The following is a 112651-nucleotide window of genomic DNA, read 5'->3' on the forward strand; positions in this document are numbered from 1 at the left end:
ACCCTGGATAAACCGTTTCATGGGCTTCCCTTGCGATGAAATTCTCAGAAATCATAGCAAGGGTATGTCCGGGCGTTTTTACACACTCTGGGCCATTAGCGGACGTTTATAGCAGGGAAATAAATCTGCTCCCTTTCCCCGCTTGGGCGAGCAGGATGTCGACCAAAGTGCGATTACGGTTCGCCGGCTCGATACACGACTGCGCAAAGAAATGCTCCTTGATGTCAGATTTTCAGGGCTGGGCTCCGTTAGGACTGCCGGTCAGGCATGGATGTCGGGAATCCCAAGAACGCTTCAAGCTCTACAAAAGGCATCGGCTTGGCAAAGTAATACCCCTGAAAAACATCACAGCGGCTGCCCTTCAAAAATTCCATTTGCGATGCAGTTTCCACACCTTCGGCGACCACCTTCAGGCTGAGGTGATGGGCCATGGAAATAATGCCTTGGGTGATTGCGGCATCATTGTGATCGGTCGCGATTTCCTGAACGAAGGAGCGGTCAATCTTGATCTTGTCGATGGGCAAGCGCTTGAGGTAGCTGAGGCTGGAAAAACCGGTGCCGAAATCATCGAGTGCAATGCGCACCCCCAGCGCCTTGAGTCGGTGCAGCGTTTCGATCGCCTGATCAGCGTTATTCAATAGCAGCGACTCGGTGATCTCCAGCTCCAACTGCTCACTCCGCAGACCATGTTTCTCAAGGGTGGCCTGGACATAGTGGACGAAATGGCCACGCTGAAAATGCATGGGCGAAATATTCACGGCCATGGAGATGCTGGTGACGCCTTGGTCGCTTAGCTGACGCAACTGCGCGCAGGCTGTATCAAGCACCCAAAGGCTTAGCGGGATGATCTGGCCACTGTCTTCTGCCACCGGCACAAACGCGGCTGGTGAGATAAATCCTTTTTCCGGATGCTCCCAGCGCAGCAACGCTTCGAGCCCAACCACTCGGCCTGTGCGCGCGTCTATCTGCGGTTGATAGTGCAGTTGTAGGGTCTGCGTTTCGATTGCCTTTTGCAGGTCGTTGCGTAGGCTTGCGTGCTCGCAAACGCGCTGGTTCAGGTCGCTGGTGTACCACTGAAAGTTGTTGCGCCCTTGCTGTTTGGCTTTGTACATGGCCATGTCAGCCTGCTGGATCAGCTGCATCGGCTGCTCGATATGACCATCGCTCAGGGTAATACCGACACTCGCACTCACGTGCAGGTCCATGCCTTGGACGCAGTAGGGTTTGGCAATGCTGGCCATCAATCGCTCGGCCACCAGTACAACGTCCTCATCACAAAGCAGGTCCGGCAGCAGAACGATAAATTCATCGCCGCCCATGCGCACTACGGTATCGCTGGGACGAACCTGTTGGATCATACGCTGCGCGACCTCAATCAGCACTTGGTCACCGTAGTAGTGCCCGATCGAATCGTTAATGGATTTGAATCCATCCAGATCAATGCACATCACCGCCAGGCGACGCTTATGCCGGCGAGTGATGTGACAATCCAGAGCCAGCCGGTCCTCAAGCGAAACACGATTAAGCAAACCGGTCAGCCGGTCATGGTTAGCGTTGAAGCTCAATTGGCGCTCGAAATGCTTCTGCTCACTGATATCCCGGGCGATGCCAAACACACCGACGATCTCGCCATTGACCATGATAGGTGAATCGTCCAGTCTTCAGAGAGTCAGAAACAGTGGGCGGCCGATCACTGTCCACTAGTACGTCGGTATCGCACTGTATAAAGCACTGATGAGCTAAAAACAGACTCAGAGCCCAAATAAAAAACGGTATCAGCTTGCCACCGTCTGGCTGTCTTTGCGCTCTCGACACACGGCAATGTCTTGGCCGAACGCAAGGGAGCAGATAAGTTTTTCCCGACTCTAGAACGTCCGCCTAGTTGGTCGATTGTAGCGGTTGATGATCGTCTGCAATGGCCGATAGCTGCCGATCCAAACCTTGCCCTGCTCCCTCCCCCACGCTACAGTCCGCCCTGTCACGGTCAATCCCGTGACCGGGCGTCAGAACCCGAAATAGACCAAGGCGCGGTAGCGCCATAGCTGAGTAGCCGGCGCTTTTTTTTGTGTCTGGTTACCGCATTTCTATGGTGGGCCGCACGGGGCAGGCTTCGGCCTGGCCGGTTGCCTTGGTTGCCGGTTTCTGACCCCCGTGCGGTCCGCCTCCCATCACCGCGTCAGAACGGCGGGAAGCGGCTCCTTAAACAAACCAAGGAGCATAAGGAAAATGCACTATCCCCCTTTTACCCAAGGGCTCCGCCCTGGGCTGCTGGCTGGCATGTCGACTTCCATTTTGGAGGTGCTGCATGGCCAGGTCTGAATCCGTCGTTATCCCCTTCCCTACGCCACGCAATCCGCTGCACAGCCATCTGGCGGACGATTGCCCGACCCAAGCGGCGGCCGAGTATCGCGCAGCGTTGCTGGCCAAGTTGCTGCGCCGTTTGCCGGAGCCGGAGCTGGCGAGCACCACAAGTGCGCTGCTGAGCGAGCTGATCGTGCTCTATCGCCAGGCCATCGCCCAGGCGCAGGGAGGCAACGCCCATGGCTGAACGGCATATCACTCACCTGCCCGCCCACGACGGCCACCCTGGCGCCGAGTTCGGTTGGAACGAGCAGAGCCAGGCGAGCTTCATTCATGGCGTGCAGCAGGCGCAGGCATGGCTGGACGATGCCAATAGCGGCTGGCTGTGGGCCAATCTGCTGCTGGAACGCCAGCTGTTCCCGCCCGGTGCGCAGCGGCATGCCTTCGAGCTGGGGTTTCTCAGCCGCATCCATCAGCGCTTATGCTCGCCGCTTGGCGGTGAGCATCAGGCCAGGCGCACGGAGTTACGGCTGTAGGCTGGCGGCCTTTATTTGAGTCGTCACTTGCTACAGAGAGAGGCCATTCGTTCATATGCAGCAAGTGGTATCCCTCTGTATTTACCATTCGGCAGTTGTGTCGCATTTCCGGCCGCGATGGTTTGCCCCGGCCAATTTCGCTGCGTTAGTGTCGGCCGTCTCAGGGGGCGGAGCCCTCATTCGTTTCAGCATGGAGGTGTGTATGTTCCCTATCGATACCTGGCTGGCTTATACGGGCGCCTGCATTTTGCTGGTGCTGGCTCCCGGCCCGGACAATCTGCTGGCGGTGGCGCGCGGGCTCGGCCAGGGCCGCTTGGCCGCCATCGTTTCAGGTATGGCGTCGGGCACCGGGATTCTGTTTCACGTGCTGGCGGCGTCGCTGGGGCTGACGCTGCTGATGCAGACGTCAGAGTTGGCGTTCTGGCTGATCAAGTGCATCGGCGCCGGTTATCTGCTCTGGCTGGGTATCAAGGTGCTGCGCACGCGCAACCTGATCAGTTTTCGCTCCGTCACCCGGCAATCGCTGCCGAGCATCTTTCTCACCGGTTTTCTGTCTGCCGCGCTCAACCCCAAGCCGGGCTTTTTCGTGTTGGCGTTCATCCCGCAGTTCGTCGATCCGCAGCGCGGCTCGGTGAGCACGCAGATGCTGGTTTACGGCCTGTGGTTCGCGGTGCTGACGGCGGTGGGCTTCGCGCTGATGGGTGTGTTCGCCACCTCGCTGTCGCGCTATTTGCAGGCGCGGCCACGGGTGGTGAAGGGTTTGAACCTGGGCGCGGGGATGACCTTCGTGGCCTCCGGCGTATCGGTGGCGACGCTGAGCCAGCGTTAGGCTCAGCATCAGCGGTAGCACCGATCAGGCGCTGCCGGCTGTTCCTGTCGTCAAGGCGGCATGGGTGCGCAGCTCTTCGTCGATGAATGCGGCGATCATCGCGCGGTAAACCTGCTCCACCACTGCTGCCGAGGCGCTGCGCTCGTCGGCGAGTGCACGCACCTTGGCGATGACCTGTTCGACGCGCGCAGGGGCGCGAACGTCTGCACTGTCTTTCTTGAAACGCGCCGCCTGGGCGACGAAACCGCCGCGTTGGGCGATAAGGTCGACCATGGCGCGGTCGATCTGGTCGATGCGCTCGCGCACCTCTTCAAGGGAATTGCATTGCACGTCCATATGACGATTTCCTACGGTGGTTCAAATGGGGCAACCACGTTAGTCAGCATGGTGCCGAGCGTCCAGCGCAAATGCCCGCAGGTTTGCGCGGCGGAAGCCGGCTGTGACGCCTGTCACTGGCGCGTGCTGGAGCCTTGCTGGCGGCCTGTGTTGGCCGCCCCTCAATGATGCTCGATGCGATTTCGCCCGCCGCGCTTGGCGCAGTACAGGGCGATATCGCTGCGCGACAGGGCTGCCTCGACGCTGGCGTCGCTGGCGTTGAGCGAGGAGATGCCGACGCTGACGGCGAGGAAGATCGGCTCCCCGGCATGCACGATCGGCGCCTTGGTCAACTCGCTCTGGATACGTGTGGCGAAGTGCATGGCCTGGTCCAGATCTGCCTCGCTGAGGACCACGGCAAACTCTTCGCCGCCCAGGCGCCCGGCGGTGTCGGTCTTGCGCAGCTGGGTACAGAGAATCGCCGCGAAGTGGCGCAGCGCCTGGTCGCCGACGTTGTGGCCCCAACGGTCGTTGATGGCTTTGAAGTAGTCGAGGTCGAACATCAGGATCGCCGCGCTCTGCTCAGGGCTGCGCTGCAGACGCGCCAGTTCGGCTTCGAGCTGGCGCATGAAGTGGCGACGATTGGCGAGCTGGGTGAGGAAGTCGGTGGTGGCGAAGGCCTGCAGCTCGGCTTCGATCTGCTTGCGTTCGGTGACGTCGGTCATGAAGCCATGCCAGATCACGCTGCCGCCTTCTTCACGACGCGGGCAGGCTTCGCCCTGGCACCAGGCGATTTCACGCCCCGGCACCTGCACGCGAAACGCCAGGTGCCAGTCCGAAAGCTCCTCGGCCGATAGCTGCAAGGAGTCGATGAAAGCCATGCGGTCGTCCGGGTGGACGATGGCCGTGAGCGCCTGAGCGTCCTGCATCAGCTGCATCGCACTGAGCCCGCAGATGGCTTGCGCGCCGGCGCTGACGTAGGTGAAAGCGGATGTGCCGTCGACCTGCCGGCGGAGCTGGAAGACCATGCCGGGAATTTCATTGGTCAGGTCGGTCATCAGTGCCGCGGTCTGCTGCACCTGGTCGGACAGACGCCGCATAGCGGTGATGTCAGTGGTGGTGCCGATCATTCGCAGTGGTTTGCCGTGCTTGTCGCGCTCGACCACCTTGCCGCGGCTGCACACCCATTTGTACTGGCCGTCGCGGCAACGCAGGCGATGCTCGACTTCGTAGGCCTCGGTGCGCTGATCCAGGTGCGCCTGGATGGTCGCGCGAACATAACCGAGGTCGGCCGGATGCACGCGGGTATAGCTCTCTTCGATGCGGTTGCCGATTTCGTGGTCGGCATAACCAAGCAGGGCCTTCCAGCTGCTGGAGTAGTGAATGTCGCCGGTGCTGATATCGCGGTCCCAGATGCCGGTGCCGCTACCGGCGATGGCCAGCGCCATGCGCCGTTCGCTGTCGTGCAGGACGGCAATTTCATGGCGTAGCCGGGCTTCGTCAGCTTCGCGCGCGAGCAGGTCGAGGGCTAGCGCGGCGAAGTCCTGCAGGGCGTCATGCTGCTTGGCATCGAGCTCACTCGGCTGATCGAAATGCAGGTACAGCGTGCCGAGCCTGGCACCCTCTTGCATCTGCAATGGCCAGACCAGGGTTGTAGGCGAGGTTTCGTTGATGCCGACGATCTTCGCCTGCTGTGCATCGCCCAGAGTAGGGCTGGCCCAGATATGGCGAGCAGCGCCGACGCCGGAAACCAGAACGGCGGTGGAGTCGAAATAGCGGCTAATCAGGCGCACAAACCCATCGAGCCGCTCATCATTGGCGCTGCTGAGCGCATTGGCTGAATACAGGGGCTGCATAGTGATTCTGCTTGGATATAAACACGGAAGGCGCCTGATATTGATACGCCATTAGCGGCTTGGCGTCTAATCGTTCGTGCAGGTCGAGCCACTATTCATCGGCCTTTGCGCCGAATGCTCAGCCACTGATGGTTCGAGTCAGCGTCTGCTCTGACTCCGACAGCGGGATTTGAAGCTGGCCGAACTCGTCAATATTGTTATGATATAACGTCCTTAAAGAGATCATTCGACGATACGTTCCGGCCAACCGGACAGCCCGCTGCTGCCTGAAGAGTCGCCAGCCAGCGCAGCAGATCAGCACAACCCCCTCCCTCACTTAGAAAACGCAACGCTAGGAATACCCATGAAAGCCACTTCGGCCGCCCTCGCCGTCATGACCGCTCTGGTCACGCCTCAGATTCACGCAGCTTCGTCCGGCAACTCCACCGTCTCGCTCGGCTCGGTCTATGTCACCCCGGAGGCCAGCGGTACGCTGCGCACCGACAGTATCCTCACGTCGGTCGACATCATGGGCAGCGACAAGATCGAAGATAAGAACGTGATGAACAGCTGGGAGCTGGTGGGCCAGATGCCCGGCATCCAGCTGACCGAGACGCGCATGGGCGCCGAATCCGGCAAGGTGACCTTCCGCGCGTTCAATGGCGAGGGCTACATCAATGGCATCAAGACGCTGATCGACGGCGTGCCGAGCAACGTCAACAGCGGTAACCAGCGTTTCATCGACATGGTCTTCCCGCTGGACCTGGACTACATCGAGGTGGTGCGCGGCACCAATGACCCGCGCTACGGCCTGCACAACATCGGCGGCAACATCAATTTCGTCACCCGCCAGGGCGGCAACTACACCGACGGCCGCCTGACCTACGGCAGCTTCAACACCCGCGAATTCCAGCTGGCCGTGGGCCACGAGGAAGGCAACTTCGCGCAGAACTACTTTCTGGCCAAGCAGGATTCCGACGGTTTCCGCGACAACAGCAACTCCAACAAATACTCCCTGGGTGGCAAATGGTTCGTCACCGATGACGAGCAGACCATGAAGCTCGGCGTGGTCGCCCGCCTCTACCACCACCAGGCCGAGGAGCCGGGTTTTCTCACCGCGCAGCAGTTGGCCGCGAGCCGCTCGCAATCGCCGGAGAAGAACGCCAACGATGGCGACGACCGCGACATGAAACACCTCAGCGCGCATGCCGACTTCCAGCTCAGCGACGACCTGAGCCTGAGCAACAAGCTGTACTACAACAGCTACGACGATGACCGCACCGTGACCTTCACCAGCTACCCGGTCGGCAACGCCCCGCGCCAGCGCCGCCAGTGGGAAGAGCGCCAGACCGGCGTGCTGAGCAATCTGACCTGGCGTGCCCACGAGATGCTGACCCTCGACGGCGGCATCAACTACGAACAGCAGAACAACGAATACCGCCGCTACCGCTACAACTTCGGCATCCCCACCGATTTCGACGCGCCGCCGGCGCGCACGCAGAACGACGACAGCTACACGCTGTACAACACCGGCGCCTATGCCCAGGCGATCATCCAGCCCATCGAGCAGTTGAAGATCATCCCGGCGTACCGCGTCGACAAGTTCTCCGGTAATACCGAGCTGATGAACGGCGAGAAGGCCGAGCTGCAGGACTATGGCTGGATCGAGCAACCCAAGCTCAGCGTGGTGTACAGCATCACTCCGGATATCAACGTCTACGCCAACTGGGGACGTACCTTCCAGATTCTCACCGGGTCGACCGCACCGGCCTACATGACCGCCGGCCAGGCCTCGTACAAACCGTCGATCAACACCGGCAAGGAAGTGGGGGTGAAGTTCAAGCCCTTCGCCGGCTCCGAAGCGCGCATCGCCGTATGGCAACAGGAAGCCACCGACGAAGTGGCCAACATGCCCAGCACCGGTACTACCGTCGGCCTGGGTGAAACCAAGCGTCGCGGCATCGACATGCAGCTCACCGCGCAGCTGAACGATCAATGGACGGTGTGGGGCTCACATGCCATCCAGGAAGCCAAGGTGGTCAGCGCGTTCACCGCAGGTGGGCAGTCACTGTCCGGCAAGGAGGTGTTCTCCACGCCGCGCTACATCAGCAATGCTGGGGTCGACTACCAGTTCAACGATGCCTGGCGTTTCGGCCTGTCGGCCCGCGCGCAGGGTGACTACTACATCGACGAGCTGAACGAGCAAGGCAAGTACGGCGGCTTTGCGGTACTCGATGCCAACGTGCGCTATCAGGTATCGGCCACCACCAGTCTCGACCTGCAGATGAAGAACCTGACCGACCGCGACTATGAATACGTGTGGTTCGACAACTTCTTCTGGGGCGGCGACGACCAGCCGATGTTCTCCCCGGCGCCCGGTCGCTCGGCCTATCTGTCGGTGAATATGAAGCTGTAAGCCGCAGCCAGGCTAAGACACTCTGCGACCTGGACTGTAGGGTGCGCCGCGCGCACCGCCAGACCAGCTCGACAACAACCGTTGCACAGGTCGCATACCACCAATGAAAAGGCCAGGGACGAACCCTGGCCTTTTTGCGTTCAAGGGGATGAGTATCAGCGCCGGTGTGGTTGCGGCTTGCCCCGGTGCGCACGGCGCACCCTACGGCCTCCGCTCTCAGGAGTACGTCAACACACTGCGCCTTGAGTCGCGTCAACCATCGCCCGCAAGCGGGCTCTACAACATGGTCTGCAACGCCCAGCGTCATGCCGATGCCGGCCAGCGAACGTAGGATGCGCCGTGCGCACCAACTGGCCACCGCGAAAGCATCCGGTACGCACGACGCGACCTACGGCAGACAACTTCAGAGGTACTTCAACCAGCGAATGTCGCGACGCCGCGCCTTGAGCCGAGCGAACCATTGCGTGGGTAGAAACAGCACCAGCGCCAGCAGCAAGGTCGCCGCCCAGACCCAACCCATCGAATCGAAGCCGAAGTAGTGCCCCTGGTTCGCCCCCCAAATGGCCAGGGCAGCGACATAGAACAGCTTCAGCACGTACAGGTGCAGCAGGTAGAAGAACATTGGCGCACTGCCAAACACGGCCAGGGTACGCACCAGGCGCCCGTCGTTGCGACGCTCGAAGGCCGCCAGCAACAGCAGGCCGATGCCCAGCGTCAACGCAAGGAACAGCAGCGACGGTGGATACTTGGTGATATTGAACAAGCCCATCAGCGTTTGCAGCGCGGTTTCTTCCACGGCCCAGGGTTTCTCGCCATAGCCATTGATCAGGCGTAGCGCCACGAACAGCGCCAGCGCAGCAAAACCGGCGCGCCGCAGCCATTGCAGACGCTGCTCGGGCGCGCTCGACCAGCGGAACCAAGGACCGATGGCATACCCCAGGGCGATTACCCCGATCCATGGCAGCACCGGATAAGACGTGCGCAGACGCAGCGTGTCGGAAAACTCGATCCAGCCACGGTCATGCAGAATCGCCCAGGAAATGTGCATTACCGACTCCGGACCAAAGTGCAGCCCATCGAGCAGGTTATGCCCGGCCACCAGCAGCAGGCCCAGGGCGGCCAGCCACACACGCGGCAGCCACAGCAGCACGGCGAGTGCCAGCATGCTCAGGCCGATGGCCCAGATCACCTGCAGATAGATCACCGTGGGCGGAAACTGGAAGGTCCAGGCGAAGCTGACCAGGGTGAACTCCAGTACCACCAGGAACAGCCCGCGCTTGAACAGGAAGGCGCTGGTCGCCGCCCGGCTCATCTGCTTCTCCCCGTAGAGGAATGCCGAAAGCCCGGTAAGCAGGATGAACACTGGTGCACAGAGGTGCGCCAGGGTGCGGCTGAAGAACAACGCAGGCTCGGTGGCGGTCACGTCCATCGGGTCGCCGACCTGCTGATGCAGGTAGAAGGTTTCGCGAACGTGATCGAGCAACATGAAGAGAATGACCAACCCGCGCAGGGCGTCGATCGAGAGAAGACGATTGGAGGACATGGAAGGCTTCGAATGGGGCGTGAAGGAAACGTAATACTATAACCAAATTCTGCCAAGCCGACGCCATCCGAGTGCGGCGCAGAGTCTTCAGCGCGAGAAGCGTCTTCGATAATCCCGCGGCGAAATCGCTAAATGACGTTGAAATGTCGCGCGCATTCGTTCCTCGTCACCGAAGCCGCATTGCCGGGCGACCACATCGATATTGCGGGTGGAGTCCTCCAGCAACCTGCGCGCGGCTTCGAGACGGAAAATTTCCACCGCCTTGGCCGGCGTGCGCCCGGTCTTCTGTTTGTACAGGCGGGAGAAATGCCGCGCGCTCATGTGGCAGCGCTCGGCCATGGCCTCGATATTCAGCGCCGGGCTGTTCAGATGATCGCCCAGCCAGCGGTGCAGCTCATCGAAGGTCGAGGTGTCCTTGGCCTGTGCTTGTAACAACTCGCTGAACTGCGCCTGCCCGCCAGGACGCTTGAGAAAGACCACCAACTCACGCGCCACCTGCATGGCCACCTCTCGCCCGCAGTCGGCTTCGACCAGTGCCAAGGCAAGGTCGATACCGGCACTGACACCGGCGGACGTCCACACAGCGCCCTGCTCGACGAAGATGGCATTGCTGTCCACTTCGATGGCCGGGAAACGCGCCTTGAGCATGTCGCACATCGCCCAATGCGTCGCCGCGCGCTTGCCCTCGAGCAAACTCGCATGAGCCAGCAGAAAGGTGCCACTGCATACGGAGGCCGTACGCCGTACTCTGCGCGCGTTGCTGGCGATCCAGGCGATCAGCTCGGTCGATTCGGCAACCGCACGCTCGATTTCCGGCGCGCCGGGCACGATCAACGTATCGACCTGCGCCAGCTTTACCTCTGCCAGCGGCTGGGTATCCACCACTAGGCCTTCGGCAGTGCCCACCAAACCGCCCGCAAGGCTGGCAGTGAGGCGCTCATAACCCGGCAGACCGCGTTCGTGCATGGCCTTGGTGGCCGCCCAGAACACCGTCTGCGCGCCGGTAAGATCGAGCAGACCGACGTGCGGGTAGGCGATGAACAGAACGGTACGCGGACGAGTTGGCATGATTTCGGGGGTATATGTCGTATCTGCCGAAATGCTCCTCTCCTAGCATGGCTCCGTCAAACGAAACGTGCCAAAGCCAGGAGTACCAGATGAAACAACGCATTCTGATTGTCGGTGGTGGTTTTGCCGGGGTATGGAGCGCCCTCAGTGCCATGCGCCTGCTCGATCAACACGGACGAACGGATATCGGCGTGACCATGCTCGCCCCTCAGCCGGAGCTGCGCATTCGACCGCGCTTCTACGAACCGAATGTGCACAACATGAAAGCACCTCTCACCGAGCTTCTGGCAGCCGTTGGGGTGGAATTCGTCCAGGGCACGGCCGAGGGCATCGATGCACCGCGTCAGCAGGTCAGCTACCGCGACGCCGCCGGCAAGGTGGGAAACCTGAGCTACGACCGCTTGGTGCTGGCCTCGGGTAGCCGTCTGATGCGCCCAGCGCTGGAAGGCATGGAAGCGCATTTGTTCGATGTCGATGAAATCGAGCAGGCGGTGCGCCTGGAGCAACATCTGGCGAACCTGGCAGAGCGGCCGCAGAGCCCCGCACGCAACACCGTAGTGGTCGCCGGTGGCGGCTTTACCGGCATCGAGACCGCGACGGAAATGCCGGCACGCTTGCGCGCCCTGCTCGGCGATGACGCCGCCATTCGCGTGGTAGTGGTCGACCGTGGCGAAGAGATTGCCGCCGTGCTCGGTGATGGCATTCGTCCTGCGATCAGCGACGCGTCGCGGGAACTGGGTATCGAATGGTGCCTGGGGCGCATGGTGGTGGCGGTTGATGCCGACGGCGTGACCCTGGATGACGGCCAGCGTATCGCCTCCAATACCGTGATCTGGACCGTGGGTTTTCGCGCCAGCGCGCTGACCGAGCAGATCAATGCACCACGCGATAATCAGGGACGACTGCAGGTCGATAGCCAGCTCAAGGTCCAGGGTCAGCCTGCGATCTTCGCAGCAGGCGATACTGCCCGCGCCGCAACGGACGATGTCGGCAACTTCAGCGTGATGTCCTGCCAGCACGCCATCGCCTTGGGTCGCCACGCAGGCAACAACGCAGCAGCCGAATTGATCGGGGTCGCGGCGACGCACTACAGCCAGCCCAAGTACGTGACCTGCCTCGATCTCGGCGCCTGGGGTGCGGTGTACAGCGAAGGCTGGGATCGCCAGGTAAAACTGATCGGCAGCGAAGCAAAGACGCTGAAACAACAGATCAACAGCCTATGGATCTACCCGCCGGTCGCTGATCGCGCCATCGCCCTGGCGGCCGCCGACCCGGCGATTCCGGTGGCCTGAGTGAGCTAACCACTTCCCCCCTAAGCTGAACGAAGCGCGGCAACGACAGTCGGAAAAGCAGGACAATCGTCACGGAAACCCTGCCCCATGCTGCCCAACCGCGCCCTTCTCTCCGCTTTCGTCGTGGCCCTGCTCAGCCCCCTTGCCGAAGCGCAGGAGCCGTTGCGTATCCACAGCCTGCAACGCTGCGGCGACCTGCTCGCCACTGAGCGACAGGACTGGTGCCTGCAGGTGCGCGGCCTGGGCACGAAGCTGCCGACGTTGCGACTCGGCGACGACACCTTGCCCGCCTCGGCAGTCAAACGCAGTGGCGATGGCCTGCGCCTGCAACTGAGCAGCGACGAACATCGCAGCGCACCGCTGTGGCTTGAGGACGGCTCGCGCGCCAGCAATCCGGTGTGGCTGTCGCTGCATCGCAGCCATGTGCTCGCCGCCGGACCGGATGAAGTGGCGAAGAACATGGATGGCCTGACCACCTATGTCGACCTGGTCAGCCTGCTGATCGAGGAAAGCCACGACGGCCTCGACGAGGCCAGGCGTCTGGCGAAGAAATACGACGCCAAGGTGGTCGGCGCCATTCCACCGCTGAACGTCTACCAGCTGCGCCTGCCGGTGAAGAATCTGACCGAGCGCGACGCGCTGGTGCTGCGTATCGGAAACGAAACCAGCGTCGACGCCGTGGTGGTGGAAGAAAGCGCGCCAGAGCGCGGCGAAGAGAGCGAAGCCGCGCGCCAGCCGACACCCAAACCGGAAAGAAACTCCGAGGAATGGGCGGCGAACCGCTTCATGGATGCGGTGAACTATTACCAGCGACGCATCCCGGCGGGCGACACGCCCATCGAAACGGAGCCGATTCGCGTTGGCGTGATCGAGCGCAACGTCGATTTCGACGCGCCCGACTTCGCCGATTACCTCGGTGCCTGCCCTGACGGCAAACGGCGCACGTGCGTCTATGCGCGTGACGCCGACGAGCCGGACAACCACGGCAGCACGGTGGCCGGCATTCTCGCCGCGCACTGGGACAAGGGCGGCAACACCGGCTTCCTGCGTGGGCTGGACAAGGCCAGCCAGGGCTTCGAAGTGATCGTCGAGCGCAACTCGGACGCCGGCATCACCGCCAACATCGCCACATCGGTAAACCTGGTGGAAGACGGCGTACGCGTACTCAACTGGAGCTGGGGCATCCACCGCGTCGGCACGCGCAATGTCGAAGGTGACGAGATCGATTCGCTGGTGCGCTCCGGCATCGCCATGAGCGGCTACGAAGAACTGCTGGAGGAGTTCTTCCTGTGGCTGCGCGAAGAACACCCGGATGTGCTGGTGATCAACTCAGCCGGCAACGGTTCATCCTACTCCGGCCGGGACGAGTACCGTCTGCCCTCCTCCTTCATCACCGAGCAACTGCTGGTGGTCGGCGGACATCAGCGCAGCAAGGAAAAAGAGGCCGAAATCGACGACCCGAGCTACGTGGTCAAACGCGACTCGTCGAACGTCGACATGCGCGTCGACATCACCGCTGCCGCCTGCGCTCGCGCCTCCACCCGTGACGTCGATGCGACCGGCGACGTGCATTGCGGCACCTCCTACGCCACGCCACTGGTCACCGGCGTGGTCGCCGCCATGCTGTCGATCAATCCGCGCCTGCAGCCGGAACAGGTGCGCATGTTGTTAAGGCGCAGTGCCATGACCATTGGCGGCGATTACGACTTCGAACCGATGGACGCCGAAGACCTGACCGCGCCGATCCTGCCATCGGAGCGCAACTACAAGATGAGCGACAAGGACGTGGGCCGCTCGGCGCGGCTGGATATGCAGAAGGCGCTGGACCTGGCGGTGCAGAGTCGCGATCGGGTGCGTTGAGGGCCGTTCAGGTCACTCGCCGGAAACCCGCTCGTAGAGCTCGACCGGCTCGACCTTGCCCTGGGCGCCGCACTGGCTATGTCCCAGGCCCAGGTGACGGAAGCCGGCCTTGAACAGAACCCGGCCGGATTGCGGATTGCGCGCCAGGTGGCTGGCGTGCAGCCGACGCAAACGAAGCTGGTGGAAGGCGAAGCCAACCAGCGCATTGCAGGCCTCACTGGCATAGCCACGGCTCCAGTACGGCACGCCGATCCAGTAACCCACCTCGGCCTCGCCGCGGCCAATGTCCTTGAGCGCCATGCTACCGACCAACGTGCCGCTGCTCGACTCGGTGATGATGAAGTTGACCGCCGCGCCGCTTGCCCAGTCCTGCACGCAGCGTTCGATCCACTGCTGCGCCAGCTCGTGCGGATAAGGGTGGGGAATGCTGCTGGTGACATCGGCGATGCGAAAATCGCCGGCCAGCCGCTGAATCTCGTCGGCGTCCTGCGGCTGCGGCGGACGCAACGTCAGGCGTTCGGTTTCGATGCGATGCTCATCCATTTGCGTCTCCTGTCAGATCCGTGGGGTGCGCCGCGCGCACCAGTGCCGCATCCAAGCTCGCTCAGTCACGCAGGGGCATGATCGCTCAAGCTGGTACAGGCCCGATGGGATAGAACACCCCGGCGCTCCACACACCCAGCCAGGGTTCTCCGTCGACCTCGCGCTCTACCGCCAGTTCCACCAATTGATAGAACACGTTGCGGTGAATCAGCGCTTCGAGGTTACGCCGCACCAGAATGTAGGGCGAGGGTTCGAGTGTCGCAGGGTCGATCTCGACACGGATCGGATGCTCGCCGCCCGCGACGACTTCGTCCTCGACGTTGGTGGTGAAACGCAACACCTGCGCCTCGCCCTCGCCTTCGACCTGCAGGGTCACGGCGACGAAGGGCGCATCCTCGACCTGGATACCGACCTTCTCCACCGGCGTGATCAGGAAGTAGTCGTCGCCGTCACGGCGGATGATGGTGGAAAACAGCCGCACCATGGGTTTGCGACCGATGGGCGTGCCCAGGTAATACCAGGTGCCATCGCGGGCGATACGCATGTCGATATCGCCACAGAAATCCGGGTTCCACAGGTGCACGGGGGGCAGGCCCTTGCCTTCGCCCTTGGGAATCTGCGCCAGCAGATCGCCCGCCTTGCCTGGATCGCTCATGCTCTCTCCTCGTCCGTCTTGCCGCGAACCGAAGAGGATACACCGTGCCACCTGTCGCGGCTAAAGCCGCTCCTACAAGGGTAGCTCGCTACTCTTAGCGCCCCACACCGAGCAGGCTGCGTGCATAGTCGTGCAGTGGCGGGCCGATCAGGTCCTGCGGCTGGGCATCGTAGAACGTCAGGAATCCGCCACGACTGCGGATACGTGCGGTGTCCACCAGATAGCGGGTATTGGTTTCGATCAGCATCAGCTGGATCGATGCGCGATCAGTGCCGAGGCGATCCACGGCCTCCTGATCCTCCCACTCTTCCAGGGTGCCAATCCGGTCGTCGCTGTAGGCGAAACGGGCATACAGCAGATAGTGCGCGCCAGCAGCACGGGCTTCAGCCATGGCTTCGTCCAGGCCTGCCGGCTCACGTGCGCGGCGCACCAGCGGGAAGTATTCGACGAAGCCCTTGAACGCCTCCTCGGCCACCACGTTGGGCCGCGGGTAGCCGTGGCCCGGCGGCACGAAATGGCCCTGGGCGATATAGATGAAGGAGTCCTGCTGCAGGCGCCGCGACGCCATGCGCTCGGTGCGACCATGGTCGAGAAAACCGGCATCGCGCAGGTGGTATTCAGCGCCACTGGCCATGTCACTGACCTTCATGCAGCCAGCCAACCCCAGCAGCGCCACCAGTAGAAGCAGGTTACGCATGAATCCATCCTCCTCATGCCGGTGACGGAAAACCGGCGGATAAGGGATAGATGCAGGTTCTGCGCCACTACCGCCCACAACTCACCCAGACTATCCGGGAGCAACGCGACGCAAGGTGATGCAGCGTATCCGTAACGTTTGAAAGACTCTCGACCCGACTGCAACTACAAGCAAGGCGGAACAGCATCTGCAGGAGCCGAGCCCCCGCAGATTGCCATTAGTTGGCGACCAGTGCCTCTCTCTTGGCTGCTCGCCGCTTGCGCCAGGCAACCAGCACAGGTGACAGCAACGACAGTACGATCAGGGCCAGCAACAAGATCGAGAATGGTCGCTCGAGGTAATAGCTCAGCAAATTGCCCTTGGACATCACCAGCGACTGACGGAAGCCCAACTCAGCCATCGAGCCCAGAATCATTGCCAGCACGACAGCGGCTGTCGAGAAGCCGGTCTTGCGCATCAGATAGCCCAACAGACCGAAGGCAGCCATCACATAGACATCGAACATGCTGTTGTTGATGGTGTAAGCACCAACGACCGATAGCACCACAATGATTGGGGCCAGAATGGCAAACGGAATCATCGAAACCTTGACCACTTGCCGAGCCAAAGCAAGTCCAACGATGCCCATCAGAATGTTGGCGAGGAACAGACCGACAATTATCGCGTAGACAATGTGCGCATTCACGGTGAACAACTCGTGGCCAGGCTGCAGGCCATGAATGTACAGCCCACCAAGCATGACCGCCGTGGCAGCACTCCCTGGAATACCCAGCGTCAACAGCGGAATCATCGCTCCGCCCGTTACAGCGTTATTGGAAGTTTCAGCTGCTGCCAACCCTTCGACCTCGCCCTTGCCGAAGTTGTCCTGGCGTTTTGAGTTACGCCGGGCCTCGTTGTATGCCACCCAGGAAGCAACATCTCCGCCTGCTCCCGGCAGAATGCCGACCAGAACCCCAATGGCCGAGGAGCGTGGAATGGTGCGCCACATGCCGCGCCACTCTGCCCAACTGGGAAAGAGCGGCCCCTGCAGCGCCGCCATCGTGGACGACTGATTTAGCGCATGAATTTTCTCGGCTTGGACCATCACCTGAGAGATGGAAAACAGACCGATCATGGCCGGAATCAGGGAAATACCATTATCCAAATCTGGCAGGTCGAAGGTAAAACGCGGGAACGCAGTCATGATGTCGACACCGACCAGGCTAATCAGCAAGCCTAGCAGACCAGAAGCCAGCCCTTTGGCCATCGCACCGGAAGACAGGCTGCCGATGATGGTCAGGCCGAAAATCGCCATCAGGAAATATTCCGGCGCACTGAACTTCAGTGATATCTGCGCCAACGGTGGCGCCAGCAGTAGAAGAGCAACGACGCTGACCAGCCCACCGATAACCGAGCAGACAGTGGAGGTCCCCAGGGCCTTGAGGCCTTCGCCGCGCAGGGTCATCTGGTATCCGTCCAGCGCCGTTGCCGCCGAAGAAGGAGTGCCGGGTGTGTGGATCAGGATTGCAGTTATGGAGCCGCCATAAACCGCGGCGCAATAGATCGCACCAAGCAATACCATGGCTGCAACCGGGTCCATGCCGAACGTCAGCGGAATCATCAGGGCGATGCCCATCGTCGCACTCAAACCCGGCAGAGCACCGAGAAAAATACCGCCGACGACGCCCAACAACAGCATCAGCAGGACTTCAACCGAAGCCAGCTTCGCCAGAACAGCCATCAGTAAGGAAGTATCAATATCCATCGTTTCTCCCCCTTCAAACCAGCAGGCCGGTTGGCAAGAAAATCTTCAGTTGCCAGACAAACAGCAGATAGATGAAAGCATTGATGGACAGCAGCACCATCAGCGCCTTGACGTAGGAGCGATAGCCGAAATACATCATGAAAAAGGCGGTCGCCAGCGAAGTAGCGGCAAAGAAACCCAGCACGGGAATCAACGCGACATAAGCAACTGCCCCGGCGTAGATGGTCAACGGGCCGCGCAACCCCTCCACGAAGAAGCGTGTAACCGCTTCACCACGATTTCGCGCATGCAGGCTTTTAATCAGCCCCCCGCCCAGAATGAACAAGGAAAATGCGCCAAGCGCTACGAGGATCAACCTGGGAAACAGTGCCGGATCTTTCGGCATTTCTGCCGCCAGGCTGTAAAAGAAAAAGCAAAACAACAGCATGCACAGCCCGATGACTGCGTCCAGATGCAGATATTTCATATTGAGAACCGAAACCTGTCGAGTTGGCCAGTAGCGCCAAAACCTCTGGCACCCGCATGAACCATGGGTGATGCCAAGCAGCATCACCCCGTAATGGACTTACCAGCCCAACAGCTCACTGAGTTCACGAATACCGTTCTCCTCCTCTAGGAGCATGGCGCGATAGTCATCCCCGGTACGGATATCGACCTGCAGGCCCATTTCTTTCATCTTGGCCAAGTGCTCAGGGTCGTTCAGACCAGCGATGAACGCCTCTCGCAGGCTAGCCAACTGCTCTTCCGACAGACCTTTGGGAGCAGCGATACCGCGTGCGGACCAGGACACCACGTCCGGGAAACCGGATTCGGAGAGAGTGGGAACGTCCGGGATAAAGCTAGAACGCTCCGGCGCCATGACAGCAATGATCGCCAGATCTCCGCCCTTGTGCGCAAGATTGGTATCTCCCACATTGGAAAAGCTGACGTCCACGTGACCGCCCTGCAGAGCGGCACGCTGTTCTGCAGTACCAGTCGTATGCACAGGGACGAATTGGGTAGCGAATTTCTGGTTCATTTTCAGCATGGCGATATGGTCATCACCATTGGCCCCTGTTGTGGAGGCAGTCAGGGTGTTGGACTTGGCGTATTCGACCAACTCCTGAATATTAGTGAAACGTGTTTCGTCCTTGTTAATGGAGATGACGCCGTAATCGGTCACATGGTTGGCGATCAGGTCGAAGTCATCCAGCGTTGCCTTACGCTTGTAGTGAGGGTCCAGATAACCCGTGGTGAGATTGGGTGTATTGATGTAGCCAAGGGTGTAACCGTCGCTTTTCGCATTCAGCATCTGAGTCCAGCCGACCCAGCCACCACCGCCGGGACGGTTGATGATATTCAAGGTAGCGCCCAGCGCCTGCTCGACCTTGGGGAAAAGAATGCGGGCCCCAACATCGGTATTGCCACCTGCGCCATAGGCGATGATGACCGACACAGGACGTTCGGGATAATCAGCGGCAGCTGGCAGCGCCATGAGCATGAATGCTGCGGGTACGATGCCCTTGAGGATATTGACTGTTCTTTTTATGGTCTTCATGAGTCGGACTCCGATTTTATTTTTATTGAGTTGCAGGTATTCAGTTTTTGACGCGCACTCCGTCGCTCGTGAAATCACACGATCAGACCAATCCCATCTGGCTCAGGGGGGCATTAAGCTCCAGCAGCTCGACAGTGCTGACACCTTCTCGAATCTTCATACGGAAGTTAGCCTCGACGTGCTCGCGCGCCATCGCACTCTCCAGCACACTGGACAAGTTCGCTGCCGGTACCACTACAAGACCGTCCACATCACCGAAGATGTAATCCCCAGGTTGGATAGTCACGTCGCCGATGGTGACCGCTACATTGATCTTGCCTGACTGCTTCTTGGCGGTTCCCTTGATGCTGACGCCACGGCAGAACACCGCGAAGCCCATTTCTTGAATGGCCTGGACATCACGCACCGAACCGTTGATCACCAATCCAGCGACCCCTTTGTGCAGCGCTTGCTCGGTGAGGATGTCTCCCCAAGGCCCCGCCTCGATAAAGGCCTTCGCATCGACCACCAGAACGTCCCCCGGCTGCACATGCAGCAGGGCGTAATGCAACATCAGGTTATCTCCGGGACGCATATCCACCGTAAAGACCGGGCCGGAGACCTTCATGCCAGGCGACAGAGGCTTCATACCCGCATCCAAGGCACCGAACGCACCTTGCGCCTCATAGATGGTGGCGCTGCCCAGCAGGCTGAGCTGCCTGGCCAGCTCTTCATTACGAAGGTTATCGATCATCTTGTTGACCCCTTGTTTGATCTGTAACCCACTATTACCTAGTATTTATCTTCACTCAATCAGCGTTTTATGCAGGAAGATCCAATAAAAATGAACCTAAGACAGGTCAAATATTTCTGCAAAGTGGTCGAATCCGGTAGCGGCAATGCCGCAGCCAAACTGCTCTGCGTCGCGCCGACGGCCATCAGCACCCAACTGGGGCTGTTGGAGGAGGATTTGGGAGGTCAGCTGTTCGACCGCTCGAAACGCCCCATGCAACTGACATCGCTTGGGCAGTTTTTCTATCCGCGAGCGAAGGAACTGCTGCTACAGGCTCAGCGTCTGCAGGAGGAATCGAACCGGGTTGCGATAGGCAATGGAGGCTGGCTTGGCGTCGGATTCATCCGCTCTACCTTGTTCTCGCTGCTGCCCAATGTCATCAGGCACTTCCGCGAGGCTCATCCGGACGTGCATCTGGACCTAGTTGAAAAGCTCTCTGAGTATCAGGTCGAGAGCCTGCATCAACGCCGCATCGACGTGGGCATCTCACGCTTCATTGGTGAATATGAACGCCACCCTGACATGGACTATCGCCTAATCTTCGATGACCCGCTCGTAGCGGTTCTGCCTGCCGGCCACCCGCTAGCCAAGCAGTCGAGTTTTTCGATAACAAGCTTTCAGGACCTGCCATTCATTCTCTACCCCAAGGATGCCCGCAGTCCTTATGGGCAGAAACTGCATGCCTACCTGAGAGAGAAAGGCGTCAACCCCACAGTCCACCATGAGGCGATTGAGATACATACGGCTTTTGCTCTAGTTGGAGCTGGGCTGGGCGGCACGCTGGTCAGTCGCTCCATGACTGACAACAATCGTAGCGATGTGGTGTTCCTACCGGTCGAGGGTATCGAAATCAGCACATCACTGGTGGCTGTTACCCGAAAAGGTGAACAGAACAAATTACTCGACAACTTTATCGAGATACTGATGAGCAGAGGCAGACAGGCATAGTCGACCAAGGCTGCTATCAGCCGCCGATGATCTTCATCACCGTCACGCCGCCGGAGAAGGCCAGGTCCTGCTTATCACCCAGCGCCTTGACCAGCAGGCGCTGCAGCGCTGGCAGGGCCTGGTGACGGGGTTTGTCCAGCAGGTCGCCAACGAAGTGGCGATTGCTCGACGACAGGCAACCATGCAGCCATCCGGTGGAGGACAGGCGCAGGCGCGAGCAGGTTCGGCAGAACGGCACGCTTTCGTTGGCGATCACACCGAAATGACCGGCGCCGGGAATGGCGTAGCGTATCGCCGTGGCGTCCACCGGAGCGCTGGCCTGCACGTACTGATGGCGGCTGCCGATCAGTTCGAGCAGCTCCGGCAGGCCAATGAACTGCTGATTGAAGGCATTAGGGTCGCGCGCCAGGTGGCCCATGCGCATCAGTTCGATGAAGCGCAGCTCGAAACCACGTTCCAGGCAGTACTCCAGCAGCGGTAGCACCTGGTCGAGGTTCTGCCCGCGCAGTGGCACCATGTTGACCTTGATCTTCATCCCGGCTTCGCGCGCCGCTTCCATGCCGGCCAACACGGTAGCCAGATCACCACCACGGGCGATGCCGCGGAAGGCGTCGGCGTCGAGGGTATCGAGGGAAACATTGAGGCGACGAATACCGCATTCGACCAGCAGCGGCAGCTTGCGCTCGAGCAACTGGCCGTTGGTGGTCAGGCTGATGTCGTCGAGGCCGAGTTGGCTGACCTGACGCAGGAAGGGCTCCAGGCGCGTGCTGACCAGGGGCTCGCCGCCGGTGATGCGCAGGCGTTCGATGCCGGCGGCTTCGATCAGGTAAGCCACACCACGCGCCATGGCGTCGGCGGAGAGTTCGTCCTGAGCGGCGACCAGACGCTTGCCATTCGGCACACAGTAGGTGCAGGCGTAATTGCAGGCGGCGGTCAGGCTGACGCGAAGGTTGCGAAAGCGTCTGCCCTGGCGGTCGACGATCATGGGGAGCTCCAGTTCGTTAAGGACCGGAGTATATCGCTATGTCGGCCACGGCACAGTCCCGTGGCCGACATGCCAGGCGTCAGGCGTCGCGCTTGCGCTTGTTGCCCATACGCACACCGATATCCATCAGGAACTGGAAGAAACCTTCCTGATCCTCGAGCACGTTACTCCAGAACGGCGAGTGATACAGCGCCACGGCGCCATGCACCAGAGCCCAGGCGGCGCAGTAGTGGAAGTATGGCGGCACGTCTTCCAGCTTGCCTTCGGCGATACGGCCCTTGATCAGCTGGGTCAGGCGCTCGAAGTTGGAAGCACGGATCTTGTGCAGCTGCTCGACCATTTCCGGCACTTGATTGCCCTTGACCACCTTCTCTTCCAGGCGGTCGAACAGGCGATAGCGCTGCGGATCGCGCATGCGAAACTCGAAGTACGCACGCGACAGCGCTTCCTTGTCACGATCCACGTCAGCCGAATGCAGCAGCTCATTGAGATCGCGCTCGTAGTCGAGCATCAGGCGCAGGTAGATCTCCGCCTTGGACTTGAAGTGCTTGTAGATAGTGCCTTTGCCGATACCGACCGCATCAGCGATCATCTCAACAGTGACGCTATCTTCTCCCTGCTCAAGGAAGAGTTTCAGCGCGGTGTCGAGAATCTCTTGCTCGCGGCGACGGAATTCGCGGACCTTACGGGGTTCTTTCTGCATAAAGGGACTGCGGGGTCAAAAATCGAAGCGCCCTATTATGCCCAAATGCGGCCAAATTGCACGGATCATCCGACCATGTACGTGTTTCATGATGAGTTCCCCCTGGAAAATGGACTGCGCTATCTGAACCATGCGGCGGTCGCACCCTGGCCGAAACGCAGTGCTGAAGCGGTTCGACGGTTCTCGGAAGCGAACGTGAGCAGCGGCGCACGTGACTATCCCGACTGGCTGAAACTGGAGCGTAGCCTACGCGAACGCCTCGTACGCCTGATGAACGCACCAAGCACCGGCGATATTGCACTGGTCAAGAATACCTCCGAGGCGCTGTCCTTCGTGGCCTTCGGCCTGGACTGGCGAGCCGGCGACCAGGTGATCATCAGCGACGAGGAATTCCCCTCCAACCGCATCGTCTGGCTGGCACTGGCCACCCAGGGCGTGGAGGTGGTCGAGGTCAGCCTCAAGGGCACTGACCCGGAGGCCGCCTTGCTCGCCGCCTTCACCCCGCGTACACGCCTGATGTCGATCAGCGCCGTGCAGTTCGCCAGCGGCCTGCGCCTGGATCTACCGCGCCTGGGCCGCGGCTGCCGCCAGCATGGCGTGCTGTTCTGCATCGATGCCATCCAGCAACTGGGCGCCCTGCCCTTCGATGTGCAGGCCTACGACTGCGATTTCGCCATGGCAGACGGCCACAAATGGATGCTCGGCCCGGAGGGCCTGGGGGTTTTCTATTGCCGCAGCGCGGTGCGCGATCAGCTGAAACTTCACGAATATGGCTGGCATATGCTCGAACACGCCGGCGACTACAGCCGCACGGATTGGCAACCAGCGCGCAGTGCACGGCGCTTCGAATGCGGCAGCCCGAACATGCTCGGCGCCTTCGCCCTGGAGGCGAGCCTGTCGCTGCTTGAAGACGTCGGCATGAACAGTGTCGGCGCCTTGCTGGAAGAACGCATACAGCGCCTCGACGATGGCATTCGCGGATTGCCCGGTGCAGTGATCCACAGCCGGCGCGACCCTGTGCGCCGCGCCGGCATCCTCAACTTCAGCCTGGCAGGCTGGAACAACCCGGCGCTGTATCAACGCCTGCGCGAAGACCAGGTTATCTGCGTGCAACGCGGACCAGGCGTGCGCCTGTCGCCACATTTCTACACCAGCGAGCAGGTGATCGAAGAAACACTGGACCTGCTAACCCAGCTGGCAAAAGGGTGAGGACTCAGCAGCGTCCGCGGTATTCCAAATCCGTTTAAAAAACTCAGGCTTTGGCCTGGACGCTCGCCGATCATGACCAATACTGAAATTTACTGGTGTGCGGCATCTCCCCCCAAGTGCCCCGCCAGCCAAGGTACCGTGGACCGCGTACCTTGATTTACTCCTAATGGTCTTGACCCGGATTCATCCCCCAGAGTCCGGGTTTTTTTTGCTCCGCAGATCGGCGCTTCCGTAGGGTGGGTTAGCCGCCTGTCACGATTGCTGATTTCACCGGATCTGGATGCAGCGTAAGCCACCATCGCTGCAACGCCTTACGTCGTCTGGTGCGTGCGGTGCACCCTACGGAGGGTCACACCTCAGGCGACACTCCGTAGCGCGGATTGCATCCGCGCTACGCCATGGTTTCAGGCCACACCAGCCAATGGGAACAGGCGTTTGAAGTTGTTCGAGGTCTGCTCGGCCAGGGTCTCGTAGCTGACGCCACGCAACACCGCCAGGTACTCGGCCACTTCACGCACGTACTGCGGCAGGTTGGGCTTGCCGCGATGCGGTACGGGCGCCAGGTAGGGCGAGTCGGTTTCTACCAGCAGTCGATCGACCGGCACCTGGCGCGCCACTTCGCGCAACGCCTCGGCATTGCGGAAGGTGACGATGCCCGACAGGGAAATGTAGAAACCGATATCCAGCGCGGCCTTGGCCATTTCCCAGTCTTCGGTAAAGCAATGCAATACGCCGGCCTGTGGCAGCGCCGCTTCGCGTAGTAGCGCCAGGGTGTCGGCGCGGGCCTCGCGGGTATGCACGATCACCGGTTTGCCAGTGATGCGCGCGGCCTCTAGATGCAGGCGGAAGGATGCCTGCTGCAGCGCAGCGGACTCTGGCTCGTAGTGGTAATCCAGGCCCGTTTCACCAATGGCGACCACCTTGGGATGCGCCAGCTCACCGAGCAGCCAGTCCAGCGCGGGTTCTGCGCCCGGCTCCAGATCCAGTGGATGAACACCCACCGAGCAATCGACATCGTCATAACGCTCGGCCAGGCCCTTGACCGTAGCGGCGTTATCGGCGCTGACGCCGATGCACAGGAAGTGGCCTACGCCAGCGGCGCGTGCCGCCTCCAGAGCAGCATCCAGCGAGCCGCCGTGGGCAGCGAGGTCGAGACGATCAAGGTGGCAATGTGAGTCGATCAGCACAGCGGGAAAACTCGGGCAAAGGGAAAGCCCGAATTGTAATCGAAAGCGGCGGATGCCTGGTCAAGCGGGAGGGACTTTAGCCGCGACGATGCGAGTTCGCGGCCAGAAAGCTTACATCGTATGAGTCGGGCGGTCGGACTTCAGCGCGCCGGCGAGGTAGGTTTCGATCTTGTTGCGGGCGGTGTTGTCGCCATCGTTGAACTGCACGCCGACACCGGCAGCGCGGTTGCCTTGGGCGCCTTTCGGGGTGATCCACACCACCTTGCCGGCCACCGGAATCTTTTCCGGCTCGTCCATCAGGTTGAGCAACATGAACACTTCGTCACCGAGCTTGTAGCTCTTGTTGGTGGGAATGAAGAGACCGCCGTTCTTGATGAAAGGCATGTAGGCCGCGTAGAGCACAGACTTGTCCTTGATGGTCAGGGACAAGATTCCGTTACGGGGACCCAGATTGGGTGGCAGACTCATCAGCGCATTCCTGGCGTTTATTGCTTAATGGCTGATTCTAGGGCCTGTTCATGCTCAGGCGCAAACAACCAGGTGGCAGGCAGCCAGCAGAATGTGACGCCCTGCCGAATCCTGCCCCGGCGCGACTCAACCGCGATCCTGCCCCGGCAGTGCCGCCCATTGCACCAGCAGGGCTTCCAGTAGCAGTACACGGTTGAGGTTGGCCTTGCCCATCACCTTCTGCCGCTGCGCGAGCAGCCATTCCTGAATCGCCAACACCTTGGCCTGCGCGCTCTTGTCTGCCAGGTACTGCACCACCTTGCGCATATCGACCTGGCCCAGTCCTTCTTCGTCCTGAGTCAGTTGGTAGCGCAACATCAATTGCGCCCAGTCGCAGAACCAGTCGAACAACAGATTCAGCGGCAGTGAGTTCCAGCTTTCCGCCAGTTGGCTCGGCGAGATCTGCTGCTTGAGCAGCTTCTTCACGCCCTCCACGGCCTGTGCACGCTGCTCTCGTACGCCCTGAGCCTGCAGACGCACGGCAGCCAGCGGCGAACCCACCGCGAACGTCAGCAGATCGATGCGCTCATCATCACCCAGCTCAGGCAGCGCCTGGGCCAGCCAGGCCAGGCTCATCGCCTCGCTCGGCAACGGACAGGCCTGCTGCACGCAGCGACTCTTGATAGTCGGCAATAGCCGACTGGGCTGGTGACTGATGAGCAGTAGCACGGTATTGCCGGAGGGCTCTTCCAGGCTTTTCAGCAACGCGTTGGCGGCGTTGAGGTTCATCGCCTCAGCCGGCTCCAGCAACACCACCTTGCGCCCACCGAGTTGCGCGGTCTGCACCACGAAGTCGACCAGCTCACGCACCTGATCGACCTTGATCGGCTTGTCCATTTCCTCGGGTTCGAGGACGAAGTTATCCGGGTGAGTGCCGGCGGCCAGAAGATGACAAGACTTGCAGTTGCCGCAGGCATCCAGCCCATTCGGGCTCTGACAGAGCAGGCGCGCCATCAGGCGTTCGGCCAGCGCACGCTTGCCGATACCGGCCGGACCATGCAGCAGATAGGCATGGGCATGCTGGCTACGGCCGGCCAGTTGTTGCCAGAGCGATTGCTGCCAGGGATAGACCTCAGCCACGGCAGGCCTCCAACAGGCTCGGCAGCAAGGCATCGATATCGACCTGCACCTGGGCAAGGGTCTGCCCGGCGTCCAGCACGTGATACCGCTGTGGTGCCTGCGCAGCACGCTGCAGGTAGGCCTGGCGTACCGCTTCGAAGAAACCACGACCTTCCTGCTCGAAACGATCCAGACGTCCGCGAGCCGCCGCACGTGCCAGACCGACCTCGACCGGCAGATCGAATATCAGCGTCAGATCAGGACGAAGCTCACCCTGGACGAACTGCTCCAGCTGCGCGATGCGCTCGATGGAAAGACCACGGCCACCGCCCTGGTAGGCGTAGGTGGCATCGGTGAAACGGTCACACAGCACAACACAGCCCCTGGCCAATGCCGGACGAATCACCTGCTGCAGGTGCTGGGCGCGGGCGGCAAAAACCAGCAGCAACTCGGTATCGGCCGCCATTTGCTCATCGCTCGGGTCGAGCAGCAATTCGCGAATACGCTCGGCCAACGGCGTCCCGCCGGGCTCACGGGTCAACAGCACATCCACGCCCTGCTCGCGCAAGCGCTCGGCCAGGTATTCGCGGTTAGTGCTTTTGCCGGCGCCTTCCGGGCCTTCCAGGGTAATAAACAGACCGGTCACGGATTGCCCTTATTCAGTTTCGGCCGCCGCACGTGGCGCGGGGCTGGAGCGGTAGTCGGCGCGACGCTTGAGCTGGTATTCGCGCACGGCGCGATTGTGCTCGGCCAGAGTGTTGGAAAACACGTGGCTACCGTCACCTCGCGCGACGAAATACAAGGTGGTGCCATCAAGCGGGTTGAGCGCGGCATTGATCGCCTCGCGGCCGACCATGGCAATCGGCGTCGGCGGCATGCCGTCGATGGTATAGGTGTTGTAGGGCGTCGGCGTACGCAGGTCGGCGCGGGTGATGCGGCCGTTGTAGCGCTCGCCCATGCCGTAGATCACGGTCGGGTCGGTCTGCAGGCGCATGCCCATGCGCAGACGCCGGACGAACACACCGGCGATCTCGCCGCGCTCCTCGGGCACACCGGTTTCCTTCTCGATCATCGAGGCCATGATCAGCGCGTCGTAGGGTTCGCGATAAGGCAAGCCCTCGGCACGCTGCTGCCACTCTTCATCCAGTACGCTTTCAAGGCGCGCGTTGGCCTGCTTGAGCAGGTCTTCGTCGCTCATGCCGCGTACGTAGCGATAGGTATCGGGGAAAAAGCGCCCTTCCGGGTTCTGCCCAGCAAGGCCCAGGCGCTCCATCAACTGAACATCGCTGAGGTCAGCCAGACGCTGCTCCAGGCGCTCCTGACGCCCCAGGGCCGCGCGCACCTGACGGAAGTTCCAGCCCTCGACCAGGGTCAGGCTGTACTGCACCACCTCACCACGCTGCCACAGGCCGAGCATGTCTCGCGCCGTCTGTTGCGGCAGCAAGCGATACTCGCCGCTGTGCATGGCCGGAGCACGCAGGTTGAAACGCCAGTAAAGACGCAACCAGAAGGCGTTGTCGATCACGCCCTCCGTCTCCAGACGATTGAGCATGCCGCTCGGCGTGGCGCCGGACGGCACCTCCAGGAGCATTTCTCCATTCAGATGCAGAGGCTGCTCGAGTGCCCTCTGCTGCTGCCAGGCGGCACCGACCACCAGCAGCGCAGCCAGCAACACGCCGCATTCAAGCAGCACCAAGATCTTGCGTAGCACCAGTTATTTACTCAGTAGGTCGCAGACGATGGCCTGCAGTTTACGGGTGAGCGGCCCGACCGACCAGTGTCGCTCTTGCAGCGCCCGCACAGGCCAGATGCCGTAAAGGCTGTTGCAAAGAAAGACTTCGTCGGCGCTCAGCAGTTCGTCGAAGGAAATATCGCGTAACTCGACAGGCAGCCCGAGCAACTGCGCCTGCTGCAGGATCTCTGCGCGCATCACACCGGCCACGCCACACCGCGATAGATCGGCCGTCACCAGCCCTCCGTCGACGACGATAAACAGGTTGCTGTACACGCCCTCGATAACCCGGCCACTGCTGTCGCGCATCAGCCCTTCGGCGTACTCGGCTTCCTGCCATTCAGCGCGCGCCAGCACCTGCTCCAGGCGATTGAGGTGCTTGAGCCCGGCCAGCAGTGGCTGCTCGGCCAGGCGCGTCTCGCAAGGAAACAGACACACGCCCTGCTCGGCATGCGCCACAGGGTACTGCGGTAACGGCGCGGCCTGCAGGATGCGCAGCGGCTGACAGGGCTGCGGCGGCGCATAGCCACGCTGGCCCTCGCCACGGGTGACGATGAGTTTGGCTACGCCCTCGCCCAGCTGCCCGGCGAACGCCTGCAGCTCGTGCTCCATGAGAACCAGATCGAGGGGAATGGACAGGCGCCGGCAACCATCGGCCAGGCGCACCAAATGCCGCGTCAGCAGCGGAATGTGCCCGCCACGCACGGCAATGGTCTCGAACAGACCATCGCCGTAAGCCAGGCCACGGTCGCGAACCGACAACTGCTCGCCGGGCACGCCGTTGACCCAGCTCAGCATCAGCCGTTGAACCGACGGAACAGCAGCGAGCCGTTGGTACCACCAAAACCGAAGGAGTTCGACAGGGTGATTTCGATCGGCATGGCCTTGGCCTGGTGCGGCACGAAGTCCAAGTCGCAACCTTCGTCAGGCTCGTCCAAATTGATGGTGGGCGGTGCCACCTGATCACGGATCGCCAGGATGCTGAAGATCGCCTCCACAGCACCAGCGGCACCGAGCAGGTGGCCGGTCATCGACTTGGTCGAGCTAACCGACAGGCCATAGGCATGCTCACCGAACACGCTCTTCACTGCTGCGACTTCAGCTTTGTCACCTGCTGGCGTCGAGGTGCCATGGGCGTTGATGTACTGCACCTGATCGGCATTGATACCAGCATCACGCAGGGCAGCCGCCATGCAGCGCGCCGCACCTGCACCATCTTCAGGTGGCGAGGTCATGTGGAAAGCATCGCCGCTCATACCAAAGCCGATCAGTTCAGCATAGATGGTGGCACCACGCGCCTTGGCATGCTCCAGCTCTTCCAGCACCAGAGCGCCGGAGCCGTCGGACAGGACGAAGCCGTCACGGCCCTTGTCCCACGGACGGCTGGCCTTGGTCGGATCGTCGTTGCGAGTCGACAGCGCGCGCGCCGCACCGAAGCCGCCCATGCCCAGACCACAGGCCGCCATCTCGGCACCACCGGCAACCATCACGTCAGCTTCGCCATAAGCGATGTTGCGCGCGGCCATGCCGATGCAGTGGGTACCGGTGGTGCACGCCGTAGCGATGGCGTAGTTCGGCCCCTGCAGACCCAGGTGGATCGACAGAAAACCGGAAATCATATTGATGATCGAGCCAGGCACGAAGAACGGCGAAATACGCCGCGGCCCCTGCTCGTGCAACGATTTGCAGTTGTTCTCGATATTGGTCAGGCCGCCGATGCCGGAGCCCATGACCACACCGATACGCTCACGATTGGCGTCGGTGATATCCAGCCCGGAATCACGCACGGCCTGAAAGCAGGCAGCGAGACCGTACTGGATGAACAGGTCGAGCTTGCGCGCCTCTTTGGCGGACAGATATTCCTCGACGTTGAAGCCTTTGAGCGATCCGCCAAAACGGGTGGAGTAGGCGGACAGGTCCATATGCTCGATCAGACCGATGCCACTGCGCCCGGCCAAAATGCCCTGCCAGCTGCTCGGCACATCGTTACCCAGCGGCGACAACATGCCCATACCGGTAACCACGACGCGTCTACGCGACACAGCAATCTCCTCTTGTTCTACTCAGGCGCCACATGCGCCTTGCACGTAAAGAAAAACCGCACGCCTGATGAGGGCAGTGCGGCTTTTCTCGGTCAGAAAGCTGACGGTGACTTATTGCGCGTGGGCAGTCACGTAGTCGATAGCTTCCTGAACGGTGGTGATTTTCTCAGCTTGCTCGTCCGGGATCTCGGTCTCGAATTCTTCCTCGAGAGCCATCACCAGCTCAACGGTGTCAAGAGAGTCGGCACCCAGGTCTTCAACGAAGGAAGCGCTGTTGGTTACTTCCTCTTCCTTGACGCCAAGTTGCTCAGCAACGATTTTCTTGACGCGTTCTTCGATGGTGCTCATACCTTGTTTTCACTCCTATTGGACAAATCCAGGCAGCTGGTAGCGGCCAAGTGTATAGAAAGGGTTTTTAGCATTTCAAGCTGAATGCCGGGGAGCCCCCAGGAACACTTCAACGATCTGTCTATAAACCTGTTGCAGCTTTATAACGGATTTTAGACAGCGACTATGACAGTTTTCTGATGGCTCGCGTCACATTCGAGAGCCTCCGATCATTCGGAGGCGCCCTTTTTAGCTCATGTACATACCGCCGTTCACCGGGATAGTAGCCCCTGTGACGTATCCTGCGCCATCGGAAGCCAGGAAACCGACGACCTTGGCGATCTCTTCAGCCTGACCCAGGCGACCCAGCGGAATCTGCGTCAGCAGCGCGTCACGCTGGCCTTCCGGCAGCTCACGGGTCATGTCGGTATCGATGAAACCCGGGGCCACCGAGTTGACAGTGATACCGCGCGAACCCACTTCACGCGCCAGAGCGCGGCTGAAGCCCTCCAGACCGGCTTTGGCTGCAGCGTAGTTGACCTGACCGGCATTACCCATGGCCCCAACGACGGAGCCGATGTTGATGATGCGCCCGAAACGCGCTTTGGTCATGCCACGCAGTACGGCCTTGGACAGACGGTAGAGACTGTTCAAGTTGGTGTTGATGACATCATGCCACTCGTCGTCCTTCATGCGCAGCATCAGGTTATCGCGGGTGATGCCGGCGTTGTTGACCAGGATCAGTGGCTGACCAAGATGTTGCTGAATGTGTTCGAGGGTAGTGGCAACCGATTCGTCGTTGCTCACGTCGAGCACCAGGCCGGCGCCTTCGACGCCATTGGCCTTGAGGGTTTCAGCGATGCGCTCGGCACCCGAGGCGCTGGTGGCAGTGCCGATGACGATGGCGCCCTGACGACCCAGTTCCAGGGCGATTGCCTGGCCGATGCCACGGCTGGCGCCGGTAACCAGCGCGACCTTACCTTGCAGACTCATGTTCGTTCTCCTTTCTCAAGCCAACGCAGCACGAGCGGCAGCGAAAGCATCGGGGGTATCCAGGTTGTAAGTGTTGATGCCTTTGACGCAGCGCTTGTTCAGACCACTCAGCACCTTGCCGGGACCGCACTCGACTAGGTCGGTCACGCCCTGCTCGGACAGACGCACCATCGACTCGACCCAACGCACCGGGCTGTACAACTGCGCCAGCAAGTCGGCCTTGAGAGTGCCCAGATCCGATACCACTGCGGCACTGACGTTCTGTACCAGCGGAATCTGCGGTGCTTGCCAATTCAGGGCCTCGACCGACTCGGCGAAACGCTCGGCGGCAGGCTTCATCAGCGCACAATGCGACGGCACGCTGACCGGCAGCGCCATGGCGCGCTTGGCGCCACGCGCCTTGCAGGCCTCGATGGCGCGCTCGACGGCAGCAGCGCTACCCGCGATCACCACCTGCCCCGGCGCATTGAAGTTCACTGCGCTGACCACATCGCCCTGCGCCGCCTCGGCGCATGCGGCCAGCACATCGGCATCTTCCAGACCGAGGATGGCGGCCATGCCGCCCTGCCCGGCCGGCACAGCCTGCTGCATCAACTGACCACGACGCTCCACCAGCTTCACGGCATCGGCAAAGCCAATGCTGCCAGCAGCTACCAGAGCGGAGTATTCACCCAGGCTATGACCAGCGACGAATGCCGGCTTGGCGCCGCCCTCGGCCTGCCACAGGCGCCACAAGGCGATGGAGGCGGTGAGAATGGCCGGCTGAGTCTTGTCGGTCTGATTCAGTTGCTCTTCCGGCCCTTGCTGGGTCAATGCCCAGAGGTCATAGCCGAGCGCTTCGGAAGCCTCGCCGAAGGTATCGAGCACCAGTTTCTGCTGGGCACCGTGATCGGCGAGCATGGCCAGGGCTTGCGAACCCTGACCGGGGAAGACGAATGCGAGGGATGCAGACATGAAAAAGTCCCTTGAGTCGAAAAAACCACACCAGAACGAATCCGGTGCAGAAAACTGACAGTTGGATGGCAGGCCGCGTGTCGCGGTCACATTCCAGGCGATGAGTCCCGGCCAGCGAAGGCGACGAGTCTACAACAACAAGTCTTCAAGTCGACCATGCAGTCGCTGCGGCAAATTCTCCTGCACCTCGCGCAATGCACAGCGAATGGCACTCTGGAAGCTCTCCTGCCCGGCCGCGCCGTGACTCTTGACCACGATGCCCTGCAGACCGAGGAAGCTCGCACCATTGTGCCTGGCTGGCGCCAGGTCGGCCTTGAGACGGCGCAGCAGCGGCATCGCCAAGGCACCAATCGCCTGAGCGAACAGTCCTTCGCTGAACAGTGTTTCGACCCTTCCGGTAATCATCTTGGCAAGGCCTTCGCTGGACTTGAGCAGGATATTGCCGACAAAACCGTCGCACACCACGACATCGGCTTCGCCGCGATACACCCCATCACCCTCTATATAGCCGATGAAGTTCAGCCCCTGAGCCTGCTGCAGCATATTGGCCGCCAGCTTGACCTGCTGATTACCCTTGATGTCTTCGGTGCCGACATTGAGCAAGGCGACCCGCGGCCGAGACACACCAAGCGTCTCGGCCGCCACAGCGCCCATGATGGCGAACTGGTAGAGGTGCTCGGCACTGCAATCGACGTTGGCCCCCAAATCCAGCAAGTAGCAGTGACCGCGCTCAGTGGGAATCGGGCTGACCATGGCCGGCCTGTCGATGCCCGGCAGCGTCTTCAGCACATAGCGCGACAAAGCCATCAGCGCACCGGTATTGCCGGCGCTGACGCAGGCGTGCGCCTGGCGCTGACGCACCATTTCCAGCGCCACGCGCATCGAGGCATCGGGCTTGCCACGCAAGGCCTGGGCCGGACGCTCGTCCATGGCGATCACTTCGCAGGCATGATGAACCTGCAGGCGAGCGCGATCGACGCCGGAATGGCGAGCAAGCTGTTCTTCGATGAGGGGAGCTTGACCGACGAGGGTCAGGTGCAGCGAGGGGAATTCGGCCAACGCAGAAATGCAGGCCGGAACAATGCAGTGGGGACCGAAGTCCCCACCCATTGCATCAATCGCGATGATCGAGGCGGACAAGGATTACTCGTCAGCGCCCTTGTCGATCACTTTGCGACCGCGGTACACGCCTTCCGGAGAAACGTGGTGGCGCAGGTGAACTTCACCGGTGCTCTTCTCTACGGACAGAGTGCTGGCCTCGAGGGCGTCGTGCGAACGACGCATGTCGCGGGCGGAACGGGATTTTTTGTTCTGCTGAACAGCCATAATTCATTAACTCCTAAACGTTTGGGTCACGCTTTAACTGCGCCAATACACTGAACGGGTTGGACCGCGATACCTCGTCCTCGCCCGGCTCGGGCTCATCGAGACCGTCCGGCTGCTGGCAATCACCTGGGGCGTGAGCAGGAACGATCGGCAGGGCGAGAAGCAATTCTTCCTCGACCAGACCGAGCAGCTCCAGCGGCTCTTCACCCACTTCCAGCACGTCGTAGCCCTTCGGCAAGGACTGAGTGTTCGCTCCAACCCGAACCACGGCGTATTCACATTCGCTGCGGATGGGTAGCGCGACCAGCTCCAGACAACGCTGGCAGACCATTTTGACCTCAACCTCGAGCTCACTGCGGATAACCACAGTTTTCTGCTCGTCACGGGCGAAATGAAACTTCGCCTGCACAACGCCAGCCGTATCGGCAAGCGGGTCGCAGAGACGCGGCAGGCTGGCCAGTTCGAGCTGCCCTTCTAGGGTAGCTTCGCGGTCGGCGAGCTTGCGCGGATCAACGTGAGGTGGAATCGGCCCATTCAACATAGGCGCAGCATTCTAGGGATGCACCCTGCCGCTGTCAAAGGAAATTCAGCCTGTTTTCGAGCAGTGGCGATCAGTAGAATTTCCCACCTGCCTAATAAGGAAGAGAACATGCCCGCACTGCTGCTCGCCTCCAGCTCGCCCTATCGCCGCGAGCTGCTCGAACGCCTGCAACTGCCCTTCACCTGGCAGTCGCCGAGCATCGACGAAAGCCGCCAGGATAGCGAAGCAGCCATCGACTTGGTCAAACGCCTGGCCGAAGAAAAAGCCCGCGCCCTCGCCACCAGCCACCCCGACCATCTGATCATCGGTTCGGATCAGGTCGCCGTACTCAGTGACGGGCAGATACTTGGCAAACCCCACGACCTGCCAAGGGCCCAGCAACAATTACGCGCCGCCAGCGGCAGTAGCGTGACCTTCCTGACCGGCCTGGCGCTGCTCAACACCAGCAGCGGCAGCTGCCAGGTCGACTGCATACCCTTCACCGTGCACTTTCGCCCACTGAGCAACGAACGCATCCTGCGCTACCTACAGCGCGAAAAGCCGTTCGATTGCGCCGGCAGCTTCAAGTCCGAAGGCCTGGGCATCAGCCTGTTTCGCAGCACCGAAGGCGAAGATGCCACCAGCCTGATCGGCCTACCACTGATTCGCTTGGTGGACATGCTACTGAACGAAGGCGTAGAAATTCCTTGAGCCACCCACAATGAAGAAGGCCCGCTGAGCGGGCCTTCTTTATATACATCAGCGCAGCGTCGGCCCCTGAAAGCCCATCCACAGCGCAATGCGATCGGCGACACTGGTCCCCAGGCGCTTGGCGAAGCGGTCGAACGGCGTATCACGCTGCGTGAAGTCGACCATCTCTTTCTGGCCAATCACCTCACGCGCCACATAGCTGGCACTGCCCAACGCATCGACCAACCCCAACTGCAGCGCCTGCTCACCGGACCAGACCAACCCCGAGAACAACTCGGGATGCTCGTCCGCCTTGAGGCGGTCACCACGCCCCTTCTTCACGCTGTCGATGAACTGACGATGAGTGGTGTCCAGCACGGTTTTCCAGAAGAGGGTTTCCTCTTCCTTCTGCGGCTGGAACGGATCGAGGAATGCCTTGTGCTCACCCGAGGTGTAGACGCGGCGCTCGACACCGAGCTTCTGCATGGTTTCGACGAAGCCGAAACTGGCCGCCGTGACACCGATGGAACCGACCAGACTGGCCTTGTCGGCATAGATCTCATCGGCCGCGCTGGCGATGTAATAGGCGCCGGACGCCCCCAGATCACTGATCACGGCGTAGACCTTGGTCTGCGGATATTCACCGCGCAGACGACGGATCTCGTCATAGATGTAGCCAGACTGCACCGGGCTGCCACCTGGACTATTGATGCGCAGGATCACACCCTTGGTATTGGTATCTTCAAAGGCGGCACGCAGACTGCCAACGACCTTGTCAGCACTGGCCTCCTCGCGGTCAGCGATCATGCCGCGAATTTCGATCAACGCCGTATGCTCGGCGGCAGTCGACGCCGACTTCAGGTCGAGCACCGGCAACACCAGGGCCAGCGCACCGAACAGGTAGATAAAGGTCAGCAGCTTGAAAAAAATGCCCCAGCGGCGCGAACGACGCTGCTCCTGAACGCTGGACAGCAGCGCCTTTTCCAGCAGTTTCCAGCTCTTGGCATCCTCGCCCGACGAAGACGATGACTTCCACTCATCCGACATGCTCACTCACCTCTGCAGGACGCTGCGCACGACCGACTTCCAGCCACGCACGCAGCTCATTGAATTCATTGATCGCCAAACGCGGCGAACACTCGCGCAGCACCGATAGCGGCTGCGCACCAAAACCGACAGCCACTGCATCCATCCCGGCATTGCGCGCCATCAGCAGATCGAAGGTCGAATCCCCCACCATCAGCGCACGCTCAGGCTGGACCCGGCAATGCGCAAGAATCTCGTGCAGCATCAGCGGATCAGGCTTGCTCGCCGTCTCGTCAGCGCAACGGGTGATATCGAAGTAATCCAGCCAACCTTTGTCAGCCAACACCCGATGCAACCCCTTGCGCCCCTTGCCGGTCGCCACCGCAAGACGATAGCCCCGCTCACGAAAGACTTCGAGCGACTCGCGCACGCCCTCAAACAACGGTGACGGCTCGGTTTCCAACGCCAGATACTGCTCGCTGTAGGCGCGCCGGATGGTTTCGATTCGCAGCGCCTCATCGAGTTCCGGATAGAGCGTGCGAATCGCCACGCCCAACTCCAAGCCGATGATGCCGCGCACCGCGACATCGCTGCAGCGCGGCACGCCCGCCACATCGGCAGCACGGTGCATGGCCTCGACGATGCGACCGATGGAATCGACCAGCGTGCCATCCCAATCGAAGATCAGCAGCTGATAGTCAGGCACTCAAACGCTCCAGAGTCCTGGCCCACACCTCATCCACCGGCGCCTCGAGCTTCAGCACCCCACCATCGGGCAGCGGCACATGCAACTCGTAGGCATGCAGGAACAGACGCTTGCCACCCAGTTCGCGAATCTCGCGGGAAAAGTCGTCGTCACCGTATTTACTGTCGCCGGCGATACCATGACCTGCATATTGGGCGTGCACACGAATCTGGTGGGTACGACCAGTGATCGGCCTGGCCTCGACCAGCGTGGCGAACTCACCGAAACGGCGCAGTACACGAAATACCGTGAGCGCCTCCTTACCCTCGGGATTCACCTCGACCATACGCTCGCCGGAACGCAGGTTGCTTTTCAGTAGCGGCGCGGCGACCTGCTTCTTGGCAGTCGCCCAATGGCCGCGCACCAACGCCATATAGCGCTTATCCACACCATCGCCGCGCAGCGCTTCGTGCAGGTGGCGCAGCATGCTGCGCTTCTTGGCGATCATTAGCAGGCCGGACGTATCGCGATCAAGGCGGTGCACCAGCTCCAGATCCTTGGCATCGGGACGTAACTGGCGAAACGCTTCGATCACACCGTAATTCAAGCCACTGCCACCATGTACGGCGATGCCCGCCGGCTTGTTCAGAACGATCAGCGCCTTGTCCTCGTAAACGATGGCGGCTTCGAGGCGCTGCAGCAACCCCTGCGCCAGCGGCTCGGGCTCATCGCGCTCGGCCAGACGCAGCGGCGGCACGCGCACGATATCACCAGCCTGGAGCTTGTACTCGGGTTTGATCCGACCCTTGTTAACCCGCACCTCACCCTTGCGCAAAATGCGGTAAATCAGGGTCTTGGGCACGCCCTTGAGCTGTGTCCTGAGGAAGTTGTCGATGCGTTGGCCGGCGAGTTCCGGTGCAACCTCGATCAGCTGAACGCCGGAGGTTGGAGAGGCAGGAGTAGTCATCGCGCAATCATAACAATTTTTTATGGAATTGAAGCACTTAATCATTGCTGCTATAGTCGCGAACGCCGCCAAAAGCGGCCTGGCTTGCGGATGAATGCCAAATTTGCCATCCCTAGCCCGCGCAAACGTATTTGGACGTGAGGCCGTCCGACGGATTCTTCAGGTTAGAAAGCCGCAACAGGCCACGAAGACTTCGGAAATAAAGCCTTGAGTATGATGCGCGATTCGCCCGTCGGGCGGTCGCGGTAACTGATAACCGCTGCGGAATCCGCGCGCGGCACCCGATTTTCAGCGATACGTGTAGGGTGGAGATGTACAACTGTCGAACTGCGTAGCATATCGCTTGATCAAAGACGCCTTATCTCGTCCGCTACCGCCAGTTGATTCCTCTTCCTGACTGAGTGCTTTCTGTCACCACAGCAAGCAGGAGACGTCCGTCGCGACCGCAGCCTGATATGGCTGACCGTCGCTAGACAGTGGAACGATTTACGACCGTTTCTGACGCGCCTGACACCGACCCTGAGAGTCGTGTGTGCCTAACGTGGCTTCCGCTAGCCCGGAACCCATTGGTACCACATGAAAAGAATGCTAATTAACGCAACTCAGCCCGAAGAGTTGCGTGTCGCCTTGGTAGATGGCCAAAAACTCTACGACCTGGACATCGAGTCCGGCGCCCGCGAACAGAAAAAGGCCAATATCTACAAAGGCCGCATCACCCGCGTTGAACCCAGCCTTGAAGCCGCTTTCGTCGATTTCGGCTCAGAACGCCACGGTTTCCTCCCCCTCAAAGAAATCTCCCGCGAATATTTCTCCAAAGCCCCTGAAGGCCGCGTCAACATCAAGGACGTGCTCAAGGAAGGCCAGGAAGTCATCGTCCAGGTCGAGAAAGAAGAACGCGGCAACAAGGGCGCAGCCCTGACCACTTTCATCAGCCTGGCCGGTCGTTACCTGGTGCTGATGCCGAACAATCCGCGTGCTGGCGGCATCTCCCGCCGCATCGAAGGCGAAGAGCGCAACGAACTGCGCGAAGCGCTGAACGGTCTCAACGCGCCGGCCGATATGGGCCTGATCGTGCGCACCGCCGGCCTGGGCCGCTCCAGCGAAGAAATGCAGTGGGACCTCGATTACCTGCTGCAACTGTGGAGCGCCATCAAGGAAGCCTCCACCAGCCGCCCTGCCCCGTTCCTGATCTATCAGGAATCCAACGTCATCATCCGCGCCATCCGTGACTACCTGCGCCAAGACATCGGCGAAGTCCTGGTCGACAGCGTCGAAGCCCAGGAAGAAGCCCTGTCCTTCATCCAGCAGGTGATGCCGCAGTACGCCAGCAAGATCAAGCTGTACGAAGACAGCGTGCCGCTGTTCAACCGCTTCCAGATCGAAAGCCAGATCGAAACCGCCTTCCAGCGTGAAGTGAAGCTGCCGTCCGGCGGGTCCATCGTCATCGACCCGACCGAAGCCCTGGTTTCCATCGACATCAACTCGGCGCGCGCCACCAAAGGCAGCGACATCGAGGAAACCGCCCTGCAAACCAATCTGGAAGCGGCCGAAGAAATCGCCCGCCAGCTGCGTCTGCGCGACATCGGCGGTCTGATCGTCATCGACTTCATCGACATGACCCCGGCCAAGAACCAGCGCGCCGTTGAAGAGAAGGTGCGTGAAGCCCTGGAAGCCGACCGCGCCCGCGTTCAAGTCGGCCGCATCTCGCGCTTCGGTCTGCTGGAAATGTCCCGTCAGCGTCTGCGTCCGTCCCTGGGTGAAACCAGCGGCATCGTCTGCCCGCGTTGCAACGGCCAAGGCATCATCCGTGACGTCGAATCCCTGTCGCTGGCCATCCTGCGCCTGATCGAAGAAGAAGCGCTGAAGGATCGCACCGCAGAAGTTCGCGCCCAGGTACCAATCCCGGTCGCCGCCTTCCTGCTCAACGAGAAGCGCAACTCGATCACCAAGATCGAACTGCGCACCCGTGCACGCATCGTGATTCTGCCGAACGATCACCTGGAAACGCCGCATTTCGAAGTGCAACGCCTGCGCGACGACAGCCCGGAAGCACTGAGTGGCCAAACTAGCTACGAAATCGCCGCCACTGCGGAAACCGAAGAAGCGGTAGCTCATCCAGCCGCCGCCACCCGCACCCTGGTTCGCCAGGAAGCCGCGATCAAGGCCGCACCGCGTAGCAGCGCTCCGGTAACTGCCGAGCCGCAAGCCGAACCGCTGGCACCGACCAAGGCGCCTGAGCCGAGCCTGTTCAAAGGCCTGGTCAAGTCGCTGGTCAGCCTGTTCGCCGGTAAGGAAGAAGAAGCCAAGCCAGCAGTCGTCGAGAAGAAGAGCAGCGAGCGTCCGCCGCGCGAAGAGCGCCGCAATGGTCGTCAGCAGAGCCGCAATCGTGGCGGTCGTCGCGACGAAGAACGCAAGCCGCGCGAAGAACGTGCCCCGCGTGAAGAGCGTCAGGCTCGCGAGCCACGTGAAGAGCGCCAGCCTCGCGAAGAGCGTGCACCGCGTGAAGAACGCGCCCCACGCGAGCCGCGTGAAGGCCAGGAAAACCGTCGTGAGCGCAAGCCGCGCGAAGAGCGTGCACCGCGTGAAGAGCGCGTACGCGAACTGCGCGAGCCGATCGATGCCGCTGGCAGCGAGCAACGTGAAGAACGCGCCGAGCGCCAGCCACGTGGCGAGCGCCAGGAGCGTCAGCGTCCGCCGCGTGAAGAGCGTCAGCCGCGCGCCGAGCAGGCCGAGGCCGTGCAGGACGAAGTGCTGCTGAACGAAGAGCAACTGCAGGACGATGAGCAGGACAACAACGATGGCGACCGTCCGCGCCGCCGCTCCCGCGGTCAGCGTCGTCGCAGCAACCGTCGCGAGCGTCAGCGTGATGCTGATGGCAACCTGATCGAAAGCGCCGAAAACAGCGAAGCCGCAGGTAACGAAGCTCAAGCCGCCGCCACTGCTGCCGTAGCCACTGCTGCCGCCGTGGTTGCAGAAAGCGTCGACAGCAGCGAAACCGTTGCCAGCGAAACTACAGTCAGCGAAGCCCCGGCCGCCGAAGCACCTGCAGTTCAGACTGAAGAAGCACCTGCCGCTCAACCGGTCGAGGCGCAAGCCGAGGCTACCGTGAGTGAAGTGGTCGAAGCCGCTCCGGTCGTGGAAGCCGCGGTCGAGGCAGAGCCTGTCACTGCCATCGAAGCGCCTGCTGCCGCTGAAGTACAGATCGCTGAGCCAGCCGTACAAGCAAAGCCAGCCGCAGAAGTCGCTCAGGAGGCCGTTGCGGCTCCAGTCGAGGAAGCCGCTCCAGCTCCAGCACCGGTTCCAGCCAATGCCACCGGCCGCGCCCCGAACGACCCGCGTGAAGTGCGTCGTCGTCAGCGTGAAGCCGAGCGCCTGGCGCGCGAAGCTGCACAGGCCGCCGCTGCCGCACCTGCTGTAGAAGCTACCCCAGTAGTCGAAGCTGCTCCGGCCGCTGAAGCAAGCACCCCGGCAGAAGCCACTGTAGTCGAAGCCGCTCCTGCGCTCGAGCCAGTCGCCGAAGCCGAAGCCGAAGCCACTCCTATCGTCAGCGAGCAAAACGTGAGCGAAGCGGTAGAGCAAGCGCAGCAGGAAGAAGAAACGCAAGCCGATAAGGATGAGGTCAAGCCTCAGGCTTGATCCTTCAACGGTCACTAAAAAGGGGATGCCTAGGCATCCCCTTTTTCATGTCCATCACTGGTAGCCCGGATGCAATCCGGGAGCGGCAGTCGCCGGATCACGCCCCGCTACAGATCAGAGCACGTTCGGTTCGATTTCCAGTTCCACACCAAAACGCGCGCGGATATCGGCCTGGATACGCTGCGCCAGCTGCAGCAGCTGCGTCCCCGTCGCCTGGCCGTAGTTGACCAGCACCAGCGCCTGCAAACGATGCACACCGGCATCGCCCTCACGAAAGCCCTTCCACCCTGCCCGCTCGATCAGCCAGCCGGCTGCCAGCTTGGACAGACCATCGCCCGCGGGATAGCTAACCAGATCGGCATGCTCGGCGCGGATACGCTCGGCCAGCCCGAACGGCACCACCGGGTTCTTGAAGAAGCTGCCGGCATTACCCAACTCGACAGGGTTCGGCAGTTTTTCGCTGCGAATGGCGCAGATCGCCTGGCTGACATCGGTCGCGGTCGGTACTTCGATACCCATTTCCACGAGACGCTGACGCACCGGGCCATAATCCAGGCGCAACGAAGCCAGGCGGCTCAGCCGAAAACGCACACGCAAGATGAGCCAGCGCCCGACTTCACGCTTGAACAAGCTGTCGCGATAGGCGAACGCACACTCTTCTGTAGTGAAGTCGCGCAGCTCACCGGTCTGCCGATCCAGCGCAGTCAGGCCAGCGAACAGATCCTTGATCTCCACGCCGTAGGCACCGATGTTCTGCATCGGCGCAGCGCCTACAGTACCGGGAATCAGGCTGAGGTTTTCCAGGCCATTGAGGCCTTGCGCCAGACTCCACTGCACGAAGGGATGCCAGGGCTCGCCGGCTTCGGCCTCCACCAGCACCTGCTCGCCATCCTCGCTGAGGATACGAATGCCACGACTGGCCATGCGCAGCACCAGCGCCTCGACATCGCGGGTCAGCAGCAGGTTGCTGCCACCGCCGATCACCAGCAGCGGTACATTACGCTGCGCCGCCAGGCTCAGCGCCTCGCGTGCATCCTCATCGTCATGCGCCTCGGCGAACAGCCGTGCCCGCACATCCACGCCAAAGCTGTTGAAGGCCTTGAGCGAAACGTCACTCTGCAGATTCAGGCTCACAGGCGCCCCTTGATTTCTACCAGCAACGCATCGCTGGCCTGTTCGATCAGATCCAGCACCTGCTCGAAGCCGTCCTCACCGCCGTAGTAAGGATCAGGCACTTCGTCCAGCGTCAGCTCATAGCGGCGCAGATAGAGGTCGAGATCGGCGCGGGCATCCGCTGGGCGCAGTGCCTTGAGGTTGCGCAGATTGCTCTGATCCATGGCCAGGATCAGGTCGAAGCGCTGGAAGTCAGCAGCCTCGACCTGACGCGCGCGCTGCGCCGACAGGTCATAGCCTCGGCGCAAAGCCGCTTGGCGCGTACGGCTATCCGGCGCCTTGCCGACGTGCCAGTCGCCGGTACCGGCTGAGTCCACCTGCACCTGATTTTCCAGGCCGGCTGCGCGCAGCTTGTGGCGAAACACGCCTTCGGCCGTGGGTGAGCGGCAGATGTTGCCCAGACAGACGAACAAAACCTTCATCAGGCCCCCAGCAGGTGGCGCACCCGCTCCAGGTCTTCGGCAGTGTCCACGCCGGCAGCCGGTGCTTCGAGGGCATCGGCGACATGGATGCGTACGCCGTTGTACAGCGCGCGCAATTGCTCCAGGCACTCGGTGTCTTCCAGCCAGCACGGGCCCCAGGCGACGAAGTCATGCAGGAAGCCGGCGCGGTAGGCATAGATGCCAATGTGACGACGGTATGGCACGCCTTGCGGCAGTACATCGCGGCTCTTGGCGAAGGCGTCGCGCGCCCAGGCCAGCGGCGCACGGCTGAAGGTCAGGGCCAGGCCATTCTTGTCGGCGACCACCTTGACCACATTGGGGTTGAACAGCGCAGCAACGTCCTCGATGGGCTCGGCCAGCGTGGCGATACCGGCCTGCGGGTTGGCCGCCAGGTTAGCCGCCACCTGATCAATGATCACCGGCGGGATCAGCGGCTCATCACCTTGCACGTTGACCACGATGGCATCGGCCGATAAACCAAGCTGGGTGGCGACTTCGGCCAGGCGGTCGGTGCCAGAGTTGTGATCCTCGCGGGTCAGCAGCACCTCGGCGCCGAAGGCCTGGCAGACCTCGACGATACGCGCATCGTCGGTGGCGATGACCACGCGCTGGGCCGAGCTCTTCTTCGCCTGCTCCCAGACGTGCTGCACCATGGGCTTGCCGGCGATGTCCTGCAGCGGCTTGCCGGGTAGGCGAGTAGAGGCGTAACGGGCGGGAATGACGACAGTGAAGGCTGCGCTCATTTACTTGTCCAGACGCTCGTCGGTATTCAGGGTTCGGGCTTCGCTTTCCAGCATCACCGGAATGCCATCGCGAATCGGATAGGCCACGCCAGCGCCCTTGCTGATCAGTTCGGTCTTGTCTTCGGAAAGCTGCAGCGGGCCTTTGCAGATCGGGCAAGCGAGAATGTCGAGCAGTTTAAGGTCCATGGCGCAGTCCTTGATGGGGTCATCAAGACCCCGGTATGAGGCGGGCCAGCTCGTTATCCAGCCAGTCGATGAAAGCCGGCGTAGGCACGGCGTCGACGGCCAGGTACCACCAGTCGGCGGCGGCGAAGGCCCGGCATTTCACCGCATCCTTCTCCGTCATCAACAGTGGCAGCGGCGGCTCGAAACTGAGCTGCGCGGCACCGTACTGGGCATGGTCGGCGAAGGGGTGCGGAACCGGGCGCCAGTTTAGCGCTTCGAGGGTGTCGAAGAAACGTTGCGGGTTGCCGATACCGGCCACGGCATGCAACGCCTGGCCGGGCGGCAGGTGATCGAGAGCAACGCGCTCGCCGCTGGCCAGGTTGACCAGCGCAGTTGGCTGCAGGCGAAAGGCGAAGCCATCGGCACGATCGGCTTCGGCGCCGTTGAACAGCAAGGCGTCTACCTCATCCAGGCGCTCGGCCGGCTCGCGCAGCGGCCCGGCAGGCAGGCAGCGGCGATTACCCAGGCCACGTGCGGCATCAATCAGCACCAGCTCCAGATCACGCGCCAGGCGATAGTGCTGCAGACCGTCGTCGCAGAGGATCAGATCCAGGGATTCTTCGGCCAACAGTGCGCGCACCGCGCGGCCACGATCCGGGTCGATCATCAGCGCTACGCCGGTGCGCTGGACGATCAACAGCGGCTCGTCACCCGCCTGCGCTGCCGGTTGCTCGGCACGCACGCGCCACGGCAGGCTCGGCGGCGTGGCGCCATAGCCACGGCTGACCACGCCGACCCTGAGGCCACGAGCCCGGCAATGTTCGATGAGAAAGAGGATCAACGGCGTCTTGCCGGTACCGCCGACGGTGATGTTGCCCACCACCAGCACCGGCACCGGGGCGCGATAGATTTCGCCCTCGCCAGCCAGGAACCGCGCACGCTTGCCCTGCACCACGCGGCGATACAGCCACTCCAGCGGGCGCAGCAGCGCCAGCGCCGGATGGCCGCGATACCAGGCCTCGAGCAGGCGATCAGCGGCGCTCACTCAGGGGGCTTCCTGTGCTTCCACCGTGGTGATGCGCAGGTGCGAGAAACCCAGCTTGCCGGCGGCGTCCATGGCGGTGATCACCGACTGGTGCGGCGTCTTGCCATCGGCGCTGATGATCAGCGGCAGGCTGTTATCACCATCGGATTCTTTCTGCAGCGCCGCCATCAGGTTGCTCAGGTTGCTTTCCAGCAGCGCCTTGCCGTTAACCGAATAAGCACCGTCGGCGCCAATCAGCACCTCGACCTGCTTGAGTTCGGTCTGCTCTGGCGGCGTACCACTGGCCGCCTCGGGCAGGTCGACCTTGAGCTGGGTTTCACGGGTGAAGGTGGTGGTGACCACGAAGAACAGCAGCAGGATGAACACCACGTCGATCAACGAGGCCAGGTTGATCTCGACGTTCTCCCGCGGTTTGCGCCGGAATTTCACGCCTTGCCCTCGCCCAGGTCGACGTCGCGATCACCCTGCACCATTTCCACCAGCTTGATCGCTTCCTGCTCCATGCCGACCACCAGTTCATCGACACGGCGCTGCAGGTAACGATGGAAGAACAGCGCCGGAATCGCCACCATCAAGCCGGCAGCGGTGGTGATCAGCGCCTTGGAGATGCCGCCAGCAAGCATTGGCGCATTGGCCATGCCTGAGCCCATGAAGGAACTGAAGATCTCGATCATGCCCAGCACGGTGCCGAGCAGGCCTAGTAGCGGCGCGATGCCGGCAATGGTACCGAGGGCATTGAGGTAACGTTCCAGATCATGGATGACGCGGGCGGCGGCTTCCTCGATGCACTCCTTCATGATCTCGCGACCATGCTTGGAGTTGGCCAGACCCGCGGCGAGGATCTGCCCCAGAGGCGAGTGCTCACGCAGCTCCTTGAGCTTCTGGTTGTTGAGCTTCTTGTCCTTGATCCAGCGCCACACCTGGGCCAACAGATTGGCCGGCGTAACGCGGGCGGGCCGCAGGGTCCACAGGCGCTCGGCAACGATGCCGGCAGCAGCGATGGAACAGAGAATGATCGGCAGCATCATCCAGCCGCCAGCTTTGACCAGTTCCCACACGGTAGAGAATCCCCCTCGAAAAAGTGGCGCCACTCTAGCATAGGGTGCAACGCCCGCCGACCGCCGCCGTTCTCATTTTTCCCGCCAGAAACGTGGCTCGCTTCGCAACCCACGCGGCGCAGCCTGTTCGCCCAGACGCAAATGCAGCGCACCACGCAAGGCGGTGTCATGCATTTCGACGCCTGCAGCCTGGTAGCGTGCAAGGACCTGCGGGTGAGGATGACCGAAGGCATTGTGACGGCTGCGCGTGATCAGCGCATGCTGCGCCGCGACCGCATCGATGAAGGCCTGACTGGATGAGGTTCGACTGCCGTGATGAGGTGCCAACAGCCACCGCGAGGCCAGGGGAAAGTCGGCCTGTATCAGCGCACGCTCCGCCTGAACATCGATATCGCCGGTCAACAACAGGCGTTCGCCCGCCGCCTCGATCTGCAATACGCAAGAACGCTGATTGCCGGACCTGGCCTGATCCCACTGCCACAGCCTGAACGTCACACCATTCCACTGCCAGCTCTGCCCCGACTCACAGGCTTCGGCGCCAAGCGTCGTATCCAGACGCAGCGGCTCGCCGCTGATGACCCTGGCGACCGGCATTCCAGCCTTGATCGCGACAGCGCCACCAGCATGGTCATTGTCGGCATGGCTGAGCAGCAGCAGATCGAGGCGCCTGAGATTCATTGCGCGCAAGGAAGGCAGAACGACGCGCTCGCCCGTGTCGAAATCGCCGAAGCGCGGCCCCGCGTCGTACAACAAACTGTGTTCACGGGTGCGCACCAGCACGGCCAACCCCTGCCCTACGTCCAGTACCCAGACATCGGCACGGTCATCATCGAGTTGCTGCGCAGGCAAGAACAGTGCGGGCAATAGCAGCGCGATGCCAGGCAGACGCAGCGGTACTCCGGCCGGCAACAGCAGTAGCAACGCGCCAGTCAACGCCAATAGCCATGCCCAGAGTGGCAGGTTGCTGGGGAGCCAGGCGGGCAGCCAATCGGCGATGACACCCAGCAGCTCGAAAAGCACATACAGCGCCCCACCGGCCAGCCACAAAAGCCCCTCGCCAACCAGCGGCACGGGCAACAGCAGCGTCCCCAGCAGCGCCAATGGCACGACCACCAGCCCTACCCAGGGCACGGCAATCAGATTGGCCAGCGGCCCACTGCTGCTGACCGGCAGCCCAAGGACCAGCATCATCGGCAGCAGGCCGATGGCCATGGTCCACTGCGCACGTGTCAGCCCACGCCACCAACCCCAGACACCGAGCCGGCCACCGAACACCAGGGCGAGAATCGCCACCGCCGAGAATGACAGCCAGAACCCCGGCTGCAAGGATGCCAGCGGCTCCAGCAGCAGAACCACGAGTAATGCCAGCAACAGCGGCCACCAGGCGCCCAGATGCCGAAAGCGCATGCGCCAGAGCAGCACCAGCGCGACCATCACGCAGGCCCTGCGCACCGGCACTTCGAGACCGGCCAGCAGTCCATAGACCAGCGCCCCGCCCAAAGCCAATGCACAGGCGCAGGGCAGCCAGGGCAAGCGCGCAGGCCAGGCGCCGACTCTTGCCAGCACTGCCACCAACCCATAGAGAAAGCCGGCCAGCAGCGCGATGTGCTGCCCGGAAATGACCATCAGGTGCACCGTGCCGGTGTGCTGCAGCAAACGCCAGTCGCCCGCGCTCAGGCCCGATCCATCCCCCAGAACCAGAGCGGCGATGGCACCCTCTCTGTGAAAGGCGGGCACAGCCAGCAAATGCTGACGCAGGCTATCGCGCCAGCTGCCCAGGCCAGTCGCTGGCGATAGACGCTCACCCGACTTGATCGTGCCCGTGGCGCCAATGCGTTGGGCCAGCAGCCAGGCTTCATAATCGAAGGATTGAGGGTTTACCAAACCGTGCGGGCGCTTCAGGTTGACCGCTACACGCCAGCGCTCGCCACCCTGCACCAAGGGGCCGCCATACCAGGCCAGGCGCATCCTTGTCGGCAGCTCGGCACGCCGGGAGTACGCCTCCTCGAACTGGAAGCGCACCACGCCATCGGATACCTCAGGAAGCCCGACCACTCGCCCCTCCAGCCACAACGTGCGGCCATCGAGTTGCGGATCGAGGCGATCATCCAGTGCCGATTGCGCCGAACTGCAGGCCCAGGCCAGCCCCAGCAGAAAGAAGCCCAGCGGAAAGAGCCGTGAGAACAACAATACGAAGCCGCCACACGCTGCAATCAGCAGCAGCCAAGCCGGCGGCAAGCTCGGTAGAAAGCGCAAGGTGAGCAGCCCCAAGGCTAGCGCCAACATCCCTGTTCGCATGATTCCTCCCTGCAGCTTCGCGCTGCGATGAGCGCATCCGACGCTCACCTCCGGTCACAATATGAAAACGCTGGCGATGGCGATTCCGTGCATAATATCCGCGCTTTTGCCTGCCCAGAGACTCTTCATGCCGCGTCGTTTATTCAAGCGCTACATGCCCAACCCTGACAGCATCAAGGGTAACAAGTCCCTGCGCTTTCTCGGCAAACTGATTCACGACCCCAATCTCTGGCATCTCAACCGCCACTCAGTAGCCCGTGGCATGGCCATCGGCCTGTTCTGGGCGATGATTCCGATGCCGATGCAGATGTTGGCAGCCGCCGCAGTAGCCATCCCGTTACGCGCCAATCTGCCGATTTCCATCGGCCTGGTCTGGCTGACCAACCCTATCACCATGCCGCCGGTTTTCTACTGCACCTACAAACTGGGCGCGTGGATCATGCAAACACCTCCGGTACGCATGCCGCAAACCCTGAGCCTGGAATGGATCACCGCCGAGGTCGCGGTACTGTGGAAGCCGCTGTACCTGGGGTCCTTCGTCGCGGGATTGATTCTTGCGGTATTGGGCTATGCGCTGACCACGCTCTACTGGCGCTGGTGGGTCCAGCGCAGTTGGCGCAAACGCCAGGAAAAGCGCCGACTGGAACGCCACTGAAAAGAAAAAGCCGTCGAATTCGACGGCTTTTCGTTCTTACTCGTAACGTAGCGCTTCGGCCGGTTGTACCTGCGCCGCCCGCCATGAGGGATAGAGCGTGGCGAGGAAGCTGAGGATCAACGCTGCCGAACAGATCAGCGCCACGTCCAGCCACTGCAAGTCCGATGGCAGGCTGCTGATGAAGTACACGTCAGAGCTCATCACCTGCTGCCCTGCGAACGATTCCAGCCAGGCCACCAGCGCACTGACATTGAGCGCAGCCAGCACACCGAGCACCGTGCCGATCAGTGTGCCGACCAGGCCGATGACCGAGCCCTGCACCATGAAGACGGCCATGATCTGTCGCGGCGTGGCACCCAGGGTGCGCAGGATGGCGATATCGCCGCCCTTGTCGGCAACCACCATGATCAGGGTGGCAATGATGTTGAACGCCGCTACAGCGACGATCAGCAGCAGAAGCAGACCGATCATGGTCTTCTCCATCTTCATCGCACTGAACAGGCTACCCTGGGTGTGGGTCCAGTCGTCGGCACGGTAACCCGCGCCCAGCTCGGCGACCAGCGCCTTGGATACCTGCGGCGCCTGATACAGATCCTTCAGCGCCAGGCGAATGCCCGGCACCGTGCCATCCGGCAAACGCTGCATGGCGGCGGCATCGACGACGTTGATCAGCGCCAGCGAACTGTCCAGTTCAGCGCCAACCTTGAACACCGCAGCAACGTTCAGACGCTGCATGCGCGGGGTAACGCCGCCAGGCGCGCTGCTCAGCTCGGGGATGATCAAGGTCAGCTTGTCACCCACCTGCAGGCCGAAGCGCCGTGCGGTGATATCGCCGATCACTACGCCGAACTCGCCGGGCTGCAAGTTGTTCAGGCTGCCCTGGCGGATGTGCTCAGGCAGGATCGACACCTTGTCCTCTTCCGCCGGATCGATACCGTGAATCTGGATCGGCTGCATCAGCCCGCGATGAGAAAGCATGCCCTCCAGCTCGGCATAGGGCGCAGCGGCCTGTACCTGCGGGTTGCCCATGGCCTTGTCTGCCAAGGCACGCCAATCGGTGACAGGCTCGGCACCGTAGAGCATGGCGTGCGGCACCATACCGAGAATGCGCGAGCTCATCTCCTTCTGGAAACCGTTCATCACCGACAGCACCACGATCATCGCCAGCACGCCGAGCGCCAGACCGATCATCGAGGTCAGCGAAATGAAGGAGATGAAATGATTGCGGCGCTTGGCCCGTGTGTAGCGAGCGCCGATGAAGATACTCAGCGGACGAAACATCAGAGGGTCACCAGCTTGCCGTCCTGCAGGCTGAGCACGCGATCCATCTGCCGTGCCAGTTGCATGTCGTGGGTCACCACCAGGAACGCAGTCTTGGAGTCGCGGCTGAGCTCGCGCATCAGCTCCTGAATACCTTCGGCGGTGTGCTGATCGAGGTTGCCGGTCGGCTCATCGAGCAGCACCAACCCCGGACGGTTGACCAAGGCGCGGGCGATCGCCACGCGCTGACGCTCGCCACCGGATAGCTCGGACGGCTTGTGATTGAGGCGATGCCCCAGGCCTACCCGTTCCAGCAACGCCGTCGCGCGCTGACGCGCCTCGGCAATCGACGTCTTGCCAATCAACAGCGGCATGCAGACGTTCTCCAGCGCGGTGAACTCGGCCAGCAGGTGGTGAAACTGGTAAACGAAGCCCAGTGCACGGTTGCGCAGCAGGCCACGTGCGGTCTCGCTCAGTGCCGACAGTTGCTCGCCAGCCAGCCAGACACTGCCCTCGCTGGGCGTATCCAGGCCGCCGAGCATGTTCAGCAGGGTGCTTTTACCGGAACCGGAGCTACCGACGATGGCCACGCGCTCGCCTGGGAAGAGTTCCAGCTCGAGCCCATCGAGCACAACTACCGACTCGGGGCCTTCGTCGTAACGCTTGCTCAGATTGCGGCAACTGAGCACGGCGTTGTGCTGTTTCATGGCGTTCTGATTCATGGACTCACTCATAGCGCAGGGCCTCGGCAGGCTGGGTACGCGCGGCGCGCCAGGCCGGATACAGGGTAGCGAAGAAGCTCAGCAGCAACGCCGCGGTACAGACCATCACCACGTCGGCACTCTGCAGTTGCGAAGGCAGGTAATCGATGAAATAGACATCGGCATTGAGAAACTTGATGCCCAGCAGGCGCTCGATGCCGGCGATCAGGCTGCTGATGTTCAGCGCCGCGAGAATGCCCAGCAGCGCGCCGATGAAGGTGCCGACCACGCCAATCACGGTGCCCTGCACCATGAAGATGGCCATGATCTGCCGCGGCGTAGCGCCGAGAGTACGCAGGATGGCGATGTCACCTTTCTTGTCGGTCACCACCATCACCAGCGTGGAGATGATGTTGAATGCGGCCACTGCGACGATCAGCAGCAGGAGCAGACCGATCATGGTCTTCTCCATGCGAATGGCCTGATACAGGTTGCCGTGAGTACGGGTCCAGTCGCGGGCGTAGAAATCACCACCGAGGCTCTGGGCGATCTCCCAGGCGCTACGTGGCGCCTGGAACAGATCATCGAACTTCAGGCGCAGGCCCTGCACCTGGTCCGGTTTCCAGCGCTGCAGGCGCGCCAGGTCGCTGATATTGGCCAGCGCCAGGGCGCCGTCGATCTCGCCGGCGCCAACATGGAAGATGCCGCTGACGGTAAAGCGCTTCAGGCGCGGGAACATGCCGGCCGGGGTCACGGTGACCTCGGGCGCGACGAAGGTGACCTTGTCACCGAGCTTGAGGCCGAGCTTGGCCGCCGCCTTGTCGCCGATGACCATGGCGAAGTCGCCCGGCTGCAAGCTGTCGAGACTGCCCTGCTGGAAGAAGCCGTCGATGATCGACACCTTGCGCTCCTGCTCGGGGTCGATGGCATTGATCAACACTTTCTGCACCTTGCCATCGTGCGTCAGCAAGCCCTGCATCTGGGTGAAGGGCGCCAGCGCCTCGACGCGCGGATGGCGCTCCACCTGGCGCGCCAGGGCCTGCCAGTCGCTGATCGGCGTGGGCGACTCGACCGTGGCATGCGGAATCATGCCCAAGACGCGGGTGCGCATCTCGTGGTCGAAACCGTTCATGACCGACAGCACCAGAATCATCACCATCACCCCCAGGGTGAGGCCGAGCATGGACGTCAGGGAAATGAAGGATACGAAGTGGTTGCGGCGCTTGGCCCGCGTGTAACGCGTACCGATGAATACGAACAGAGGTCTGAACATGTCGGGGAAAGGTCAGGGGAAAAAGGAACGTCCTTGTGGCGGGCCCTGGCTAGCGGCCTTACACTCAGAACCAGTTCGAGCCCGCTACGTGCCGGATCGTCAACGAGTTCTCTGACCACCACTGCTGTCATGGGTTCGCCATGTCGACATACGATGTAGATGATCGCCGGGAATACTATCGTATCGAGGATACGATCGCACTGGAATTCAGCCTGTTATCCGGTGCAGCGGCCCACTCCAGCGAAGTGCTTCACGATGCTTCACCGCTGTTCAATCTGCTCAGCGATCTGCACCTGATGGACTTCGAGTCGCAGCACCTGCTACGCCATATCAGCGAGCGCGACCGTACGCTGGCCAACTACCTGAAGGTGATCAACAAGCGCATCGATCTGCTTGGTCAGGCCGTGGCGCAAAGCCTGCTGCGCGACATCGGCGCACCACGCCAGGTGTCGCTGTCCGAAGGCGGCATCAGCTTCAATCACGCCCAGGCCGTAGCACCGGGAAGCCACCTGGCGATCAAGATGGTGCTGATGCCGCAGGCGCTGGGCTTGCTACTGCGCGCGCACGTCGTGCACTGCTGTGCACGCCAGGATGGGCAGTACGAGATCGGCACCGAGTTCGAAGCGTTGACCGACGCACAGCGCCAATTGCTGGCCCGGCATATCCTGCAGAAACAGGCTCTGGAACGTCGCCAGGCCCGCGAATGAACGCCGCCAAGGAATCGCCATGCATCGCTTCGCTCTGCTGTTCACCCTGCTCATCACCCCGCCACTGTTCGCCGACACCCTGACCATTCCCCTCGGCGACCAGGGTGCGGATATCGATAGCCGCAACCTGCCTCAGCTCGGCCAATCGAAACGCTCGGTGCTGGAGCGCTTCGGCCTGGCTGACGAAGAACACAAACCTGTTGGCCAACCGCCCATCACCCGCTGGGACTACCGCGAGTTCAGCGTCTATTTCGAATACGATCACGTGATCAACAGCGTGCGCCAGCATTGGCCGCGCCACCTCGACACCGTCAAGGAGCAACAGTGACTCTCATCTACGGCCATCGCGGCGCCAAGGGCGAAGCCCCGGAAAACACCCTCGCCAGCTTCCAGCGCTGCCTGGAACATGGCGTCAATCGTTGCGAGCTGGACCTGCACCTGTCATGCGACGGTGAGCTGATGGTGATCCATGACCCCACCCTGAAGCGCACCACGGGCCTGCGCGGCAAGGTGGTCGAGCACGATGCCGCCGACCTGAGCCAATACGACGCGCGCAAGGGCGGCCCGGGCTGGGTACGCCCCTGCCCCATTCCACGACTGGAAGAGCTGTTCGAGCAGTGCCCGTTCGAACACTGGCAGTTGGAGGTGAAAAGCGCCTCGAAAGTCCGCGCAGCACGAACCGTGCTGGCCATTGCCGAGCTCGTCGAGCGCTTCGGCCTGCGTGAGCAGATCACCATCACCTCCAGCTCACGCGAAGTGCTCAAGGCAGCACGCGAGCTGACTCCGCACCTGCAGCTCGGCCTGGTCGCCGAATACGCCTGGCTCGACCCACTGAAAGTCGCGGCGCATTACGGCTGCCATCTACTGGCGCTGAACTGGACCCTGTGCACTCCGGAACGCCTGATCAAGGCGCAGAAGCAAGGCCTGCACGTATCGGTCTGGACGGTCAACGAACCGGCGCTGATGCGCCGTTTGGCCGACTTCGGGGTCGACAGCATCATCAGCGACTATCCCGGCCTCGCAGTGAAGACGCTGCGCGGCTGAGCCCCGTAGGGTGCGCCATGCGCACCAACTCCTCACACGGTGCGCACGGCGCCCCCTACAGAGCGGCGAACTCAATCACTCAAGAACGAAAAACCGGCCCAAGGGCCGGTTTTTCGTTGCTACCACCTGAGACGCTAGAAGCTCTCCCGATTCGGCCAACGCCATTCGCAAGCCTGCTCCCAGCCTGTCTCCCCGACCGGCTCAGGCCACCGGCCGGAGCCGCTCAAAAAAGCCGGTTGAGGCCATCGAACGCTGCCACCCGGTAGGCCTCAGCCATGGTCGGGTAGTTGAACGTGGTGTTGATGAAGTACTTGATGGTGTTGGCTTCACCCTTCTGGTTCATGATCGCCTGACCGATGTGAACGATCTCCGATGCCTGATAACCGAAGCAGTGCACACCCAGCACTTCCAGGGTCTCGCGGTGGAAGAGGATCTTCAGCATACCCACCGGCTCCACCGAGATCTGCGCACGAGCCATGCCCTTGAAGAAGGCCTTGCCGACTTCGTAAGGCACCTTGGCCTGGGTCAGCTCACGCTCGTTCTTGCCGATCGAGCTGATCTCCGGAATGGTGTAGATGCCGGTCGGCACGTCATCGACGAAACGCCAGCTGCCGTTATCGACAATGCTGCCAGCCGCCGAGCGCCCCTGGTCGGATGCAGCACTGGCCAGGCTCGGCCAGCCGATCACGTCGCCAGCCGCATAGATATTGCTGACTTCGGTGCGATAGCGCTCGTCGACCTGAATCTGGCCACGGCTGTTGACCTTGATGCCGATATTCTCCAGCCCCAGCTGGTCGGTATTACCGGTACGCCCGTTGCACCACAGCAGCGCGTCAGCCTTGATCTTCTTGCCCGACTTCAGGTGCAGGATCACACCGTTCTCCAGCCCCTCGATGCGCTCGTACTCTTCGTTGTGACGAATCAGCACGTTGTTGTTGCGCAGGTGGTAGGAGAGCGCATCGGAAATTTCCGAGTCGAGGAAGCTCAGCAGTTGATCACGGTTGTCGATCAGGTCCACCAGTACACCCAGACCGCTGAAGATCGACGCGTACTCGCAACCGATGACCCCGGCGCCGTAGATGATCAGGCGACGCGGCGTATGGCCGATGCTGAGGATGGTGTCGCTATCGTAGATACGCGGGTGGCGAAAATCGACGTCGGCCGGGCGATACGGGCGCGAACCTGTGGCGATCACCACGTCCTTGGCCACCAGCTTCTCGACTGCACCGTTGATGCAGACCACCTCGACGGTGTGCTCATCGGCGAAACTGGCGGTACCGAAATAGGTGTCGATACGGTTGCGCGCGTAGTAGCCGGTGCGCGAGGTGACCTGCTTGGCGATCACCTTCTCGGCGCTTTTCAGCACATCGGGGAAGGAGAACCAGCGCGGCTCGCCAATCTGGCGGAACATCGGGTTGGTATTGAACTGCATGATCTGCCGCACCGAATGGCGCAGCGCCTTGGAGGGAATCGTGCCCAGGTGGGTGCAGTTGCCACCGACCAGCGGACGATTATCCACCACAGCCACCTTGCGCCCGGCCTTGGCTGCGTTCATCGCCGCGCCTTCGCCCGCCGGGCCGGAGCCCAGCACCACCACATCGTAGTTGTAGACCGCCATGTTTACTCCTTCAGATCAGGCCGGAGCGCTTGTGGCGCACCCTCGGCGGGGCCGACAGCGGAATGCGGCTGCCGGCTATCAAAGCATACTGCCTGGTTCAGCGCTTGCTTGCGTCGTAAGCCAGGTCGGTGTCCGGCGCTTCGCTTTGGTCGCGATTGACCTCTTCGCACTTCTCACGGCTACCGCCGCAGATCGAGCACTCCTTCTCGATGCCCAGGTTGGCGATGCCACCGCAGGAACCGGCGATGGGTTTGCGCCCCATGATCACGCCGACGGCCATCATGCCGACGACCAGAACCATGGCCAGAAATACAACCAGAAAAGTCATTGCTCATCTCCTGCAGCGAATAGCTGCTCGAATGCGGTCGTGCCATGTGTGACGAAGCCCTCGCCCTCACGCGTCACGAAAAACGCCGCGATAGCGTTGCGCTCGGCGAAAGCCATGCCGGCATCCGGCCCGAGCACCATCAATAGGGTAGACAAGCCATCGGCGCGCAAGGTCGATGGATCTGCCACCGTGACAGCTGCCAGCTTGTGATTGACCGGTTTGCCAGTTAGCGGATCGAGCGTGTGCGAGTAGCGCTGGCCGTTCTCTTCGAAGTAGTTGCGGTAATCACCCGAGGTGGAAATACCGTAACCATCGAGCTGCAGGATGCGCTGGGCGACGCGCTGGTCGTCGCGCGGCGCTTCCAAGCCGATGCGCCAGTGGCTGCCGTCGGGCTTGAAGCCTGCTGCCTTGAGCTCGCCGGTGGCCTCGACCAGGTAGCTGGTGACGCCCAGCTCGCCCAGGCGTGCAACGATCTGATCGACAGCGTAACCGGCAGCGATGCTGTTGAAGTCGACTTCCACGTCGACGTCCTTGCACAGCTGCTCGCCTTCGATCTTCAGGTGCTGTTGGCCAACCCGCTGACGCACTTCGGCCAGACGCTCGGCATCCGGCACGGCTTCGCCCTGCCCTTTGGGCCCGAAACCCCAGAGATCGAGCAGCGGCTCCAGCGTCAGGTCGAAGTAACCCTGGCTCTCCTCGTGCAGGCGATTACCGGCACGCACCAGGTCCAGCACACCCTTGGGCATGGCCTGGCAGGTGCCAGCGGGCGCACGGTTGAACTGCTCGATCAGCGAGTCATCGCGGTAGGTGGACATCTGCAGGTCGATTTCGGCGAGGATCGCCTCAGTCGCGGCCTTGAGTTCGGCTTGCGGCGCGACACCTTCACTGCGGACGTATTTGATCGAATAGGTGCTGCCCATGGTCGGGCCACCGAACTCTTCGATCCGTTCAGAATGCAAGCAGCCCGTTAGGGCTGCCGCCAGGGCGACAGCGATAACGGGCTGGAGTACAGCAGACCTCATGCTTAGCCGCCGAAGTCGTCGAGGAGGATGTTCTCCGGCTCGACACCCAGGTCGGTCAGCATCTTGATCACGGCGGCGTTCATCATGGGTGGGCCGCACATGTAGAACTCGCAATCTTCCGGAGCCGGGTGGTCCTTCAGGTAGTTCTCGTACAGCACGTTGTGGATGAAGCCCTTGAGGCCGGTCCAGTTGTCTTCGGGTTGCGGATCGGACAGTGCCAGATGCCACTGGAAGTTCGGGTTCTCGGCCTGCAGCTGATCGTACTCTTCGTTGTAGAACGACTCACGCATGGAGCGCGCGCCATACCAAAAGCTGATCTTGCGCGTGGATTTCAAGCGCTTGAGCTGGTCGAAGATGTGCGAACGCATCGGCGCCATACCGGCACCACCGCCGATGAAGACCATCTCGGCATCGGTGTCCTTGGCGAAGAACTCACCGAACGGCCCGTACACGGTGATCTTGTCGCCCGGCTTCAGGCTGAACACATAGGAAGACATCTTGCCCGGCGGCAGATCGTCCTTGCCGGGGGGCGGCGAGGCGATGCGGATGTTGAACTTCACCAAGCCGCGCTCTTCCGGGTAGTTGGCCATGGAATAAGCACGGATCACGGTCTCCTCGACCTTGGACACGTACTTCCACTGGTTGAACTTGTCCCAGTCGCCGCGGTACTCCTCCTGAATGTCGAAGTCCTTGTAGTTCACGGTGTGTGGCGGGCACTCCAACTGCACGTAACCACCGGCACGGAAGTCGACGTTCTCGCCTTCCGGCAGCTTCAGCGTCAGCTCCTTGATGAAGGTGGCGACGTTAGGATTGGAAACGACGGTGCATTCCCACTTCTTGACGCCGAAGACCTCTTCCGGGACTTCGATCTTCATATCCTGCTTGACCGGAGTCTGGCAGGACAGGCGCCAGCCCTCACGGGCCTCGCGCTTGGTGAAGTGCGACTCTTCGGTAGACAGCATCTCACCGCCGCCAGACTCGACGACACACTTGCACTGCGCGCAGGTGCCGCCGCCGCCGCACGCGGAGGACAGGAACACGTTGTTGTCAGCCAGGGTTTGCAGCAGCTTGCCGCCGGCCGGTACCACGATGGTTTTTTCGCCGTTGATCTCGATGCTCACATCGCCACTGGAGACCAGCTTGGCGCGCGCAGCGAGGATGATCAGCACCAGCGCGAGAACGATGGCGGTGAACATGCCGATGGCGAGGAAGATTTCGTAATTCATCTGTTCATCCTTTCCTTACAGCTGCACGCCGGAGAAGGACATGAAGCCCAGCGACATCAGACCGATGGTGATGAAGGTGATGCCCAGACCCTGCAGGCCAGCCGGCACATCGCTGTACTTGAGCTTCTCGCGGATACCCGCCAGCGCGGCGATGGCCAGTGCCCAGGACACACCCGCGCCAATACCGTAAACGGTACTCTCGGCCAGGTTGTAGTCACGCTCGACCATGAACAGCGAGCCACCCATGATGGCGCAGTTCACGGTGATCAGCGGCAGGAACACGCCGAGGGCGTTGTACAGCGAGGGCACGTACTTATCCAGGGTCATTTCCAGGATCTGCACGATGGCCGCGATCACGCCGATGAAGGTCAGCAGGCCGAGGAAGGACAGGTCCACCTCAGGCATGCCAGCCCAAGCCAAGGCGCCATCCTTGAGGATGTTGGCGTAGATCAGGTTGTTCACCGGCATGGTGATACCGAGCACCACGACCACGGCGATACCCAGACCGATGGCGGTTTCCACCTTCTTGGAGATGGCGATGAAGGTACACATGCCGAGGAAGAACGCCAGCGCCATGTTCTCGACGAACACCGCGCGGACGAACAGGCTGATGTAGTGTTCCATTAATAGGCCTCCTTACTGGATACCTGAGGCGCCATCTTGTAAGCATTGGCCTCGATCTGATCCTTCTTCCAGCTACGGATAGCCCAGATGAACAGACCGATCAGGAAGAATGCCGAAGGCGGCAGCAGCAGCATGCCGTTGGGCTGGTACCAGCCACCGTCGTTGACCACGGACAGAATCTCGTAGCCCATCAGCTTGCCCGCGCCGAACAGCTCGCGAATGATGCCCAGGGCGATGAGCATGGCGCTGTAGCCCAGACCGTTACCAATACCGTCGAAAAACGACAGCATCGGTGGGTTCTGCATGGCGAACGCTTCGGCACGGCCCATCACGATGCAGTTGGTGATGATCAGACCGACGAACACCGACAGCTGTTTGGACAGACTGAAGGCATAGGCCTTGAGCACCTGATCGACCACGATCACCAGCGAGGCGATGATCACCATCTGCACGATCATGCGGATCGAGCCCGGAATCTGGCTGCGAATCATCGAAATGAACAGGTTGGAGAACCCAGTCACCAGCGTCAGCGCGGCGGACATCACCAGCGCGGTCTGCAGGTTCGAGGTCACTGCCAGGGCCGAGCAGATCCCGAGGATCTGCAGGCCAATGGGGTTGTTGTTGAAGATCGGGTTGAGCAGGACTTCTTTAATAGTCGGCTGCGACATGATCAAGCCTCCCCTGCACGCAGGTTAGCGATAAACGGACCGAAGCCGTTCTGGCCAAGCCAGAACTTCAGCAGGTTGTCCACACCGACGCTGGTCAGCGTGGCGCCAGCCAGGCCATCGACCTGGTGGGTAGCGTTCGGGCTTTGCGGATCGACACCGCCCTTGACCACCTGTACGGCCAACTTGTCGTTGTCGTCGAACAGGGTCTTGCCCGGCCACTGGCCCTTCCATTTCGGGTTATCCACCTCGCCGCCAAGACCAGGGGTCTCGCCATGCTGGTAGAAGCCCATGCCCACGACAGTGTTCAGATCCCCTTTCACCGCGATAAAGCCGTGCAGGGTCGACCACAGACCATAGCCGCGCACCGGCAGGATCAGGGTTTCGAGTTCGCCATCTTTCTCCACCATATAAACAGTGGTGTAACGCTCCTGACGCTTGATACCGGCGATGTCTTCGCTGCCCTTCAAAGCCTCGGAGGTTTTCGGGTCCTTGGAGGCCTTGAGCGGATCGAAGGTGACCGGGTCGAATGCATCGGAGAAAGTGCCGCTCTCCAGATCCACCAGCTTGGCAGTGATGGTGGTGTCGAACAGTTCCTTGACCTTGGCAGCGGACATGCCGGTCTCACCCAGGCCGGCGATGGCCAGGATGCTGCGCTGCTTGTCCAGCAGACGGTTTTCAACCTGAGTCGGTTTCAGTGCGATGGCTGCGCCGGCAACGAACACCGAGCACACCAGACACACCAGCACCGCCACCGTCAGCGTGCGGACGGTGGATTCTTTTTGACTAGACATTGCGTGCCAGCCTCCGCTTGATATTGGCTTGAACGACGAAGTGGTCGATCAGCGGTGCAAACAGGTTGGCGAACAGGATCGCCAGCATCATGCCCTCGGGGAAGGCCGGGTTGACCACACGGATCAGCACGACCATCACGCCGATCAGGGCGCCGAAGATCCACTTGCCGGTGTTGGTCATGGAGGCCGACACCGGGTCGGTGGCCATGAAGAACATGCCAAAGGCGAAGCCACCAACGACCAGATGCCAGTACCAGGGCATGGCGAACATCGGGTTGGTGGTGGAACCGATCAGGTTGAGCAACAGGCTCAGGCCGATCATGCCCAGCATCACACCGACGACGATGCGCCAGGAGGCAATGCGAGTCAGCAACAGGACCAGGCCGCCGATGGCGATGGCCAGGGTGCTGGTTTCGCCCATCGAACCGTGAATGGTGCCGACGAAGGCGTCCATCCAGGTGATGCCGTTGTTGATCACGTTCTCGATGCCGCCGCTGGCCGCCAGGCTCAGCGAGGTAGCGCCGGCGAAACCGTCGACTGCCGTCCATACCGCGTCACCGGACATCTGTGCCGGATAGGCGAAGAACAGGAAGGCACGGCCAGTCAGCGCAGGGTTGAGGAAGTTCTTGCCGGTACCGCCGAACACTTCCTTGCCGATCACCACGCCGAAGCTGATACCCAGGGCGACCTGCCACAGCGGAATGCTCGGCGGCAGAATCAGGGCGAACAGCACGGAAGTGACGAAGAAACCTTCGTTGACTTCATGCTTGCGGATCGAAGCGAACAGCACTTCCCAGAAGCCGCCGACGATGAAGGTCACCGCGTAGACCGGCAGGAAATAAGCCGCACCCTGGATGAAGTTATCCCACAGGCTGTTCGGATCGAAACCAGCCAGCGAGCCGATCAGGGCGAAACGCCAGCCTTCCTGGCTCGCCAGCAGCTCGGGGCTCTGGGCGAAGATCAGGTTGGCCTGGTAGCCGGTGTTCCACATGCCGAAGAACATGGCCGGGAAGGTGCACAGCCACACGGTGATCATCATGCGCTTGAGGTCGATGCCATCACGCACGTGAGCGGTGGTCTTGGTCACGCTGCCAGGACGATAGAAGAAGGTGTCGATGGCCTCGTAGAGGGCGTACCACTTCTCGTACTTGCCGCCCTTTTCGAAGTTGTGCTCGATCTTGTCGAGGAATGCACGAATGCCCACGGATTAACCCTCCTTTTCGATGCGGGTGAGGTTGTCCCGCAGGATCGGGCCATATTCATACTTGCCGGCGCAGACATAGGTGCACAGCGCCAGATCTTCCTCATCGAGCTCCAGGCAACCCAGTTTCTGGGCCATCTCGGTGTCGCCGACGATCAGGTAACGCAACAGTTGCGTCGGCAGGATATCCAGCGGCATCACGGCTTCGTAGTTACCGACCGGCACCATGGCGCGCGGGCTGCCATTGGTGGTGGTGGTGAAGTTGAACAGCTTGGCGCCGGCCAGCTTGGAAACGAAAACGTTCAGTACCGAGTGCTTGTTAACGCCGGCACGCAGGTAATGCATCATCTCGCGATCATTACCCTCGCCCAGGCAAGACACCTGATTGTGGTAGCGGCCGAGGAAAGCGAATGCGCCCTGAGCGGTGCGCCCACCAAATACCGAGCCAGAAATCACACGATTGAAACCAGGCTTGAGCTCACCGGCGGTGAGTTCTTCCAGGCTGGCACCGAGACGGGTGCGCAGCAGGCGTGGCTGCTCGGCAACCGGACCGCCTAGCGCAACCACGCGCTCGACGAACAGCTGACCAGTGGTGAACAGTTTGCCCACTGCGATCACGTCCTGATAGCCGATCTGCCATACGCTTTTGCCGATGCTGACCGGATCGAGGAAGTGAATATGAGTACCCGGCAGGCCTGCCGGGTGCGGGCCTGCGAAGGCTTCGCTGTGGACCTTGGCCAGTTTCTCGCCAGGCAGATTGGCGCCATCGGCCTTGCACAGGAAAATCTTGGCCAGGTTGCCGAGAACCTTGAGGCCGTTTTCAAAATCAGCGGCATGTTCGCCGATGACCACTGCAGGATCAGCGGCAAGCGGATGCGTATCGACGGCAGTAACGAAGATCGAGCTGGCTACGGCGTCCAGCGCCGGCACCTTGCTGAACGGACGCGTACGCAGCGCAGTCCAGAGGCCTGACTGCTGCAGATTCTCACGAACCTGCTCGTCGCTCAGCGCGTCGAGTTGGTCGACCGAGTACTGGGCGAAGGTTTCCTGGTCGTCGCCATCGATATCGATGACCACGGACTGCAGAACACGCTTCTCGCCACGGTGAATGGCGCTGATCACGCCGGCAGCGGGGGCGGTATAGCGCACGCCGGGTGTTTTCTTGTCGGTAAACAGTAACTGACCGAGCTTGACCCGATCACCGACCTGCACTTCCATCGTCGGCTTCATCCCGTGATAGTCGAAGCCGATGACAGCGACACTACGTACGGGCCTGGCGGCCTCGATACGCTGTGTCGGCGCACCCGTTATGGGCAAATCAAGCCCATGCTTTAGTTTGATCATAGGTTTGCCTAACCACTGATTTAGAAAGCTTCTTATAGGACAGGCGGCGCTACCGAAGGTCTAATAGACCCGACCACACCGATACGATACGGGCGTGGAGGAAGGCGCCAAACCTGGGTAAAAAATCCGCTTGATTATAAAGACCCCCCCCGGCACTGACCACCCAAGCACTTGCTTTTTTTGGCTTTTCGGTAACAGGCCGCAACAAACTCGATGCTGATCCATATCAACTCGCGCCCCTCCACCGGGCCAGTTTGCGCGCATAAAAAAACGGGAGCCGAAGCTCCCGTTTTTTCTTGCAGCCCTGACGCTTAGCGCGGGAATGCCGGCGGGTTGACCCCAGCCATATCTTCCATCACGCGCACCACCTGGCAGCTGTAACCGAACTCGTTGTCGTACCAGACGTACAGCACGACGCGGTTATCGTTGGCGATAGTGGCTTCGGCATCGACCACACCGGCGTGGCGCGAACCGACGAAGTCGGTCGAAACCACTTCCTGCGAGCTGACGAAGTCGATCTGCTTCTGCAGGTCCGAGTGCATGGCCATCTGGCGCAGGTACTCGTTGATCTCTTCGCGCGTGGTGGCCTTTTCCAGGTTCAGATTGAGGATGGCCATGGACACGTTCGGCGTCGGCACACGGATGGCATTGCCGGTCAGCTTGCCCTTGAGCACTGGCAGCGCCTTGGCTGCAGCGGTAGCGGCGCCGGTTTCGGTGATGACCATGTTCAGCGCGGCACTACGACCACGACGACTGCCTTTATGGAAGTTGTCGATCAGGTTCTGGTCGTTGGTGTACGAGTGAACGGTCTCGACGTGGCCGTTGACGATGCCGTACTGATCATTGACCGCCTTGAGCACCGGCACGATGGCGTTGGTGGTGCAGGACGCAGCGGAGATGATCTTGTCCTCAGCGGTGATTTCGCTGTGGTTGATGCCGTGCACGATGTTCTTCAGCGCGCCCTTGCCAGGTGCGGTGAGCACGACGCGGTCGACACCCGGGCAGGCCAGGTGCTGGCCCAGACCCTCGGCGTCACGCCATACGCCGGTGTTGTCCACCAACAGTGCGTTCTTGATGCCGTACTGGGTGTAATCGACTTCCTTCGGGTCCTTGGCGTAGATCACCTGGATCAGGTTGCCGTTGGCCGTCAGGGTGTTGTTCTCTTCATCGATGGTGATGGTGCCGTTGAACTTGCCGTGCACCGAGTCACGACGCAGCAAGCTGGCACGCTTGACCAGATCGTTGCTCGCGCCCTTGCGCACGACGATGGCGCGCAGACGCAGGCCGTCACCGCCGCCGGTCTTCTCGATCAGGATGCGCGCCAGCAGGCGGCCGATACGGCCGAAACCGTAAAGGACCACGTCAGTGCCTTCACGGCCAGAGCCGTTCTGCTTGCCGACCACATCGGCCAGCTCGTCCTTGACGAACTGCTCGACGCCACGGCCAGCGCCTTCGGCCTTGAACTTGGCAACCAGCTTGCCCAGGTCCACGGAAGCGGCGCCCAGCTTGAGCTCGCTCATGGCCTTGAGCATGGGGAAGGTGTCATGCACCGACAGCTCAGCTTCTTCAGCCAGGCGGTGACGGGCAAAACGGTGAGCCTTGAGGATGTCGATGACCGAACGGTTGATCAGGCCACGGCCGTAGATCGAGGTCACCACGTTGTTGTTGCGATAGAGCTGACCAATCAGCGGAATCATCGCTTCCGCGAGGGCTTCACGATCGATCCATTCACCGAGACACTGGTCGGGCTTCTGAGTCACGGGCAGTACCTTCCACATGTAGGGGCTGAAAAAAGGGGCTACATTATGACGGCGAGCGAGAGCATGAGCAATGCGCGCCTGTCGCGACTGACATTGACCAGCAAGCCCCGCTACAATTCCGGGCCTTTCGTCATGATCGTGAGCCGCCCGTGTCCGTACTGCGTCTTCCGTCCCTGCCGGCCAGCGCCGGCAAACAGCAATGGGGCAACCTCCCCGGTGCCGCCCTCTCCCTGGCGATAGCCGAGGCCGCCAGCAATGCCGGGCGCTTCACCCTGGTACTGACCGAGGGTAGCCAGAGCGCCGAGCGCCTGCAGGAAGAACTGGCATTCTTCGCCCCGGATCTGCCCGTGCTGCATTTCCCTGACTGGGAAACCCTGCCCTACGACGTTTTCTCGCCACACCAGGACATCATTTCCCAGCGCATCGCCGCCCTGTATCGTCTGCCGCAACTGAGTCGCGGCATTCTCGTAGTGCCCATCGCCACCGCCCTACACCGCCTGGCGCCGAAGACCTTCCTGCTCGGCAGCAGCCTGGTGATGGATGTCGGCCAGAAGCTGGATGTGGAGCAAATGCGCACGCGCCTGGAAGCCGCCGGCTACCGCTGCGTCGATACGGTCTACGAACATGGCGAGTTCGCCGTGCGTGGCGCGCTGATCGATCTCTATCCGATGGGTAGCGAAACGCCCTACCGCATCGACCTGTTCGATGACGAGATCGAGACCCTGCGCACCTTCGACCCGGAAACCCAGCGTTCGGTGGACAAGGTCGAGTCGATCCGCCTGCTGCCGGCGCGCGAGTTTCCGCTGGAGAAGAAGGCCGTCACCGATTTTCGCGGGCGTTTCCGCGAACGCTTCGACGTGGATTTTCGTCGCTGCCCGATCTATCAAGACCTTTCCACCGGCATCACCCCGGCCGGCATCGAGTACTACCTGCCGCTGTTCTTCGAAGAGACCGGCACCCTGTTCGACTACCTGCCGGGCGATACCCAGGTGTTCTCCCTGCCCGGCATCGAGAAGGCCGCCGAGCAGTTCTGGCTGGATGCGCGCAACCGCTACGAGGACCGCCGCGTCGACCCAGAGCGGCCATTGCTGCCACCGGCAGACATCTTCCTGCCGGTAGAAGACTGCTTCGCGCGCCTGAAGAACTGGCCGCGCGTGGTGGTCAACCAGGACGACATCGAGCCCGGCGTCGGCCAGACCCGCTTCGACGCACGCGCCCTGCCCGACCTGGCGATTCAGGCCAAGGCCGGTGAGCCGCTGGCGGCACTGCGCCGCTTCATCGAGGAGTACCAGGGCCGTGTGCTGTTCTGCGCCGAATCGGCCGGGCGCCGCGAAGTGCTGCTGGAACTGTTAGCGCGCCTCAAGCTCAAGCCCAAGGAAGTCGACGGCTGGCCGGCCTTCGTCGCCAGCACCGAGCGCCTGAACATCTGCATCGCACCATTGGACGAAGGGCTACTGCTCGACGACCTGGCGCTGATCGCCGAAAGCCCGCTGTTCGGCCAACGGGTAATGCAGCGTCGCCGCCGCGAAAAGGGCCGCGAAGGCGGCGACAACGTGATCAAGAACCTCACCGAGCTGCGCGAAGGCGCACCGGTGGTGCACATCGATCACGGCGTCGGTCGCTACCTGGGTCTGGTCACCATGGAATTCGACGGCCAGGCCGCCGAATTTCTCGCCCTGCAATACGCTGACGAAGCCAAGCTGTACGTGCCCGTAGCCAGCCTGCACCTGATCGCCCGCTACACCGGCAGCGATGACGCCCTGGCACCGCTGCACCGCCTCGGCTCGGAGGTCTGGCAGAAGGCCAAGCGCAAGGCCGCCGAACAGGTACGCGACGTCGCCGCCGAACTGCTCGATATCTACGCTCGCCGCGCCGCCCGCGAGGGCTTCGCCTTCCAGGACCCAGCCCTGGACTACGCCACCTTCAGCGCTGGCTTTCCCTTCGAGGAAACGCCGGACCAACAGTCAGCCATCGACGCCGTGCGCGCCGACATGCTGGCCGGCAAGCCGATGGACCGCCTGGTCTGCGGCGACGTCGGCTTCGGCAAGACCGAAGTGGCCATGCGTGCCGCCTTCATTGCCGTGCACAGCGGCAAGCAGGTTGCCGTGCTGGTGCCCACCACCCTGCTCGCCCAGCAGCACTACAACAGCTTCCGCGACCGCTTCGCCGACTGGCCGGTAAAAGTCGAGGTGATGAGTCGCTTCAAGAGCGCCAAGGAAGTCGACGAGGCCGTGCAGCAACTGGCCGAAGGCAAGGTGGATATCGTCATCGGCACGCACAAGCTACTGCAGGATGACGTCAAGTTCCAAAACCTGGGCCTGGCCATCATCGACGAGGAACACCGCTTCGGTGTACGCCAGAAGGAACAACTCAAGGCCCTGCGCAGCGAGGTGGACATTCTCACCCTGACTGCCACGCCGATCCCACGCACCCTGAACATGGCCGTGGCCGGCATGCGCGACCTGTCGATCATCGCTACCCCGCCAGCACGACGCCTGTCAGTGCGTACCTTCGTCATGGAGGCCAACAAGCCGACCATCAAGGAAGCGCTGCTGCGCGAGCTGCTGCGCGGTGGCCAGGTGTACTACCTGCACAATGATGTGAAGACCATCGAGAAGTGCGCGGCCGATCTGGCCGAACTGGTGCCCGAGGCCCGCATCGGCATCGGCCACGGGCAGATGCGCGAGCGCGATCTCGAGCAGGTGATGAGCGACTTCTACCACAAGCGCTTCAACGTCCTGGTGGCCTCCACCATCATCGAGACCGGCATCGACGTACCGAGCGCCAACACCATCATCATCGACCGTGCCGACAAGTTCGGCCTGGCTCAGTTGCACCAGCTACGCGGCCGTGTCGGTCGCAGTCACCACCAGGCCTACGCCTACCTGCTGACCCCACCACGCAAGCAGATGACCCCAGATGCCGAGAAGCGCCTGGAAGCCATCGCCAACGCTCAGGACCTCGGTGCCGGCTTCGTCCTGGCCACCCATGATCTGGAAATCCGTGGTGCCGGCGAGCTGCTCGGTGACGGCCAGAGCGGGCAGATCCAGGCCGTCGGTTTCACCCTGTACATGGAAATGCTGGAGCGCGCGGTCAAGGCCATCCAGAAAGGTGAGCAACCCAACCTCGACCAGCCACTGGGCGGCGGCCCGGAAATCAACCTGCGCGTGCCGGCACTGATCCCCGAGGACTATTTACCTGATGTACACAGCCGCCTGATCCTCTACAAGCGCATCGCCAACGCCAGCGACGAAGATGGCCTGAAGGAGCTGCAGGTGGAGATGATCGACCGCTTCGGCCTGTTGCCAGAGCCGACCAAGAACCTGATGCGCCTGACCCTGCTCAAGCTGCAGGCCGACAAACTCGGCATCACCAAGGTCGACGCCGGCCCGCAAGGCGGGCGCATCGAGTTCGCCGCAGAAACCTGCGTCGACCCACTGACCCTGATCAAGCTGATCCAGGCCCATCCGAAACGCTACAAGTTCGAAGGCGCCACCATGTTCAAGATCCAGGTACCGATGGAGCGCGCGGAAGAACGCTTCAACACCCTGGAAGCCCTGTTAGAGCGCCTCGCGCCCACCACCTGAAGGATTCTCAAATGCGCCCATTGCACCTGATCGCCCTGCTGCTCTGTCTGCTCGCACCGAACGCCTTCGCCGAACGCCTCTACCAGGTGGAGTTGCTGGTGTTCCGCCAGGCCGGTGACGCGGTGATCGCACCGAAAATCGCCCCCGACGATTGGGCTGGCACTGCACTGCCGATCGCCGGCAGCGAGCGCCCCACCAACCTCGACAGCGAAGCGGCCAAGCTCAATCCAGGCAATGGTTACCAAGTCCTGCTGCACAAGGCCTGGAGCCAGACGCTGAGCACATCGCCGAGCCGCGTCGCGGTCAACAGTGGCGAGGCGCACCTCGGTCACTACCCGGTCGAAGGTACCCTCACCTTCACCCAGGATCGCTTCGCCGATCTGGACCTGGAACTATGGATCAACCGCTTCAGCGCCGATGGCCTGCTGGAAAGCAGCGAGCACATGAAAGTCGCCCAGCGCCTGAAGGACAACAGCCTGACCTACCTCGATCACGGCAGCCTCGGCGCGCTGGTGCGCATCAGCCCGCTGTGAACGGGTAACGAAAAGGGCCGCTAAGCGGCCCTTCTTATTTGCCAAGAGAAACTAGTCACTCAGCACGCGCGCCAATACTGCCTTGATCGTGCCCATGCCCTGCTCCAGCACCCGCTCGATTTCAGCCATGGTGATCAGGCCACTGGTTTTGCCCGCCGCCGGATTCACCACCAAGGCCAAACAGGCATAAGGCAACGCCAGCTCGCGCGCCAACGCCGCCTCGGGCATTGCGGTCATGCCGACCAGATCGCAGCCGTCGCGCTCCATCCGCACGATTTCCGCCGCCGTTTCCAGGCGCGGCCCCTGTGTGCAGCCGTACACGCCATGACCGCTGAAGGCGGCGCCTTCGGCACGCAGTGCGCCAATCAGGCGCTCACGCAAGGCGTCGTCATAGGGGTGACTGAAATCCACGTGCGTCACATGATCCAGCTCACCCTCAAAGAAGGTATGCGCACGACCGGCGGTGTAGTCGATGAGCTGATGCGGCACGCAGAAATGACCGGCGCCCATTGCCGCATGAATGCCACCCACGGCATTGACCGCAACAATCTCGCGCGCCCCTGCATGCTTCAGCGCCCACAGATTGGCGCGGTAGTTGATCTGATGCGGGGCAATCCGATGCGGTTGGCCATGGCGCGCCAGAAACAACACCTCGCGCCCGCCGTACTCGCCTCGCAGGATATCGGCCGAGGGTGCACCGTAGGGCGTATCCAGTGTCAGCACCTGACGAATCACCAGGCCTTCGAGCTGCGTCAGGCCAGTGCCACCGATGATTGCATAAACGGTCATGTTGAACCCTCAATCGAGCAGATGCGCCGCTCTTAGCGCTGCGGTGGCCGCCGACCAACGTGGCGCATGGTGATAATCGGTACAGGCATGACCACGCCCGCGCATGCGCTGCAGACGCTCGGCCGGCTTGACCTGCAAACGTTGCAGCGTGCTCAGGGCCAGCTCGGCGGAGCCACGATCATTGCACACCAAACCCATGTCGCAGCCCGCAGTGAGCGCCGCTTCGATACGCTTGCCGGCATCGCCGACCACGTGCGCACCAGCCATGGACAGGTCATCACTGAAGATCACACCATCGAAGCCCAGCTCGCCACGCAGGATGTCCTGCAGCCAGCGACGGGAGAATCCCGCCGGCTGCTCATCGACCTGCGAATAGATGACGTGCGCCGGCATTACCGCGTCGAGCTCGCCAGCAAGGCGCTTGAACGGCTGCATATCGCAGGCGCGGATATCATCGAGGCTGCGCTCGTCGACCGGGATGGCCACGTGAGAATCTGCCTCAGCCCAACCATGCCCAGGGAAGTGCTTGCCGGTCGCGGCCATACCCGCCTGATGCATGCCACGAATGAAAGCGGCAGCCAGCGTGGTCGCGCGCTGCGGATCACCCTCGAAGGCGCGACTGCCGACCACCGCACTGCGCTGGTGATCGAGGTCGAGCACCGGGGCGAAGCTGAGATCCAAACCAACCGCCAGCACCTCGGTCGCCATCAGCCAGCCGCAATGCTCGGCCAGTACCTCGGCGTTATCGTTATCGGCAATCGCGCGCATCGCCGGCAAACGCACAAAGCCCTGACGTAGGCGCTGCACGCGGCCACCTTCCTGGTCCACGGCCAACAGCAGGTCCGGGCGCACGGCACGAATGCTCTGAGACAACTCGCGCACCTGGCGCGGCGATTCGATGTTGCGAGCGAAAATGATCAGGCCGCCCACCTCGGGCTGACGCAGCATCTGGCGGTCCTCGGCGGTCAGCCAGGTGCCAGCGATATCCATCATCAAAGAGCCTTGCATAAACCTATTCCTTACGTGAAATCTTGGCCTGCGCCCCACTGCGGGCAGGATGCTTCGTCGATGCGCACCCTGCAGTGCAGCGGCACGCGATCGAAAAGCGCCAGCATGTCGGCGTTACGCAAACGGATGCAGCCATGGGACAACGGCTCACCCATGGGTTCCGTGTCCGGGGTGCCATGCAGATAGATGTAGCGACGGAAGGTATCGACCTCGCCCAGGCGATTGCGCCCCGGCTCGAGACCGCTCAACCAAAGAATGCGAGTAAGAATCCAGTCACGGCCGGGAAACTGCTGATGCAGCTGCGGCGACCACACTTCACCTGTCCAGCGACGACCGCGCAGCACGGCTGCCAAAGGCAAACCGGCGCCGATCTTCGCGCGTACCTGATGCAGCCCGCGCGGCGTACAGCCAGAGCCATTGCGCTCGCCGACGCCGTTGCGTGCGGTAGAGACGGACAAACGCACCGTCAGTTGCCCGGCACTGAAGCCATAGAGCATCTGATCGGCAATGGAGATGTGGAGTAAATCGAGATCGGGCATGGGCCGCTAGCTTAGCCGAAGGGCGAAGCCACGCCCACCGCCTGCCGGGTCAAACCTTAGGGGCGGCGCTTGGCGTCTTGGTTCGCGGCTTGAGTTGCGCGCCGGCCAGTGCCGGATCGTTGACCCCGGTTTCCGAGCGCATTCCGGCGGCGAGGAATGGCACCATCATGCGCATCACCTGCTCGATCGAGGTGTTGACGCCGAAATCGGTCTCGGCCATCGCCCGCAGGGCCTTGATGCCGGACATGCTGAACGCCGCAGCGCCAAGCATGAAGTGCACACGCCAGAACAGTTCAAGCGGCGGAATACGCGGCGCAGCTTCGTGCACCAGCAGCATGTAACGGCGAAATACCTTGCCGTAGACCTCTTCCAGATATTTGCGCAGGTGCCCCTGGCTCTGGCTGAAGGCCAGACCGAGCAGACGCATGAAGATGGACAGGTCGTTACCGCTACGGGGTTTCACTGCCAGGGCCTGCTCGACCAGAAGCTCGAGCAGCTCCTCCAGGGAAACCTGGGTTTCGGACTTGGCCTGGCGACGATCGAGTTCTTTTTCCAGGCTGGCGCAGAATGGCCCGAGGAAACGCGAGAAGACTGCCTGGATCAGCGCCTTCTTCGAACCGAAGTGATAGTTGACGGCAGCCAGGTTGACCCCGGCCTTGCTGGTGATAAGGCGCAGCGACGTTTCGGCAAAGCCTTTTTCCGCGAACAGCTGCTCCGCAGCATCGAGAATGCGTTCAACGGTTTCCGACTGAGCCATGAGTTATCACCTGACAAACACTTGTTTGAAACATACGTTTCAGCCTACTGAATTGTCAAGCCGCATGAGCCGTCTTTTGGCCGGCCGGTCACAGCTTACAACAAGCAAAGACGCAGATTACTCGGCATGGGTAACAAGCCGAACGGCACGCACCTGAAAAATGGTCGTTGCCAAGCCTTACTTACTGTATATAATCCCAGTCACTGTATAAAAAGACAGAGCCCAGCCATGTTGAAACTGACGCCACGCCAAGCCGAGATTCTCGCCTTCATCAAACGCTGCCTGGAAGACAACGGCTACCCACCCACCCGCGCGGAAATCGCTCAGGAGCTGGGGTTCAAATCGCCCAACGCAGCAGAAGAACATCTCAAGGCCCTTGCACGCAAGGGTGCTATCGAAATGACCCCTGGCGCTTCACGAGGTATCCGTATTCCCGGTTTCGAAGCAGGCGCCGCGAACGAGGATGAAGGCCTCCCGGTCATCGGTCGTGTCGCCGCCGGCGCACCGATCCTCGCCCAGCAACATATCGAGGAATCCTGCCAGATCAACCCGGCATTCTTTCAGCCCAAAGCCGACTACCTGCTGCGTGTAAGCGGCATGAGCATGAAGGACATCGGCATCTTCGATGGCGATCTGTTGGCCGTACATACGACGCGCGAAGCGCGCAACGGCCAGATTGTCGTCGCCCGCATCGACGATGAAGTGACGGTTAAGCGCTTCAAGCGCGAAGGCAACAAGGTCTGGCTGATTGCCGAGAATCCTGAATTCGCACCGATCGAAGTGGACCTGGAGCACCAGGATCTGGTTATCGAAGGTTTGAGCGTCGGTGTAATCCGCCGCTGAGGAGACACCATGTACGTGCAGCAGTCGTTCGAGCGCCCACAACTTCCCCTTTTCGACGCGTTCCTTGGCCGAACGCCGAGTAAGCCACTGGTCGTGACCGATGACATCTCTCGCAGCGAGGATGATCAGGCGTTCAGCGAATTGGCTCTACGTGGCGCCGCCGGCCACTGCCTACACTTGCTGGCGCCGATTCTGCGCGAACTGAGCCAGAATCAGGATGCACGCTGGCTGACTCTGGTAGCACCACCGGCCAGCCTCACGCAAAGCTGGCTGCGTGATGCCGGGCTGAACCGTGAACGCATTCTGCTGCTGCACCCGCGACAAGGACAAAGCGCTTTGGAACTGGCTGAAGAAGCACTCAAACTGGGGCGCAGCCACACCGTTATCAGTTGGTTACACCCGGTCGAGTGCAGCACTCGTCAACGTCTTGCACAGGCTGCCAATGCGGGTAGCGCACAGAGCTTGAACATCAGCCTGGGCTGACCTGTTCACAGCGCACCGCAAACGAAAACGGGGCTCCATTGGAGCCCCGTTTTCGTTGATCCGTAGCGACTTCAGTGCAGGACACGCGGCCCCTCTTCTTCGCTACTGAAATCTCCTTCGGCCATTCGGCCGGCCATCTGCACCCCGACGTTGAGCATGGCCTTGGCCACTTCAATGTGCTGCCCCTGCAGGAAAGCCTTGGCGTCAGCGGAGAAATCCAGGGTCACCAGCGCCTCTTCATCCTCTGCACGACGCAGGGCAATACGCCCATCGGGCAATTCGACGATTTCCAGAAAGGATGTAGGCATGGCTCAGTCTCTGTGCAAAAACACGACATTGTAACAGCCAGCCGGGGTCATCCCCAGCCCACTGGTCCAGTTAAACCCGATCAGCACTCGCTGAGGCCTTCGCGAAAGCGCAGTACCAGTGCCTTGAGCTGCTGACGCCAGGCATCGACATCATCGATGCTCAGCTCGACCGGCTCCTCACCAACGCTGACGGCCGTGATCAAGGGCATGGATGGGTCGACCTTGGCCTTGCGCTCCTCGCGCGGCGGCTGGAAAAGCGCAGCATAGGCGGCCAGCAATTCAGCCAGCCAGGTTTCGCGCTGCTGAGCCAACTCCACCAGTTCGGCCAGCTCGGGACTTGGCGAAGCGTTGAGTACCGCCGGCTGAACGAAGGCCTCGACACTCAAAGGCGTCGCGTCGTTCATGCGGTAATAACCGGCGATCTCATGACACAGCCCGAGCAAGCCGCCATACAGGTGAAACAGGGCCGCCTCGCGCTCTGCCTGCACCAGCGCCTGCACATTGAACGCGGAGGACGCTTCGGCCTTGCGCCAGTTATCCAGAGCGATACCGGCGAAGAAGATCTTCTGATTGGTACGGGTATAGATTTCTTTGGCCATTGTGGCGCCCTCTATTACAGATCGAGCCATGATACGCGCGCCAGCAGGTATCGCGCGCATCTCGTCAGGCATTCAGGGCGCCGCTCTTGCGACGCCTGACCGATGCCCGACAGGTCGAGGACAAGCGCTAGCGCTTGTCCTCGACCTTCCACTTGCCACCATCGAAGAACGCACGCCAGCCGGTGGGCTTGCCATCGACCTCGGACTGCACGTACTGCTCCTTGGTCTTGCGGCTGTAGCGAATCACTGCCGGGCGACCATCAGGGTCCTTCTGCGGGGCATCGCAGAGGAAATGGTACTTGGGATCGATCTCGTGCTTGTGCGGGACGATTTCCAGCACCAGCGGCGCGCGCGTCTCGCGATTTTTCGGGAACTGGCTGGCCGCCAGGAACAGACCTGAAGCACCATCGCGCAGCACGTAGGTGTCGTCCACCTTCTCGCACTTGAGCTCCGGCATCTCCACCTTGTCCATCTTCGGCGGGGCCGCCTCGCCGTTCTTGAGCAGCTTGCGGGTGTTCTTGCAGCTGGCATTGGTGCAACCGAAGAACTTGCCGAAGCGGCCAGTCTTGAGCTGCATCTGGCTACCGCACTTGTCGCACTCCAGGCTCGGGCCTTCATAGCCTTTGATGCGGTACTGACCCTGCTCGATCTCGTAGCCCGTGCAATCGGGGTTGTTACCACAGATGTGCAGCTTGCGGGTTTCATCCAGCAGGTAGGCATCCATGGCCGTGGAGCAGATCGGGCAGCGATGCTTGCCGAGCAGCACGCGGGACTCGGACTCGCCCTCGTCATCCGCGGCGATCTCGTCGCCCGGCACCAGGTTGATGGTGGCCTTGCAGCGCTCCTTGGGCGGTAGCGCATAGCCGGAGCAACCCAAGAACACGCCGGTGGAGGCGGTACGGATCATCATCGGCCGACCGCACTCGCGGCAGGGAATGTCGGTCAGGGTCGGCTGGTTGGCACGCATGCCCCCCTCGCCAGCTTCGGCTACCTCAAGCTTCTTCTTGAAGTCACCGTAGAACTCATCGAGCAGATTCTTCCACTCGCGCTCACCCTGGGCCACATCATCGAGATGTTCTTCCATGGTGGCGGTGAAGCTGTAATCCATCAGGTTGGCGAAGCTCTCGTCGAGACGCTCGGTGACGATGTCGCCCATCTTCTCGGCATAGAAGCGACGGTTATGTACCGTGACGTAACCGCGATCCTGAATGGTGGAGATGATCGCCGCGTAGGTGGACGGGCGACCGATGCCACGCTTCTCCAGCTCCTTGACCAGGCTGGCTTCGGAGTAGCGCGCTGGCGGTTTGGTGAAGTGCTGGCTGGGGTCGAGCTGGATCAGCTTGAGGCCCTCGCCTTCCTTCATTTCCGGCAGCACGTCGTCTTCGCCGGGCTTGCTCTGCTGCGGCAGCACGCGGGTGTAACCGTCGAACTTGAGAATGCGGCCCTTGGCGCGCAGCTCGAAGTTGCCGGCAGCCACTGTGACGCTGGTGGAAAGGTATTCGGCCGGCGGCATCTGGCAGGCGACGAACTGGCGCCAGATCAGGTCATACAGGCGCTCGGCATCGCGCTCCATGCCGGAGAGCTGGGTCGGGCGCAGGTTGACGTCAGAGGGACGAATCGCTTCGTGCGCCTCCTGAGCGCCTTCCTTGCTCGAGTACTGATTCGGCTTGCCCGGCAGGTACTTGTCGCCGTACTCGCTGCCAATGAAGCCACGCACCATCTCCACCGCGTCGTTCGACAGGTTGGTCGAGTCGGTACGCATATAGGTGATGTAGCCAGCCTCGTAGAGACGCTGGGCCATCATCATGGTCTTCTTCACCCCGAAGCCCAGGCGGTTGCTCGCGGCCTGCTGCAGGGTGGAGGTAATGAACGGCGCCGAGGGCTTGCTGCTGGTGGGCCGGTCTTCACGCTTGACGATGCTGTAGCTGGAGGCCTTGAGCTTCTCCAGCGCGGCCATGGCCTGCGCTTCGTTGACCGGTTTGAAGGCGGCGCCATCTTCACGCACTACCTCGAAACGCACCTTGGCGTTCTTCGGCGTACCAAGATCGGCGTGCACTTCCCAGTATTCTTCCGGGACGAAGGCGCGGATTTCTTTCTCACGCGCCACCACCAGCTTCACCGCCACCGACTGCACACGACCGGCAGACAGGCCACGGGCGATCTTGGCCCACAGCAGCGGCGAAACCATGTAGCCCACCACGCGGTCGAGGAAGCGGCGCGCCTGCTGGGCGTTGACGCGGTTGATGTCCAGCTCACCCGGCTTGGAGAAGGCTTCCTGAATCGCCTTCTTGGTAATCTCGTTGAACACCACGCGCTTGTAGCGGCTGTCATCACCACCGATGGATTCGCGCAGGTGCCAGGCGATGGCCTCCCCCTCGCGATCCAAGTCGGTTGCGAGATAGATGGTGTCAGCATCCTTGGCCAGGCGGCGCAGCTCTTCGATCACCTTTTCCTTGCCGGGCAGGATCTCGTACTTGGCCTTCCAGCCGTGCTCGGGGTCGACCCCCATCCGCGTGAACAGCTGACGCTTGGCCTTTTCCTTGGGCGACAGTGCTGGCGTCTCACCAGCGGCCTTGCCGCGCTTGGCAGGCTCCTTGGTGGCGCTTGACGAGCCGCTGGTAGGCAGGTCACGGATATGGCCGATGCTCGACTTCACCACGTACTGGCTGCCCAGGTACTTGTTGATGGTCTTGGCCTTGGCCGGGGATTCCACGATGACCAGCGATTTGCCCATGGATCAGAAAATTCCTGAATTGCGAAATATAGAAGGCTGGGAGCCATATGAGCCTGCTCACGAGCTCGTGAGCTAGAGTGATACAAGGCAAAAACAAGCGAGGAAGCGGAGTTTACGAGTGGTAAATGAGCATTCCGAGCTTGTTTTTAACGCAGTAGCGCCGACGCGCAACAGATCGTGAACAGGTTCTAAGGCCCCGCTATATATAGTGGTGACCGAGCGAAGGTCAAGCGCAGGGGCTGCGCAGTCAGACTTGCGAACTGCCGATAGGGCTGACTTCTGCCTGAATCAAAGCAAAGCGTGGAACGCGCTTGCCGTCCACCTCGATCTCTTCGCAGAACATGTTCAGCGGCCGCACCCACAGGCCGAACTCGCCGTACAGCGCCTGGTAGACCACCACCTCTTCCTCGTTCTCGGAATGACGCGCCACACCGAATACACGGTACTGCGGGCCTTTGTAGTGACGATAGAGTCCTGGCTGCAACTGCATGAGCGGTTCCCGAAATAAAAAGCCGTAAAAAGCAAAACCGGGGCACTAGGCCCCGGTTTCTGTCCGCTGACGCTTAAATGCGCTCGAAGACGGTGGTGATGCCTTGGCCAAGGCCCACGCACATGGTGGAGACACCAAAAGTGCCGCCGTTCTGCTTCATAACGTTGAGCAGGGTACCGGAGATACGGGCCCCGGAACAACCGAAGGGGTGACCCAGGGCGATGGCGCCGCCGTGCAGGTTGACCTTCTCTTCCATCTTGTCGAGCAGCTTCAGGTCCTTCAGCACAGGCAGGGCCTGGGCAGCGAAGGCTTCGTTGAGCTCGACGAAATCGATGTCGGCGATGCTCAGACCGGCACGCTTGAGCGCCTTCTGAGTCGACGGCACCGGGCCGTAACCCATGATCGCCGGATCGACACCGGCAACGGCCATGGCGCGAACCACGGCCATCGGCTGAATACCCAGATCCTGAGCACGCTGGGCGCTCATGACGATCATGCAGGAGGCGCCGTCGGTGATCTGCGAGGACGTACCTGCAGTCACGGTGCCGCCTTTCGGGTTGAACGCGGGCTTCAGCGCAGCCAGGCTCTCGAGGGTGGTTTCCGGACGAATGGTTTCGTCGAAATCGTACATCTTCAGGAAACCGTTCTCGTCGTAGCCTTGCATCGGGATGATTTCATCCTTGAACTTGCCTTCGACGGTGGCCTTGTGCGCCAGGCGGTGCGAACGCTCACCGAAGGCGTCCTGCTGCTCGCGGCTGATGCCGTGCATCTTGCCCAGCATTTCAGCGGTCAGGCCCATCATGCCGGACGCCTTGGCGGCGTACAGCGACAGGTGCGGGTTCGGGTCGACGCCATGCATCATGCCGACGTGGCCCATGTGCTCCACACCACCGACGACGAACACATCGCCGTTGCCGGTCTGAATCGCCTGCACGGCGGTGTGCAGGGCGCTCATGGACGAACCGCACAGACGGCTGACGGTCTGGCCGGCGCTGGTGTGCGGGATCTGGGTCATCAGCGACGCCATGCGCGCGATGTTCCAGCCCTGCTCCAGGGTCTGGTTGACGCAGCCCCAGATCACATCTTCCACTTCGGCCGGATCGACCTTGGCGTTGCGCTCCAGCAGCTTGCTGATCAGGTGCGCAGACATGGTCTCGGCGCGGGTGTTGCGGTGCATGCCGCCCTTGGAACGACCCATCGGGGTACGACCGAAGTCGACGATCACTGCATCTCTAGGATTCAGGCTCATATTTCTACTCTCGCTCTGTTCGCTGCACGGTTAACCGAAGAACTTCTGGCCCTTGGCGGCCATTTCGCGAAGTTTTGCGGTCGGGTGGTACAGGGCGCCCAGCTCGGCATATTTGTCGGCCAGGGCGACGAATTCAGCAACACCGATGGAATCGATGTAGCGCAGCGCACCGCCACGGAAGGGAGGGAAGCCGATACCGTAGATCAGGCCCATGTCGGCCTCGGCTGCGGTGTCGACGATGCCGTCTTCCAGGCAACGAACGGTTTCCATGCACAGCGGGATCATCATGAAGTTGATGATGTCCTCGTCGGTGACTTCACGCTCTTCGACCACGATGGACTTGAGCAGCTCGTAAGCCTCAGGGTCGGAGACCTTCTTCGGCTTGCCGCGCTTGTCGGTTTCGTAGGCGTAGAAGCCTTTGCCATTCTTCTGGCCCAGGCGGTTGGCTTCGTACATCACGTCGACGGCGGTCTTGCCTTCGACAGCCATGCGATCCGGGAAGCCTTCGGCCATCACGTCACGGCCGTGGTGGCCGGTGTCGATGCCGACCACGTCGGACAGATAAGCCGGACCCATGGGCCAGCCGAATTTCTCCATCACCTTGTCGATGCGCACGAAGTCGACGCCGAAGCCCAGCAGCTTGGAGAAGCCGCCGAAATACGGGAACAGCACGCGGTTGACCAGGAAGCCGGGGCAGTCGTTGACCACGATCGGGTTCTTGCCCATCTTCTTGGCGTAGGCAACGGTGGTGGCCACGGCCACTTCGCTGGACTTCTCGCCACGGATGACTTCCACCAGCGGCATCATGTGCACCGGGTTGAAGAAGTGCATGCCGACGAAGTTTTCCGGACGCTTGAGCGCCTGGGCCAGCAGACTGATGGAGATGGTCGAGGTGTTGGAGGCCAGGATGGCGTCTTCACGCACCACGCCTTCCACTTCGGCCAGCACGATCTGCTTGACCTTCGGGTTCTCGACCACGGCTTCGACGACGATGTCGACGTTGCCGAAATCACCGTAGGACATGGTCGGGCGGATGGCGTTGAGGGCTTCGGCCATCTTCGCCGGGGTCATGCGGCCCTTCTCGACGCGCTTGCCGAGCAGCTTGGAAGCCTCGTTCAAGCCCATCTGGATACCCTCTTCACGGATATCCTTCATCAGGATCGGGGTGCCCTTGGAGGCCGACTGGTAGGCGATACCGCCGCCCATGATGCCGGCGCCGAGTACGGCAGCCAGTTTCACGTCGCGAGCGATCTCGTCGTGGTGCTTGGCCTTCTTCTTCAGCTCCTGATCGTTCAGGAACAGACCGATCAGGCTCTCGGCAACCGAGGTCTTGGCCAGTTTGACGAAGCCGGCGGCTTCGACTTCCAGCGCCTTGTCACGGCCGAAGTTGGCGGCTTTCTGAATGCTCTTGATCGCCTCGACCGGAGCCGGGTAGTTCGGGCCGGCCTGGCCAGCGACGAAGCCCTTGGCGGTCTCGAAGCACATCATCTGCTCGATGGCGTTGAGCTTGAGCTTTTCCAGCTTGGGTTGACGCTTGGCCTTGTAGTCCAGCTCGCCGGAGATGGCGCGCTTGACCAGATCCAGTGCAGCGTCCTTGAGTTTGGCGGGCGCGACAACAGCATCGACGGCGCCGACTTTCAGCGCGTCGTCGGCACGGTTTTCCTTGCCCGAAGCGATCCACTCGACAGCGTTGTCGGTACCGATCACACGCGGCAGGCGCACAGTGCCGCCGAAGCCTGGGTAGATGCCCAGTTTGACTTCTGGCAGACCGATCTTGGCGGTCTCGCTCATTACACGGTAGTCACCAGCCAGGCACATCTCGAAACCGCCACCCAGGGCGATGCCGTTGATGGCGACGACAGTCGGCACGGCGAGGTCTTCGAAATCACTGAAGATCTTGTTGGCTTCCAGGTTGCCAGCCACCAGCTCTTCGTCGGGCAGCTTGAAGTTTTCGACGAACTCGGTGATATCGGCACCGACGATGAACACGTCTTTGCCACTGGTGACAATCACGCCCTTGATCGAACCGTCAGCCTTGATCGCGTCGACGGAGGCGCGCAGCTCATTGAGGGTAAGACGGTTGAATTTGTTGACGGACTCACCCTTGAGGTCGAAATTCAATTCGACGATGCCGCTCTCAAGAGCCTTAACCGTGATGGCTTTACCTTCGTAAATCATCAACTGATCTCCACGGTATGGAAGCTGAACAGTACACATCGGAGCCAACCGGCAGGCCAGCTCGCGGCACAGCCGTCGAGCATAGCTCCAATCGGTACGACACACCCACCGACGCGATATTCGGGCTGTAGTGGCGCGCCTGACCAGGCAAACGCTCAATTCATACGCCCGTTTGATTTGGGTGTGCACACCATCAGGGAAAAGCCTGCGCTTGTCAATTGGCCTGTTTTCGTCGTTTTCCCGACGTTTTCTGCAGGCCTGGTCATTCGCGGCCTCCAGCCAATTCCGATAAACAACGTCAATAACGCGCCATTGCCAGTGTTTTCCTGCACGTTGCAGGCATGTCCGAGCGCCTAGCCAAATCGTTACGCTCCGGGTACAGTCGTCTCACTTTCGGCTGGCACAGCGCCATCTGAAGGCAATACAAAAACAAATCGAGCCCCACGATGGGCCGTACGGAGTCGCCAATGTCGAGCCGCCGTTCGCTTGCATTTCCCCTGAGCGCCCTGCTCGTTTTCCTCTTCACGCTGCTCTCCCCTCCCTTGCTCAGCGCCGCGCCGGCCGATGATCTGCTGCGCCTGCACCAGTTGCGCCTGGCAACGCAAAAGAGCCTGGGTGACTTCTACATGTACAACGGCATGGAGGGCGATCAGCGCTACGCGCGGATGATTGGCGAATCGCTGCAGGAAGGCCAAGCACACCTGGATGGTCTCGGCGAAATGCCTGGCGACGCGAGCAAGGCACTGCGAGCGCAGTTGCAAACCAACTGGCAAAGTTACCGCAATGGGCTTCAGGCGCTGATGGACGCCATGCGCAAGCAAGGCTACACCGACCTGCAACCGGTCGCCGACCTGGCCGAGAGCAACCAGCGCATCATGGCCATCAGCCAGGAGCTTTATCAGAAGGTGCAGCAAGAGAGCGGTTTCAGCGTACCGCAGCTGACCCAGAAGAGCCGTGAACAAAGCCTGCTGATGCAGAACATCGCCCTGGACTATGCTTCACGCAGCGCCTCGGTCGGCGCCAGCTTCTTTGGTGGCGGTGAGGAGCGCGCCATCGACGAACTGGCAGGTGAGTTCGCCAGCAAGCTGAACACGCTCAGCAGCGCCCAGCAGAACACCCCCGAGATCAGCGCAGCCCTGAACGCCATCGGCACGAAATGGCGTTACATCGAGAAATCGCTGCGCAACTACAACGAAAACACGGTACCGTTCCTGATCAGCAAGTATTCCGACAGCATCATCGAAGGCCTGGAAGATGTTGCCGCCCAGTACGCCGCCAGCCAACATTGATGCCACCGATTTCCGGCCTGCCTGGCCCAACTCTTGCCCGGTGCTCGCACCGGGCTTTTCTTTGTCCCGCTCATGAGCAGTCGCCCTACCCCACACAATGGGGCCATACTTGAGACAGAGCCATTTGCTTCCTTGAGGAGGAGTTCACCATGCCCTACCAGCACATTCTGGTCGCCGTCGACCTGACCGAGGAATGCGACCCCGTAGTGGTACGCGCACAGAAGCTGGCCCAGGCCAGTGGTGCCAAGATGTCACTGGTGCATATCGTCGAACCGATGGCCATGGCCTTTGGCGGTGATGTGCCGATGGATCTGTCGATGCTGCAGCAACAGCAGTTCGAGCAGGCCCGCGAGCGCCTGGACAGCTTCACTGGCAAGTACCCCGAACTCACTGCGGACCAACGCCATCTGGCTTACGGCCAGCCGCGCCAGGAAATTCACCGCCTCGCCGAAGAGCAAGGTTGCGATCTGATCGTGGTCGGCAGTCATGGCCGTCACGGCCTGGCATTGCTGCTCGGCTCCACGGCCAATGACGTGCTGCACGGCGCGCCCTGCGATGTGCTCGCAGTGCGACTGAAGAAAGGCGAAAAAGGCGCTTGAGTATCGGGTGCGCCATGCGCACCAGAGACAGCACTGACGGCCTCGGGACCTTTGCAACTGCGGTGTGCGCAGCGCACCCTACGCAGGCTGCAGTTGCCTTACTCGAACGACTCGCCCGCGCTCATGACCAGCGGGCGGATCTTCTGCAGTTGGGTCTCCAGCGACACCGTCATGCTCGATGACATCGAGAAGAACGTGAGGAAAGCCTTGAGGTTGGAGTCGCCTTCACAGGTGTCGTGAATGCGCTGCCAGAAAGCCTGATTGACCAGCTTCAGTTGCTGGAACAGGCGCACCAAGCCCTTCAGCTCCCAATCGGCCAGACGCCCCTCGCGCATGTTGAAGTACTGCCGCGACAGGTACAGCGACACCGCGCGCAGGATGAACTCCTGATTATTGGCAAAGGGCAGATGGTGCTGCGCCATGGGTTTCAGGCGCGCCAGCACCGGACAGGCGCTGGTGGCCATGATCACCCCGAGCAGCGCACGCAGCCCCTCTTCCAGGCCGACGTGCTTGGTGTATTCACGCTCCGGTGTGCGCACCCAGACACTGGCCTTCTTGAACGCCGGCAGGCCGCGAAAGTCCTCGATCACCCGATGCAGGTCGACTGCAGCCGGGCAATGGCTGAACTGCTCGCGACTGAGCGGACAATTGCTGCATTGCTGATGCCCGAGACGGGTCCAGGCCGGTGCCTGTTGCGCCTGTACAGGGTCATATTCGCGATTCAGCTCGATCCGATAGCTGAACTGATGATTGTCGTCGAGAGTAATGCGGTACTCGATGGCCATTGCCCGTTCGTTCCTTCGTCAGCCTTCCAGCTCTGCCCAGCGCTCGAGCAACCTGTCCATTTCCTTCTGCAGGTCTTCGAGTCGCGCCAATACTTGCGTGGTGATCTGCGGCGGCTGCTGATAGAAGGCAGGGTCAGAGGCCTGCTCCTGTACTGCCGCCATCTCCTGCTCCAGGGCATCGATCTGCCCCGGAATCGCTTCCAGCTCGCGTTGCAGCTTGTAGCTTAGTTTCTTCTTCGCCGGCTCGACGCTGTCCTGCACCGCTGCCGACGCAGCCGGGGTCGGTGCTTCGACGATGGCCGTGGCCAATTCGGCTTTGCCTGACTTGCTTTCACCCACACCGAGCAGGCGCGGCGAACCGCCCTGGCGTAGCCAGTCCTGATAACCACCGACGTATTCGCGCACCTTGCCTTCACCCTCGAATACCAGGGTGCTGGTCACGACGTTATCGAGGAAGGCACGGTCGTGGCTGACCATCAGCACGGTGCCAGGGAAGTTGAGCAGGACTTCTTCGAGCAGTTCCAGGGTTTCTACGTCCAGGTCGTTGGTCGGTTCATCGAGCACCAGCAGGTTGGCCGGCTTGCTGAACAACTTGGCGAGCAATAGTCGTGCCCGTTCGCCCCCCGAGAGTGCTTTGACAGGTGTACGGGCGCGTTGCGGGCTGAACAGAAAGTCGCCCAGATAGCTCAGCACATGGCGGCTCTGGCCATCGATAGTGATGAAGTCACGGCCTTCGGCGACGTTGTCGATCACCGTCTTTTCCGGTTCGAGCTGGTGACGTAATTGGTCGAAATACGCCACTTCCAGTTTGGTGCCCACCTCGATCTTGCCGCTGCTCGGTTGCAGGTCGCTGAGCAACAGCTTGAGCAGCGTGGTCTTGCCGGTGCCGTTGGCGCCGAGCAGGCCGATACGGTCACCGCGCTGCAGGACCATGGAGAAATCCTTGACCAGGAATGGCCCGCCGCTGTGCGCGAAGCTGACGTTTTCCGCCACCATTACCTGCTTGCCGGACTTGTCCGCCGTATCCAGCTGGATATTCGCCTTGCCCTGGCGCTCGCGGCGCTCGCTACGCTCCGCACGCATCGCCTTGAGCGCGCGCACGCGCCCCTCGTTACGGGTGCGGCGGGCCTTGATGCCCTGGCGAATCCAGACTTCTTCCTGAGCCAGGCGCTTGTCGAACAGCGCATTGGCGGTTTCTTCGGCAGCCAGTTGCTGCTCCTTGTGCACCAGGAAGCTGGCGTAGTCGCCATTCCAGTCGATCAGGCCGCCACGGTCCAGTTCGAGAATGCGCGTGGCCAGGTTCTGCAGGAAGGAGCGGTCGTGGGTGATGAACAGCACGGCGCCGCCGAAATCCTTCAGTGCCTCTTCCAGCCAGGCGATGGCGCCGATGTCCAGGTGGTTGGTCGGTTCGTCGAGCAATAGCAGATCTGGCTCGGACACCAGTGCCTGGGCCAGCAGGACGCGACGGCGCCAGCCACCGGAAAGCTCGGCCAGGGTCTTGTCCGCTGGCAACTGCAGGCGGCTCAGGGTGCTGTCGACCAGTTGCTGCAGACGCCAGCCGTCTTTGGCTTCCAGCTCCTGCTGCACGTGCATCAGTTGCTCGAGGTCGTCATCGCCGTGGATGTTCTGCGCCAGGTGGTGATAGCGCGCCAGCAGCTCGCCAACGCCAGCCAGGCCTTCGGCGACCACGTCGAACACCGTGCGCTCGTCGGCGCGCGGCAGCTCCTGCGGCAGCTCGCCGATCTTCAGCCCAGGTGCGCGCCAGATTTCGCCGTCGTCGAGCATCTGATCGCCCTTGACCAGCTTGAGCATGCTCGATTTGCCGGTGCCATTACGGCCGATGATGCACACCCGCTCGCCCCGCGCGATCTGCCAGGACACTCCATCGAGCAGGGGCATGGCGCCATAGGCGAGGGATACGTCGGCAAACTTGAGCAGGGTCATGGGCATCTCCAGAAACAGGCGGCGCATTCTACCCGAGTTGCCAGCTGGCTGTTGCCGTTTCCACTGAGGTGGAAGACACGGCGGCCGGCACGGGTAGCGTGCATTTTTGCTGCATGTGTCCATCTGGCCCGACGGCATTCACCGCGCTCCAATGAAACGCTAAGCTAGAGGTATGCAACGACACGGACCGTGTTGCCCCATACCTCTGCTTCCCCCCTGGAAATGCCATGCGCAGTCGCTTTCTCTCTGTAGTTTCCTGTCTGATTCTTACCGCCACTGGTATAGCCAGTGCCGAAGCCGCCAGCCTCACCCAGCAGCGCCAGTACTACGATGAAGCCAAGCGCGCCCTGGCCAAGGGCGACAGCGGCCCCTATCGCCAGTACGCCAGCGCCCTGCGTGATTACCCGCTGACGCCGTATCTGGCTTACGACGAGCTGACCAACCGCCTCAAATCGGCGAGCAACGCCGAGATCGAGAAATTCCTCGCCGAGCATGGCGACCTGCCCCAGGCCAACTGGATGAAGCTGCGCTGGTTGCGCTGGCTGGCCGAACGCGGTGACTGGAAACCCTTTCTCGATCACTACGACGCCAAGCTCAACTTCACCGAACTGGACTGCCTCTACGGCCAATACCAGCTCAGTCACGGCCTGACCGCCGAAGGCAACGCCACCGCCGAAAAACTCTGGCTGGTAGGCAAGTCCCAGCCCAATGCCTGTGACCCGCTGTTCGAGCGCTGGGCGGCCAATGGTCAACTCACCGAGCAGCGCCGTTGGCAGCGCACCAAGCTGGCGGTGGAAAGCGGTAACTACGGTCTGGCCAACTTCCTGATCAAGGGCATGCCGACGCTCGGCGAGCGCGGCAAGCTGATGGTCGAGGTGGCGCAGAAGCCACAACTGCTGAAGAACACCGCGCGCTTCGCCCCCGCCGATGACGCCATGAGTGACGTGGTCGGCCTCGGCCTGCGCCGCCTGGCCCGGCAGAGCCCCGAAGACGCCCTGGCCCTGCTCGACGGCTATGCCCAGCGCATGAAGTTCTCCTCCGACGAACAGGTCGCCATCGCCCGGCAGATCGGCCTGCGCCTGGCGCAACGCTTCGACCTGCGCGGCCTGCAGGTGATGACCAAATACGACCCGCAACTGCGTGACAATACCGTCAGCGAATGGCGTGCACGCCTGCTGCTGCGCCACGGCCGCTGGGAAGAGGCCTATCAGCTGACTCAGCGCATGCCATCCGACCTGGCCAGCAGCAACCGCTGGCGCTACTGGAACGCGCGCAGCCTGCAGTTGGCGCAACCCAACAGCCAGCAACCCGCGGTGCTGTTCCAGGCGTTGGCCAAGGAACGTGACTTCTATGGTTTCATGGCCGCCGATCAGGTCAAGGCGCCTTACTCGCTGAACAACCAGCCGCTGGCACTCGACCCGAAGGTGGTGCAGAAAGTACGCAACACCGCCGGCATCAAACGCGCCATGGAATTCCATGCACGCGGCCAGATCGTCGATGGCCGTCGCGAGTGGTATCACGTCAGCCGTCTGTTCAGCCGCGACGAGCTGGTTGCCCAAGCGCGCCTGGCCTATGAAATGGAGTGGTACTTCCCGGCCATTCGCACCATCAGCCAGGCCCAGTACTGGGACGATCTGGAAGTGCGCTTCCCCATGGCCCATCGCAGCGAACTGGTGCGCGAGGCCAAGCGCCGCGACCTGCATTCCAGTTGGGTGTTCGCCATCACCCGTCAGGAAAGCGCCTTCATGGCCGACGCCCGTTCCCACGCCGGGGCCATGGGTCTGATGCAGTTGATGCCAGGTACCGCCAAAGACACCGCGCGCAAGTTCGGCATCCCCCTGGCGTCGCCACAACAGGCGCTCAACCCGGACACCAACATCCAACTGGGTGCCGCCTACCTGAGCCAGGTTTACGGTCAGTTCAACGGCAACCGCGTACTTGCCTCTGCCGCCTACAACGCTGGCCCAGGTCGTGTGCGCCAGTGGCTGCGCGGCGCCAATCACCTCAGTTATGACGTCTGGGTGGAGAACATTCCATTCGACGAGACCCGTCAGTACGTGCAGAACGTGCTGTCCTACTCGGTGATCTACGGCCAGAAACTCGATGCGCCGCACCCGCTGGTGGCGTGGAACGAGCGCTTCTTCGACGATCAGTAACGCAAAAGCCCCGATCGGACAGGGTGTCTGATCGGGGCTCGCTGTTCCATACGCCTGGGCCGGAGCGCGCTTCGTTTCAGCGCCGCGTGAGCCTCAGCCCAGCGACCGTACGCAGATCACCCGGTGCGCACGGCGCACCCTACTCCAGGATTTCGACCGGCATTCCTACCTGCAGCTCACCGATGCCACGCGGCAACAGGTTCTGCCCGAAGTACACGTCACCATCACGTTCACGGTAGGTCTTGAGCGTGGCCAGCGGCTCGCGCTGGGCATTGCGCTCACCCGTCTGCGGGTCGATGGTGGTGAGGATGCAGCGCGAGCAGCCCTTGGCCACGTCGAACTCCACTTCACCGATGCGGATGCGCTTCCAGCTGTCTTCGGCGTAGGGCTCACTGCCGGTAACGACCAGGTTGGGGCGAAACCGCAGCATGGACAGTGGCTGCCCGACACGCTGGGAGAGATCCTCCAGCGACGCCTGGCCAATCAGCAGCAGTGGAAAACCATCGGCGAAGGCCACGCGATCGCCCGGTTGCGCATAGGCGGTATCGACCTGGCGGGTACGCCCTTCCGGCACCTGCACCAGCCGGCAGGATTTACCCAGCAAGTCGCTGAGCCAGGCTGCTGCTGCATCGCCCGCATCCGGCACGCGCAGGCTGTCACGCCAGACGATGACGCCACGCAGATCCTGCTCGGGATCGGGCAACGCCACGGACAGATCGTCACGCCCCGGCGCACTCAGGGTAAGGCCGCCGCGCGCGTCGTACAGAGCGCTCAACTGGCTCATCTGCGGCAGCAGGCGTTGGGTGATGAAACGGCCGTTGTCGGCGTCGACCAGCATCCAGCGCCGATCACCCTGCACACCGAGACCATCGACCGCGCTGCGCTGCAACACCTCGCCGCGACCAGACTTGAGCGGATAACGGTACAGCCCCGAGAGACTCAGCATGGGTCAGGTTCCTGTTGGCAAAACGCCGTTATACGAGCTGACGGCGATGCTCACAAGCAACAAAACTCGGGAAATTTTGCAGATCAGTAAGGCGTTCGGGCACAAGCGGCCATCGGCGCTCGGCGGGTTTCACCCGCCCTACAGTGTCTTTAGCGGGGTTCGTCCAGTTCGAGACGTTGACGGACCACGTCAACGAGCTTGTCGGGCTGGAACTTGGAGAGGAAGTTGTCGCAACCGACCTTCTTCACCATCGCCTCGTTGAAGCTGCCGGACAGCGAAGTGTGCAACACCACATAAAGATCCTTGAGGCGAGGATCGCTGCGAATCTCGCTGGTCAGGCGGTAGCCGTCCATTTCCGGCATCTCGGCATCGGTGAAGATCATCAGCAGCTTGTCGGTCATCACTTCGCCGGTGTCAGCCCACTTCTTCAACAGGTTGAGAGCTTTCAGACCGTCACCCGCCATATGCAATCGAACGCCCAGTTGCGACAGGGTATCGCGCAGTTGGCTCAGCGCCACGCTGGAGTCGTCCACCAGCAGTACTTCGCGGCCGCGCGCTTTTTCCAGCAACGGATCGGCGAGTTTTTCTTCGGAGACCTTGGTGCTCATCGGCACGATCTCGGCCAGCACCTTTTCCACGTCGATGACCTCGACGATCTGCTCGTCGACCTTGGTGATGGCCGTCAGGTAATGCTGGCGGCCGGCGCCACCGGGCGGCGGCTGGATCGACTCCCAGTTGAGGTTGAGGATGCGATCGACGCTGCCGACCAGGAAGGCCTGCACGGAACGGTTGTACTCGGTGACGATGATGGTGCTGCGCTCATCCGGCACCAACGGACGCATGCCGATGGCCTGGGACAGGTCGATCACCGGCAGGGTCTGGCCACGCAGGTTGACCACACCGCAGACGAAGCGGTGACGTTGCGGCATCAGCGTGAGCTTGGGCATCTGCAGGACTTCCTGCACCTTGAACACGTTGATGGCGAACAACTGCCGACCGGCCAGGCGGAACATGAGGATTTCCAGGCGGTTCTCGCCGACCAGTTGCGTGCGTTGATCTACTGAATCGAGGATGCCAGCCATCATGCGCTCCGAGGTATATAGGTTGAGTCTAGTCTGCCGTTCGGGTTATCGGCGGACTGCCGGCAGACTGAAGCCTTGCTGGCGCGCAGCCATCATGCCTCAGCCCCAGACGCCTGACCAGCGAGCAGCGGCGAATGCCTGGGCAGATGCAAACGCAAGGCACCGGGTTGTGCGCTGAAGCGCAGGCGTTTGCTTTCCATCGGCTCGCCATCGAGGTTCAAGTCCAGCCCTTCCTGCGCTTCCACCTCCAGCCAGGGTAGTCGTGCGTTGACTGCGACGCTCTGAACGCCATGCATGCCGCCCGAGAGCAGCGTACCCAGGGTGCTCACCACATCCTGCGCCGCCGGCACGATGCACACGTCCAGCAGGCCGTCATCGATAGTCGCCTCCGGGCACAGCAAATGCCCACCGCCGGCCTGGCGACCGTTGCCGATCCCCAGGGCCAGAAATTCACCCTGCCATTCGAAATCCGGCCCGTGAAAACGCCCAGCGGCCGCGCGCACTTCGGAGAAGCGACTGAGCCCAGTGAGCAGGTAGGCGGCGCCACCCAGGACTTTCTTGAGTTCTTCCGGGGTATTGGCGGTGACGTTGGAGCCGAAGCCCCCCGTGGCCATATTGAGGAAGGCACGCTCACCGGCCATGCCGACGTCGACAGCGACCGGCTCGACCTCCAACAGCGCCAACGCAGCAGCAGGGGTCAGCGGAATGCCGGCGGCATGCGCGAAGTCGTTGGCCGTGCCCAGCGGCAGCAGAGCCAGGCTGGCGTCGCTCTGTGCCTTGACCAGCGCCTCGACCACATCACGCAGGGTGCCGTCACCACCACCGGCGATCAGCGTCGGGTAGCCGGCGGCCAGCCCTTCCTCGACCAGCCGCTCAGCGTCGCCACCTTCCCAGGTCAGGCGCACGGTCAGATCCCAGCCGCGCTCACGCAGGCCGTTCACCGCTGCCCTCACCTCATCGTTCAACGCCTGCTTGCCATGCAGGATCAACCAGGCTTTGCGTTCGCGCATCACGCTCCTCCTTGATGGAATCAGCGAAAGCCTAGTGCCTGGCTCTCACGAAGATTAATCAAATTAATAGATATTAAGGCTGCAAATATTGCGCTTTTAAATCGATCCTTCGAAATAGATCATAACCCCATCGACGTTGCACGGGACTTACCTCGTGCACGACTGGAGGATTGACCATGATCGATGTACGTCCGTTCGAACAACTCGGTGGTGCTCATCACGGCTGGCTCAACGCCCGTCACCATTTTTCCTTCGCCGAATACCATGACGCAGAGCGGATGAACTGGGGCCGCCTGCGCGTGTGGAACGACGACGAGATCGCACCACACTCGGGCTTCCCGCCGCACCCGCATCGTGACATGGAGATCATCACCTACGTTCGCGAAGGTGCCATCAGCCATGAGGACAACCTGGGTAACAAAGGCCGTACCGAGGCCGGCGACGTGCAGGTGATGAGCGCCGGCACCGGCATCGCCCACAGCGAGTACAACCTGGAGGATGAGACCACCAAGATCTTCCAGATCTGGATTCAACCGAACCAGGCCGGCCTGCCACCCTCCTGGGGCGCCAAGCCTTTCCCCAAAGGTGACCGCTCGGGATCGTTCGTCACCCTGGCCAGCGGTTACGAGGAGGATGTCGATGCATTGCGTATCCGCACCGACGCACGCCTGGTGGCCGCCACGGTCAAGGCCGGACAGAGCGCCGAGTACGCCCTGCAGCCGGGTCGCAAGGCCTATCTGGTGGGCGCAACGGGTGCCTTCAGCGTCAACGGTGTGGCCGTCAAGGCACGTGATGGTGTGGCCATCGCCGATGAAGTGCTAATCCGCATCGACGCGCAGGAAGACAGCGAAATCGTGCTGGTCGACGTCGCCTGATGCACAAACCATCGCCCTCCGCTCTGGAGGGCGACTTGTTTCTGTAGGGGGGGCTTTAGCCGCGATATTGATATTGCTCGTTCGCGGTTGAAGCGGAGCGCCGCCCGGCCCCTCCCACAACACGTTTCCTACGCCGGATAGCCGGTGATCTTGCGAATGCGCTGGTACAGCGGTTTGAGCTGGCGATACATGCGCTGATAGACCTGCCCGTAGAGCTGCTCGTAGGTGCGCTGCGCCGCCGGGTCGGGCTGGAAAACCTGGCCGACACGAGTCATCGCGGCGATGGCGGCCGGGTAATCGGCGTGCAACCCCAGGCCCACGGCACAATTGATCGCAGCCCCCAGGCCGCTGGTCTCGTACATGTGCGGACGTTCGGCCGGCAAACCAAAAATGTCCGCCGTCAGCTGCATCGCCGCGTCGCTCTGCGAACCACCGCCGGAAACGCGCAGGCGCTCGATACGGGTGCCGGAGCGTTTCTCGATACGTTCCTTACCCTGGCGCAGGGCATAGGCCAACCCCTCGAGGATCGCGCGGTAGAGGTGCGCGCGGGTATGCACATCGCCAAAACCGATGATCGAGCCCTTGGCCTCCAACCCCGGCTCGCGAATGCCCGGCGTCCAGTACGGCTGCAGCATCAAACCCATGGAGCCCGGCGGCACGGCGTTGACCAGTTCGTCGAACAGCGCCTCGGGCGGCACACCGAGTGCCTCGGCACGCTGCATCTCGCGCAGGCCGAACTCACGCTTAAACCAGCTGACCATCCAGAAGCCGCGATAGATCATCACCTCGGTGTTGAAGTGATCCGGCAATGCTGCCGGATAGGGCGGGATCAGCGGGATGGTTTCCAGATAACGGCTGCGTGTGGTGTTGATGGTGGCCGTGGTGCCGTACGAGAGGCACGCCGTGCCGGGCTCCAGCGCACCGGAGCCCAGCACCTCGCAGGCCTTGTCGGCGCCAGCAGCAATCAGCGGCAGGCCTTCCGGAATACCGGTATGGCGGCTGGCGGAGGCCGTGATATGGCCCAGTCGCTCGCCCGGCTTGAACAGTTCGGGCAGTTGCTCACGGCGTACCTTCAGCGCCTGCCACTTCCAGTCGCCGGGCGCGGCCCAGCGCAGGCGTTTGTAGTCGAACGGCAGATAGGCCACGCAACTGCTGGTGGAATCGACGAAGCGGCCGCACAGGCGATGGGTGAGAAACCCCGAAAGCAACAGCACCTTGTGCGTGCGTGCCGCAATGTCCGGCTGATGCTGGGCGACCCAGTTGACCTCGGCCTGGCCACGAAAATGATCGACCGCCTCTTCGGCGCGCACCAGCTTGAACAGCCAGCCCCACAGGCCCTTGATCCGCCCGGCCACCTCGGCACGACGCTGATCGAGCCAGAGAATCGCCGGGCGCAGGGGCGTGCCCTGCTCGTCAACATGAATGATGCTGCCGCGCTGGGTGGTGACGGCGACGCCGCGGATCAGGCTGCGGTCGATATCCACTTGCTGCCAGAGCAGGCGGCAGGCCTCACCGAGGCTGGCCCAGTAGTATTCAGGGTCCTGCTCGGCCCAGCCCGGCTGGCTGGAGAAATAGGGGTCGAGCTCGACCTTGCCCTTGGCGAGCAGATTGCCATTGGTATCGAACAGCAGCGCCCGCACGCTTTGGGTGCCGTTGTCGATGCTCAGCAGGTAGCTTGGTTCGCTCAAGGTGTGACCTCTGCTTGGTATGCACGGTATTGCTGTAGGAGCGAGCTCTGCTCGCGAACGGGGATGGCGCAAAAGCTTCGCGAGCAGAGCTCGCTCCTACGGAAAGTCGGCAGCGCCATCATTAAGTCTCTGGCAGGCTGTAACAGCGCCGCCATAACGCCAGGTAATCCAACTCCTCCTGCTGCCAGCGCGCATCACTCCAACCCAGTCGTGACTGACACAGCGTGCGGATACGCGGCAGCTCGGCGTGCCCGCCGCCCGCCAGCAACAGGCCCAGGCGCGTGCGCCGCAGTAACAGGTCGTCCAGGTGCAGCACCAGCTCGCCTTCGGCAGCCCAGGCCAGTTCGGCCCACAAGGTGGCGGTGCCAGCGACGCAGTCAGCGCCGATTTTCTCGATCAACCGCAGCACATCCTTCAGTTGCCGACCATGACGACCAAGCAGCCGGCGTTGCTGCGCCAGGCTCAGGTACGGCATGGCCGGCGGCGTGCAGGCACGGAATACGGCGCAGCCACGATCATCCACCGGCTTGCCGACGAACCCGGCACAGGCACGCAGCACCTCCAGCGCCAGCAGGCGGAAGGTGGTCAACTTGCCGCCAGCCAGGGTCACGCTGCCCGGTTCGCCCCACAGCGCATGCTCGCGCTTCTCGTCCGAGGGTTTCAGCCCCACGCGGCCGTCGCCCACCACCGGGCGCACGCCCGCCCAGGTCGACAGCACGTCAGCGCGACTCACCTGCGCAGTGGGAAATTGCTGGGCACAAGCGGCCAACAGGTAATCGACCTCCTCAGCGCTGATGGCGGCTTCACGATCCAGCGCCTCAGCATGATCCAGATCGGTGGTGCCGATCACCGTCGCGCCTTCCCAGGGGAAGACGAATACCGGTCGCCCATCGGCGACATGCATGAAACTGAAGGCATGCGCCACCGGCAGGCGCCAGCTCGGCAGCAGCAAGTGACTGCCACGCAACGGACGGATACAGCCATTGCCTGGCTGGCGCAGGCGATCAGCCCAGGCCCCGGTGGCTTGCGCCACGGCGCGGCTGCGCAGGCGATACCGCTCGCCCGTTTCCACATCCTCGGCGAGCACACCGACCACCTGCCCCGCCTCGCGCAACAACTCGACCACGCGCATGCCATTGAGCGCCTCGCCGCCTTCGGCACGCGCTTCGCCCAGCACGCGCTGCACCAGGCGGGCATCGTCGGTTACCGCATCGAAGAAGCGCGTGCCACCGATCAGGCCGTCCTCGCGGATGCCTGGCGCCAAGTAACGCAGTTGCTGCAGCGGGTAGAACAGGTGATTGCGCTTGCCGGCCAGCGCGTCGTAGAGGCTGAGCAGGCCGCCAAATACCTTCGGCCCAGGAAAACCACCGCGGTAGTGCGGCATGACGAAGCTCAACGGCTCCACCAACCCTGGCGCCTCGCCGAGCAGGCGTTGGCGCTCGCGCACCGAGTCGCGGGTCAGCCCCAACTGGCCCTTGGCGACGTAACGCAGGCCACCGTGCACCATTTTCGACGAGCGGCTGGAGGTGCCCCAGGCGAAGTCGCGCTGCTCCAGCAGCAGGCAGCGCCAGCCGCGCCGTGCGGCCTCACGCAGGATGCCAGCGCCGCAGATGCCGCCGCCGATCACCAGCAGATCCCAGTCGCGCGCGGCCAGCTCAGGCAGGGCGCGCGTGCGCCAGGTAGCGTTCCAGAGTTCCATGCTCAGTCCTGCAGCAACACGCCAGGCGCCAGGCGCTGGTCGGGGTCGAAATGCGTGGCCAGGCTGCGCAGCGTAGCCATGCCCAGCTCGCCCTTCTCTGCTGCCAGGTATGGCGCGTGATCGCGACCAACGCCGTGCTGATGACTGATGGTGCCGCGGTTCTCGGCGATGGTGCGGCTGGCTGCCGCCTTGAGCCGCTGCCAGCGCGCCATGGCGGCAGCGTAGTCGCTGCCGGGGCGGAACACGTAGGTGGTATAGATGCTCGAACCTTCGCCGTAGACGTGCGACAGGTGGGTGAAAACGTGCACCCGCTCGCCGTCGTCGGCCAGTTCATCACGCAGGCTGGCTTCGACCTTGTTCAGCAGGTTGTCGACGTTCGACCAGTCGGTAGCGGTTTCCAGGGTGTCCACCAGGTAGCCGCGCTCCCACAGGCCATGACGCAGGTAGGGGAAGCGGAAGCGGTTCTGTTCCCACTTCTTGCCCAGCAAGGTGCCGGTGAACACGCCGCCAAAGCCTTTCAGCAAGCGCCGTGCCTGTTTCAGCGAGGCAGCGTTCTGCACCCGGCTGCCGGTGACGCCGAAAGTCAGCATGCACTTGCCGTCACGGGCGCCGCGCAGGGCCAGGTATTTTTCCAGCAGCGCGATCTGCTGCGGGTGACCGGCCAGGGCCAGTTGGGTACGAGTTTCGATGGCGTTGGACAGGCGCAGCATGGACAGCGGCACGCGCGCCTGGACCAGGCTGCGAATGGCGCTCAGCGCCTGCTGCCAGTTGGGCAGGAACACCGCGTAGAAACGCTCCTGTTCGGCCAGGCGACTGATGCGCACACGCACCTCGGAGATCACCCCGAAGCGCCCTTCCGAGCCCATCACCAGCTCGCGCAGATCGGGCCCAGCGGCCGAGGCCGGGAAGGTGGGAATCTCCAGGGTGCCGGCGAAAGTTTCCAGCTTGCCGCCGGCGAACAGTTGCTCGATGCGCCCGTAGCGTAGCGACTGCTGGCCGCTGGAGCGGCTGGCGACCCAGCCGCCGAGCGTCGACAGCTCCCAGGACTGCGGGAAATGCCCCAGGGTGTAACCACGCGCGCGCAGTTGGCTTTCCACCTGCGGGCCGTTGGCGCCGGGGCCGAAGGTGGCGATCAGGCTATCTTCGTCGACATCCAGCAGGCGCGTCATGCGTTCCAGCGACAGGGTCAACACCGGGCGCTGGCCGGCCTGCGGGTTGATGTGGCCGGCCACCGAGGTACCGCCGCCGTAGGGAATCAGGGTCACGTCATGCTGCTGCGCCCAGGCCAGCACATCACGAATTTGCTCGGCGCTTTCCGGGCAGGCCACGCCATCGGGAAACAGGCCGAACTCACCGGAGCGCATCGCCAGCCAGTCCGGCAGGCTCTGGCCACGGGCGTGGCGCACGCGCACTTCGGCGTCCTGACAGATCAGTGGATGCGGCGCCAGACGCGACGCCGGCACGCGCGCCAGCACATCCTGCAGGCTGGCGTCGGCCAAACGCTGACCCGACCCGACCAGCTCGGCGAGAAAGGCCTCGCCATGGGCCGGCAGTTCCACTTCGGTCGTCTCGTCACCCCATCCGTTCCAGCGTCGCATCGCATCCCCCCATTCCGATCAGCACTTATGGCTGCCTATACTAGCCAGCCGCCGATTTCCGTCACTGTCGAATCGGGACAGGCTATATCGCCAATCAAGACAGGCATCGCAGAACAAGAAGAATCCATGGAAAACCTCGGCTATACCTCGGTTCCCGCCCTGCTCAAATACCTGCGTCAGGCCGAACAACTCGGCCTGGACGTCGACCGCGTCCTGGCCGCTGCCGGCATAGACGCACAGGACCTGGCCGACAATGGCAAGCGCATGCCCAGCGAGGTGCATGAGCGCCTGCTGGCGCATCTGCTGGAGGTTTCCGGTGACCCGCTGTTCGGCCTGCATGCGGCGCGTTTCGTGCAGCCCGGCTCGTGGAGCGTGCTCGGCTACATCGCCATGAACTGCGCCACCCTGGGCGAGGCCATGGGCCGCATCGTGCCCTACGAGAAACTGGTGGGCGACATGGGCACCAGCCGTATCGAGGCGGCGGAGGATCACGTGCGGCTGATCTGGAGCTGCCGTCACCAGGCGCCGGACGTGCGCCGCCACATGGTGGAGAACGTGCTCGCCTCCTGGCTGGTGTACGCCCGCTGGATCGCCGACTCCGAACATTCGCCGCGCGAGGTCTGGTTCGAACACGCGCAACCGGCCACCACTGACCTCGCCGAATACCGGCAGCTGTTCGGCTGCCCGGTGCTGTTCGAACAACCCTGCAATGCCCTGCTGGTGCCGCTGGACTACCTTGGCGTACCGCTGCGCCAGGCCGATGCCAACCTGCTGCGCACGCTTGAGGAACATGCCCTGACCCTGATGGCCGGGCTGGACGACGACGAGCCGCTGCCACGCCGGGTGAAAAACGCCCTGCGCCTACTGCTCAAGGACGGCCTGCCGCGCAAGGAACGGGTGGCAGAGAAGTTCGACATGACCGTGCGCACCCTGCAGCGCCACCTGCAGCAGGCCGGCACCAGCTACCAGCAGATCCTCGACGAGCTGCGCCAGGAGCTGGCCGAGCACTACCTGTTGCGCAGCGACCTGGCGATCCAGGACATCGCCTGCTACCTGGGTTTTACCGAGTCACGCTCGTTCCACCGCAGTTTCAAGAGCTGGACCGGGCAGACGCCGGGCGAATTTCGCGAGAGCCGGCGCCGGGACAATCCGCTGGGCTAGCGCGAAACCCTGAAGCGTCGCGCCAGCCAGTAGTCGATGCTCAACCAACGCCCTGCCCCGCTGAAGAACAACGCCACCAACATCACCAGGTAGGTGGCGGCGAACTCGATACCGTTGTTCAGCACCACGAACTTGCCACTACCGGTCAGCCAGTCGTAATTGCCGTGCTCGCGCAGAATGCCACGCGCTCGTTCGAGCTTCTCCGCCGCAGCCAGCACACGCTCGTTGGCAAAGGGCGCCGACGGGTCGGCAATCGCCTGCCAGCCATAGGGCCAGTGCACAGTGAAGATCGCCACCAGCATGGTGACGATCAGCGGAATGCTGATCCAGCGAACGGCAAAGCCGAACAGCAGCAGGATGGCGCCACCGGCCTCGGTCAGCGCCGCCGCCCAGGCCAGCAGTTCGGGGAACGGTAGGCCAAGGCCCCAGTCGGGGTTACCGAACCAGGCGGCAGTGGCATCGATATCGGAAAGCTTCTGCATACCGGCCATCCAGAACACCGGTACCAGATACAGACGCAGCAATAGCGGACCGATGAAGTCCAAGCGTCGAGAGGCCTCCAGCGCATCCTGAAGACGATTGAGCAGAGTGATCATGATAGTGACTCCTCGGAGTACGCAAACCAGATATCGCGCGCCTGCCAGTCATCCAGCAGCGCGTGGGCGTTGTCGAAATAGGTGCGATCAGCGGCCAGGCCATGCGCTGCGGCCAGCTCCAGTTGAGCCTGTACAGGCGGCTCGCCGGCTTGCAGGCGCAGCGCCAGCTGATAGGCGAACGGCGTCAGCTGCATGAAGCGCACCTGATCCTGCGCATCGCGCCAGACCAGCAAGCAGGTCGGCTCTGGTGGCGGCTGCGTGGGGCAGTGATCGACACCGATCATCTGCACCGGCCAGCAATAGGCCAAGGGCCAGGCCAACGGCGACCAGCCGCGCTCGGGCAACTGCGCGTCGCTGACATCCAGCGCCAGCTCGACCCATTCGTAATGCGCCAGCTCCAGCATGAACGCAGGGTCGTCAGGCTCGGCGCGGTAGCCCTGCTGCAGCCAGGCGATGAACTCCTGGCTGATCTCGAGAAAGTACGGCGTGCTCGCCCGATGCTCGGCGAAGAACACGCGCAGCAGCCGCTGCCAGCGCTCGGCCCCGAGAACCCCGCGCAGCACCGGAAAGGCGCCGCCAACCAGGCTGGCGACGTTGTTGAAGAACAGCTCTTCGTAGATCGCCATGCGCTCACTGGTGATACCCGACAACAGCGGCTGCGCCTCAGGCTGACGAATACGTGCAGCGAAGTCGCGCTGCTGCTCGATGCCGCTCATGTGCCGTACCTGCTCAGCGGTTGCACGGCCTGTTGCAGGCTGCGGATGTGCGCCAGCTCGGCATACAGCTCGGCCAGCGGCGGGAAGTTGAAATCGCGCTCCAGCAGCGTTGGGCGCACGCCATGCTGCGCGTAAGCGCTGCTCAGCAGTGCCCACACCGGGTCGATGACAGGCGCACCGTGGGTGTCGATCTTCAGGTCTGCCGCCTGATCGTAATGACCGGCGACGTGCAAATAGGCGATGCGCTCACTGGGCATCGCGGCGATGTAGGCCTCGGCATCGAAGCCGAAGTTCAGGCTGTTGACGTAGACGTTGTTGACGTCCAGCAACAACTGGCAGTCGGCACGCTCCAGCACGGCGCGAACGAAATCCGCCTCGTCCAGCTCGCCGGGCAGGCGCGCGTAGGCCGAGACGTTCTCGATGATCAGCGGCCGCTCCAGCACCTCCTGCACGATGCGCACGCGCTCGGCGATGCGCAACACCGACTTTTCGGAAAACGGCAGCGGCATCAGGTCATACAGCTGGCCATCGTCGGCGCAGGCCGACAGGTGTTCGCTGTAGGCCAGCACGCCATGCGCGTCGAGAAAGCCCTTGATGGCGTGCAGCAACTCCAGATTCAGCGGCGCGAAGCCGCCGAGGTTGAGGGACAGACCATGGCACAGCATCGGCCGGCGTTCGCTCAGGGCGCGCAACTGCTTGCCCAGGCGGCCACCGACACCGATCCAGTTCTCCGGCGCCACTTCGAGAAAGTCGGCGCCGCTGGCCTCATCACCGATCAACTCGGCGAGCAGCCCGCGACGCAGGCCAAGGCCGGCGCCGGTGAGGTTTGCGAGTTGCATGATCCGTCCTCCCCTCGCCCTTACTCGCTCTTCTCGCCGCCGCACTTGCCTTCGCCGCATTTACCCTCGGCGTCGGCCTTCTTCTCGGTACCACACTTGCCCTCACCGCACTTGCCTTCCTTGTCGGCTTTCATCTCGCCACCGCATTTGCCTTCACCACAGGAACCTTCCTGCGCCTTCTCGGCAGCAGCCAGGCTGTAGCCGCTGGCCAGCTCCTGCGCAGCGAAGGGGTTGCTCGCGGCGTGGGCAGTGAACGCCATGGAAGTCAGCAGCGCGGCGCCCAGGGTGGCAGTCAGGGTATTGAGTTGTTTCATGGCATCTCTCCATCGGTTTCGAATGCGGGGCCAGGTTGGCGCCCTCGCAGCAATGGACGAGGCAGGGATGCGGGCGTTACAGCGAGGCCAAAATTTTTCGTAGGCCGGATGAAATCCGGGGGCGCTTTGCTGGCTACCAATCGCGGCTACGACTGCATGAATGTGGGAGGTGGAGCGAAGCAGGTTGCCAGAGCCGAAAGCCCCTTCCACAGATACAGAAACATCCACCGCACCGTTGGGAGGCGCTTCAGCGGCGATGCTTTCGATAGCCAGCGGCACGAACAGCCACAAGCAAAACGGTAGATAAAGAAAGCGTCACCCACCCTACGAACGGTGTACCGAGACGTAGTGCTGGAGCCAAAAGAGGAGGTCAAGCGAATGCAGCCGACTGCGAGTGCATAGCGGTAAGACTATGATCGGGAGGACTTTTTCGCGCAAAGCGGGATGGTGCGGTGCTAGGTGGAAGGCTCTACTATTAAATTAGCACCCTAACCACCACTGCTACCATTAGCTGCTTAGTGCAATTAAACATCAATCAAACGATTAGCTGAGAACAATGAATAAAAATATATTTTTGTCATATTCATGGTCTGACATGGAGATAGCCGACCAAATTGAAAAAGATTTAAGTCATTTACAACTTAACTTAAGAAGGGATGTTCGAGACCTAGCTTACAAATGCAGCATATCCAGCTTTATGGAATCAATACGCGAGTCAGATTTCGCGATCTTGTTAATAAGTGACAGCTATCTGCGCTCAAAAAACTGCATGAAAGAAGTATTACACTTACTTAAAGACAGAAACCACGAAGATAAAATACTACCCATCATCGTCAAAGGAACAGGCATTTACTCGACAACCGATAGACTAGCGTACACTAAGCATTGGCTTCAAGAGCAGGAGAAACTTAAGGAAATCATTAATTCTTTACCAGCCACCTCCGTCATCAATGAAATATCAGAACTAAAGACAGTAGAAGCAATTACATCATCAATAAATAATTTCCTAACATATATCAGCGACAATAAAAATCTAACTTTTGACGAGCTTAAGGCAGAAAGCTATTCATCAATTTTAGATAGCTTAGGCGGCGTAAACATTTCGCACCTAGTGGAGCTACTGAATATATCCTTCATCGACGATATTGATGAAAAAGAGATTGCACTAGATCAGTGGTTTGAAAAATATGAACCAACCTCCGATGCGTACTCCATACGAGCCAGTATAGCGTCAGCAAGAGACAACATAAAAAAGGCAGAGTTTAATTTTAACAAAGCCATAGAGACCAATGAAAACAATGCCTACGCCCTAAACAACTATGGCTACTTATTATACAGACTAAATATTGAGCACGAAAAAGCCAAACAGCTTTTTGAAAAAGCCATTTCCGCCATGCCTAACTTAACTGAAGCCAGACTAAATCTAGGGGTTTTGTTAACGCGCCACTTTGATGAATACGAACTAGCCAAAGAGCAGTATGAAACAATAATTACTTACAATCCCGCTGAAGCCAGAGCTTATGCCAACCTAACGAATTATTATAAAGTTCGCGGAAGTAACAACAAGCAAAATCAACTTAAAATTGCAGAGCTCTATGAAAAAGCAATTGAATTGAATCCTAACTACCTTGAAGCACACATGGCTCTGGGTAGTCACTTATCAGAATTTCTAGGTGACCATGATAAGGCTGTCGCACATTACGATGAAATGTTGCGTATTGACCCTAAATCGCATGAGCTTGTTACAACACTAAAACAAAGAGTTGACTTTCTTCGCCAACCCAAAGCAAATGAAAAACAACCTAGAAATGAGCTCTGCAATTGCGGCAGTGGTCTAAAATACAAAAAATGTCATGGCGCATAAGTAAGTATGCCTGCACAAAAGGGGACAGATTTATTTATGGCGCAATACTATCAACCTAAGAATAAATCTGCCCACCTTTCTTCAGTTTAAAACCATCGAGAAAATATGAAAAAAGATACCCAGCGCGGCTCCGCCGTCGTAAGCGTTTTGAAATCCGATTCAGTAGTTAGCGTAGGAAAGGATTTTTTGGAGCTTGGAATAGACGCTGTGCTTGAATCTGGCGCACTCAAAGACATCCCGCTTGTGAATACCGTAGTTGGTATATTCGGTGCGGCTGGCTCCGTAAGGGATCATCTATTTGTCAATAAACTCATTCGCTTCATGAGTCAGCTTTCGGAAATTCCGCAAGAAGAACGAATAGCAATGGTTGAGAAATTGAATGAGGACAATAAGTTTTCCGGCAAAGTTGGTGCGACCTTAATTGAGATTCTTGACAGAATGGAGAGCGAAAAAAAACCCGAACTGTCGGCAAAATGCTTTGCAGCATTCGCAAGAGATGAAATTTCCTTTGAGGAGTTCCGCCATATCTTGTTCGCGCTTGAGAGAGTCCCATCCTTTGAAATCGGAAAATTAGAGCAATTTTCCAAGTCGACAATTGACGAGTCGCTACAAATGGACGAGTCAGTTTTACTCTCATTTGTAAATGCTGGCTTGGGTAAAAATAACGGCGGCTTCGACGGCGGCGCAATTATTCCAACGAGCCTATGCAAGACTTTTGTAAAGGTCTGTATATATGCAGCCTAACAAGTCACTCAAATCGATCGCTCCACTCGCTGGGACGGGCTAAAGCCACCTTAATTAAACGCTAGAAAAAAGGAATCCTTATGAGCGAGATGAGAAACGAAGTAGTTCGTTATTTTTTTGAGAACTATTTCGGGGGAAACATAGAGCAAGCGATAAAAGCCACAGGCTATACTCACATACAGTTCCGGAAGTGGTTAGATGGCTCATTAGCCCCCCAAAAAAACACTATAGAATATATTGCGCATTGCATATTTACTCCGGAATTCAGAAGAATCGCGGAGTATTATGAATTTCACCCTGAAGAAAAAATCATGCCCCAACTAAAAAATATGCTTGGAGGGCATGCTGACAACCCAGGAATTTATGCATTCTATGATTCCATGGGCAACTTGCTTTACATTGGCAAAGCGGCAACGAGCCTTATTAAAGAATGCTATCAATCAATAAGACAGGAAGTTTCAATCAAATTTCCATCCGGAATCAAAAACGCACCCCAAAAGCGATATGAGATAACAAAATATATCTCAGCATATGACGTTGGAAACTCTAACTGGATTGACTATCCGAAGCATGTGGAATCATTAATACTTCGAATTTCAAAGCCACCTTTAAACAAAATAATTGGTAGCCTAGAGCCTGCGTTCTGTAAAGAGGACGAGTGCTAACAATCGCAAGCACGGCGACGGCTTTTACATCACGGTTGCACCTTCATTATAAGGCCACGCGTACCGAGGCCGTTATTCACGGCAGGAACAAGCAAGTATCCCAACCAAACACCGCAAACGGTGGATGATAAAAACGTCGGCTACGCGCCCCGATCCACCCTACGCAGTGACTTGCCAGGAGGGCGACGCCGAGCCATCCCAGCAAGTACACAGTTCACCCCTGATTACGCCGATCCTGCGCCAGGCGCTCGGACAGGGCGTCGAGTTCAGGTAACTCCTCATCCGGCATCTGCCGGATCACCGCCTGGGTCAGTTTCATCTGGCGGATGAAACGCCGGCAGTTGCCGCACATCGCCAGGTGTGCGCGTACGGCCAGGCGCTGGCGCAACGTCAGTTGGCCGTCGAGATAATCGCTGGAGTGAGCGACCAATTCCTTGCAGGTCAGCATTGGCCTGTCTCCTCGAAATGTTCCAGGGTGGCAAAGACTTTCAGGCGTGCCCGGTGCAGCAGCACACGTGCATTGGAGAGCGAGATGTCGAGAAGATTACAGATCGCCTCCAGCTCCAGGCCCTGGCGCTCGCGCAGCACCAGCACGCTGGCCTGCAACTCGGACAAGCTGGCCAGGGTGTGCTCCAGGCACTCGCGCAATTCGTCCTCGGTGAGCAGGGCTTCGGGGCTGTCCTGATGCCAGGCATGCGGCGCCAGCAGCCAGTGACCGTCATCGGCAAAGCGCTCGTCACCCACCGTGCCATGGGGCGCGGCCAGGTCGTCGAGCAACACTTCACGACGGTTGTGCTTGAGACGGGTCTTGGCGGTGTTGGCAGTGATGGTCAGCAGCCAGGTCTTGAGGCTGGAACGCCCCTGAAAGCCTGCCAGGCTGCGCACCACGGCAAGCCAGGCATCCTGCACCACTTCGTCAGCATGGCGGCTGCCGACGATGGCGTAGGCCACCGCCCGCATCGCCCCCTGGTAACGCGCGACCAGTTCGCGGTAGGCCTTCTGCTCACCGGCGAGCAGACGACCCAGCAGATCGGTATCGGACATGGAACTCCCTAGGTCAGGCCTGTGCACGTAGCCGAACGCTCCGCGCACGTCAGGCATGCCTACAGAGAGTTCAACGCTTGCGCAAAATTACACTGCCGATCGAATAACCGGCACCAAAGGAGCTTAGAACACCCAGGCTGCCTGCCGGCAGATCGTCCTGATTTTTGTGCAGGGCAATCACCGAACCGGCCGAACTGGTGTTGGCGTAGGTGTCGAGAATCACCGGCGCCTCGTTCGGCTCGGCATCGCGGCCGAGCAGCTTGCGGGCGATCAGCAGGTTCATGTTGAGGTTGGCCTGGTGCAGCCAGAAGCGCTTGACGTCGCTGACGTTGAGTTGATTTTCCGCCAGATGCGCGGCAATCAGCTCGGCGACCATCGGGCAGACGTCCTTGAACACCTTGCGGCCTTCCTGCACGAACAGCTTGTCGCGGGCGCCCGCACCCTCTTGCGCGGCGCGGTTGAGGAAGCCGAAGTTGTTGCGGATGTTGTTGGAGAACTGGGTCAGCAGCTTGGTGCCGACCACGTCGAACTGATGCTTGGAGGTGGCCAGATCGGCGCGCTCGATGATCACCGCAGTGGCGGCATCGCCGAAAATGAAGTGACTGTCACGGTCACGGAAGTTGAGGTGGCCGGTGCAAATTTCCGGGTTGACCATCAGGATGGCGCGGGCCTGGCCGGTCTGGATCGCGGTGGTCGCGGCCTGGATGCCGAAAGTGGCCGAGGAGCAGGCGACGTTCATGTCATAGCCCCAGCCCTGGATACCCAGTGCGGCCTGCACTTCGATCGCCACCGCCGGGTAGGCGCGCTGCAAATTCGAGCAAGCGACGATCACCCCGTCGATATCGGCGACGGTCTTGCCGGCGCGCTCCAGCGCCTGCTTGGCGGCGCCCACGGCCATTTCGCAGAGGATGCCCCAGTCTTCGTTGGAGCGTTCAGGGATGCTCGGCACCATGCGCTGGGGGTCAAGGATGCCGGCCTTGTCGATGACGAAGCGGCTCTTGATACCCGACGCTTTCTCGATGAAGCCACTGCTGGACTCGCTCAGGGCCTCGACTTCGCCACAGGCGATGGCCTCGGCATTGTCGGCGTTGAACTGCTGCACATAGGCATTGAAGGATGCCACCAGCTCGTCGTTGGAAATGCTGTTGGCCGGGGTGTAGAGGCCGGTACCACTGATCACGACGTTATGCACGGTCATTCCTCTTATCGGCCGCTGGCGGCCTCAGGCAGTAGGCCGGCGACAATGGCGCAGGCCGAAAATCGGGGGACTTGGGCCAAGCTCTTACGATGGTTGGCTCCGGGCCACTGAGTGTGCCACAGGGCAATGGGGTTCGTCCTCAGCCCTTGAGCGTGTCTAATTGGACAGAACATGACCCAATATAGCCATTTGGTCTAAAGTCTTATCTTGATCCGTGTATCTGGAGCTTGCATGAACCTCTCCCTGCTCAGCCGCTACGCTTTTTTCGCCTTCTGCGTGCTGTTCACCCTGGCCAGCCTGCCCTTCCTTGGCCATCAATGGCTGTGGCCGCTAACCCTGCTCACCGGCGTTCTCAGCCTGATCGGTCTCGGCGACCTGCTGCAAACGCGCCATGCGGTCAGACGCAACTACCCGATCCTGGGCAACATCCGCTACCTGGTCGAAGGCATCCGCCCGGAGATTCGCCAATACCTGCTCGAAGGCGACGCCGAGCAACTGCCCTTCTCCCGTGCGCAGCGCTCACTGGTCTATTCGCGCGCCAAGAACGAAGGCGCCGACAAACCGTTCGGCACCCTGAGCGATGTGTACCAGAACGGCTTCGAGTTCATCAGCCACTCCATGCGTCCGGCGCCGCTGACCGATCCGTGCAGCTTTCGCGTGGAGATCGGCGGGCCGCAATGCAGCCAGCCGTACTCGGCGTCACTGTTCAATATTTCGGCGATGAGTTTCGGCTCGCTCAGCGCCAACGCCATTCGCGCCCTCAACGAAGGGGCGAAACTCGGCGAGTTCTACCACGACACCGGCGAGGGCAGCATCAGCCCCTATCACCGCGAGCACGGTGGCGACCTGGTCTGGGAACTGGGCAGCGGCTACTTCGGTTGCCGTGCGTCCGACGGGCGCTTCGACCCCGAGCGCTTCGCCGCCCAGGCCGCCAATCCACAGGTGAAGATGATCGAGATCAAGCTCAGCCAGGGCGCCAAACCGGGCCATGGCGGCATCCTGCCCAAGCACAAGATCACCGAGGAAATCGCCAGCACCCGCGGCGTACCGATGGGCGAGGATTGCGTCTCGCCTTCGCGCCACAGTGCCTTCTCCACGCCCACCGAACTCTTGCAGTTCATCGCTCAGTTGCGCGAGCTATCGGGCGGCAAACCGGTCGGCTTCAAATTCTGCCTGGGCCACCCGTGGGAATTCATGGGCATCGTCAAAGCCATGCTGGAGACCGGCATCCTGCCCGACTTCATCGTCGTCGACGGCAAGGAAGGCGGCACCGGTGCGGCGCCATTGGAGTTCACCGACCACCTCGGCGTGCCGCTGCGTGAGGGCCTGCTGTTCGTCCATAACACCCTGGTCGGCAGCAACCTGCGCGACAAGATCAAGCTCGGCGCCAGCGGCAAGATCGTCAGCGCCTTCGATATCGCCCGCGTGCTGGCCATCGGCGCCGATTGGGCCAATTCGGCGCGCGGCTTCATGTTCGCCATCGGCTGTATCCAGTCGCAGTCCTGCCACACCAACAAGTGCCCCACTGGCGTGGCCACCCAGGACCCGCTGCGCCAGCGCGCCCTGGTGGTCGAGGACAAGGCCCAGCGCGTCTACAACTTCCACCGCAACACGCTCAAGGCACTGGCCGAAATGCTCGCCGCTGCCGGCCTCGATCATCCTGCGCAGATGGATGCCAAGCATCTGGTGCAACGCATGTCCGCCACCGAGATCAAGCTGTTCTCGCAGCAGCATGTGTTCCTCGCGCCGGGAGAGTTACTCAGCGGCCAGATCGAAGGCGAGTTCTACGACCGCATGTGGCGCATGGCGCGCGCCGATAGCTTCGAGTCGGCACCAGCCTGAGCGGCCATCGCTCAGTCCGCTATGACCAAGCTCGGCGCGGCTTTGCTCAACGCTCCCTGACCGGTAACTGCATGCGTTTTTCGCTTTCCGCTCTGCTGCTTCTGCTCTGCCTCGCCGCCTCGGCCCAGGAGCAGCGCCCGCTGCGCTTCTCGGTGACCGAGAGCTGGGCCATGCCGATGATCAGCATCGTCGATGGCCAGGTCAGGGGCGGGATTCTCTACGACCTGCAGATGCGCCTGGCGCAGAAAGTTGGCCGCCGGGCAGAGATGTTGGTGCTGCCGCGCTTGCGCGTGCAGCGCCTGCTGGCCACGGGTGGAATCGACGTGCGTTGCTACGTCAATCCTGACTGGCTCGGCGAAGCCCACCACCAGTACATCTGGAGCCTGCCCTTCATGCTGCAGCGCGATGTGATCGTCGCTCGCGTCGCCGAACCCGACTTCACGCTGGAGCAACTGCGCGGCGAGCGCCTGGGAACGGTACTGGGCTTCAGCTACCCGCGCCTGGAGCCACTGCTGGCCAGCGGTGAGATTCACCGCGAAGACGTTCGCACCCAGGCACTGGCGCTGGAGAAGCTCGAAGCCGGCCGCTACCGCTATGCGATCAGCAACGACCTCAGCCTGAACTGGTTCAACCGTAATCGGCCGCAAGAAAAACGCCTGCATGCGCTCGCAGAAATCAGCGCCGACCCAGTCGGCTGCGTTGTCCGCGACGCGCCTGATGTCCCCACCCAGGCGCTGCTGCGGGCAATGGTCCAGATGAAAGAGGATGGTGAATTCGACGCCATCCTCGCCCGCTATCGCTGAGCGCTACCGGCCTGATTTCATCCGACTGAAGGCACGCGTCAGCGCCCGGTTGAACTCGCGGCTGTTGTCATTCTTGGTGTACAGCGTGGCGCGTAGCTCGGCCGGTGGGTAGGTGCCGGGGTCGGCGAGAATCGCCGGATCGACGAAGGCGTCGGCGGCCGGTACCGCATTGGCGTAGTAGATACTGTTGCTGATGGCGCCGATCACCTCGGGGGTCATCAGGTGGTCCATCAACGCCAGCCCGGCTTCCGGGTGCGGTGCGTCACGCGGGATGACCATGGCATCGAACCACAGCAATGCCCCTTCACGCGGGATGCGGTAGCTCAGCTGGAAGTCCTTGTTGGCCTGCTCGGCCTGTGCCGCGGCGATGGCGACGTTGCCATTCCAGGCCATCGCCAGGCAGGTGTTGCCGTTGGCCAGATCGCTGATGTTGCGGTCGTTGTCGAAGTAGCGAATGAACGGCCGCACCTTGGCCAGATGGGCCTCGGCCTGCTTCAGGTCATCGAGACTCTGCCGGTTGATGTCCAGCCCCAGGTAGCGGAACGCGGCGGCGAACACCTCGTTGGGATCATTGAGGAAACTCACCCCGCAGTCGGCGAAGCGCGCCACCACCTGCGGATCCATCAACATCGCCCAGCTATCGCTCGGGGCATCGGTCATACGCTTAGCGATGGCCTGCTGCTGATAGCCGAAGCCGGTGGTACCCCAGACGTAGAGTCCGGCGTAGCGATTGCCCGGATCGAACTTGGCCATGTGCTGGGTGAATTCGTCATCGAGCCCGGCAAAATGCGGCAACTGCGTCTTGTCCAGCTCGCGCAGCGCACCACTGGCGATGGCCCGGCTCAGGTGCTGGCCGGCGGTCAGCACCAGGTCGTAGCCACTGCCACCGGTGAGCAGCTTGGTTTCCACGGTTTCCAGCGAATCGAAGTGATCGACGACCACGTGGATACCGGTCTTCTCCTCGAACGAAGCCAAGGTGTCCGGGGCCAGGTATTCGCTCCAGATGAACAGGTTGACCTGCTGCGGCGCCGCGCTAGCCTGCGCGTGTGCGCAGGCGGCAAGGGCCACGGCCAACAGACTGGCGGGCAGTTTCATCCGAGCCTCCTAGGCGCGCTGGGGCGCGGCGTATTGCGGCATGGTGATGCAGGCGACGTTGCCGCCACCGAGGAGGATTTCCCGCGAGTTCTCGATGCCGAGGATGCGATGCTGCGGGAACAGTTCGGCCAGGGTGGCCTGGGCCACACGGTCGTTGGCGTCGCCGAACAACGGCAGGACGATGGCCGAGTTTCCGGCGTAGTAGTTGATGTACGAGGCGCAGATCTGCGTGCCGGCCTGACGGGTGTGGGTGGCATCGTCCTGATCCAGGCCTTCGGCCTCCACCGCCGTCCATTCCAGCACGCGCGGTTGCGGCAGCTTGTGCACCTCCAGCGTACGACCACGGGCATCGCGCGTGCTGCGCAGGATGTCGTAGGCCTCCTGGTAGATTTCCCATTGCGGGTCGGTGCGGTCATCGGTCCACTGCATCACCACCACGCCAGGACGGACGAAGCAGGCCAGGTCGTCGATATGGCCGTCGGTTTCGTCGAACTTGCAGCCGCGTGGCAACCAGATCACCTGCTCGGCACCGAGGTAATCCGATAGCCGGCGAGTCATCTCGTCCTTGCCCAGGTGAGCGTTGCGATTGCGGTTGAGCAGGCACTGCTCGGTGGTCAGCAGAGTGCGCTGGCCATCGCTCTGGATACCGCCCATTTCGGCGATGAAAGGTGCGCGATAACGATCGAAACCCTCGATCTCGAGAATCTTCTGCGCGATCTGATCGTCCTTGTCCCAGGGGTAGTAAAGCCCGCCATCGAGCCCGCCATAGGCGTTGAACTCGAAGTCTACACCGCGCACTTCGGCCGTCTCGTCATGCACCAGAAAGGCCGGACCGCTGTCGCGGAACCAGGTGTCGTTGCAGGTCATTTCCACCACCCGCACATGCGCCGGCAACAGGCGTCGAGCGTTGGCGTACTGCGCCGCCGAGGCGCAAACGGTGACTGGCTCGCTGCTGGCGATGGCCGCAACGATCTCGACCCAGACCTTCTGCGCCGGCTTGCCGCCGTTGCGCCACACGTCCGGGCGCTCGGGCCATCCGAGCCAGCAGCGGCTCTTGGTTTCGAATTCGCCGGGCAGACGGAAGCCGTCGGCCTTGGGTAGGGAGGTCAGGGTACGGGCCATCTCGCGGCTCCTGGTCAGTGGCTGGAAGGAGCCCGACAGTACGCGCGTCGATGCCGCGTCGACCAATGACGATAATCGCGGAACCCTTGAATTCAATTCACAGATCAATCAACTGATCAGTGAACCATTCGATGAAATGAGCCACGGCCGGCTTGTCCAGGCGCAGGCGCTCGCACACCAGCGCGTACTGCCCGAGCGACGGCACCTGGGCGGCGAAGGGACGCACCAGGCGACCACTGGCCAGGTCTTCGGCACTGGTCAGGTTATCGCCGATGGCCACGCCCTGACCGCGTGCAGCGGCCTCCATGGTCAGGCCGGCATGGCCCAGGTACAGATGCCGTGTCGGCTGGATATCGCCGGCGTGGGTGGTCAGCCAGGCGGTCCAGGTCTTGCCGTCCTGGTCATCATGCAGCAGGCAATGACGCGCCAGGTCGCGAGGGTGCTTGAGCGGCGACTGGTTGAACAGGCCAGGGCTGCACACCGGAAAGAACTGTAGGGTCGGCAACGGCCGCACGAAGTAGGCGCTGGCATCGTCCGGTCCGGTGCCATAGGTGATGGCGATATCGATCTCGCTGCCCGGCAGCGTCGCCTCCAGCGGCTGTTCGTGCAGGTGCAAGGTGATCTGCGGGTGGCGCTCGGCGAAATCGGCCAGGCGCCCGACCAGCCACTTCTGCGCCAATTCAGCGGTAACCGCGACGCGCAGCTGCGCCTGCGAGCCGGGATCACGCAGCTCGTCGCAGGCCTCGCCAATCAGCTCAAAGGCCTGTTGCAGGCTGTGCAGAAGGCGCCTGGCCTGCGGCGTCGGGCGTACCTGACGGCCATCACGCTCGAACAGCGTGCTGCCGAGTTGCTCTTCGAGCTGACGAATCTGGTGGCTGACGGCGCTGTCGGTCACGCACAGCTCAGCGGCTGCACGGCCGAAGTGGGCATGCCGCGCGGCAGCCTCGAAGGTGCGCAGGGCGGTGAGCGAAGGCAGACGGCGCATGACGATCCCGGTTCGGTCGAAAAGGCGCATCCTCGCCCAGCCATAGATGACCGGCAAGCTTCGTAGAGTGTCGCCGGGCCGCCCAGACGGTGCGCGCCAACCATTGCAGCGATGGCCGGCTGAACTCCGAACGTATTCCACGCATCGCCATATGAAGCCGGTGCGCACGGCGCATCCTACGCAAAGCCATCTGCGACGAGTTCGGCAAGTGTTTCGCTTGTTCGAGCCTCGGGTGCGCCGTACGCACCCACGACCACTGCCTAGGTGCCACTCAGACTGCGCAGCACCTGCTCGATGCGCTGTTGCAGCGAGCCGGTCAGCCGGGTGAATGGCCAGCCGCGCCGCGTCAGTTCCTGCTCGTACCACTGGTTCTGCCGGCGGCGAAAGGTCTCGTCCTGACGGGTGCCGTCCTGCACGAAGGGGAAGTCATCGGCGCACAGGAACAGATGGTGATAGTGCCGCTCGGCCAACTGCTCCAACTCGGCCTCGGCACGCCCGAACAGTTCGCGGCAATAGAACAGCGTGGTCAGCGGCGTGGTGTCGCACACCAGATAACGCCGGCACTGCTCGGCCTGGGTCTGTTCGCGGGCAACCTGGGTATTACCGATGTGCAACAGGTCCTCATAAACGAGTACACCGCCCTTCTCCTCCCAGCGCTCGCGGCCGTACTCGGCGGCATACCGCGTATCCAGGGCCTCGGCCAACGCCAGGGCAAGGCTGCTCTTGCCGGTGGACTCGCCGCCGAGCAAGGCGATGCGCTCGACGAAATCGCCGTAGACCTGCGGCGCCAGGTAGCAGCGCAGACTGTGAATATCGGCGCGCAGACGCGTACCGGACACCGGTACCTGAGTGCGTGCGCGGTTGATCTCGACATGCTGCACAGGCCGACCGAAACACCGGCTCAGGTGGGCAGCGAACCCCTCGCCGTAGGCCTCGCTGGTAAACACCGCGTCGACCGGGTGGCCGAGCACTGCCAGGCAGAAATCGGCGACGAACTGACGCTGTGCGGCATCGGGCTCGGATTCATGAGGAAGATCCGGCAGCGCCAGGCCTCGTGCGCGCTGCCGGGCAACCCACTCGGGCGTCACCACCCAACTGCGCAGCTCGGGAAAGCGCATCTGCAGCCAGTTCGCCCGCCGTTCCGGCTCACAACCGACAAGCTCCGGGCGGGCCCAGCTGAGCAGCACCAACTGTTCGCACTGTTGCTGCGCCTGGCGAATCAACCATTCGTGCCCCAGGTGCAGCGGCGCGAACTTGCCGACCACCAGCCCACAGGCAAATCGCTTGCTCATCTCAGGCCGTCTGCGCG

Annotated in this window: 108 protein-coding genes and 1 pseudogene (1 of these 109 cut by a window edge); 28 read left to right on the top strand and 81 right to left on the bottom strand. The window is 61.5% G+C overall.

The features are described 5' to 3' along the window. Nucleotides 1-248 precede the first annotated feature (248 nt). Nucleotides 249-1658, bottom strand: a pseudogene (locus BM059_RS19990) (putative bifunctional diguanylate cyclase/phosphodiesterase); the annotation flags it as partial. A gap of 647 nt (nt 1659-2305) precedes the next feature. Here BM059_RS19990 and BM059_RS19995 point away from each other — a divergent pair. The 3 genes from BM059_RS19995 (at nt 2306) to BM059_RS20005 (ending at nt 3666) form a co-directional block, all read left to right on the top strand. After that, on the top strand, nt 2306-2548 hold the full coding sequence (locus BM059_RS19995; RefSeq protein WP_074941082.1) for a hypothetical protein: 243 nt from the start codon (nt 2306-2308) through the stop codon (nt 2546-2548). After that, a complete protein-coding gene (locus BM059_RS20000) occupies nt 2541-2837 on the top strand; it encodes a LasR-specific antiactivator QslA (protein WP_074941083.1) in 297 nt (98 codons plus the stop codon). Before BM059_RS19995 ends, BM059_RS20000 begins: the two co-directional genes overlap by 8 nt. Before the next feature lie 202 nt (nt 2838-3039). Next, nucleotides 3040-3666, top strand: a complete 627-nt coding sequence (locus BM059_RS20005; RefSeq protein ID WP_074675198.1) for a LysE family translocator — start codon at nt 3040-3042, stop codon at nt 3664-3666. Nucleotides 3667-3690: 24 nt separating this feature from the next. On the opposite strand, the gene BM059_RS20010 is transcribed toward BM059_RS20005, so the two are convergent. Next, nucleotides 3691-4002: a chorismate mutase gene (locus tag BM059_RS20010; protein WP_074941084.1), complete on the bottom strand. Its 312-nt coding sequence runs from the start codon at nt 4000-4002 to the stop codon at nt 3691-3693. A 161-nt stretch (nt 4003-4163) separates the two neighbouring features. Then, nucleotides 4164-5837 carry a sensor domain-containing diguanylate cyclase gene (locus BM059_RS20015; protein ID WP_074941085.1) on the bottom strand — a complete coding sequence of 558 codons (1674 nt, stop codon included), beginning with the start codon at nt 5835-5837 and terminating at the stop codon, nt 4164-4166. Between the two features lie 343 nt (nt 5838-6180). Between BM059_RS20015 and BM059_RS20020 the strand changes: the two genes are divergently transcribed. Further along, a complete protein-coding gene (locus BM059_RS20020) occupies nt 6181-8232 on the top strand; it encodes a TonB-dependent receptor (protein WP_074941086.1) in 2052 nt (683 codons plus the stop codon). Nucleotides 8233-8635: 403 nt separating this feature from the next. On the opposite strand, the gene BM059_RS20025 is transcribed toward BM059_RS20020, so the two are convergent. After that, a complete protein-coding gene (locus tag BM059_RS20025; protein WP_074941087.1) occupies nt 8636-9775 on the bottom strand; it encodes an acetyltransferase domain-containing protein in 1140 nt (379 codons plus the stop codon). An 87-nt stretch (nt 9776-9862) separates the two neighbouring features. Continuing rightward, nucleotides 9863-10843: a GlxA family transcriptional regulator gene (locus BM059_RS20030; protein WP_074941088.1), complete on the bottom strand. Its 981-nt coding sequence runs from the start codon at nt 10841-10843 to the stop codon at nt 9863-9865. Between the two features lie 89 nt (nt 10844-10932). Here BM059_RS20030 and BM059_RS20035 point away from each other — a divergent pair, with 89 nt between their 5' ends. Both BM059_RS20035 and BM059_RS20040 read left to right on the top strand, forming a co-directional pair. Continuing rightward, nucleotides 10933-12135, top strand: coding sequence for an NAD(P)/FAD-dependent oxidoreductase (locus BM059_RS20035; protein ID WP_074941089.1), 1203 nt, complete (start codon nt 10933-10935; stop codon nt 12133-12135). Between the two features lie 87 nt (nt 12136-12222). After that, entirely contained in the window at nt 12223-13995 is a 1773-nt protein-coding gene (locus BM059_RS20040; protein WP_074941090.1) for a S8/S53 family peptidase, read from the top strand. Nucleotides 13996-14007: 12 nt separating this feature from the next. Here the strand turns inward: BM059_RS20040 and BM059_RS20045 are convergent, their stop codons facing one another. From BM059_RS20045 to BM059_RS20075, 7 genes are all read right to left on the bottom strand, one after another. After that, complete coding sequence (locus BM059_RS20045; protein ID WP_074941091.1) at nt 14008-14538, bottom strand: GNAT family N-acetyltransferase; 531 nt, start codon at nt 14536-14538, stop codon at nt 14008-14010. Between the two features lie 85 nt (nt 14539-14623). After that, nucleotides 14624-15193 carry a DUF1285 domain-containing protein gene (locus BM059_RS20050; RefSeq protein ID WP_037000286.1) on the bottom strand — a complete coding sequence of 190 codons (570 nt, stop codon included), beginning with the start codon at nt 15191-15193 and terminating at the stop codon, nt 14624-14626. A 94-nt stretch (nt 15194-15287) separates the two neighbouring features. Next, entirely contained in the window at nt 15288-15890 is a 603-nt protein-coding gene (locus BM059_RS20055; protein ID WP_074941092.1) for a DUF4823 domain-containing protein, read from the bottom strand. A 217-nt stretch (nt 15891-16107) separates the two neighbouring features. Further along, complete coding sequence (locus BM059_RS20060) at nt 16108-17634, bottom strand: tripartite tricarboxylate transporter permease (RefSeq protein WP_208606117.1); 1527 nt, start codon at nt 17632-17634, stop codon at nt 16108-16110. 13 nt (nt 17635-17647) lie between these two features. Beyond that, a complete protein-coding gene (locus BM059_RS20065) occupies nt 17648-18100 on the bottom strand; it encodes a tripartite tricarboxylate transporter TctB family protein (protein ID WP_074941093.1) in 453 nt (150 codons plus the stop codon). A gap of 99 nt (nt 18101-18199) precedes the next feature. Then, nucleotides 18200-19171, bottom strand: coding sequence for a tripartite tricarboxylate transporter substrate binding protein (locus BM059_RS20070; RefSeq protein ID WP_083413309.1), 972 nt, complete (start codon nt 19169-19171; stop codon nt 18200-18202). Between the two features lie 82 nt (nt 19172-19253). Further along, complete coding sequence (locus tag BM059_RS20075) at nt 19254-19904, bottom strand: 4-carboxy-4-hydroxy-2-oxoadipate aldolase/oxaloacetate decarboxylase (protein ID WP_074941095.1); 651 nt, start codon at nt 19902-19904, stop codon at nt 19254-19256. A gap of 69 nt (nt 19905-19973) precedes the next feature. Between BM059_RS20075 and BM059_RS20080 the strand changes: the two genes are divergently transcribed. Beyond that, nucleotides 19974-20891 carry a LysR family transcriptional regulator gene (locus BM059_RS20080; RefSeq protein WP_074941096.1) on the top strand — a complete coding sequence of 306 codons (918 nt, stop codon included), beginning with the start codon at nt 19974-19976 and terminating at the stop codon, nt 20889-20891. 16 nt (nt 20892-20907) lie between these two features. Here BM059_RS20080 and BM059_RS20085 read toward each other — a convergent pair whose 3' ends face one another. Further along, nucleotides 20908-21876 carry a GTP 3',8-cyclase MoaA gene (locus tag BM059_RS20085; protein ID WP_037000291.1) on the bottom strand — a complete coding sequence of 323 codons (969 nt, stop codon included), beginning with the start codon at nt 21874-21876 and terminating at the stop codon, nt 20908-20910. A gap of 79 nt (nt 21877-21955) precedes the next feature. Beyond that, nucleotides 21956-22579 carry a TetR/AcrR family transcriptional regulator gene (locus BM059_RS20090; RefSeq protein WP_003461933.1) on the bottom strand — a complete coding sequence of 208 codons (624 nt, stop codon included), beginning with the start codon at nt 22577-22579 and terminating at the stop codon, nt 21956-21958. A gap of 75 nt (nt 22580-22654) precedes the next feature. Between BM059_RS20090 and BM059_RS20095 the strand changes: the two genes are divergently transcribed. Further along, nucleotides 22655-23788, top strand: coding sequence for an aminotransferase class V-fold PLP-dependent enzyme (locus BM059_RS20095; RefSeq protein WP_074941097.1), 1134 nt, complete (start codon nt 22655-22657; stop codon nt 23786-23788). A 404-nt stretch (nt 23789-24192) separates the two neighbouring features. On the opposite strand, the gene BM059_RS20100 is transcribed toward BM059_RS20095, so the two are convergent. The 13 genes from BM059_RS20100 to BM059_RS20160 form a co-directional block, all read right to left on the bottom strand. Continuing rightward, nucleotides 24193-24975, bottom strand: coding sequence for a TatD family hydrolase (locus BM059_RS20100; protein ID WP_074941098.1), 783 nt, complete (start codon nt 24973-24975; stop codon nt 24193-24195). Between the two features lie 111 nt (nt 24976-25086). Then, entirely contained in the window at nt 25087-25443 is a 357-nt protein-coding gene (locus BM059_RS20105; protein ID WP_003245164.1) for a PilZ domain-containing protein, read from the bottom strand. A 126-nt stretch (nt 25444-25569) separates the two neighbouring features. After that, nucleotides 25570-26562 (bottom strand): DNA polymerase III subunit delta', encoded by a 993-nt coding sequence (locus BM059_RS20110; RefSeq protein ID WP_074941099.1) that lies wholly within the window; start codon nt 26560-26562, stop codon nt 25570-25572. Further along, entirely contained in the window at nt 26555-27187 is a 633-nt protein-coding gene (tmk, locus tag BM059_RS20115) for a dTMP kinase (protein ID WP_037000296.1), read from the bottom strand. The genes BM059_RS20110 and tmk overlap by 8 nt, the downstream gene beginning before the upstream one ends. Nucleotides 27188-27196: 9 nt before the next feature. Then, nucleotides 27197-28252 carry an endolytic transglycosylase MltG gene (mltG, locus tag BM059_RS20120; protein ID WP_074941100.1) on the bottom strand — a complete coding sequence of 352 codons (1056 nt, stop codon included), beginning with the start codon at nt 28250-28252 and terminating at the stop codon, nt 27197-27199. 3 nt (nt 28253-28255) lie between these two features. Continuing rightward, on the bottom strand, nt 28256-29071 hold the full coding sequence (pabC, locus tag BM059_RS20125; RefSeq protein WP_074941101.1) for an aminodeoxychorismate lyase: 816 nt from the start codon (nt 29069-29071) through the stop codon (nt 28256-28258). Then, the gene (gene fabF, locus BM059_RS20130) at nt 29071-30315 is read right to left on the bottom strand and encodes a beta-ketoacyl-ACP synthase II (RefSeq protein WP_074941102.1); all 1245 of its coding nucleotides are present in this window, start codon (nt 30313-30315) and stop codon (nt 29071-29073) included. The genes pabC and fabF overlap by 1 nt, the downstream gene beginning before the upstream one ends. Nucleotides 30316-30426: 111 nt before the next feature. Continuing rightward, nucleotides 30427-30663: an acyl carrier protein gene (gene acpP, locus BM059_RS20135; RefSeq protein ID WP_003245177.1), complete on the bottom strand. Its 237-nt coding sequence runs from the start codon at nt 30661-30663 to the stop codon at nt 30427-30429. 228 nt (nt 30664-30891) lie between these two features. After that, a complete protein-coding gene (gene fabG / locus BM059_RS20140; protein ID WP_003245179.1) occupies nt 30892-31635 on the bottom strand; it encodes a 3-oxoacyl-ACP reductase FabG in 744 nt (247 codons plus the stop codon). A gap of 15 nt (nt 31636-31650) precedes the next feature. Beyond that, complete coding sequence (gene fabD, locus BM059_RS20145; RefSeq protein WP_074941103.1) at nt 31651-32589, bottom strand: ACP S-malonyltransferase; 939 nt, start codon at nt 32587-32589, stop codon at nt 31651-31653. A gap of 129 nt (nt 32590-32718) precedes the next feature. Next, complete coding sequence (gene plsX / locus BM059_RS20150) at nt 32719-33729, bottom strand: phosphate acyltransferase PlsX (protein WP_074941104.1); 1011 nt, start codon at nt 33727-33729, stop codon at nt 32719-32721. A 3-nt stretch (nt 33730-33732) separates the two neighbouring features. Beyond that, nucleotides 33733-33915, bottom strand: a complete 183-nt coding sequence (rpmF, locus tag BM059_RS20155; RefSeq protein ID WP_003245185.1) for a 50S ribosomal protein L32 — start codon at nt 33913-33915, stop codon at nt 33733-33735. A gap of 13 nt (nt 33916-33928) precedes the next feature. After that, nucleotides 33929-34456, bottom strand: coding sequence for a YceD family protein (locus tag BM059_RS20160; protein ID WP_037000303.1), 528 nt, complete (start codon nt 34454-34456; stop codon nt 33929-33931). 108 nt (nt 34457-34564) lie between these two features. Between BM059_RS20160 and BM059_RS20165 the strand changes: the two genes are divergently transcribed. Further along, a complete protein-coding gene (locus BM059_RS20165; protein ID WP_074941105.1) occupies nt 34565-35146 on the top strand; it encodes a Maf family protein in 582 nt (193 codons plus the stop codon). A gap of 48 nt (nt 35147-35194) precedes the next feature. Here the strand turns inward: BM059_RS20165 and sppA are convergent, their stop codons facing one another. From sppA to rluC, 3 genes are read right to left on the bottom strand one after another with little or no spacing between them, the layout of a single operon-like run. Next, complete coding sequence (sppA, locus tag BM059_RS20170; RefSeq protein WP_074941106.1) at nt 35195-36172, bottom strand: signal peptide peptidase SppA; 978 nt, start codon at nt 36170-36172, stop codon at nt 35195-35197. Then, entirely contained in the window at nt 36162-36857 is a 696-nt protein-coding gene (locus BM059_RS20175) for an HAD-IA family hydrolase (RefSeq protein ID WP_037000310.1), read from the bottom strand. Before BM059_RS20175 ends, sppA begins: the two co-directional genes overlap by 11 nt. Beyond that, nucleotides 36850-37803, bottom strand: coding sequence for a 23S rRNA pseudouridine(955/2504/2580) synthase RluC (gene rluC / locus BM059_RS20180; RefSeq protein WP_037000312.1), 954 nt, complete (start codon nt 37801-37803; stop codon nt 36850-36852). The genes BM059_RS20175 and rluC overlap by 8 nt, the downstream gene beginning before the upstream one ends. Nucleotides 37804-38379: 576 nt before the next feature. Here rluC and rne point away from each other — a divergent pair. Then, the gene (gene rne, locus BM059_RS20185) at nt 38380-41439 is read left to right on the top strand and encodes a ribonuclease E (RefSeq protein ID WP_074941107.1); all 3060 of its coding nucleotides are present in this window, start codon (nt 38380-38382) and stop codon (nt 41437-41439) included. 114 nt (nt 41440-41553) lie between these two features. Here rne and murB read toward each other — a convergent pair whose 3' ends face one another. The 8 genes from murB to BM059_RS20225 all read right to left on the bottom strand — a co-directional run bounded on the left by murB (nt 41554) and on the right by BM059_RS20225 (nt 48352). After that, entirely contained in the window at nt 41554-42573 is a 1020-nt protein-coding gene (gene murB, locus BM059_RS20190) for a UDP-N-acetylmuramate dehydrogenase (RefSeq protein ID WP_074941108.1), read from the bottom strand. Then, on the bottom strand, nt 42570-43034 hold the full coding sequence (locus BM059_RS20195; RefSeq protein WP_037000316.1) for a low molecular weight protein-tyrosine-phosphatase: 465 nt from the start codon (nt 43032-43034) through the stop codon (nt 42570-42572). The genes murB and BM059_RS20195 overlap by 4 nt, the downstream gene beginning before the upstream one ends. Then, nucleotides 43034-43798, bottom strand: coding sequence for a 3-deoxy-manno-octulosonate cytidylyltransferase (gene kdsB / locus BM059_RS20200; RefSeq protein WP_037000317.1), 765 nt, complete (start codon nt 43796-43798; stop codon nt 43034-43036). Before kdsB ends, BM059_RS20195 begins: the two co-directional genes overlap by 1 nt. After that, entirely contained in the window at nt 43799-43984 is a 186-nt protein-coding gene (locus BM059_RS20205; protein WP_013714804.1) for a Trm112 family protein, read from the bottom strand. 22 nt (nt 43985-44006) lie between these two features. Beyond that, nucleotides 44007-45008, bottom strand: a complete 1002-nt coding sequence (gene lpxK / locus BM059_RS20210; protein WP_074941109.1) for a tetraacyldisaccharide 4'-kinase — start codon at nt 45006-45008, stop codon at nt 44007-44009. Further along, a complete protein-coding gene (locus tag BM059_RS20215; protein ID WP_074941110.1) occupies nt 45009-45437 on the bottom strand; it encodes an ExbD/TolR family protein in 429 nt (142 codons plus the stop codon). Further along, a complete protein-coding gene (locus tag BM059_RS20220; protein WP_037000321.1) occupies nt 45434-46066 on the bottom strand; it encodes a MotA/TolQ/ExbB proton channel family protein in 633 nt (210 codons plus the stop codon). Before BM059_RS20220 ends, BM059_RS20215 begins: the two co-directional genes overlap by 4 nt. 72 nt (nt 46067-46138) lie before the next feature. Beyond that, entirely contained in the window at nt 46139-48352 is a 2214-nt protein-coding gene (locus BM059_RS20225) for a DNA internalization-related competence protein ComEC/Rec2 (protein ID WP_074941111.1), read from the bottom strand. Between the two features lie 139 nt (nt 48353-48491). Here BM059_RS20225 and BM059_RS20230 point away from each other — a divergent pair, with 139 nt between their 5' ends. Then, the gene (locus BM059_RS20230; protein ID WP_037000323.1) at nt 48492-49019 is read left to right on the top strand and encodes a DUF2062 domain-containing protein; all 528 of its coding nucleotides are present in this window, start codon (nt 48492-48494) and stop codon (nt 49017-49019) included. Nucleotides 49020-49055: 36 nt separating this feature from the next. Here the strand turns inward: BM059_RS20230 and BM059_RS20235 are convergent, their stop codons facing one another. From BM059_RS20235 to BM059_RS20245, 3 genes are read right to left on the bottom strand one after another with little or no spacing between them, the layout of a single operon-like run. Further along, a complete protein-coding gene (locus BM059_RS20235) occupies nt 49056-50300 on the bottom strand; it encodes a lipoprotein-releasing ABC transporter permease subunit (protein ID WP_074941112.1) in 1245 nt (414 codons plus the stop codon). Further along, complete coding sequence (gene lolD, locus BM059_RS20240; RefSeq protein WP_037000325.1) at nt 50300-51001, bottom strand: lipoprotein-releasing ABC transporter ATP-binding protein LolD; 702 nt, start codon at nt 50999-51001, stop codon at nt 50300-50302. The genes BM059_RS20235 and lolD overlap by 1 nt, the downstream gene beginning before the upstream one ends. 4 nt (nt 51002-51005) lie before the next feature. Further along, entirely contained in the window at nt 51006-52253 is a 1248-nt protein-coding gene (locus tag BM059_RS20245) for a lipoprotein-releasing ABC transporter permease subunit (RefSeq protein WP_037000326.1), read from the bottom strand. A 140-nt stretch (nt 52254-52393) separates the two neighbouring features. On the opposite strand from BM059_RS20245, the gene BM059_RS20250 reads away from it, so the two are divergent. From BM059_RS20250 to BM059_RS20260, 3 genes are read left to right on the top strand one after another with little or no spacing between them, the layout of a single operon-like run. Further along, nucleotides 52394-52960, top strand: coding sequence for a PilZ domain-containing protein (locus BM059_RS20250; protein ID WP_074941113.1), 567 nt, complete (start codon nt 52394-52396; stop codon nt 52958-52960). 19 nt (nt 52961-52979) lie between these two features. After that, nucleotides 52980-53288: a phosphodiesterase gene (locus tag BM059_RS20255; RefSeq protein WP_074941114.1), complete on the top strand. Its 309-nt coding sequence runs from the start codon at nt 52980-52982 to the stop codon at nt 53286-53288. Next, nucleotides 53285-54004 (top strand): glycerophosphodiester phosphodiesterase, encoded by a 720-nt coding sequence (locus tag BM059_RS20260; protein WP_037000330.1) that lies wholly within the window; start codon nt 53285-53287, stop codon nt 54002-54004. The genes BM059_RS20255 and BM059_RS20260 overlap by 4 nt, the downstream gene beginning before the upstream one ends. Nucleotides 54005-54227: 223 nt before the next feature. Here BM059_RS20260 and sthA read toward each other — a convergent pair whose 3' ends face one another. The 10 genes from sthA to BM059_RS20310 form a co-directional block, all read right to left on the bottom strand. Then, nucleotides 54228-55622, bottom strand: coding sequence for a Si-specific NAD(P)(+) transhydrogenase (gene sthA, locus BM059_RS20265; RefSeq protein WP_037000331.1), 1395 nt, complete (start codon nt 55620-55622; stop codon nt 54228-54230). A 97-nt stretch (nt 55623-55719) separates the two neighbouring features. Next, entirely contained in the window at nt 55720-55950 is a 231-nt protein-coding gene (gene nqrM / locus BM059_RS20270; RefSeq protein WP_037000333.1) for a (Na+)-NQR maturation NqrM, read from the bottom strand. Further along, nucleotides 55947-56870 (bottom strand): FAD:protein FMN transferase, encoded by a 924-nt coding sequence (locus tag BM059_RS20275; RefSeq protein ID WP_074941115.1) that lies wholly within the window; start codon nt 56868-56870, stop codon nt 55947-55949. Before BM059_RS20275 ends, nqrM begins: the two co-directional genes overlap by 4 nt. A 104-nt stretch (nt 56871-56974) precedes the next feature. Then, nucleotides 56975-58198 carry an NADH:ubiquinone reductase (Na(+)-transporting) subunit F gene (gene nqrF / locus BM059_RS20280; RefSeq protein WP_074941116.1) on the bottom strand — a complete coding sequence of 408 codons (1224 nt, stop codon included), beginning with the start codon at nt 58196-58198 and terminating at the stop codon, nt 56975-56977. 15 nt (nt 58199-58213) lie between these two features. Next, the gene (nqrE, locus tag BM059_RS20285) at nt 58214-58822 is read right to left on the bottom strand and encodes an NADH:ubiquinone reductase (Na(+)-transporting) subunit E (RefSeq protein ID WP_037000339.1); all 609 of its coding nucleotides are present in this window, start codon (nt 58820-58822) and stop codon (nt 58214-58216) included. Beyond that, entirely contained in the window at nt 58822-59496 is a 675-nt protein-coding gene (locus BM059_RS20290; RefSeq protein WP_179528178.1) for an NADH:ubiquinone reductase (Na(+)-transporting) subunit D, read from the bottom strand. Before BM059_RS20290 ends, nqrE begins: the two co-directional genes overlap by 1 nt. Next, nucleotides 59493-60281: a Na(+)-translocating NADH-quinone reductase subunit C gene (locus tag BM059_RS20295; protein ID WP_074941117.1), complete on the bottom strand. Its 789-nt coding sequence runs from the start codon at nt 60279-60281 to the stop codon at nt 59493-59495. Before BM059_RS20295 ends, BM059_RS20290 begins: the two co-directional genes overlap by 4 nt. Further along, the gene (locus BM059_RS20300; protein WP_037000345.1) at nt 60274-61485 is read right to left on the bottom strand and encodes an NADH:ubiquinone reductase (Na(+)-transporting) subunit B; all 1212 of its coding nucleotides are present in this window, start codon (nt 61483-61485) and stop codon (nt 60274-60276) included. The genes BM059_RS20295 and BM059_RS20300 overlap by 8 nt, the downstream gene beginning before the upstream one ends. Before the next feature lie 3 nt (nt 61486-61488). Further along, entirely contained in the window at nt 61489-62826 is a 1338-nt protein-coding gene (locus tag BM059_RS20305) for a Na(+)-translocating NADH-quinone reductase subunit A (RefSeq protein ID WP_074941118.1), read from the bottom strand. A gap of 311 nt (nt 62827-63137) precedes the next feature. Further along, complete coding sequence (locus BM059_RS20310) at nt 63138-64604, bottom strand: glyceraldehyde-3-phosphate dehydrogenase (protein ID WP_037000348.1); 1467 nt, start codon at nt 64602-64604, stop codon at nt 63138-63140. Between the two features lie 131 nt (nt 64605-64735). Between BM059_RS20310 and mfd the strand changes: the two genes are divergently transcribed. Both mfd and BM059_RS20320 read left to right on the top strand, forming a co-directional pair. Beyond that, nucleotides 64736-68173: a transcription-repair coupling factor gene (gene mfd, locus BM059_RS20315; protein WP_074941119.1), complete on the top strand. Its 3438-nt coding sequence runs from the start codon at nt 64736-64738 to the stop codon at nt 68171-68173. An 11-nt stretch (nt 68174-68184) separates the two neighbouring features. After that, nucleotides 68185-68706 carry a CsiV family protein gene (locus tag BM059_RS20320; RefSeq protein ID WP_074941120.1) on the top strand — a complete coding sequence of 174 codons (522 nt, stop codon included), beginning with the start codon at nt 68185-68187 and terminating at the stop codon, nt 68704-68706. 51 nt (nt 68707-68757) lie between these two features. On the opposite strand, the gene BM059_RS20325 is transcribed toward BM059_RS20320, so the two are convergent. From BM059_RS20325 to BM059_RS20340, 4 genes are read right to left on the bottom strand one after another with little or no spacing between them, the layout of a single operon-like run. Next, nucleotides 68758-69495: an S-methyl-5'-thioinosine phosphorylase gene (locus tag BM059_RS20325; RefSeq protein WP_074941121.1), complete on the bottom strand. Its 738-nt coding sequence runs from the start codon at nt 69493-69495 to the stop codon at nt 68758-68760. A 9-nt stretch (nt 69496-69504) separates the two neighbouring features. Next, entirely contained in the window at nt 69505-70503 is a 999-nt protein-coding gene (gene nagZ / locus BM059_RS20330; protein WP_074941122.1) for a beta-N-acetylhexosaminidase, read from the bottom strand. 11 nt (nt 70504-70514) lie between these two features. After that, the gene (locus BM059_RS20335; RefSeq protein WP_037000356.1) at nt 70515-71042 is read right to left on the bottom strand and encodes a L,D-transpeptidase; all 528 of its coding nucleotides are present in this window, start codon (nt 71040-71042) and stop codon (nt 70515-70517) included. A 49-nt stretch (nt 71043-71091) separates the two neighbouring features. After that, nucleotides 71092-71799 (bottom strand): TetR/AcrR family transcriptional regulator, encoded by a 708-nt coding sequence (locus BM059_RS20340; protein ID WP_037000357.1) that lies wholly within the window; start codon nt 71797-71799, stop codon nt 71092-71094. Between the two features lie 228 nt (nt 71800-72027). On the opposite strand from BM059_RS20340, the gene lexA reads away from it, so the two are divergent. Beyond that, entirely contained in the window at nt 72028-72642 is a 615-nt protein-coding gene (gene lexA / locus BM059_RS20345; protein WP_037000359.1) for a transcriptional repressor LexA, read from the top strand. 9 nt (nt 72643-72651) lie between these two features. Further along, nucleotides 72652-73125: an SOS-induced cell division inhibitor SulA gene (gene sulA, locus BM059_RS20350; protein ID WP_074941123.1), complete on the top strand. Its 474-nt coding sequence runs from the start codon at nt 72652-72654 to the stop codon at nt 73123-73125. 71 nt (nt 73126-73196) lie between these two features. On the opposite strand, the gene BM059_RS20355 is transcribed toward sulA, so the two are convergent. From BM059_RS20355 to fadB, 6 genes are all read right to left on the bottom strand, one after another. After that, on the bottom strand, nt 73197-73433 hold the full coding sequence (locus tag BM059_RS20355; protein WP_012018126.1) for a hypothetical protein: 237 nt from the start codon (nt 73431-73433) through the stop codon (nt 73197-73199). Between the two features lie 80 nt (nt 73434-73513). Further along, complete coding sequence (locus tag BM059_RS20360) at nt 73514-74032, bottom strand: DUF6586 family protein (protein ID WP_074941124.1); 519 nt, start codon at nt 74030-74032, stop codon at nt 73514-73516. Between the two features lie 127 nt (nt 74033-74159). Further along, complete coding sequence (gene topA / locus BM059_RS20365; protein WP_074941125.1) at nt 74160-76766, bottom strand: type I DNA topoisomerase; 2607 nt, start codon at nt 76764-76766, stop codon at nt 74160-74162. Nucleotides 76767-77013: 247 nt separating this feature from the next. Beyond that, nucleotides 77014-77256 (bottom strand): DUF1653 domain-containing protein, encoded by a 243-nt coding sequence (locus BM059_RS20370; RefSeq protein WP_037000363.1) that lies wholly within the window; start codon nt 77254-77256, stop codon nt 77014-77016. 73 nt (nt 77257-77329) lie between these two features. Then, nucleotides 77330-78505 carry an acetyl-CoA C-acyltransferase FadA gene (gene fadA, locus BM059_RS20375; RefSeq protein ID WP_037000364.1) on the bottom strand — a complete coding sequence of 392 codons (1176 nt, stop codon included), beginning with the start codon at nt 78503-78505 and terminating at the stop codon, nt 77330-77332. A gap of 30 nt (nt 78506-78535) precedes the next feature. Next, nucleotides 78536-80683, bottom strand: coding sequence for a fatty acid oxidation complex subunit alpha FadB (fadB, locus tag BM059_RS20380; protein ID WP_074941126.1), 2148 nt, complete (start codon nt 80681-80683; stop codon nt 78536-78538). Nucleotides 80684-81150: 467 nt separating this feature from the next. Here fadB and BM059_RS20390 point away from each other — a divergent pair, with 467 nt between their 5' ends. Both BM059_RS20390 and BM059_RS20395 read left to right on the top strand, forming a co-directional pair. Continuing rightward, complete coding sequence (locus BM059_RS20390; RefSeq protein WP_037000367.1) at nt 81151-81972, top strand: hypothetical protein; 822 nt, start codon at nt 81151-81153, stop codon at nt 81970-81972. A 149-nt stretch (nt 81973-82121) separates the two neighbouring features. Further along, nucleotides 82122-82571, top strand: coding sequence for a universal stress protein (locus tag BM059_RS20395; RefSeq protein WP_017361528.1), 450 nt, complete (start codon nt 82122-82124; stop codon nt 82569-82571). A 98-nt stretch (nt 82572-82669) separates the two neighbouring features. Here BM059_RS20395 and BM059_RS20400 read toward each other — a convergent pair whose 3' ends face one another. Together BM059_RS20400 and BM059_RS20405 are read right to left on the bottom strand one after the other, a co-directional pair. Then, nucleotides 82670-83356 carry a DUF6901 family protein gene (locus tag BM059_RS20400; protein ID WP_074941127.1) on the bottom strand — a complete coding sequence of 229 codons (687 nt, stop codon included), beginning with the start codon at nt 83354-83356 and terminating at the stop codon, nt 82670-82672. Between the two features lie 18 nt (nt 83357-83374). Next, nucleotides 83375-85300 (bottom strand): ATP-binding cassette domain-containing protein, encoded by a 1926-nt coding sequence (locus tag BM059_RS20405; protein WP_037000424.1) that lies wholly within the window; start codon nt 85298-85300, stop codon nt 83375-83377. A 227-nt stretch (nt 85301-85527) separates the two neighbouring features. Here BM059_RS20405 and BM059_RS20410 point away from each other — a divergent pair, with 227 nt between their 5' ends. After that, nucleotides 85528-87456, top strand: a complete 1929-nt coding sequence (locus BM059_RS20410) for a transglycosylase SLT domain-containing protein (protein ID WP_037000369.1) — start codon at nt 85528-85530, stop codon at nt 87454-87456. 139 nt (nt 87457-87595) lie between these two features. Here the strand turns inward: BM059_RS20410 and BM059_RS20415 are convergent, their stop codons facing one another. The 3 genes from BM059_RS20415 to yegS all read right to left on the bottom strand — a co-directional run bounded on the left by BM059_RS20415 (nt 87596) and on the right by yegS (nt 90494). Next, nucleotides 87596-88402: an MOSC domain-containing protein gene (locus BM059_RS20415; RefSeq protein ID WP_037000370.1), complete on the bottom strand. Its 807-nt coding sequence runs from the start codon at nt 88400-88402 to the stop codon at nt 87596-87598. A 149-nt stretch (nt 88403-88551) separates the two neighbouring features. Then, nucleotides 88552-89484, bottom strand: coding sequence for a chemotaxis protein CheV (locus tag BM059_RS20420; protein WP_037000371.1), 933 nt, complete (start codon nt 89482-89484; stop codon nt 88552-88554). A 92-nt stretch (nt 89485-89576) separates the two neighbouring features. Next, nucleotides 89577-90494: a lipid kinase YegS gene (gene yegS, locus BM059_RS20425; RefSeq protein WP_074941128.1), complete on the bottom strand. Its 918-nt coding sequence runs from the start codon at nt 90492-90494 to the stop codon at nt 89577-89579. A gap of 176 nt (nt 90495-90670) precedes the next feature. On the opposite strand from yegS, the gene BM059_RS20430 reads away from it, so the two are divergent. Next, nucleotides 90671-91369: a pirin family protein gene (locus tag BM059_RS20430; RefSeq protein ID WP_074941129.1), complete on the top strand. Its 699-nt coding sequence runs from the start codon at nt 90671-90673 to the stop codon at nt 91367-91369. Between the two features lie 128 nt (nt 91370-91497). On the opposite strand, the gene BM059_RS20435 is transcribed toward BM059_RS20430, so the two are convergent. From BM059_RS20435 to BM059_RS20445, 3 genes are all read right to left on the bottom strand, one after another. Then, nucleotides 91498-93057, bottom strand: coding sequence for an FGGY-family carbohydrate kinase (locus tag BM059_RS20435; RefSeq protein ID WP_074941130.1), 1560 nt, complete (start codon nt 93055-93057; stop codon nt 91498-91500). A 121-nt stretch (nt 93058-93178) separates the two neighbouring features. Beyond that, the gene (locus tag BM059_RS20440) at nt 93179-94756 is read right to left on the bottom strand and encodes a glycerol-3-phosphate dehydrogenase/oxidase (protein ID WP_074941131.1); all 1578 of its coding nucleotides are present in this window, start codon (nt 94754-94756) and stop codon (nt 93179-93181) included. A gap of 2 nt (nt 94757-94758) precedes the next feature. After that, a complete protein-coding gene (locus tag BM059_RS20445; protein WP_074941132.1) occupies nt 94759-96354 on the bottom strand; it encodes an FAD-binding oxidoreductase in 1596 nt (531 codons plus the stop codon). A 126-nt stretch (nt 96355-96480) separates the two neighbouring features. Between BM059_RS20445 and gliR the strand changes: the two genes are divergently transcribed. Beyond that, nucleotides 96481-97515, top strand: a complete 1035-nt coding sequence (gliR, locus tag BM059_RS20450; protein ID WP_074941133.1) for an AraC family transcriptional regulator GliR — start codon at nt 96481-96483, stop codon at nt 97513-97515. On the opposite strand, the gene BM059_RS20455 is transcribed toward gliR, so the two are convergent. The 4 genes from BM059_RS20455 to BM059_RS20470 are packed head-to-tail and all read right to left on the bottom strand — an operon-like array spanning nt 97512 to nt 99980. Then, nucleotides 97512-98111: an HvfX family Cu-binding RiPP maturation protein gene (locus BM059_RS20455; RefSeq protein WP_037000383.1), complete on the bottom strand. Its 600-nt coding sequence runs from the start codon at nt 98109-98111 to the stop codon at nt 97512-97514. The genes gliR and BM059_RS20455 overlap by 4 nt on opposite strands. Further along, nucleotides 98108-98827 carry an HvfC family RiPP maturation protein gene (locus BM059_RS20460; RefSeq protein ID WP_074941134.1) on the bottom strand — a complete coding sequence of 240 codons (720 nt, stop codon included), beginning with the start codon at nt 98825-98827 and terminating at the stop codon, nt 98108-98110. The genes BM059_RS20455 and BM059_RS20460 overlap by 4 nt, the downstream gene beginning before the upstream one ends. Further along, the gene (locus BM059_RS20465) at nt 98824-99666 is read right to left on the bottom strand and encodes an HvfB family MNIO-type RiPP peptide maturase (protein WP_074941135.1); all 843 of its coding nucleotides are present in this window, start codon (nt 99664-99666) and stop codon (nt 98824-98826) included. Before BM059_RS20465 ends, BM059_RS20460 begins: the two co-directional genes overlap by 4 nt. Nucleotides 99667-99686: 20 nt before the next feature. Next, nucleotides 99687-99980: an HvfA family oxazolone/thioamide-modified RiPP metallophore gene (locus tag BM059_RS20470; protein WP_074941136.1), complete on the bottom strand. Its 294-nt coding sequence runs from the start codon at nt 99978-99980 to the stop codon at nt 99687-99689. A gap of 556 nt (nt 99981-100536) precedes the next feature. Here BM059_RS20470 and BM059_RS20475 point away from each other — a divergent pair. The 3 genes from BM059_RS20475 (at nt 100537) to BM059_RS20485 (ending at nt 103253) form a co-directional block, all read left to right on the top strand. After that, a complete protein-coding gene (locus BM059_RS20475) occupies nt 100537-101844 on the top strand; it encodes a TIR domain-containing protein (RefSeq protein WP_083413310.1) in 1308 nt (435 codons plus the stop codon). A 105-nt stretch (nt 101845-101949) separates the two neighbouring features. Further along, nucleotides 101950-102588 carry a hypothetical protein gene (locus BM059_RS20480; RefSeq protein WP_074941138.1) on the top strand — a complete coding sequence of 213 codons (639 nt, stop codon included), beginning with the start codon at nt 101950-101952 and terminating at the stop codon, nt 102586-102588. Between the two features lie 80 nt (nt 102589-102668). Continuing rightward, nucleotides 102669-103253, top strand: coding sequence for a GIY-YIG nuclease family protein (locus BM059_RS20485; protein ID WP_074941139.1), 585 nt, complete (start codon nt 102669-102671; stop codon nt 103251-103253). A 214-nt stretch (nt 103254-103467) separates the two neighbouring features. Here BM059_RS20485 and BM059_RS20490 read toward each other — a convergent pair whose 3' ends face one another. The 3 genes from BM059_RS20490 to BM059_RS20500 all read right to left on the bottom strand — a co-directional run bounded on the left by BM059_RS20490 (nt 103468) and on the right by BM059_RS20500 (nt 105489). After that, on the bottom strand, nt 103468-103701 hold the full coding sequence (locus BM059_RS20490; RefSeq protein ID WP_074941140.1) for an anti-sigma factor family protein: 234 nt from the start codon (nt 103699-103701) through the stop codon (nt 103468-103470). Continuing rightward, entirely contained in the window at nt 103695-104297 is a 603-nt protein-coding gene (locus BM059_RS20495) for an RNA polymerase sigma factor (protein ID WP_037000393.1), read from the bottom strand. The genes BM059_RS20490 and BM059_RS20495 overlap by 7 nt, the downstream gene beginning before the upstream one ends. Nucleotides 104298-104367: 70 nt before the next feature. After that, nucleotides 104368-105489 (bottom strand): beta-ketoacyl-ACP synthase III, encoded by a 1122-nt coding sequence (locus BM059_RS20500; protein ID WP_074941193.1) that lies wholly within the window; start codon nt 105487-105489, stop codon nt 104368-104370. Between the two features lie 237 nt (nt 105490-105726). Between BM059_RS20500 and BM059_RS20505 the strand changes: the two genes are divergently transcribed. Beyond that, a complete protein-coding gene (locus tag BM059_RS20505; protein ID WP_074941141.1) occupies nt 105727-107337 on the top strand; it encodes an FMN-binding glutamate synthase family protein in 1611 nt (536 codons plus the stop codon). A gap of 71 nt (nt 107338-107408) precedes the next feature. Continuing rightward, nucleotides 107409-108140, top strand: coding sequence for a substrate-binding periplasmic protein (locus BM059_RS20510; protein ID WP_037000395.1), 732 nt, complete (start codon nt 107409-107411; stop codon nt 108138-108140). 3 nt (nt 108141-108143) lie between these two features. Here the strand turns inward: BM059_RS20510 and BM059_RS20515 are convergent, their stop codons facing one another. The 5 genes from BM059_RS20515 to pnuC all read right to left on the bottom strand — a co-directional run. Continuing rightward, on the bottom strand, nt 108144-109235 hold the full coding sequence (locus tag BM059_RS20515) for an extracellular solute-binding protein (protein ID WP_074941142.1): 1092 nt from the start codon (nt 109233-109235) through the stop codon (nt 108144-108146). 9 nt (nt 109236-109244) lie between these two features. After that, complete coding sequence (gene aguA / locus BM059_RS20520; protein ID WP_074941143.1) at nt 109245-110357, bottom strand: agmatine deiminase; 1113 nt, start codon at nt 110355-110357, stop codon at nt 109245-109247. Nucleotides 110358-110454: 97 nt separating this feature from the next. Then, nucleotides 110455-111342: a LysR substrate-binding domain-containing protein gene (locus BM059_RS20525; protein WP_074941194.1), complete on the bottom strand. Its 888-nt coding sequence runs from the start codon at nt 111340-111342 to the stop codon at nt 110455-110457. Between the two features lie 260 nt (nt 111343-111602). Continuing rightward, on the bottom strand, nt 111603-112634 hold the full coding sequence (locus BM059_RS20530; protein WP_037000399.1) for an AAA family ATPase: 1032 nt from the start codon (nt 112632-112634) through the stop codon (nt 111603-111605). Between the two features lies 1 nt (nt 112635). Next, nucleotides 112636-112651, bottom strand: the 3' portion of a protein-coding gene (gene pnuC, locus BM059_RS20535) for a nicotinamide riboside transporter PnuC (RefSeq protein WP_074941144.1). Its footprint extends 551 nt past the window's final position; the window shows 16 of its 567 coding nt (coding positions 552-567); its start codon lies off the right edge, out of view; it ends in the stop codon at nt 112636-112638.

The sequence above is a fragment of the Ectopseudomonas composti genome (assembly GCF_900115475.1).
Classification (GTDB): domain Bacteria; phylum Pseudomonadota; class Gammaproteobacteria; order Pseudomonadales; family Pseudomonadaceae; genus Aquipseudomonas; species Aquipseudomonas composti.

What these genes read in the sequence shown, in the direction of transcription:
- BM059_RS20430 (WP_074941129.1), top strand. Translation starts at nt 90,671, where the DNA reads ATGATCGATGTACGTCCGTTCGAACAACTCGGTGGTGCTCATCACGGC.
- BM059_RS20335 (WP_037000356.1), bottom strand. Translation starts at nt 71,042, where the DNA reads ATGCCCGATCTCGATTTACTCCACATCTCCATTGCCGATCAGATGCTC.
- BM059_RS20255 (WP_074941114.1), top strand. Translation starts at nt 52,980, where the DNA reads ATGCATCGCTTCGCTCTGCTGTTCACCCTGCTCATCACCCCGCCACTG.
- BM059_RS20410 (WP_037000369.1), top strand. Translation starts at nt 85,528, where the DNA reads ATGCGCAGTCGCTTTCTCTCTGTAGTTTCCTGTCTGATTCTTACCGCC.
- BM059_RS20310 (WP_037000348.1), bottom strand. Translation starts at nt 64,604, where the DNA reads ATGTGGAAGGTACTGCCCGTGACTCAGAAGCCCGACCAGTGTCTCGGT.
- BM059_RS20505 (WP_074941141.1), top strand. Translation starts at nt 105,727, where the DNA reads ATGAACCTCTCCCTGCTCAGCCGCTACGCTTTTTTCGCCTTCTGCGTG.
- BM059_RS20515 (WP_074941142.1), bottom strand. Translation starts at nt 109,235, where the DNA reads ATGAAACTGCCCGCCAGTCTGTTGGCCGTGGCCCTTGCCGCCTGCGCA.
- BM059_RS20235 (WP_074941112.1), bottom strand. Translation starts at nt 50,300, where the DNA reads ATGTTTCGTCCGCTGAGTATCTTCATCGGCGCTCGCTACACACGGGCC.
- BM059_RS20245 (WP_037000326.1), bottom strand. Translation starts at nt 52,253, where the DNA reads ATGTTCAGACCTCTGTTCGTATTCATCGGTACGCGTTACACGCGGGCC.
- BM059_RS20440 (WP_074941131.1), bottom strand. Translation starts at nt 94,756, where the DNA reads ATGGAACTCTGGAACGCTACCTGGCGCACGCGCGCCCTGCCTGAGCTG.
- acpP (WP_003245177.1), bottom strand. Translation starts at nt 30,663, where the DNA reads ATGAGCACCATCGAAGAACGCGTCAAGAAAATCGTTGCTGAGCAACTT.
- BM059_RS20275 (WP_074941115.1), bottom strand. Translation starts at nt 56,870, where the DNA reads ATGGGCAGCACCTATTCGATCAAATACGTCCGCAGTGAAGGTGTCGCG.
- lolD (WP_037000325.1), bottom strand. Translation starts at nt 51,001, where the DNA reads ATGAATCAGAACGCCATGAAACAGCACAACGCCGTGCTCAGTTGCCGC.
- BM059_RS20000 (WP_074941083.1), top strand. Translation starts at nt 2,541, where the DNA reads ATGGCTGAACGGCATATCACTCACCTGCCCGCCCACGACGGCCACCCT.
- fabG (WP_003245179.1), bottom strand. Translation starts at nt 31,635, where the DNA reads ATGAGTCTGCAAGGTAAGGTCGCGCTGGTTACCGGCGCCAGCCGTGGC.
- BM059_RS20455 (WP_037000383.1), bottom strand. Translation starts at nt 98,111, where the DNA reads ATGATCACTCTGCTCAATCGTCTTCAGGATGCGCTGGAGGCCTCTCGA.
- BM059_RS20320 (WP_074941120.1), top strand. Translation starts at nt 68,185, where the DNA reads ATGCGCCCATTGCACCTGATCGCCCTGCTGCTCTGTCTGCTCGCACCG.
- BM059_RS20525 (WP_074941194.1), bottom strand. Translation starts at nt 111,342, where the DNA reads ATGCGCCGTCTGCCTTCGCTCACCGCCCTGCGCACCTTCGAGGCTGCC.
- BM059_RS20040 (WP_074941090.1), top strand. Translation starts at nt 12,223, where the DNA reads ATGCTGCCCAACCGCGCCCTTCTCTCCGCTTTCGTCGTGGCCCTGCTC.
- BM059_RS20460 (WP_074941134.1), bottom strand. Translation starts at nt 98,827, where the DNA reads ATGAGCGGCATCGAGCAGCAGCGCGACTTCGCTGCACGTATTCGTCAG.
- BM059_RS20080 (WP_074941096.1), top strand. Translation starts at nt 19,974, where the DNA reads ATGCAGGAAGATCCAATAAAAATGAACCTAAGACAGGTCAAATATTTC.
- sthA (WP_037000331.1), bottom strand. Translation starts at nt 55,622, where the DNA reads ATGGCGGTCTACAACTACGATGTGGTGGTGCTGGGCTCCGGCCCGGCG.
- BM059_RS20390 (WP_037000367.1), top strand. Translation starts at nt 81,151, where the DNA reads ATGTCGAGCCGCCGTTCGCTTGCATTTCCCCTGAGCGCCCTGCTCGTT.
- BM059_RS20070 (WP_083413309.1), bottom strand. Translation starts at nt 19,171, where the DNA reads ATGAAGACCATAAAAAGAACAGTCAATATCCTCAAGGGCATCGTACCC.
- BM059_RS20030 (WP_074941088.1), bottom strand. Translation starts at nt 10,843, where the DNA reads ATGCCAACTCGTCCGCGTACCGTTCTGTTCATCGCCTACCCGCACGTC.
- nqrM (WP_037000333.1), bottom strand. Translation starts at nt 55,950, where the DNA reads ATGACTTTTCTGGTTGTATTTCTGGCCATGGTTCTGGTCGTCGGCATG.
- BM059_RS20205 (WP_013714804.1), bottom strand. Translation starts at nt 43,984, where the DNA reads ATGGACCTTAAACTGCTCGACATTCTCGCTTGCCCGATCTGCAAAGGC.
- BM059_RS20015 (WP_074941085.1), bottom strand. Translation starts at nt 5,837, where the DNA reads ATGCAGCCCCTGTATTCAGCCAATGCGCTCAGCAGCGCCAATGATGAG.
- BM059_RS20465 (WP_074941135.1), bottom strand. Translation starts at nt 99,666, where the DNA reads ATGCAACTCGCAAACCTCACCGGCGCCGGCCTTGGCCTGCGTCGCGGG.
- BM059_RS20340 (WP_037000357.1), bottom strand. Translation starts at nt 71,799, where the DNA reads ATGGCTCAGTCGGAAACCGTTGAACGCATTCTCGATGCTGCGGAGCAG.
- BM059_RS20105 (WP_003245164.1), bottom strand. Translation starts at nt 25,443, where the DNA reads ATGAGTCTGCCACCCAATCTGGGTCCCCGTAACGGAATCTTGTCCCTG.
- BM059_RS20295 (WP_074941117.1), bottom strand. Translation starts at nt 60,281, where the DNA reads ATGTCTAGTCAAAAAGAATCCACCGTCCGCACGCTGACGGTGGCGGTG.
- BM059_RS20085 (WP_037000291.1), bottom strand. Translation starts at nt 21,876, where the DNA reads ATGATCGTCGACCGCCAGGGCAGACGCTTTCGCAACCTTCGCGTCAGC.
- BM059_RS20305 (WP_074941118.1), bottom strand. Translation starts at nt 62,826, where the DNA reads ATGATCAAACTAAAGCATGGGCTTGATTTGCCCATAACGGGTGCGCCG.
- BM059_RS20485 (WP_074941139.1), top strand. Translation starts at nt 102,669, where the DNA reads ATGAGCGAGATGAGAAACGAAGTAGTTCGTTATTTTTTTGAGAACTAT.
- BM059_RS20415 (WP_037000370.1), bottom strand. Translation starts at nt 88,402, where the DNA reads ATGCTGAGTCTCTCGGGGCTGTACCGTTATCCGCTCAAGTCTGGTCGC.
- pabC (WP_074941101.1), bottom strand. Translation starts at nt 29,071, where the DNA reads ATGCTGAGCTGGGTCAACGGCGTGCCCGGCGAGCAGTTGTCGGTTCGC.
- BM059_RS20250 (WP_074941113.1), top strand. Translation starts at nt 52,394, where the DNA reads ATGTCGACATACGATGTAGATGATCGCCGGGAATACTATCGTATCGAG.
- kdsB (WP_037000317.1), bottom strand. Translation starts at nt 43,798, where the DNA reads ATGAGCGCAGCCTTCACTGTCGTCATTCCCGCCCGTTACGCCTCTACT.
- BM059_RS20005 (WP_074675198.1), top strand. Translation starts at nt 3,040, where the DNA reads ATGTTCCCTATCGATACCTGGCTGGCTTATACGGGCGCCTGCATTTTG.
- nagZ (WP_074941122.1), bottom strand. Translation starts at nt 70,503, where the DNA reads ATGCAAGGCTCTTTGATGATGGATATCGCTGGCACCTGGCTGACCGCC.
- BM059_RS20480 (WP_074941138.1), top strand. Translation starts at nt 101,950, where the DNA reads ATGAAAAAAGATACCCAGCGCGGCTCCGCCGTCGTAAGCGTTTTGAAA.
- BM059_RS20400 (WP_074941127.1), bottom strand. Translation starts at nt 83,356, where the DNA reads ATGGCCATCGAGTACCGCATTACTCTCGACGACAATCATCAGTTCAGC.
- rluC (WP_037000312.1), bottom strand. Translation starts at nt 37,803, where the DNA reads ATGACTACTCCTGCCTCTCCAACCTCCGGCGTTCAGCTGATCGAGGTT.
- BM059_RS20020 (WP_074941086.1), top strand. Translation starts at nt 6,181, where the DNA reads ATGAAAGCCACTTCGGCCGCCCTCGCCGTCATGACCGCTCTGGTCACG.
- rpmF (WP_003245185.1), bottom strand. Translation starts at nt 33,915, where the DNA reads ATGGCTGTTCAGCAGAACAAAAAATCCCGTTCCGCCCGCGACATGCGT.
- BM059_RS20360 (WP_074941124.1), bottom strand. Translation starts at nt 74,032, where the DNA reads ATGGCCAAAGAAATCTATACCCGTACCAATCAGAAGATCTTCTTCGCC.
- gliR (WP_074941133.1), top strand. Translation starts at nt 96,481, where the DNA reads ATGGAAAACCTCGGCTATACCTCGGTTCCCGCCCTGCTCAAATACCTG.
- BM059_RS20160 (WP_037000303.1), bottom strand. Translation starts at nt 34,456, where the DNA reads ATGTTGAATGGGCCGATTCCACCTCACGTTGATCCGCGCAAGCTCGCC.
- nqrF (WP_074941116.1), bottom strand. Translation starts at nt 58,198, where the DNA reads ATGAATTACGAAATCTTCCTCGCCATCGGCATGTTCACCGCCATCGTT.
- BM059_RS20510 (WP_037000395.1), top strand. Translation starts at nt 107,409, where the DNA reads ATGCGTTTTTCGCTTTCCGCTCTGCTGCTTCTGCTCTGCCTCGCCGCC.
- sppA (WP_074941106.1), bottom strand. Translation starts at nt 36,172, where the DNA reads ATGTCGGATGAGTGGAAGTCATCGTCTTCGTCGGGCGAGGATGCCAAG.
- BM059_RS20010 (WP_074941084.1), bottom strand. Translation starts at nt 4,002, where the DNA reads ATGGACGTGCAATGCAATTCCCTTGAAGAGGTGCGCGAGCGCATCGAC.
- topA (WP_074941125.1), bottom strand. Translation starts at nt 76,766, where the DNA reads ATGGGCAAATCGCTGGTCATCGTGGAATCCCCGGCCAAGGCCAAGACC.
- BM059_RS20530 (WP_037000399.1), bottom strand. Translation starts at nt 112,634, where the DNA reads ATGAGCAAGCGATTTGCCTGTGGGCTGGTGGTCGGCAAGTTCGCGCCG.
- fadA (WP_037000364.1), bottom strand. Translation starts at nt 78,505, where the DNA reads ATGAGCCTGAATCCTAGAGATGCAGTGATCGTCGACTTCGGTCGTACC.
- BM059_RS20055 (WP_074941092.1), bottom strand. Translation starts at nt 15,890, where the DNA reads ATGCGTAACCTGCTTCTACTGGTGGCGCTGCTGGGGTTGGCTGGCTGC.
- BM059_RS20060 (WP_208606117.1), bottom strand. Translation starts at nt 17,634, where the DNA reads ATGGATATTGATACTTCCTTACTGATGGCTGTTCTGGCGAAGCTGGCT.
- BM059_RS20165 (WP_074941105.1), top strand. Translation starts at nt 34,565, where the DNA reads ATGCCCGCACTGCTGCTCGCCTCCAGCTCGCCCTATCGCCGCGAGCTG.
- rne (WP_074941107.1), top strand. Translation starts at nt 38,380, where the DNA reads ATGAAAAGAATGCTAATTAACGCAACTCAGCCCGAAGAGTTGCGTGTC.
- BM059_RS20325 (WP_074941121.1), bottom strand. Translation starts at nt 69,495, where the DNA reads ATGACCGTTTATGCAATCATCGGTGGCACTGGCCTGACGCAGCTCGAA.
- BM059_RS20470 (WP_074941136.1), bottom strand. Translation starts at nt 99,980, where the DNA reads ATGAAACAACTCAATACCCTGACTGCCACCCTGGGCGCCGCGCTGCTG.
- BM059_RS20370 (WP_037000363.1), bottom strand. Translation starts at nt 77,256, where the DNA reads ATGCAGTTGCAGCCAGGACTCTATCGTCACTACAAAGGCCCGCAGTAC.
- fadB (WP_074941126.1), bottom strand. Translation starts at nt 80,683, where the DNA reads ATGATTTACGAAGGTAAAGCCATCACGGTTAAGGCTCTTGAGAGCGGC.
- nqrE (WP_037000339.1), bottom strand. Translation starts at nt 58,822, where the DNA reads ATGGAACACTACATCAGCCTGTTCGTCCGCGCGGTGTTCGTCGAGAAC.
- BM059_RS20475 (WP_083413310.1), top strand. Translation starts at nt 100,537, where the DNA reads ATGAATAAAAATATATTTTTGTCATATTCATGGTCTGACATGGAGATA.
- BM059_RS20045 (WP_074941091.1), bottom strand. Translation starts at nt 14,538, where the DNA reads ATGGATGAGCATCGCATCGAAACCGAACGCCTGACGTTGCGTCCGCCG.
- aguA (WP_074941143.1), bottom strand. Translation starts at nt 110,357, where the DNA reads ATGGCCCGTACCCTGACCTCCCTACCCAAGGCCGACGGCTTCCGTCTG.
- BM059_RS20195 (WP_037000316.1), bottom strand. Translation starts at nt 43,034, where the DNA reads ATGAAGGTTTTGTTCGTCTGTCTGGGCAACATCTGCCGCTCACCCACG.
- lexA (WP_037000359.1), top strand. Translation starts at nt 72,028, where the DNA reads ATGTTGAAACTGACGCCACGCCAAGCCGAGATTCTCGCCTTCATCAAA.
- BM059_RS20095 (WP_074941097.1), top strand. Translation starts at nt 22,655, where the DNA reads ATGTACGTGTTTCATGATGAGTTCCCCCTGGAAAATGGACTGCGCTAT.
- BM059_RS20025 (WP_074941087.1), bottom strand. Translation starts at nt 9,775, where the DNA reads ATGTCCTCCAATCGTCTTCTCTCGATCGACGCCCTGCGCGGGTTGGTC.
- BM059_RS20050 (WP_037000286.1), bottom strand. Translation starts at nt 15,193, where the DNA reads ATGAGCGATCCAGGCAAGGCGGGCGATCTGCTGGCGCAGATTCCCAAG.
- BM059_RS20090 (WP_003461933.1), bottom strand. Translation starts at nt 22,579, where the DNA reads ATGCAGAAAGAACCCCGTAAGGTCCGCGAATTCCGTCGCCGCGAGCAA.
- BM059_RS20230 (WP_037000323.1), top strand. Translation starts at nt 48,492, where the DNA reads ATGCCGCGTCGTTTATTCAAGCGCTACATGCCCAACCCTGACAGCATC.
- fabD (WP_074941103.1), bottom strand. Translation starts at nt 32,589, where the DNA reads ATGTCTGCATCCCTCGCATTCGTCTTCCCCGGTCAGGGTTCGCAAGCC.
- BM059_RS20420 (WP_037000371.1), bottom strand. Translation starts at nt 89,484, where the DNA reads ATGGCTGGCATCCTCGATTCAGTAGATCAACGCACGCAACTGGTCGGC.
- BM059_RS20035 (WP_074941089.1), top strand. Translation starts at nt 10,933, where the DNA reads ATGAAACAACGCATTCTGATTGTCGGTGGTGGTTTTGCCGGGGTATGG.
- BM059_RS20395 (WP_017361528.1), top strand. Translation starts at nt 82,122, where the DNA reads ATGCCCTACCAGCACATTCTGGTCGCCGTCGACCTGACCGAGGAATGC.
- BM059_RS20495 (WP_037000393.1), bottom strand. Translation starts at nt 104,297, where the DNA reads ATGTCCGATACCGATCTGCTGGGTCGTCTGCTCGCCGGTGAGCAGAAG.
- BM059_RS20355 (WP_012018126.1), bottom strand. Translation starts at nt 73,433, where the DNA reads ATGCCTACATCCTTTCTGGAAATCGTCGAATTGCCCGATGGGCGTATT.
- yegS (WP_074941128.1), bottom strand. Translation starts at nt 90,494, where the DNA reads ATGCGCGAACGCAAAGCCTGGTTGATCCTGCATGGCAAGCAGGCGTTG.
- BM059_RS20490 (WP_074941140.1), bottom strand. Translation starts at nt 103,701, where the DNA reads ATGCTGACCTGCAAGGAATTGGTCGCTCACTCCAGCGATTATCTCGAC.
- BM059_RS19995 (WP_074941082.1), top strand. Translation starts at nt 2,306, where the DNA reads ATGGCCAGGTCTGAATCCGTCGTTATCCCCTTCCCTACGCCACGCAAT.
- BM059_RS20225 (WP_074941111.1), bottom strand. Translation starts at nt 48,352, where the DNA reads ATGTTGGCGCTAGCCTTGGGGCTGCTCACCTTGCGCTTTCTACCGAGC.
- BM059_RS20405 (WP_037000424.1), bottom strand. Translation starts at nt 85,300, where the DNA reads ATGACCCTGCTCAAGTTTGCCGACGTATCCCTCGCCTATGGCGCCATG.
- BM059_RS20445 (WP_074941132.1), bottom strand. Translation starts at nt 96,354, where the DNA reads ATGCGACGCTGGAACGGATGGGGTGACGAGACGACCGAAGTGGAACTG.
- BM059_RS20065 (WP_074941093.1), bottom strand. Translation starts at nt 18,100, where the DNA reads ATGAAATATCTGCATCTGGACGCAGTCATCGGGCTGTGCATGCTGTTG.
- sulA (WP_074941123.1), top strand. Translation starts at nt 72,652, where the DNA reads ATGTACGTGCAGCAGTCGTTCGAGCGCCCACAACTTCCCCTTTTCGAC.
- BM059_RS20075 (WP_074941095.1), bottom strand. Translation starts at nt 19,904, where the DNA reads ATGATCGATAACCTTCGTAATGAAGAGCTGGCCAGGCAGCTCAGCCTG.